Annotated in this window: 110 protein-coding genes, 1 pseudogene and 1 riboswitch (1 of these 112 only partly in view); of the genes and pseudogenes, 68 read left to right on the plus strand and 43 right to left on the minus strand. The window is 71.9% G+C overall.

Translation table 11 applies throughout. The annotated features are described in order from the left end of the window. Positions 1-25: 25 nt before the first annotated feature. The 4 genes from F4559_RS11015 to F4559_RS11030 all read right to left on the minus strand — a co-directional run bounded on the left by F4559_RS11015 (position 26) and on the right by F4559_RS11030 (position 4,320). The gene (locus tag F4559_RS11015) at positions 26-1,393 is read right to left on the minus strand and encodes a tryptophanase (RefSeq protein ID WP_184668122.1); all 1,368 of its coding nucleotides are present in this window, start codon (positions 1,391-1,393) and stop codon (positions 26-28) included. Between the two features lie 10 nt (positions 1,394-1,403). After that, positions 1,404-2,504, minus strand: a complete 1,101-nt coding sequence (locus F4559_RS11020) for a tryptophan dimethylallyltransferase family protein (protein ID WP_184668123.1) — start codon at positions 2,502-2,504, stop codon at positions 1,404-1,406. A 397-nt stretch (positions 2,505-2,901) separates the two neighbouring features. Beyond that, positions 2,902-3,765, minus strand: coding sequence for a 3-hydroxybutyryl-CoA dehydrogenase (locus F4559_RS11025; RefSeq protein ID WP_184668124.1), 864 nt, complete (start codon positions 3,763-3,765; stop codon positions 2,902-2,904). A gap of 96 nt (positions 3,766-3,861) precedes the next feature. Next, complete coding sequence (locus tag F4559_RS11030) at positions 3,862-4,320, minus strand: CAP domain-containing protein (RefSeq protein WP_184668126.1); 459 nt, start codon at positions 4,318-4,320, stop codon at positions 3,862-3,864. A 190-nt stretch (positions 4,321-4,510) separates the two neighbouring features. Between F4559_RS11030 and F4559_RS11035 the strand changes: the two genes are divergently transcribed. The 12 genes from F4559_RS11035 to F4559_RS11085 all read left to right on the plus strand — a co-directional run bounded on the left by F4559_RS11035 (position 4,511) and on the right by F4559_RS11085 (position 16,612). Beyond that, complete coding sequence (locus tag F4559_RS11035; RefSeq protein WP_184668128.1) at positions 4,511-5,851, plus strand: glutamine synthetase family protein; 1,341 nt, start codon at positions 4,511-4,513, stop codon at positions 5,849-5,851. Further along, on the plus strand, positions 5,832-6,515 hold the full coding sequence (locus F4559_RS11040) for a gamma-glutamyl-gamma-aminobutyrate hydrolase family protein (protein ID WP_184668130.1): 684 nt from the start codon (positions 5,832-5,834) through the stop codon (positions 6,513-6,515). Before F4559_RS11035 ends, F4559_RS11040 begins: the two co-directional genes overlap by 20 nt. Further along, positions 6,512-7,864: an aldehyde dehydrogenase family protein gene (locus F4559_RS11045; RefSeq protein WP_376774712.1), complete on the plus strand. Its 1,353-nt coding sequence runs from the start codon at positions 6,512-6,514 to the stop codon at positions 7,862-7,864. Before F4559_RS11040 ends, F4559_RS11045 begins: the two co-directional genes overlap by 4 nt. Positions 7,865-7,877: 13 nt before the next feature. Continuing rightward, positions 7,878-8,645: a 3-oxoacyl-ACP reductase gene (locus F4559_RS11050; RefSeq protein WP_184668134.1), complete on the plus strand. Its 768-nt coding sequence runs from the start codon at positions 7,878-7,880 to the stop codon at positions 8,643-8,645. 22 nt (positions 8,646-8,667) lie between these two features. Then, the gene (locus F4559_RS34335; RefSeq protein ID WP_376774631.1) at positions 8,668-8,802 is read left to right on the plus strand and encodes a helix-turn-helix domain-containing protein; all 135 of its coding nucleotides are present in this window, start codon (positions 8,668-8,670) and stop codon (positions 8,800-8,802) included. A 447-nt stretch (positions 8,803-9,249) separates the two neighbouring features. After that, entirely contained in the window at positions 9,250-11,256 is a 2,007-nt protein-coding gene (thrS, locus tag F4559_RS11055) for a threonine--tRNA ligase (RefSeq protein WP_184675662.1), read from the plus strand. Next, positions 11,253-11,804, plus strand: coding sequence for an HIT family protein (locus F4559_RS11060; RefSeq protein WP_184668136.1), 552 nt, complete (start codon positions 11,253-11,255; stop codon positions 11,802-11,804). The genes thrS and F4559_RS11060 overlap by 4 nt, the downstream gene beginning before the upstream one ends. Positions 11,805-12,098: 294 nt before the next feature. Further along, positions 12,099-12,938 (plus strand): helix-turn-helix domain-containing protein, encoded by an 840-nt coding sequence (locus F4559_RS11065; protein ID WP_184668138.1) that lies wholly within the window; start codon positions 12,099-12,101, stop codon positions 12,936-12,938. A 62-nt stretch (positions 12,939-13,000) separates the two neighbouring features. Then, positions 13,001-13,609, plus strand: coding sequence for a phosphatidylinositol phosphate synthase (gene pgsA / locus F4559_RS11070; RefSeq protein WP_184668140.1), 609 nt, complete (start codon positions 13,001-13,003; stop codon positions 13,607-13,609). Next, a complete protein-coding gene (locus F4559_RS11075; protein ID WP_184668142.1) occupies positions 13,606-14,523 on the plus strand; it encodes a phosphatidylinositol mannoside acyltransferase in 918 nt (305 codons plus the stop codon). Before pgsA ends, F4559_RS11075 begins: the two co-directional genes overlap by 4 nt. Next, a complete protein-coding gene (locus F4559_RS11080; RefSeq protein WP_184668144.1) occupies positions 14,520-15,635 on the plus strand; it encodes a glycosyltransferase family 4 protein in 1,116 nt (371 codons plus the stop codon). Before F4559_RS11075 ends, F4559_RS11080 begins: the two co-directional genes overlap by 4 nt. Then, positions 15,632-16,612: an NUDIX hydrolase gene (locus F4559_RS11085; RefSeq protein WP_184668146.1), complete on the plus strand. Its 981-nt coding sequence runs from the start codon at positions 15,632-15,634 to the stop codon at positions 16,610-16,612. Before F4559_RS11080 ends, F4559_RS11085 begins: the two co-directional genes overlap by 4 nt. Before the next feature lie 123 nt (positions 16,613-16,735). Here F4559_RS11085 and F4559_RS11090 read toward each other — a convergent pair whose 3' ends face one another. Beyond that, complete coding sequence (locus F4559_RS11090) at positions 16,736-17,110, minus strand: PH domain-containing protein (RefSeq protein ID WP_184668148.1); 375 nt, start codon at positions 17,108-17,110, stop codon at positions 16,736-16,738. A 202-nt stretch (positions 17,111-17,312) separates the two neighbouring features. On the opposite strand from F4559_RS11090, the gene F4559_RS11095 reads away from it, so the two are divergent. The 5 genes from F4559_RS11095 (at position 17,313) to F4559_RS11115 (ending at position 20,662) form a co-directional block, all read left to right on the plus strand. Further along, complete coding sequence (locus tag F4559_RS11095) at positions 17,313-18,287, plus strand: LysR family transcriptional regulator (protein ID WP_184668150.1); 975 nt, start codon at positions 17,313-17,315, stop codon at positions 18,285-18,287. A 352-nt stretch (positions 18,288-18,639) separates the two neighbouring features. Then, entirely contained in the window at positions 18,640-19,107 is a 468-nt protein-coding gene (locus F4559_RS11100; protein WP_184668152.1) for a hypothetical protein, read from the plus strand. Positions 19,108-19,224: 117 nt separating this feature from the next. Further along, positions 19,225-19,533, plus strand: a complete 309-nt coding sequence (locus F4559_RS11105; protein WP_184668154.1) for an STAS domain-containing protein — start codon at positions 19,225-19,227, stop codon at positions 19,531-19,533. Further along, positions 19,530-19,673: a hypothetical protein gene (locus tag F4559_RS11110; RefSeq protein ID WP_184668156.1), complete on the plus strand. Its 144-nt coding sequence runs from the start codon at positions 19,530-19,532 to the stop codon at positions 19,671-19,673. The genes F4559_RS11105 and F4559_RS11110 overlap by 4 nt, the downstream gene beginning before the upstream one ends. Then, positions 19,637-20,662, plus strand: a complete 1,026-nt coding sequence (locus tag F4559_RS11115; RefSeq protein WP_184668158.1) for an MEDS domain-containing protein — start codon at positions 19,637-19,639, stop codon at positions 20,660-20,662. The genes F4559_RS11110 and F4559_RS11115 overlap by 37 nt, the downstream gene beginning before the upstream one ends. Here the strand turns inward: F4559_RS11115 and F4559_RS11120 are convergent. The 3 genes from F4559_RS11120 to F4559_RS11130 form a co-directional block, all read right to left on the minus strand. Next, a complete protein-coding gene (locus tag F4559_RS11120) occupies positions 20,616-22,667 on the minus strand; it encodes an elongation factor G-like protein EF-G2 (RefSeq protein ID WP_184668160.1) in 2,052 nt (683 codons plus the stop codon). The genes F4559_RS11115 and F4559_RS11120 overlap by 47 nt on opposite strands. 99 nt (positions 22,668-22,766) lie before the next feature. Continuing rightward, a complete protein-coding gene (locus F4559_RS11125; protein ID WP_221447199.1) occupies positions 22,767-23,816 on the minus strand; it encodes a saccharopine dehydrogenase family protein in 1,050 nt (349 codons plus the stop codon). Further along, positions 23,813-24,769 (minus strand): alpha/beta hydrolase family protein, encoded by a 957-nt coding sequence (locus tag F4559_RS11130; protein WP_221447200.1) that lies wholly within the window; start codon positions 24,767-24,769, stop codon positions 23,813-23,815. Before F4559_RS11130 ends, F4559_RS11125 begins: the two co-directional genes overlap by 4 nt. A gap of 49 nt (positions 24,770-24,818) precedes the next feature. On the opposite strand from F4559_RS11130, the gene F4559_RS11135 reads away from it, so the two are divergent. Next, positions 24,819-25,655, plus strand: coding sequence for a PaaX family transcriptional regulator C-terminal domain-containing protein (locus tag F4559_RS11135; RefSeq protein ID WP_184668161.1), 837 nt, complete (start codon positions 24,819-24,821; stop codon positions 25,653-25,655). A gap of 139 nt (positions 25,656-25,794) precedes the next feature. Beyond that, positions 25,795-26,697, plus strand: a complete 903-nt coding sequence (gene pdxS, locus F4559_RS11140; RefSeq protein ID WP_184668163.1) for a pyridoxal 5'-phosphate synthase lyase subunit PdxS — start codon at positions 25,795-25,797, stop codon at positions 26,695-26,697. Between the two features lie 42 nt (positions 26,698-26,739). Here the strand turns inward: pdxS and F4559_RS11145 are convergent, their stop codons facing one another. Beyond that, a complete protein-coding gene (locus F4559_RS11145; protein WP_184675668.1) occupies positions 26,740-27,297 on the minus strand; it encodes a helix-turn-helix domain-containing protein in 558 nt (185 codons plus the stop codon). A 56-nt stretch (positions 27,298-27,353) separates the two neighbouring features. Here F4559_RS11145 and F4559_RS11150 point away from each other — a divergent pair, with 56 nt between their 5' ends. The 7 genes from F4559_RS11150 to F4559_RS11180 all read left to right on the plus strand — a co-directional run bounded on the left by F4559_RS11150 (position 27,354) and on the right by F4559_RS11180 (position 32,233). Continuing rightward, on the plus strand, positions 27,354-28,028 hold the full coding sequence (locus F4559_RS11150; RefSeq protein WP_184668165.1) for an AzlC family ABC transporter permease: 675 nt from the start codon (positions 27,354-27,356) through the stop codon (positions 28,026-28,028). Continuing rightward, positions 28,025-28,318: a branched-chain amino acid transport AzlD family protein gene (locus F4559_RS11155; RefSeq protein WP_184668167.1), complete on the plus strand. Its 294-nt coding sequence runs from the start codon at positions 28,025-28,027 to the stop codon at positions 28,316-28,318. Before F4559_RS11150 ends, F4559_RS11155 begins: the two co-directional genes overlap by 4 nt. A gap of 70 nt (positions 28,319-28,388) precedes the next feature. Then, positions 28,389-29,807 carry an amino acid permease gene (locus F4559_RS11160; protein ID WP_184668169.1) on the plus strand — a complete coding sequence of 473 codons (1,419 nt, stop codon included), beginning with the start codon at positions 28,389-28,391 and terminating at the stop codon, positions 29,805-29,807. 72 nt (positions 29,808-29,879) lie between these two features. Continuing rightward, positions 29,880-30,209, plus strand: coding sequence for a YnfA family protein (locus tag F4559_RS11165; RefSeq protein WP_184668171.1), 330 nt, complete (start codon positions 29,880-29,882; stop codon positions 30,207-30,209). Between the two features lie 65 nt (positions 30,210-30,274). Further along, entirely contained in the window at positions 30,275-30,880 is a 606-nt protein-coding gene (gene pdxT, locus F4559_RS11170; protein ID WP_184668173.1) for a pyridoxal 5'-phosphate synthase glutaminase subunit PdxT, read from the plus strand. Positions 30,881-30,899: 19 nt separating this feature from the next. Next, positions 30,900-31,652: a YebC/PmpR family DNA-binding transcriptional regulator gene (locus F4559_RS11175; protein WP_184668175.1), complete on the plus strand. Its 753-nt coding sequence runs from the start codon at positions 30,900-30,902 to the stop codon at positions 31,650-31,652. A 71-nt stretch (positions 31,653-31,723) separates the two neighbouring features. Further along, positions 31,724-32,233 (plus strand): DUF4262 domain-containing protein, encoded by a 510-nt coding sequence (locus tag F4559_RS11180; protein WP_184668177.1) that lies wholly within the window; start codon positions 31,724-31,726, stop codon positions 32,231-32,233. A 342-nt stretch (positions 32,234-32,575) separates the two neighbouring features. On the opposite strand, the gene F4559_RS11185 is transcribed toward F4559_RS11180, so the two are convergent. Next, the gene (locus F4559_RS11185) at positions 32,576-33,109 is read right to left on the minus strand and encodes a TIGR03086 family metal-binding protein (protein WP_184668179.1); all 534 of its coding nucleotides are present in this window, start codon (positions 33,107-33,109) and stop codon (positions 32,576-32,578) included. Positions 33,110-33,290: 181 nt separating this feature from the next. Between F4559_RS11185 and F4559_RS11190 the strand changes: the two genes are divergently transcribed. Further along, positions 33,291-34,766: a peptide MFS transporter gene (locus tag F4559_RS11190; protein ID WP_184668181.1), complete on the plus strand. Its 1,476-nt coding sequence runs from the start codon at positions 33,291-33,293 to the stop codon at positions 34,764-34,766. Between the two features lie 119 nt (positions 34,767-34,885). Further along, a complete protein-coding gene (locus F4559_RS11195) occupies positions 34,886-35,884 on the plus strand; it encodes an IS481 family transposase (protein ID WP_184668183.1) in 999 nt (332 codons plus the stop codon). Between the two features lie 88 nt (positions 35,885-35,972). Here F4559_RS11195 and F4559_RS11200 read toward each other — a convergent pair whose 3' ends face one another. The 3 genes from F4559_RS11200 to F4559_RS11210 all read right to left on the minus strand — a co-directional run bounded on the left by F4559_RS11200 (position 35,973) and on the right by F4559_RS11210 (position 38,411). Then, positions 35,973-37,247, minus strand: coding sequence for a cytochrome P450 (locus F4559_RS11200; RefSeq protein WP_184668185.1), 1,275 nt, complete (start codon positions 37,245-37,247; stop codon positions 35,973-35,975). Then, positions 37,244-37,684 (minus strand): acyl-CoA thioesterase, encoded by a 441-nt coding sequence (locus F4559_RS11205; RefSeq protein ID WP_184668187.1) that lies wholly within the window; start codon positions 37,682-37,684, stop codon positions 37,244-37,246. Before F4559_RS11205 ends, F4559_RS11200 begins: the two co-directional genes overlap by 4 nt. Positions 37,685-37,817: 133 nt before the next feature. Continuing rightward, positions 37,818-38,411, minus strand: coding sequence for a TetR/AcrR family transcriptional regulator (locus F4559_RS11210; RefSeq protein ID WP_184668189.1), 594 nt, complete (start codon positions 38,409-38,411; stop codon positions 37,818-37,820). Between the two features lie 124 nt (positions 38,412-38,535). On the opposite strand from F4559_RS11210, the gene F4559_RS35820 reads away from it, so the two are divergent. From F4559_RS35820 to F4559_RS11240, 6 genes are all read left to right on the plus strand, one after another. Continuing rightward, a complete protein-coding gene (locus F4559_RS35820) occupies positions 38,536-39,102 on the plus strand; it encodes a Scr1 family TA system antitoxin-like transcriptional regulator (protein WP_184668191.1) in 567 nt (188 codons plus the stop codon). Positions 39,103-39,386: 284 nt separating this feature from the next. After that, positions 39,387-40,502: a glutamate-cysteine ligase family protein gene (locus F4559_RS11220; RefSeq protein ID WP_376774632.1), complete on the plus strand. Its 1,116-nt coding sequence runs from the start codon at positions 39,387-39,389 to the stop codon at positions 40,500-40,502. Next, positions 40,499-41,812, plus strand: coding sequence for an ergothioneine biosynthesis protein EgtB (gene egtB, locus F4559_RS11225; protein ID WP_184668195.1), 1,314 nt, complete (start codon positions 40,499-40,501; stop codon positions 41,810-41,812). The genes F4559_RS11220 and egtB overlap by 4 nt, the downstream gene beginning before the upstream one ends. A 2-nt stretch (positions 41,813-41,814) precedes the next feature. Further along, positions 41,815-42,564, plus strand: a complete 750-nt coding sequence (egtC, locus tag F4559_RS11230) for an ergothioneine biosynthesis protein EgtC (RefSeq protein WP_184668197.1) — start codon at positions 41,815-41,817, stop codon at positions 42,562-42,564. Beyond that, positions 42,561-43,535: an L-histidine N(alpha)-methyltransferase gene (gene egtD, locus F4559_RS11235; RefSeq protein WP_184668200.1), complete on the plus strand. Its 975-nt coding sequence runs from the start codon at positions 42,561-42,563 to the stop codon at positions 43,533-43,535. The genes egtC and egtD overlap by 4 nt, the downstream gene beginning before the upstream one ends. Positions 43,536-44,042: 507 nt before the next feature. Next, positions 44,043-45,599: an alpha/beta hydrolase gene (locus F4559_RS11240; protein ID WP_184668202.1), complete on the plus strand. Its 1,557-nt coding sequence runs from the start codon at positions 44,043-44,045 to the stop codon at positions 45,597-45,599. Here the strand turns inward: F4559_RS11240 and F4559_RS11245 are convergent. Next, positions 45,547-46,875, minus strand: a complete 1,329-nt coding sequence (locus F4559_RS11245) for a hypothetical protein (protein ID WP_184668204.1) — start codon at positions 46,873-46,875, stop codon at positions 45,547-45,549. The two genes, F4559_RS11240 and F4559_RS11245, sit on opposite strands and share 53 nt — an antisense overlap. A 198-nt stretch (positions 46,876-47,073) precedes the next feature. Between F4559_RS11245 and F4559_RS11250 the strand changes: the two genes are divergently transcribed. Next, positions 47,074-47,907, plus strand: a complete 834-nt coding sequence (locus tag F4559_RS11250; RefSeq protein WP_184668207.1) for a nitroreductase/quinone reductase family protein — start codon at positions 47,074-47,076, stop codon at positions 47,905-47,907. A 52-nt stretch (positions 47,908-47,959) separates the two neighbouring features. On the opposite strand, the gene F4559_RS11255 is transcribed toward F4559_RS11250, so the two are convergent. After that, complete coding sequence (locus F4559_RS11255; protein WP_312865580.1) at positions 47,960-50,797, minus strand: aconitate hydratase; 2,838 nt, start codon at positions 50,795-50,797, stop codon at positions 47,960-47,962. A gap of 153 nt (positions 50,798-50,950) precedes the next feature. On the opposite strand from F4559_RS11255, the gene F4559_RS11260 reads away from it, so the two are divergent. The 3 genes from F4559_RS11260 to F4559_RS11270 all read left to right on the plus strand — a co-directional run bounded on the left by F4559_RS11260 (position 50,951) and on the right by F4559_RS11270 (position 55,165). After that, on the plus strand, positions 50,951-51,697 hold the full coding sequence (locus tag F4559_RS11260) for an ABC transporter ATP-binding protein (RefSeq protein ID WP_246445144.1): 747 nt from the start codon (positions 50,951-50,953) through the stop codon (positions 51,695-51,697). Then, positions 51,694-52,332 carry a hypothetical protein gene (locus F4559_RS11265; protein ID WP_184668211.1) on the plus strand — a complete coding sequence of 213 codons (639 nt, stop codon included), beginning with the start codon at positions 51,694-51,696 and terminating at the stop codon, positions 52,330-52,332. Before F4559_RS11260 ends, F4559_RS11265 begins: the two co-directional genes overlap by 4 nt. A gap of 88 nt (positions 52,333-52,420) precedes the next feature. Then, positions 52,421-55,165, plus strand: a complete 2,745-nt coding sequence (locus F4559_RS11270; RefSeq protein WP_184668213.1) for an AfsR/SARP family transcriptional regulator — start codon at positions 52,421-52,423, stop codon at positions 55,163-55,165. A 551-nt stretch (positions 55,166-55,716) separates the two neighbouring features. Here F4559_RS11270 and F4559_RS11275 read toward each other — a convergent pair. Continuing rightward, entirely contained in the window at positions 55,717-57,120 is a 1,404-nt protein-coding gene (locus F4559_RS11275; protein ID WP_184668215.1) for an FAD-dependent monooxygenase, read from the minus strand. A 142-nt stretch (positions 57,121-57,262) separates the two neighbouring features. On the opposite strand from F4559_RS11275, the pseudogene F4559_RS36950 reads away from it, so the two are divergent. Both F4559_RS36950 and F4559_RS11280 read left to right on the plus strand, forming a co-directional pair. Further along, positions 57,263-57,412: pseudogene (locus F4559_RS36950) on the plus strand (helix-turn-helix domain-containing protein); the annotation flags it as partial. Between the two features lie 49 nt (positions 57,413-57,461). Next, positions 57,462-58,568: an IS30 family transposase gene (locus F4559_RS11280; RefSeq protein WP_513851409.1), complete on the plus strand. Its 1,107-nt coding sequence runs from the start codon at positions 57,462-57,464 to the stop codon at positions 58,566-58,568. On the opposite strand, the gene F4559_RS11285 is transcribed toward F4559_RS11280, so the two are convergent. Together F4559_RS11285 and F4559_RS11290 are read right to left on the minus strand one after the other, a co-directional pair. Next, the gene (locus F4559_RS11285; protein ID WP_184668217.1) at positions 58,490-59,965 is read right to left on the minus strand and encodes a flagellar basal body protein FliL; all 1,476 of its coding nucleotides are present in this window, start codon (positions 59,963-59,965) and stop codon (positions 58,490-58,492) included. The two genes, F4559_RS11280 and F4559_RS11285, sit on opposite strands and share 79 nt — an antisense overlap. After that, the gene (locus F4559_RS11290; RefSeq protein WP_184668218.1) at positions 59,962-60,375 is read right to left on the minus strand and encodes a hypothetical protein; all 414 of its coding nucleotides are present in this window, start codon (positions 60,373-60,375) and stop codon (positions 59,962-59,964) included. The genes F4559_RS11285 and F4559_RS11290 overlap by 4 nt, the downstream gene beginning before the upstream one ends. 313 nt (positions 60,376-60,688) lie before the next feature. Between F4559_RS11290 and F4559_RS11295 the strand changes: the two genes are divergently transcribed. The 6 genes from F4559_RS11295 to F4559_RS11320 all read left to right on the plus strand — a co-directional run bounded on the left by F4559_RS11295 (position 60,689) and on the right by F4559_RS11320 (position 67,162). Continuing rightward, complete coding sequence (locus F4559_RS11295) at positions 60,689-61,978, plus strand: NlpC/P60 family protein (protein ID WP_184668219.1); 1,290 nt, start codon at positions 60,689-60,691, stop codon at positions 61,976-61,978. 93 nt (positions 61,979-62,071) lie between these two features. After that, positions 62,072-63,382: a cytochrome P450 gene (locus tag F4559_RS11300; protein WP_246445147.1), complete on the plus strand. Its 1,311-nt coding sequence runs from the start codon at positions 62,072-62,074 to the stop codon at positions 63,380-63,382. A 102-nt stretch (positions 63,383-63,484) separates the two neighbouring features. Next, complete coding sequence (mobA, locus tag F4559_RS11305; protein ID WP_184668220.1) at positions 63,485-64,003, plus strand: molybdenum cofactor guanylyltransferase; 519 nt, start codon at positions 63,485-63,487, stop codon at positions 64,001-64,003. Between the two features lie 72 nt (positions 64,004-64,075). Next, the gene (locus F4559_RS11310; protein WP_221447202.1) at positions 64,076-65,170 is read left to right on the plus strand and encodes an AAA family ATPase; all 1,095 of its coding nucleotides are present in this window, start codon (positions 64,076-64,078) and stop codon (positions 65,168-65,170) included. Positions 65,171-65,238: 68 nt separating this feature from the next. Then, on the plus strand, positions 65,239-66,120 hold the full coding sequence (locus F4559_RS11315) for a DUF58 domain-containing protein (RefSeq protein WP_246445742.1): 882 nt from the start codon (positions 65,239-65,241) through the stop codon (positions 66,118-66,120). A 76-nt stretch (positions 66,121-66,196) separates the two neighbouring features. Next, positions 66,197-67,162: a VWA domain-containing protein gene (locus F4559_RS11320; protein WP_184668222.1), complete on the plus strand. Its 966-nt coding sequence runs from the start codon at positions 66,197-66,199 to the stop codon at positions 67,160-67,162. 3 nt (positions 67,163-67,165) lie between these two features. Here F4559_RS11320 and F4559_RS11325 read toward each other — a convergent pair whose 3' ends face one another. The 3 genes from F4559_RS11325 to F4559_RS11335 all read right to left on the minus strand — a co-directional run bounded on the left by F4559_RS11325 (position 67,166) and on the right by F4559_RS11335 (position 70,397). Then, the gene (locus F4559_RS11325) at positions 67,166-68,029 is read right to left on the minus strand and encodes a TAXI family TRAP transporter solute-binding subunit (RefSeq protein WP_184668223.1); all 864 of its coding nucleotides are present in this window, start codon (positions 68,027-68,029) and stop codon (positions 67,166-67,168) included. Then, positions 68,026-69,348, minus strand: a complete 1,323-nt coding sequence (locus F4559_RS11330; protein ID WP_184668225.1) for a sensor histidine kinase — start codon at positions 69,346-69,348, stop codon at positions 68,026-68,028. The genes F4559_RS11325 and F4559_RS11330 overlap by 4 nt, the downstream gene beginning before the upstream one ends. 392 nt (positions 69,349-69,740) lie before the next feature. Next, on the minus strand, positions 69,741-70,397 hold the full coding sequence (locus F4559_RS11335; protein WP_184668227.1) for a response regulator transcription factor: 657 nt from the start codon (positions 70,395-70,397) through the stop codon (positions 69,741-69,743). A gap of 49 nt (positions 70,398-70,446) precedes the next feature. On the opposite strand from F4559_RS11335, the gene F4559_RS11340 reads away from it, so the two are divergent. After that, on the plus strand, positions 70,447-71,187 hold the full coding sequence (locus tag F4559_RS11340; protein WP_184668230.1) for a GAF and ANTAR domain-containing protein: 741 nt from the start codon (positions 70,447-70,449) through the stop codon (positions 71,185-71,187). Here F4559_RS11340 and F4559_RS11345 read toward each other — a convergent pair. Together F4559_RS11345 and F4559_RS11350 are read right to left on the minus strand one after the other, a co-directional pair. Beyond that, positions 71,173-71,553, minus strand: coding sequence for a YchJ family protein (locus F4559_RS11345; RefSeq protein ID WP_312865581.1), 381 nt, complete (start codon positions 71,551-71,553; stop codon positions 71,173-71,175). The genes F4559_RS11340 and F4559_RS11345 overlap by 15 nt on opposite strands. Then, entirely contained in the window at positions 71,550-71,726 is a 177-nt protein-coding gene (locus tag F4559_RS11350; RefSeq protein ID WP_184668234.1) for a hypothetical protein, read from the minus strand. The genes F4559_RS11345 and F4559_RS11350 overlap by 4 nt, the downstream gene beginning before the upstream one ends. A 210-nt stretch (positions 71,727-71,936) precedes the next feature. On the opposite strand from F4559_RS11350, the gene F4559_RS11355 reads away from it, so the two are divergent. Beyond that, positions 71,937-73,109 carry an esterase/lipase family protein gene (locus F4559_RS11355; RefSeq protein WP_184668236.1) on the plus strand — a complete coding sequence of 391 codons (1,173 nt, stop codon included), beginning with the start codon at positions 71,937-71,939 and terminating at the stop codon, positions 73,107-73,109. Positions 73,110-73,112: 3 nt separating this feature from the next. Here the strand turns inward: F4559_RS11355 and F4559_RS11360 are convergent, their stop codons facing one another. Further along, positions 73,113-75,782, minus strand: coding sequence for an FAD-binding and (Fe-S)-binding domain-containing protein (locus F4559_RS11360; RefSeq protein ID WP_425567941.1), 2,670 nt, complete (start codon positions 75,780-75,782; stop codon positions 73,113-73,115). Between the two features lie 85 nt (positions 75,783-75,867). Here F4559_RS11360 and fabG point away from each other — a divergent pair, with 85 nt between their 5' ends. The 5 genes from fabG (at position 75,868) to F4559_RS11385 (ending at position 79,769) form a co-directional block, all read left to right on the plus strand. After that, a complete protein-coding gene (fabG, locus tag F4559_RS11365; RefSeq protein WP_312865583.1) occupies positions 75,868-76,572 on the plus strand; it encodes a 3-oxoacyl-ACP reductase FabG in 705 nt (234 codons plus the stop codon). Between the two features lie 55 nt (positions 76,573-76,627). Continuing rightward, the gene (gene fabI, locus F4559_RS11370; protein WP_184668243.1) at positions 76,628-77,395 is read left to right on the plus strand and encodes an enoyl-ACP reductase FabI; all 768 of its coding nucleotides are present in this window, start codon (positions 76,628-76,630) and stop codon (positions 77,393-77,395) included. A gap of 77 nt (positions 77,396-77,472) precedes the next feature. Next, the gene (locus tag F4559_RS11375; protein WP_184668245.1) at positions 77,473-78,492 is read left to right on the plus strand and encodes a ferrochelatase; all 1,020 of its coding nucleotides are present in this window, start codon (positions 77,473-77,475) and stop codon (positions 78,490-78,492) included. Further along, entirely contained in the window at positions 78,489-78,962 is a 474-nt protein-coding gene (locus tag F4559_RS36270; protein WP_184668247.1) for a YcxB family protein, read from the plus strand. Before F4559_RS11375 ends, F4559_RS36270 begins: the two co-directional genes overlap by 4 nt. Positions 78,963-78,971: 9 nt before the next feature. Further along, positions 78,972-79,769 carry an Rv1486c family protein gene (locus F4559_RS11385; protein ID WP_184668248.1) on the plus strand — a complete coding sequence of 266 codons (798 nt, stop codon included), beginning with the start codon at positions 78,972-78,974 and terminating at the stop codon, positions 79,767-79,769. Between the two features lie 153 nt (positions 79,770-79,922). Here F4559_RS11385 and F4559_RS11390 read toward each other — a convergent pair whose 3' ends face one another. Together F4559_RS11390 and F4559_RS11395 are read right to left on the minus strand one after the other, a co-directional pair. Next, positions 79,923-81,671 (minus strand): PLP-dependent aminotransferase family protein, encoded by a 1,749-nt coding sequence (locus F4559_RS11390; protein ID WP_184668250.1) that lies wholly within the window; start codon positions 81,669-81,671, stop codon positions 79,923-79,925. Next, complete coding sequence (locus F4559_RS11395; protein ID WP_184668252.1) at positions 81,668-83,056, minus strand: M20/M25/M40 family metallo-hydrolase; 1,389 nt, start codon at positions 83,054-83,056, stop codon at positions 81,668-81,670. The genes F4559_RS11390 and F4559_RS11395 overlap by 4 nt, the downstream gene beginning before the upstream one ends. Positions 83,057-83,793: 737 nt before the next feature. Here F4559_RS11395 and F4559_RS11400 point away from each other — a divergent pair. Next, positions 83,794-85,179 carry a sigma 54-interacting transcriptional regulator gene (locus F4559_RS11400; RefSeq protein ID WP_184668254.1) on the plus strand — a complete coding sequence of 462 codons (1,386 nt, stop codon included), beginning with the start codon at positions 83,794-83,796 and terminating at the stop codon, positions 85,177-85,179. Continuing rightward, positions 85,176-87,107, plus strand: coding sequence for a vWA domain-containing protein (locus F4559_RS11405; protein WP_184668256.1), 1,932 nt, complete (start codon positions 85,176-85,178; stop codon positions 87,105-87,107). The genes F4559_RS11400 and F4559_RS11405 overlap by 4 nt, the downstream gene beginning before the upstream one ends. A 131-nt stretch (positions 87,108-87,238) precedes the next feature. Here the strand turns inward: F4559_RS11405 and ctaD are convergent, their stop codons facing one another. Next, on the minus strand, positions 87,239-88,915 hold the full coding sequence (gene ctaD / locus F4559_RS11410) for an aa3-type cytochrome oxidase subunit I (protein WP_312865585.1): 1,677 nt from the start codon (positions 88,913-88,915) through the stop codon (positions 87,239-87,241). Positions 88,916-89,067: 152 nt separating this feature from the next. Here ctaD and mshC point away from each other — a divergent pair, with 152 nt between their 5' ends. Next, positions 89,068-90,306 carry a cysteine--1-D-myo-inosityl 2-amino-2-deoxy-alpha-D-glucopyranoside ligase gene (mshC, locus tag F4559_RS11415; protein WP_184668258.1) on the plus strand — a complete coding sequence of 413 codons (1,239 nt, stop codon included), beginning with the start codon at positions 89,068-89,070 and terminating at the stop codon, positions 90,304-90,306. 39 nt (positions 90,307-90,345) lie between these two features. Here the strand turns inward: mshC and F4559_RS11420 are convergent, their stop codons facing one another. From F4559_RS11420 to F4559_RS11430, 3 genes are read right to left on the minus strand one after another with little or no spacing between them, the layout of a single operon-like run. After that, positions 90,346-90,522 carry a DUF397 domain-containing protein gene (locus tag F4559_RS11420; protein WP_312865586.1) on the minus strand — a complete coding sequence of 59 codons (177 nt, stop codon included), beginning with the start codon at positions 90,520-90,522 and terminating at the stop codon, positions 90,346-90,348. Between the two features lie 24 nt (positions 90,523-90,546). Continuing rightward, a complete protein-coding gene (locus tag F4559_RS11425; protein ID WP_312865587.1) occupies positions 90,547-90,732 on the minus strand; it encodes a DUF397 domain-containing protein in 186 nt (61 codons plus the stop codon). A 4-nt stretch (positions 90,733-90,736) separates the two neighbouring features. Beyond that, positions 90,737-91,591 (minus strand): helix-turn-helix domain-containing protein, encoded by an 855-nt coding sequence (locus F4559_RS11430; protein ID WP_184668262.1) that lies wholly within the window; start codon positions 91,589-91,591, stop codon positions 90,737-90,739. A gap of 165 nt (positions 91,592-91,756) precedes the next feature. On the opposite strand from F4559_RS11430, the gene F4559_RS11435 reads away from it, so the two are divergent. Continuing rightward, positions 91,757-92,194, plus strand: a complete 438-nt coding sequence (locus F4559_RS11435; protein ID WP_184668264.1) for a hypothetical protein — start codon at positions 91,757-91,759, stop codon at positions 92,192-92,194. A 57-nt stretch (positions 92,195-92,251) separates the two neighbouring features. On the opposite strand, the gene F4559_RS11440 is transcribed toward F4559_RS11435, so the two are convergent. Then, positions 92,252-94,060 carry a S8 family peptidase gene (locus tag F4559_RS11440; RefSeq protein ID WP_184668266.1) on the minus strand — a complete coding sequence of 603 codons (1,809 nt, stop codon included), beginning with the start codon at positions 94,058-94,060 and terminating at the stop codon, positions 92,252-92,254. 188 nt (positions 94,061-94,248) lie between these two features. Next, positions 94,249-94,728 carry a GbsR/MarR family transcriptional regulator gene (locus F4559_RS11445; protein WP_312865588.1) on the minus strand — a complete coding sequence of 160 codons (480 nt, stop codon included), beginning with the start codon at positions 94,726-94,728 and terminating at the stop codon, positions 94,249-94,251. Positions 94,729-94,821: 93 nt separating this feature from the next. Between F4559_RS11445 and F4559_RS11450 the strand changes: the two genes are divergently transcribed. Together F4559_RS11450 and F4559_RS11455 are read left to right on the plus strand one after the other, a co-directional pair. Continuing rightward, entirely contained in the window at positions 94,822-95,709 is an 888-nt protein-coding gene (locus F4559_RS11450) for an ABC transporter ATP-binding protein (protein WP_184668268.1), read from the plus strand. Then, on the plus strand, positions 95,706-97,292 hold the full coding sequence (locus F4559_RS11455) for an ABC transporter permease (protein WP_184668270.1): 1,587 nt from the start codon (positions 95,706-95,708) through the stop codon (positions 97,290-97,292). The genes F4559_RS11450 and F4559_RS11455 overlap by 4 nt, the downstream gene beginning before the upstream one ends. A gap of 4 nt (positions 97,293-97,296) precedes the next feature. On the opposite strand, the gene F4559_RS11460 is transcribed toward F4559_RS11455, so the two are convergent. From F4559_RS11460 to F4559_RS11470, 3 genes are read right to left on the minus strand one after another with little or no spacing between them, the layout of a single operon-like run. Further along, positions 97,297-98,490: a GAF domain-containing sensor histidine kinase gene (locus F4559_RS11460; RefSeq protein WP_184668272.1), complete on the minus strand. Its 1,194-nt coding sequence runs from the start codon at positions 98,488-98,490 to the stop codon at positions 97,297-97,299. Positions 98,491-98,534: 44 nt separating this feature from the next. Continuing rightward, complete coding sequence (locus F4559_RS11465; RefSeq protein WP_312865589.1) at positions 98,535-99,644, minus strand: MFS transporter; 1,110 nt, start codon at positions 99,642-99,644, stop codon at positions 98,535-98,537. Beyond that, positions 99,641-100,537: a PAC2 family protein gene (locus F4559_RS11470; RefSeq protein WP_312865590.1), complete on the minus strand. Its 897-nt coding sequence runs from the start codon at positions 100,535-100,537 to the stop codon at positions 99,641-99,643. The genes F4559_RS11465 and F4559_RS11470 overlap by 4 nt, the downstream gene beginning before the upstream one ends. A gap of 157 nt (positions 100,538-100,694) precedes the next feature. Here F4559_RS11470 and F4559_RS11475 point away from each other — a divergent pair, with 157 nt between their 5' ends. Then, positions 100,695-101,354, plus strand: a complete 660-nt coding sequence (locus F4559_RS11475) for an HAD family hydrolase (RefSeq protein WP_312865591.1) — start codon at positions 100,695-100,697, stop codon at positions 101,352-101,354. Here F4559_RS11475 and F4559_RS11480 read toward each other — a convergent pair. From F4559_RS11480 to F4559_RS11495, 4 genes are all read right to left on the minus strand, one after another. Then, on the minus strand, positions 101,343-102,086 hold the full coding sequence (locus F4559_RS11480; protein ID WP_184668273.1) for a CbtA family protein: 744 nt from the start codon (positions 102,084-102,086) through the stop codon (positions 101,343-101,345). The genes F4559_RS11475 and F4559_RS11480 overlap by 12 nt on opposite strands. Positions 102,087-102,093: 7 nt before the next feature. After that, on the minus strand, positions 102,094-102,285 hold the full coding sequence (locus tag F4559_RS11485; protein WP_184668275.1) for a CbtB-domain containing protein: 192 nt from the start codon (positions 102,283-102,285) through the stop codon (positions 102,094-102,096). A gap of 29 nt (positions 102,286-102,314) precedes the next feature. Beyond that, positions 102,315-102,492, minus strand: a riboswitch (cobalamin riboswitch). A gap of 48 nt (positions 102,493-102,540) precedes the next feature. Beyond that, the gene (locus F4559_RS11490) at positions 102,541-103,206 is read right to left on the minus strand and encodes a (2Fe-2S)-binding protein (RefSeq protein ID WP_184668277.1); all 666 of its coding nucleotides are present in this window, start codon (positions 103,204-103,206) and stop codon (positions 102,541-102,543) included. 66 nt (positions 103,207-103,272) lie between these two features. Beyond that, entirely contained in the window at positions 103,273-104,442 is a 1,170-nt protein-coding gene (locus tag F4559_RS11495; protein ID WP_246445150.1) for a GNAT family N-acetyltransferase, read from the minus strand. A gap of 73 nt (positions 104,443-104,515) precedes the next feature. Between F4559_RS11495 and F4559_RS11500 the strand changes: the two genes are divergently transcribed. Next, complete coding sequence (locus F4559_RS11500) at positions 104,516-104,956, plus strand: GNAT family N-acetyltransferase (protein WP_184668281.1); 441 nt, start codon at positions 104,516-104,518, stop codon at positions 104,954-104,956. Between the two features lie 104 nt (positions 104,957-105,060). Beyond that, positions 105,061-105,324, plus strand: coding sequence for a phosphoribosyl-ATP diphosphatase (locus F4559_RS11505; protein ID WP_312865592.1), 264 nt, complete (start codon positions 105,061-105,063; stop codon positions 105,322-105,324). A gap of 1 nt (position 105,325) precedes the next feature. On the opposite strand, the gene F4559_RS11510 is transcribed toward F4559_RS11505, so the two are convergent. Then, the gene (locus F4559_RS11510) at positions 105,326-106,189 is read right to left on the minus strand and encodes a RecB family exonuclease (RefSeq protein ID WP_184668283.1); all 864 of its coding nucleotides are present in this window, start codon (positions 106,187-106,189) and stop codon (positions 105,326-105,328) included. Between the two features lie 129 nt (positions 106,190-106,318). Here F4559_RS11510 and F4559_RS11515 point away from each other — a divergent pair, with 129 nt between their 5' ends. The 3 genes from F4559_RS11515 to F4559_RS11525 are packed head-to-tail and all read left to right on the plus strand — an operon-like array spanning position 106,319 to position 108,473. Next, positions 106,319-106,621, plus strand: a complete 303-nt coding sequence (locus F4559_RS11515) for a hypothetical protein (RefSeq protein ID WP_184668284.1) — start codon at positions 106,319-106,321, stop codon at positions 106,619-106,621. Further along, the gene (locus F4559_RS11520; RefSeq protein ID WP_184668285.1) at positions 106,612-107,346 is read left to right on the plus strand and encodes an MBL fold metallo-hydrolase; all 735 of its coding nucleotides are present in this window, start codon (positions 106,612-106,614) and stop codon (positions 107,344-107,346) included. Before F4559_RS11515 ends, F4559_RS11520 begins: the two co-directional genes overlap by 10 nt. Beyond that, on the plus strand, positions 107,343-108,473 hold the full coding sequence (locus F4559_RS11525; RefSeq protein ID WP_184668286.1) for a site-2 protease family protein: 1,131 nt from the start codon (positions 107,343-107,345) through the stop codon (positions 108,471-108,473). Before F4559_RS11520 ends, F4559_RS11525 begins: the two co-directional genes overlap by 4 nt. On the opposite strand, the gene F4559_RS11530 is transcribed toward F4559_RS11525, so the two are convergent. Both F4559_RS11530 and F4559_RS11535 read right to left on the minus strand, forming a co-directional pair. Next, positions 108,448-109,110, minus strand: a complete 663-nt coding sequence (locus F4559_RS11530) for a response regulator (protein ID WP_312865593.1) — start codon at positions 109,108-109,110, stop codon at positions 108,448-108,450. The genes F4559_RS11525 and F4559_RS11530 overlap by 26 nt on opposite strands. Beyond that, a complete protein-coding gene (locus tag F4559_RS11535; protein WP_312865594.1) occupies positions 109,095-110,216 on the minus strand; it encodes a sensor histidine kinase in 1,122 nt (373 codons plus the stop codon). Before F4559_RS11535 ends, F4559_RS11530 begins: the two co-directional genes overlap by 16 nt. A gap of 111 nt (positions 110,217-110,327) precedes the next feature. Here F4559_RS11535 and F4559_RS11540 point away from each other — a divergent pair, with 111 nt between their 5' ends. Continuing rightward, a complete protein-coding gene (locus F4559_RS11540) occupies positions 110,328-110,870 on the plus strand; it encodes a hypothetical protein (protein WP_184668288.1) in 543 nt (180 codons plus the stop codon). A gap of 66 nt (positions 110,871-110,936) precedes the next feature. Continuing rightward, on the plus strand, positions 110,937-111,764 hold the full coding sequence (locus F4559_RS11545; protein WP_184668290.1) for a tRNA (adenine-N1)-methyltransferase: 828 nt from the start codon (positions 110,937-110,939) through the stop codon (positions 111,762-111,764). A gap of 55 nt (positions 111,765-111,819) precedes the next feature. Here F4559_RS11545 and F4559_RS11550 read toward each other — a convergent pair whose 3' ends face one another. Then, positions 111,820-112,689 (minus strand): Rv0361 family membrane protein, encoded by an 870-nt coding sequence (locus F4559_RS11550; protein ID WP_184668292.1) that lies wholly within the window; start codon positions 112,687-112,689, stop codon positions 111,820-111,822. Between the two features lie 240 nt (positions 112,690-112,929). Here F4559_RS11550 and arc point away from each other — a divergent pair, with 240 nt between their 5' ends. Further along, positions 112,930-114,386, plus strand: partial view of a proteasome ATPase gene (gene arc / locus F4559_RS11555; protein WP_184668294.1) — the 5' portion only. It continues 346 nt past the right edge of the window; 1,457 of the gene's 1,803 nt are visible here — the first part of the coding sequence; the start codon lies at positions 112,930-112,932; its stop codon lies off the right edge, out of view.

The raw sequence follows: 114,386 nt of genomic DNA on the forward strand, positions 1-114,386 counted from the left end.
CGGACCCGACGACGTCGCCACCGTTTCAGTCCACCGGCGCCAGGCGGCAGTTGAAGTGCCGCAGCAGGGGCGGGATCTCGGTCAGCCGGTAGCCGCGCACCCGCTCGGGGTTCTTGGCGATCGCGGCCAGGATCTCGCCCACGTACTCCAGGTGGCTCTGCGTGTAGACGCGGCGCGGGATGGCCAGGCGCACCAGCTCGTACGGCGCCGGCTTCACCAGCCCGCCCGCCTCGTCGAGTTCGCCGAGGTAGAGCGAACCGAGTTCGGCGCAGCGGATGCCGCCCTCCAGGTACAGCTGCGTGGCCAACGCGAAACCGGGGAACCGGCTCGGCGGCAGGTGCGGCAGCAGGCGGCCCGCGTTGAGGTACAGCGCGTGCACGCCGGTGGGCCGGACGCTGTCGACCCCCGCCTCCGCCGCGAGGTCGGCCAGGTACGCGGTCTGCTCGGCCCGGGCGCGCAGGTACTCCGGCTCGGTGACCTCCAGCAGGCCCTGCGCGATCATCTCCAGGTCCCGCCCGGACAGTCCACCGTAGGTGCGGAAGCCCTCGCCCGCGATGACCAGGAGTTCGCACCGCTTGGCCAACTCCGGGTCGCGCAACGCCAGCAACCCTCCGATGTGGACGATCGCGTCCTTCTTCAGGCTGACCACGGCGCCGTCCGCGATCCGGAACGCCTCCTCGGCGACCTGGCGCGGGGTGTGGTTCTCGTAGCCGGGTTCCCGCTGCGTGACCAGCCACGCGTTCTCCGCGAACCGGGCCGCGTCGAGGAAGAACGGGACGCCGTGCCGTCTGCTGATCTCGGCCGCGGCCCGCAGGTTCGCCATGGACACCGGCTGTCCGCCGCCGCCGTTGTTCGTGATCGTCATGAGCACGAGGGCGACGTCGTCCGGACCGGACAGCTCGGCTTCCAGGGCTTCCAGGTCGATGTCGCCCTTGAACGGCGCGTCGCTGTCCAGGTCGCGGTACGCCGCGCAGGGCAGGTCCTTCGCCGTGCAGCCGCGCAACTCCACGTTGGCGCGCGTGGTGTCGAAGTGGGTGTTGCTCAGGACCGTCTGACCCGGCTTGAGCAACGTGCCGAACAGGACCCGCTCGGCCGCCCGGCCCTGGTGCACGGGGTAGATGTGCGGGAAGCCGGTGAGGTCGGCGACCACGTCGCGGAACCGGTGGAACGACCGGGCACCCGCGTACGTCTCGTCGCCGCGCAGGCCGGCCGCCTGCTGCTCGGCCGACAGCGCGCCGGTGCCCGAGTCGCTGAGCAGGTCGATGGTCACCACGTCGGCGTCGAGGTTGAACGGGTTGTACCCGGCCTCCTCCAACGCGCGCTCACGCCGCTCCCGGGTGGTGATCGGGATCGGCTCGACGACCTTGATGCGGTAGGGCTCGAAGGTGGGCAACGCGGGGCTCCTAGCTCGCGAGGCGGACCGGTCGCGGCGGGGCAACGGCGTGGGCCTCCGCGGACAGGTAGACGGTGATACCAGGGCGCGGCCGACCCATGCGCAGCGAGACGTGCGCGATCAGGCCCACCCCGTCGGCGAGTCGACGACGCGCCACGGCGGCGAGCGCGTCGTCGAACGGCGCGGGGTCCATGTCGTACTTCGCCATGACCGCGAGCACCCGTTCCCGGGCCTCCGCGTCGTCCTCCACGTAGTCGCGGATCGGCACGTACAGGGAATAGCCGCTCGGCCGGTCGGTGTCGCCTTCCAGGAACGTGTAACTCGAAATGAGGGGTCGCCCGTCGAACCGTGCGGTGTGCCCACCGGTGAGGAGGCAGAAATCGGGCAGGCGGTCCACGTCCACCCCCCGCGCCGCTTCCGCGGCCCGCGTCACCTCGTCCACTCCGGCCGCGTGATGCGAGATGTAGACCTTGACCCGGGCCCGTGCGGGATCGGTCAGGTCGAGGGCGAAGAAGGAATAGCGGTCGAGTCCCGGCCGGGTCACCGCGCGTTCCCGCAAAATGCGGAAAGCGTCGCCGAAGCCGGTCCGCGCCAGTCCTTCCCGGACCAGATCCTCAGCCGCGTCGACACCACGCACCTCGGGGTTGAGGTACACCTTCACGCCCGGCGCGGTGCCGCCGCGGAACACCAGGGAATACCAGAGGGTGAAATCCTGTTCCGGGCGTTCCGGGAGGAACAGGTCCCGGACGCTGTCGAAGCGCCGCAGGTCAAGGCCGAGTTCCGGCCGGTCGCGCAACCGGTCGAGGCACTCGAGCGCGGCGGCGGTGTTGGTGCGTCGGGACGGCGCGATCGCGGTGGTCTCGACGATCGTGCGGACGACCGGCGCCTCGCCTGCTGCGAATGCCGCAGAGAATTCCACCGGGGTGTGGTCGTCCGCCACGTCCGAAAGCCACACGGGCTGCGCGGCGAGCGGCAGTGCGCCACCGGGGCCGAGTGTCTCGGCCAGTAGTGCCGCTGATTCCGTCGGTGTGTCCGTGATACCCAGAGAATGAAGGAGCGCGTTCAGCTGCTGACCCGTGAAATCGCTTACGGAAAGCTCTCGTGCGTCCAAGGCGGGGTTCTCCTCGTGGGGTGCGAAGCGGAAGTTACGCTATGCGAAGCATTCCTGTCCACCGGGTGACGCCAGCGTGATGCAAGGCACTCTAAAGGCAGCCGATGTGTTCTGTCGATCGCTGTAGGTGTGTGCCGGCAGCGGTGTGGGATGCTCCGAACGGGCGCTTGACCGTAAGCCACATCAGCCTTTCGAACCAATGTGACCGTGAGCTTCGCAACGCCTCGCGGATATTGGGACGTGCGCGTTCGCCGTGTATTATCCGGGGAAATTCACCGAGTGGGCACGACGAGTTCGTGAAATATTCGGAGTTCCGCTTCGTAGCGCGGTGCGCGTCGGTGTGGTATCACCGACGACGGCGTCCGGGCACGCCGCGCGACGCGCCCGGACCCCCGGTTCAGGACGAGTAGTCGTGGAAACCCCGGCCGCTCTTGCGGCCCAGCAGACCCGCGTCGACCATGCGCAGCAGCAGTGGCGGCGGCGCGTACAGCGGCTCCTTGAACTCCGCGTACAGCGACTCGGCGATCGCCCTGGTGGTGTCCAGGCCGATCAGGTCGGCCAGGCGCAACGGACCCATCGGGTGCGCACAGCCCAGCACCATGCCCGCGTCGATGTCGGCGGCCGAGGCGAAACCGGACTCCAGCATGCGCACGGCCGCGAGCAGGTATGGGATCAGCAGCGCGTTGACGACGAACCCGGCCCGGTCCTGCGAACGGATGACCTGCTTGCCCAACGTCCCGGTCGCGAACTCCTCGGCCCGCGTCACCGTCCGCTCGTCGGTCAGCAGCGACGGCACCAGCTCCACGAGCTTGAGCACGGGCACGGGGTTGAAGAAGTGCACCCCGACCACCTGTCCCGGCCGCCCGGTCGCCGTCGCCAGCTTGGCGATCGGGATCGACGAGGTGTTCGAGGCCAGGATCGCCCGCGGGTCGGCGACGACCGCGTCCAGCGTCCGGAAGACCTCGATCTTGACCTGCTCGTTCTCCGCGACCGCCTCGACGACCAGGTCACGGTCGCGCAGGTCGGTCAGGTCGGTGGTGAACCGCAGGCGCTCCAGTGCGGCGTCGCGGTCCTCGGTGCCCAGCTTCCCGCCGCGCACGGCTTTGCCGAGCGACGCGGCGATCCGCCCGCGCCCGGCCTCGGTGGCCTCCGCGCTCACGTCGGCGACCACCACGTCCAGCCCGGCACGGGCGCAGACCTCGGCGATCCCCGAGCCCATGAGCCCGGCACCCACCACTCCAACACGTCGAATGTCACTCACCCGGCCGATCCTGCCAGGCGCGATCGGTCGGGGCACCGGCCCGAAGACGCGTCGCGGCGGCCACCCCGCGTGCCGGGGTGGCCGCCGCGCCGGTGCTCAGGCCGTGCCGAAGTTCTGCGTCCAGTACGCCTTCTTCTTGGCGTCGAGCGCGTAGCCGACGCCCAGTTCCTTCAACGAGCAGTTGAGGATGTTCGCCCGGTGCACCGGGCTCTTCATCCACGCCGCCACCACCTCGGTCGGCGTCTTCTGGCCGAACGCGATGTTCTCGGCGGCGGCCTTCCAGACGTAGCCCGCCTTCTCGATGCGTTCCGCCGGGTTCGACCCGTTGAGTCCGGTGTGGCTGAAATTGCCTGCCTTCGCCATCTCGTCGGTATGCGCCTGCGCGCTCTTGGTCAGCTTCGGGTTGCCGGCCAGCGTCGGACACCCGTTCGCCGTCCGCTCCTTGTTGGTCAGGGTGCGGACCTCGTCCTCCAGCGTCTCGGCCGCGTGCGCGGTACCGGTCGCGGCGAGCATCGCCACGACGACGGCCCCGGCCCGGATGCCGGTGCATGTCATGCCTGTCCTCCTTGTCCGGTGCGCCCAGCACAGGGTTCCCGGATCGAACCCGCTCGGCTCGTCACGATCGGTTGAACTTGAAGTCACCTTTCGTAACGGTCGAACGTCCACGTGGGAGGGTGGCGGCCGTCACACGGATGGTGTCAGCATGGGCGACCACGGGTGGTGTCGACCTTGTGGAGGTTGCCGGATGCTCACCGTCGGGGAGTTGCGCGGACTCGTGGACTCCGGAACGGTCGACACCGTCCTGGTCGCCGCCGTCGACATGCAGGGCCGGTTGCAGGGCAAGCGGTGCGCGGGCCGGTTCTTCGTCGACGAGGTCCTCGCGCACCCCGCCGAGAGCTGCGACTACCTGCTCGCCGTCGACGTCGAGATGAACCCGGTCGGCGGGTACGCGCTCTCCTCGTGGGACCGCGGCTACGGCGACTTCGTGATGCGCCCCGACCTGTCCACGCTGCGCCGGATCCCGTGGCACGAGGGCACCGCGCTGGTGCTGTGCGACCTCGAACGCGAGGACGGCACCCCGGTCGAACCGTCGCCGCGCCGGGTGCTGCGCCGCCAGCTCGACCGGCTCGCCGCCCGGGGCCTGCGCGCCGACGTCGGCACCGAACTGGAGTTCCTGGTCTTCGACGACACCTACGAGGACGCCTGGGACCGCCGCTACCGCGACCTCACCCCGGCCAACCGGTACAACGTCGACTACTCGCTGTTGGGCACCGGCCGCGTCGAACCGCTGCTGCGCGACATCCGCAACCACATGGCGGGTGCCGGACTGCGGGTCGAGTCGGCCAAGGGGGAGTGCAACCCCGGCCAGCACGAGATCACCTTCCGGTACGCCGACGCGCTCGTCACGTGCGACAACCACAGCGTCTACAAGACCGGGGCCAAGGAGATCGCCGCACGGCACGGCCGGTCCCTCACGTTCATGGCCAAGTACAACGAGCGCGAAGGCAACTCGTGCCACGTGCACCTGTCGCTGCGCACGGACGACGGTCGACCCGCCTTCGCGGACGAGGGCGGCATGTCCGCGCCGATGCGGCACTTCCTGGCCGGACAGCTCGCCGCGTTGCGCGAGTTGACGTACTTCCTGGCGCCCAACGTGAACTCCTACAAGCGGTTCGCGCCCGGCAGCTTCGCGCCCACCGCCGTCGCGTGGGGCCGGGACAACCGGACGTGCGCGCTGCGGGTCGTGGGCCGGGGCGCCGCGCTGCGGTTCGAGAACCGGGTGCCGGGCGGCGACGTGAACCCGTACCTGGCGGTGGCCGCGCTGATCGCCGCCGGACTGCACGGCCTCGACCGCGAACTGCCGCTGGAGGACGCCTTCGTCGGCAACGCCTACGCCGCCGACCGCGCGACCGTGCCCACGACGTTGCGCGAGGCGGCGTCCCTGCTCGCGGGCAGCGCCGTCGCACACGAGGCGTTCGGCGAGGACGTGGTGGCGCACTACCTCAACGCGGCCCGCGTGGAGCAGGCCGCGTTCGACGCGACGGTGACGGACTGGGAGCGCATCCGTGGTTTCGAACGGCTCTAGACCGCTGATCGGCGTCAGCACGCACGTGGAGCACACGGCCGCGGGCGAGGCGGCCGTGCTGTACCGGGACTACGTCGACTCGGTGGCCCGCGCCGGCGGCAACCCCGTGCTCGTGCCGCCCGCCGGGGTGTGGGACGCGGACGCCATCGCGTTCCTCGACGCGCTCGTGTTCACCGGCGGCCCCGACCTCGACCCCGCCCTCTACGGACGCTGCCGCGACGCCCGCACCGGCCCGTCCCGGCCCGACCGGGACGCCGCCGAACTGGACCTCGCGCGTGCCGCGTTGAAGCGCGACCTGCCGGTGTTGGGCGTGTGTCGAGGCATGCAGCTGCTCAACGTCGTGCGCGGCGGCACGCTGCGCCAGCACGTCGAGGGCCACGACCCCGAGCACGGCCACACCGGGATCGCGGTCGCGCCCGGCACCCGCCTGTCGTCGATCGTCGGCATGGCCACGACCGTGCACTGCCACCACCACCAGGCGGTCGACGTGCCGGGCGACGGCCTGCGGGTGGTGGCGCGGGCGGCGGACGGCACGGTCGAGGCGGTCGAACTGGTCGGCGCCCGGTTCGTCGTGGGCGTCCAGTCCCACCCGGAGGCCGACAGCGAGGACGACCGGCTGTTCGCGGCCCTGGTCGACGCGGCGGCGGGGAGTCCCGCGTGGTGATCGAACTGGTGGACCCGTCGACCGGGCGGCCCTTCCGCACGGTGGCGGCCACGTCGGCGGCGGAGACCGACGCGGCGGTCGCCCGTGCCCGTGCGGCCTTCCCCGCCTGGCGGGCCGTCGCGCCCGGCGACCGGGCCCGGCTGCTGCGCCGATTCGCGGACGCGGTCGACGGCGCGATCGAGGAACTGGCGTGGCTGGAGGTGCGCAACGCCGGGCACACCATCGGCACCGCGCGGTGGGAGGCGGGCAACGTCCGCGACGTCCTGCACTACTACGCCGCCGCGCCGGAACGGCTCTTCGGGCGGCAGATCCCCGTTTCCGGCGGGCTCGACGTCACCTTCCACGAACCCCTGGGCGTGGTCGGCGTGATCGTGCCGTGGAACTTCCCGATGCCGATCGCCGCCTGGGGGTTCGCCCCGGCCCTGGCGGCGGGCAACACCGTCGTGCTCAAACCCGCCGAGGCGACGCCGCTCACCGCGCTGCGGCTCGCCGACCTCGCGCTGGACGCGGGCCTGCCGCCGGACGTCCTCCAGGTCCTGCCCGGCCGCGGCGACGTGGTCGGCCGTCGGTTCGTCACGCACCCGGACGTGCGCAAAGTCGTCTTCACCGGCTCGACCCGGGTCGGCAAGGAGATCATGACCGGCTGCGCGGACCAGGTGAAGCGCACGACGCTGGAACTCGGCGGCAAGAGCGCCAACATCGTGTTCGCCGACGCCGACCTCGACCGCGCCGCCGCGACCGCGCCCGACGGGGTGTTCGACAACGCCGGGCAGGACTGCTGCGCCCGGTCCCGCATCCTCGTCGAGGCGTCGGTGTTCGACCGGTTCATGGCGTTGCTGGAACCCGCCGTGCGCGGCGTCGTCGTGGGGCCGCCGGGGGAGGAGGCGACCACGATGGGGCCGCTGATCTCCGCGGCGCACCGGGCGAAGGTCGCCTCGTACGTGCCCGACGACGCGCCCGTGGCTTTTCGGGGCAGCGCGCCCGACGGGCCCGGCTTCTGGTTCCCGCCCACGGTCCTGGCACCCGTCGCACCCACCGACCGCGCGGCCGTGGAGGAGATCTTCGGTCCGGTCGTGGTCGTGCTGCCGTTCACCGACGAGGAGGACGCCGTGCGGCTGGCCAACGACACCGAGTACGGGCTGTCGGGCTCGATCTGGACGCGGGACGTCGGCCGGGCGCTGCGCGTGGCCCGGGCCGTGGAGGCGGGCACGCTGTCGGTGAACTCGCACTCGTCGGTGCGGTACTGGACGCCGTTCGGCGGCGTGAAGCAGTCCGGTCTGGGCCGCGAACTCGGCCCGGACGCGCTGCACTCGTTCACCGAGACGAAGAACGTGTTCCTCGCGCACTGAACGGAGACGGCGGATGGCGGAGCGGTTGGCGGGACGGGTCGCGGTCGTGACCGGCGGCGGCAGCGGGATCGGCCTGGCCACGACGCGCAGGCTCGCGGCCGAGGGCGCGCGGGTCGTCGTGGCGGACGTCGACGCGGAGGCGGGGCGGAAAGCCGCCGCCGAGGTGGACGGGCGGTTCGCGCACGTCGACGTGACCGAGGAGGAACAGGTCGAGTTCCTCTATCGGTCCACTGTGGACGAATACGGGTCGGTCGACGTCGCGTTCAACAACGCGGGCATCTCGCCGCCGGAGGACGACTCGATCCTCACCACGGGCATCGAGGCGTGGGAACGGGTGCAGCGGGTCAACCTGACGTCGGTCTACCTGTGCTGCAAGCACGTCATCCCGCACATGCTGGAGCGCGGCCGGGGCTCGGTGGTCAACACGGCGTCGTTCGTGGCCACGATGGGCGCGGCCACGTCGCAGATCTCGTACACGGCGTCGAAGGGCGGCGTGCTGGCGTTGAGCCGGGAACTCGGCGTGCAGTTCGCGCGGCAGGGCGTGCGGGTGAACGCGTTGTCGCCGGGGCCGGTGAACACGCCGTTGCTGCGGGAGCTGTTCGCGAAGGACCCGGAGCGGGCGGCGCGCAGGCTCGTGCACGTGCCGTTGGGGCGGTTCGCCGAGCCTGAGGAGATCGCGGCGGCGGTGGCGTTCCTGGCCAGTGACGACTCGTCGTTCATCACGGCGTCGAACTTCCTGGTGGACGGCGGCATCTCGGGGGCCTACGTCACGCCGCTGTAGTTCGGACGCCGGGTCGGTCGCCGTGGCCCGCTTGCGGCGGATCGTCGAACGGATGGAGGCCGCCCGTCGGGCCGGGTGGTCGTGGCGCGACGTCGCGTCGCGGCTGGGCGTCACCAAGCAGACCGTGCACCGCAAGTACGGCCGGGAGGTGGGCTGACCGTGTTCCGCGGCGACCACCCCGACCTCGTCACGGCCCTGCGCCGGGCGCGGTGGATCGCGCGGGCCCTCGGCCGCGTTCGACCCCGGCCCCGCACCGGAACCGCTCACCGGCTGACCGGTGCCCGTCGGCCAGGGTGGCCTCCGAAGTGGGGACTCGCGGTGCCCGAATGCACATTTCGCGGTGCCTGAACGTGCAACTCGCGGTGTCCGGGTGCGCAACTCGCGGTGTCCGGGTGGAGGACTCGCGACCACCTGGGTGCCGCCGGGTTGCACGGCCTGGTCCACGTGCGGGCGCGACCTTGACCCGATCGGGTGGGCGGGCCAACCTGGCACGGCGGAAAACCCGTCGGTGAGCACCGATAACATCTGCGGTGCAAGCACCGTCACACTCCGAGGAGTCATCGTGTCCCAGCCGCTCCCCTCAGCCGCACTCGTCCCACCCCGCGTGGTGGTGCCGGCGGGGACTACGGCCGGGACGGCGGTCCGCGAGGCGGGACTGCCGGGCAAGGGCCCCGACGCGATCGTGGTCGTCCGCGACGCCGAGGGCCACCTGCGCGACCTGTCGTGGACCCCGGCCGTGGACGTCGAGGTGGAGGCGGTGGCCGCCGACACCGAGGACGGCCGCTCGGTCATCCGGCACTCGACCGCGCACGTGCTGGCCCAGGCCGTGCAGCAGCAGTTCCCGGACGCGAAGCTGGGCATCGGCCCGCCCGTGCGCGACGGCTTCTACTACGACTTCAAGGTCGACAAGCCGTTCACCCCCGAGGACCTCCAGGCGCTGGAGAAGCGCATGAAGGCGATCGTCAAGGGCGCGCAGCGGTTCTCCCGCCGCGTGATCGAGTCCGTGGACGCGGCCAAGGCCGAACTCGCCGCCGAGCCGTTCAAGCTCGAACTGGTCGACATCAAGAGCGACGTCGACACCAGCGAGATCATGGAGGTCGGCGGCGGCGAGCTGACGATCTACGACAACCTCGACCCGCGCTCGGGCGACCAGGTGTGGGGCGACCTGTGCCGGGGCCCGCACGTGCCGACCACCAAGCACATCCCGGCGTTCAAGCTGACCCGCGTCGCCGCCGCCTACTGGCGCGGCAACGAGCGCAACCCGCAGCTCCAGCGCATCTACGGCACCGCGTGGGAGTCGCAGGAGGCGCTCGACGCCCACCTGGAGCTGCTGGCCGAGGCCGAGCGCCGCGACCACCGCCGGCTCGGCGCCGAACTCGACCTGTTCAGCTTCCCCGACGAGATCGGCTCGGGCCTGGCGGTCTTCCACCCCAAGGGCGGCATCGTCCGCAAGGCGATGGAGGACCACTCGCGGGCGCGGCACGTCGAGGAGGGCTACGAGTTCGTCTACTCGCCGCACATCACCAAGGGCAACCTGTTCCAGACCTCCGGCCACCTCGACTGGTACCGCGACGGCATGTACCCGGCCATGCACCTCGACGCCGAGTACGACGACGAGGGCAAGCTGCGCAAGCCCGGCCAGGACTACTACCTCAAGCCGATGAACTGCCCCTTCCACGACCTGATCTTCCGGTCGCGCGGGCGGTCCTACCGCGAGCTGCCGCTGCGCATGTTCGAGTTCGGCACGGTCTACCGGTACGAGAAGTCCGGCGTGATCCACGGCCTGACCCGCGTGCGCGGCCTGACCCAGGACGACGCGCACGTCTTCTGCACCGAGGAGCAGGTGGAGGAGGAGCTGAAGTCGCTGCTGGCCTTCGTCCTGGGCCTGCTGCGCGACTACGGCCTCGACGACTTCTACCTGGAGCTGTCGACCCGCAACGACGAGAAGTACATCGGCGCCGACGACGTGTGGGAGCGGGCGACGAAGACCCTGGAGGCGGCGGCGCTGTCCAGCGGCCTGACCCTGGTCCCGGACCCCGGCGGCGCCGCGTTCTACGGCCCGAAGATCTCCGTTCAGGCCAAGGACGCGCTCGGCCGCACCTGGCAGATGTCGACCATCCAGCTCGACTTCATGCTCCCGGAGAAGTTCGAGCTGGAGTACACCGCCTCCGACGGCACCCGCAAGCGCCCGGTCATGATCCACCGCGCGCTGTTCGGCTCGGTCGAGCGGTTCTTCGGCGTGCTGACCGAGCACTACGCGGGCGCGTTCCCGGCGTGGCTGGCGCCCGTGCAGGTCGTGGGCATCCCGATCGCCGACGAGCACCTCGACCACCTGTTCGCCGTGGCCGCCGAGCTGCGCAAGCACGGCGTGCGGGTCGAGGTCGACGCCTCCGACGACCGGATGCAGAAGAAGATCCGCAACCACACCACGCAGAAGGTGCCGTTCATGCTGCTCGCGGGCGGCAAGGACGTCGAGTCCGGCGCGGTGTCGTTCCGGTTCCGCGACGGCACCCAGGTCAACGGCGTGCCGGTCGAGCGCGCGGTCGCCACCGTCGTCGAGTGGATCGCCCGCCGGGAGAACGCGTCGCCCACGGCGGACCTGGTCAAGTGACGGTCGAGTACGAGGAGCAGGACGGGGTCGGGGTCCACGACGCGTTGCAGCGGCTGTGGACCCCGCACCGCTTGTCCTACGTGCGCGGCGAGGGCAAGGCGGACGGCGACGAACCGGCGGGCTGCCCGTTCTGCCGGGTGGTGGCCGTGTCGCCGGACGAGGACACGCTGATCCTGGCGCGGGGCGAGCTGGTGTTCGCGGTGCTCAACCTGTACCCCTACAACCCCGGCCACCTCATGGTGCTGCCGTACCGGCACGTGCCCGACTACACCGACCTGACGCCCGCGGAGACGGTCGAGTTCGCCGAGTTCACGCAGAAGGCCATGCGCGTGATCCGGTCCGTCTCGGAGCCGCACGGGTTCAACATCGGCATGAACCAGGGCGTGGTCGCGGGTGCCGGTATCGCGGCGCACCTGCACCAGCACGTGGTGCCGCGCTGGGGTGGCGACGCGAATTTCATGCCGGTGATCGGTCATACGAAGGTGCTGCCCCAATTGCTCGGCGAGACGCGTCGGCTGCTGGCCGCCGCATGGCTCGCCGCGGCCTGATCCCCGGTGTGGCGGGCGTGCCGCCGAATTGCGTTCCTCGCCCGTTCGGACCAGTGGCACTCCCGAATACCCGGCGTCCGGTAATGCCTGGTGGGGCGGAAAACATGAGCCCCGCTCGGTCCATTCCCGGTGAATTGGACCGGGCGGGTGAATCGGTACACCCGGGCCGACCGCCCGTACCGGCGGATACGGAGCGTCCGGGTGGGATGGATCACGGCGGAAGCGGGTTCAGGCCGCCGGTATTCCCTGTCCGGCCGATCGTCATAGGCTTCCCCGATAGATAACGTGCGTTTCATGACCGCACCCGAGCGTTCGCGGCTGGCCCGGGAACGGCTCTCGCGCGAGTTGCGCAGGCTCCGCACGGAGGCCCGCATGACTGGCACGGCCACCGCCCGTGCCACCGGAATGAGCCAGTCCAAGCTTTCCAAGATCGAGAACGGCATGCTCCTGCCGTCCGTCGCCGATGTGGAACGCCTGGTCAACGAGCTGTCCGCGACCCGCGAGACCCGACTCGAACTGATCGAGTTAGCCCGGCAGCTGCACGCCGAAGCCGAAACCCGGCGCGTCGTGCTGCACCGCGGTGCCCACCGGCACCAGCAGACCGTCGCGCGCATCGAGGCCCGCGCCACCACCAGCCGGTTCTTCCAGAACGCCGGTGTACCGGAGCTGTTGCAGAGCGAGAGCTATCGCCGGGTGGTCCTGGCGGCGACGCCGCCGCACGAACAGGACACCGCGATAGCCACGCTGCGTAGTCGTCGGGCCCGGATGGATGATCTCGGCAAACGCTTCGTGTTCGTCCTCAGCGAAGCCGCGCTCCGGTGGCGGATGGGCTCCGCGGATCTCATGTGCGAGCAGATCGAGCACCTGACGCAGACGATGCGAAGACCCAATGTCCAACTCGGCGTGATTCCCTGGACCGCCGACGCGAATCTCGTCGCGTTGCACGGATTCCAGGTCTACGACGAGAGATTCGTGACGCTCAGCGTGCTCACCGGCAATGCGACCATCACCGATCCGTTGGACGTGCGGGAGTACCTGGCGTTGTTCACGCGGCTGGAACGGCTCGTGATGCGCGGGGAACAACTGGAGGACCTGCTCGAACAGATCTCCAGGGACCACCGCAAGCTCGGCTGAAGTCTGCGGTTACGCTGCGGGTGCCCCAGTCGTCCCCCGCCGGTAGGTGCAGTCGCCGCCCCATGCTGAACATCTTCGCCCGCGCGTCGGTCTCGCGCGTCACCGATCCGATCGGGGCGTGGCTGCTGCGTCGCGGCCTGACGCCGAACACGGTCACGGTGCTGGGCACCGTGGGCTCCGTGGCCGCCGCGCTGTGGTTCCTGCCGCGCGGCGAGTTGTTCACGGGCGCGGCCCTGGTGACCGCCTTCGTGCTGTTCGACCTGATCGACGGCGCGATGGCCCGCGCGCAGGGCGGCGGCACGCCGTTCGGCGCGGTGCTGGACGCGACGTGCGACCGGATCGCCGACGGCGCGTTGTTCGGTGCCATCGCGTGGTGGGCGTTCGCCAACGGTGAGCGCGCGCTCGCGGCGGCCACGCTGGTCACGCTGGTCGGCGCGCTCGTGACGTCGTATGTGAAGGCCCGTGCCGAGGCGTCCGGGCTCAGCGCGGACGGCGGGCTGGCCGAGCGCGCCGAGCGGTTCATCGTCGCCCTGGTCGGCGTCGGGCTCGGCGGGCTGGGCGTGCCTTACATCCTGCCGGTGTCGCTGTACCTGCTCGCGGCGTTGGTCGTCGTCACGGTCGCGCAGCGGATCGCCGCCGTCCACCGGTCCGCGAAGGAGTACCGGACGTGAGCGAACGGCTCGCCGACTGGGGCTACGCGGCCGGGTGGAAACTCGTCCGGCTGCTGCCCGAGGGCGTGGCGCGGGCCGCGTTCGACCTGGGCGCGGACCGGGCCTCCCGGCGCGGCGGTCCGGCCCGGCTGCGGGCCAACCTGCGCCGGGTCGTGCCGCAGGCGGGGGAGCGGGAGCTGGACGAGCTGGTGCGCGCGTCCGTGCGCTCGTACGCGCGCTACTGGCGGGAGGCGTTCCGGCTGCCGTCCACCGACCTGGCCGCCGCCGCGCGCCGGTGCGACGACATGATCAGCGGGGTGGAGAACCTCGACGCCGCGCTCGCCCAGGGCACCGGCGCGGTCGTGGCCCTGCCGCACTGCGGCAACTGGGACATGGCCGGGGTGTGGCTGGTGCACCACTCGGGGTCGTTCACCACGGTCGCCGAACGGCTGCGCCCCGAGTCGCTCTACCGGCGCTTCATCGACTTCCGCGAGTCCCTGGGCTTCGAGGTGCTGCCGCTGACCGGCGGCGACCGCAACCCGGCCACCGTGCTGGCCGAACGGCTCCGGCAGAACAAGGTCGTCTGCCTGCTCGCCGACCGCGACCTCACGGCGGGCGGCGTGCCGGTGACGTTCTTCGGCGAGCGCACCATGATGCCCGCCGGACCCGCGCACCTGGCCGCCACGACCGGCGCCGCGCTGCTGCCCGTGGGGCTCTGGTTCACCGACGACGGCTGGGGCATGCGCATCCACCCGCCGATCCGGGTCTCCGACGTGGGCGCGGCCACCCAGTCGCTGGCCGACGTGTTCGCCGCCGACATCTCCACGCACCCGGCGGACTGGCACATGTTCCAGCCGCTGTGGCTGACCGACCTGCCCGAGAGCCGGCAGCGCGCGTTGGCCCGCGTGCTGGCGCGGCGGGAGGGCGCCGGGTGAAGGTCGGCATCGTCTGCCCGTACTCGTTCGAGGTGCCCGGTGGGGTGCAGGCGCACGTGGTCGACCTGGCACGGGCGTTGCGCGGCCTCGGCCACGAGGTCGAGGTGCTGGCACCGGCCGACGACGACACGCCCGTACCCGAGTTCGTCACCCCGGCGGGCCGCGCGGTCGGCATTCCCTACAACGGTTCCGTGGCCCGGCTGTCCTTCGGCCCGGTCTCGTTCGCCCGGGTGCGCCGCTGGATCGCCGAGCACGACTTCGACGTCGTCCACCTGCACGAGCCGACCGCGCCGTCGCTGTCGATGCTCGCGCTGATGACGGCCGACGGGCCGATCGTGGCCACGTTCCACACGTCGACACCACGCTCGAAGATGCTGTCCGCGTTCCAGGTCGTGCTCCAGCCCTTCCTGGAGAAGATCACGGCTCGCATCGCGGTGTCCGCGCTGGCCCGGCGCGTGCAGGTCGAGCACCTCGGCGGCGACGCGGTGGAGATCCCCAACGGCGTCGACGTGGCGTTCTTCGCCGACGCGGCTCCGCTGGACGGCTACCCGCTCCCGTCGGGCACGGTCGGCTTCGTCGGCCGCTACGGCGAACCCCGCAAAGGCATGCCCCTGCTGCTGGAGGCGTTGCGCGAGGTGCCCGGCGTCCGCCTGCTCGTCGTGGGCCGGGGCGACGAGGACGAGCTGCGCCGACAGGCAGGCCCGGAACTGGCGTCACGAATCGTCTGCCTGGGCATGGTCGACGACGAGACCAAGGCCCGCGCCCTGCGCAGCGTCGACGTGTACTGCGCACCCAACACCGGCGGCGAGAGCTTCGGGATCATCCTGACCGAGGCGATGTCGGCGGGCGCGGCGGTCGTGGCGTCCGACCTGGACGCCTTCCGACGGGTGCTCGACGACGGCAGAGCGGGCGTGCTCACCCCGGTCGGCGACGCCGCCGGCCTGGCAGCGGGCCTGCGCTCGGTCCTGGACGACCGCGAGGCACGGGCACGCTACGTGGACGCGGCGAGGCAACGCGTCATGACCTACGACTGGTCCGTGGTGGCCCAACAGGTACTGCGCGTGTACGAGAGCGCCATGGCCGCCGACCCGCGTCGGGTGCGTGAGGCGTGACCAGCGCGGGCGTGGCGACCACCTTCCTGGTCCTGCTGGGACTGGCACTGCTGATCGGCCCCTGGATCCTCGGCACCGCGAACCGCCTGGACCGGCTCCACGTCCGAACCGACGCGGCCTGGGCCGCCCTCGACGCGGCACTGGCCAGGCGCGCGGTGGTGACGCGCGCGGTAGGCGCGGTACGCGGCGTCCCGGAACTGGCGACGGCCGCCTCCAGGGCGGAACGCGCACCCCGAGCGGAGCGGGAAGCGGCCGAGAACGAACTGGCCGTCACCCTCTCCGACCTGGACCGCACCACCCTGGCACCGGCCCTCGCGGCAGAACTCCTCGACGCCGAACAACGAGTGGTGCTGGCACGACGCGTGCACAACGACGCCGTACGCGACACGCTCGCACTACGCCGCCGCCGCCCCGTCCGCTGGCTCCGACTGGCCGGCACGGCACCGACCCCGTCCTACTTCGAGATAGCCGAACCGGTAGCCGACGGCGAGGTGACCGCCCTGACCCCGAGAACGTCGGCACGCCTGCTCCTCCTCGACGAGCAGGGCCGAGTCCTCCTGTTCGAGGGCGCCGACCCGGCCCGCCCCGACGAACTGTTCTGGTTCACCGCGGGCGGCGGAGTGGAACCGGGGGAGGACCTGCGCGCGGCGGCGGTACGGGAAGCCCACGAGGAGACCGGCCTGCACCTGTCGCCCGAAGACCTGATCGGCCCGATCTGGAAGCGCCACGCGGTCTTCAGCTACGACAACCTCGGCTACACGGCCGTGGAGTGGTTCTTCGTGGCCCACGTCCCACCGGACACCCGAATCGACACGTCGGGCTTCGAGACCCTCGAACACGAAACCATCCGGGGCCACCGCTGGTGGTCCACAGCGGACCTCGGCGCCACGAAGGACACCGTCTACCCCGTACAACTGGCCGACCACCTGGACGACGCGGCCGAACCGTGGGACGGCACCACCCGCCAGATCCGCTAGACCACGCGAGTCCTCCACTCGGGCACCCCGGAATACGCACTCAGGCACCCTGAAACACGCGCTCGGGCACCTCGAAACCATCCCGGACCACCCGCTCGGACAGCCCGCGCGGGCCCGCCCGGCTCAGAGCACGAACGTCCCGATCATCTGGGCCAGCAGCCGGACGTCCGAGCTGCCCCGGAACTCCAGCCGCACCCGGCCCAGCCCCGAGAACCACAGGTCGAGTTCGGCGTCCATGTCGAACGTGCCCGCCGTCTCGATCGAGAACGCCTGGATGCGGCTGTAGGGCAGCGACGTGAAGTCCTTCTTCTTGCCCGTCATGCCCTGGACGTTCACCGCGATGACCCGCTTGTTCGTGAAGACCACGAAGTCGCGCACGGTCTTGAACGCGGCGACGACCTGCTCGCCCTGGATCATGATCGGCGCCACCTGCGGACCGATGTCCTCCGGGCGGCACGGCGACAGCTTGAAAACCGAGGTCTTCTCGAAGTCGATCACGTTCCCGACGCTACCCCCGGGCCGGGCGGCGTGGTGCCGATTTCGGGGTCATCCCCGAACGGGTTCAGGGTTACCCTTGCTCATTCGGGTGGTCTTCCCGGGTCAACTGTCACGATCCGGATACGAAAATAGCGTGGAATAAGCCATTTTACCGACGTCGGTACCCTCGACTGGCTGTTACCGGTGGCCTACCGTCAGTTGAATGAAGCTTGAACTAAGGCACCTGCGCGTCGTGTGCGCGATCGCGGACGCGGGCAGCCTGTCCAAAGCCTCTTCCCTGCTGGGGCTGGCGCAGCCGGCCCTGACCGCACAACTGCACCGGATCGAGAGCCTCCTGGGCGGCAAGCTGTTCGACCGCGACCACAAGGGGGCCAGACCGACCATGCTCGGCGAGCTGGTCCTCGAACGGGCCAGGGTGCTGCTGCCCGCGTTCTCCCGCCTGCAGGAGGACGCGCTGCGGCTGGTCGACGACAGCTCGCCCGGCGACCGCTACCGGGTCGGCTCGGTCAACGGGCCCATGCTCGGCGGCCTGGTGCACCGGCTCACGGAGCTGCACCCCGGCGCGCACGTCAGCACACAGGTCTCGTGGTCGGGCGACGAACTGGCCGGTGCCGTCGCCCAAGGGAAGCTGGACTACGTCATGGTCGGCGTCTGCGGTGACGCGCCACCCCCCACCGAGCACGGCCTCACCTGGAGCATCCTGGCCGTCGACCCCGTCTTCGTGATCGTGCCCGAGGACCACCCGTGCACGGCGAAGGAGGAGGTCGAACTCGCCGAGCTGAAGGACATGCAGTGGGCGGTCACGCCCGGCGACGGATGTTTCGGCGACTGCTTCGTCGCCGCGTGCAGCCGGGCCGGGTTCACACCGCGCACCATGTACGAGGTGGACACCAACAGCTGCGTCGACCTCGCCCAGTCCGGCGACGCCGTGGTGCTGTGCCAGCCGATGTTCCGCCGCACCCCGGGCCTGGTCGCGATGCCGATCGCGGGCGTGCCGCTGAAGTGGCGGCACGTCATGGGCTGGGACCCGGAGGGTCCGGCGGCCGAGTTCGCCGGGCAGGTCATGCGGTACGCCATCGACGCCTACCGCGAGACCGTGGAGCGCAACCCCCGCTACGAAGCGTGGCTGCCCACCCATCCGGAGTACGGTCCACTGGACTATCACGCCGTCATATGACCCAACCGGTAATACCGCGTTCGCCCGTACCGGCCTAGTTTTCCCGGAGAACCCCTGCTCCCCGAGGAGAACCCGCGCGTGACGCACGGACCCACCGCGCGGACCGACCCCACGAGGGTCACCCGGACCGCGGACAGGGCGACCCGATCGGCCGCGACACCTCGCGGCGTCTGACCGGTGACTCGCGAGGCGGGGTCCGTGCCGCGTCCCCACGGCACGGACCCCGTTGACCTTCTTACCTGATCGGCTGATCGCCAATAGCACAGAGTCAGTCACCCGATCGTGCGGGTGTGGTGCGCGTCGGCGGGTGCCGATGCCTCAGGGGTCACTGTCCAACCAGGTTAGGAACATCGTGTCCCCACACCGCACTCGCGGCTTTCTGCGCACCACCCTCCTGCTCGCCCTCGGCGCGTCCCCGCTGATCGTCGGTGTCGCGTCCGCGACCGAGACGCTCCACGCGCCGGTCGAGCCCCGGTCGGGCGACGCGGGCCGGGTGGACGCCGTGCGGGCCGACGTGCCGGTCGACCGACCCGTGGTGCTGCCGGTGCCGGCGGACGTGCCCGTGCTCGACGGTGCCGCCGGTCCGGCCCCGATGCCCGGCATCTACGAGGGCGAACCACGCACGCCCATGGCGCGCGACCGGATCGCACCGGCCCTGCCGGGTGTCCCGGGGGTCGCCGACTCCGGCATCCGCGTCCCGGACGTCGCCGACCTGCCCGCCGCGCCGGCCGTGCCCGCGCTGCCGGGATTGCCCGCGCTGCCCGCCGCCCCGGCCGTGCCCGGCGACCTCGGCACCGGGCTGCCCGCACTCGGCCACTGAATCACGCCCGTCCGCCCGGGAACGCGTTTCTTCGCGTTCCCGGGCTTTTTCGTATTGTCCGACTATGAATACGATCGATTGTGGAATTCGCGTCGCCCACGCGTATGGTCTCGCGCCGTGGTCATCACCAGGGAAGGCGATCCGCCGGGTATCGTGCTGTCCGGGGCGATCGACCCGGATGATCTGGCCGAACTCCGCGCGCTCCTGCTCGCCGACGGGTGCGGCGACGTGCGACTCGACCTGCGGGCCGTGCCGTTCCTCGTGGTCGGCACGTTGCGCGTCCTCGTCCAGACCGCGGTCGAACTGCACGAATCGGGCCGTGACCTGGTGCTCGACCTCGCACCACAGCACGAGTGGACGATCGGGGCGGTCGGTTGGTCCGCCGCGCCCGGTCTGGTCCTGGCGAACGGAACGGTGCCGAGATGAGCGACGACCAATTCCGCCACGACGCCGCCGTGTACGCCTCCGACGAGGAATTCCTGGCGATGGCCCTCCCGTTCGTCGCGGCGGGATCGAACTCGGCGAACCCGTGCTGGTCACCACCACCCCGGCCAACCTGGAACTGATCAGATCGGCGCTGGGTCGGTTCGCGGATTCGTTCGACCACGCCGAGACCGCGTATTTCGGGCGTCTACCCGCGGAACGGGCGACGGAATTCTTCCGCTATGGGCAACGTAAAGCCGCGTCCGTCGACAACCGCAACGTGCGCGTGCTCGCCGAACCGCTGTGGCACGGCCGCACCGAGCGGGACGTGCGGTCGTGGCGACGCATGGAGTCCGGGCTCAACGTCCTGCTCGAGGACACGAACGTGTGGATGATCTGCCCGTACGACACGCGAACGGTCGACGAGCAGGGCATCGAGCACGCGATGCGCACGCACCCGACTCACGTGGTCGGGACCCGGACGCTGTCCTCGACCCGCTACGTCGACCCGATCGAGTACGCCCGGTGGTGTGACGCGACCCCGCTGAGTCCCCGTCCCGGGCACGCCGCCGTGCTGCTGTTGCGCGGGGACCCGCACGTGGTGCGCCGGTTCGTCGTGGCCGAGGCCACGCGACTCGGCCTCGACGCCGAGCGGGCGGCACTGCTGACCGTGGCGGTGGGCGAGACGCTCGCGTACCTGCGGGACGACGGCTACGTGGCGACGTGGGCCGCGGCGGGCAGCGTGGTGTGCGAGCTGAGCGGGACCGTCACCGCGGCACCGGGGCTGTTCGCGGGCTTCCGGCCGCCGGAGCTGTACACGACCACCGAGCCGGGCGACGGACTGTGGATCACCCGGCAGATCTGCGAGTGGGTCGACATCCGGCACCAGCGTGGCCGCGCGGTGTTCCGCCTCCAGGTGCCCGGCCCGACGTCGGTGGAGCGCCGCGTCCGCCGACCGGGATGCCCGAGTGCGTGTGCCGGCCTGTCCGAGTGCGTATTTCAGGATGCCCGAGTGCGTGTGCCGGGGGTGTCCGAGTGGAGGACTCGCGGTGGCGGGGGCACCGCGGAGCCCCGGGGACCGCGGGTCAGCGGCGGGCGGCCAGGTTGTGGGGGAGCGGGTCGTAGCGGCTGAACCGGCGGGTGAACGTGCCGGTGCCCGACGTCAGCGAGCGCAGCTCCACCGGGTAGCGCAGGAGTTCGGTGGCGGGGACCTCGGCGCGGATCACGGTCGTGCCGGTGCCGTCGGTCTCGGTGCCCAGCACCCGGCCACGCCGGCTCGACAGGTCGCCCAGCACGGTGCCCAGGTGGTCGTCGGGCAGGCGGATGGCGACCTCGTCCAGCGGTTCGAGCATGGCCGTCCCGCTGTGCCCGGCGGCGTCCTTCAACGCCAGCGAGCCCGCCGTCTGGAAGGCCGCGTCGGACGAGTCGACCGAGTGCGCCTTGCCGTCGACGAGCGTCACCCGCACGTCGACCAGCGGGTTCCCGCCCTGGAGCCCGCGCGCGAGCTGGGCGCGGACACCCTTCTCCACGCTCGGGATGAACTGGTTGGGGATCGCGCCGCCGACGATCCGGTCCACGAACTCGAACCCGGCGCCGCGCGGCAGCGGTTCGACCTCGATGTCGCACACCGCGTACTGGCCGTGCCCGCCGGACTGCTTCACGTGCCGCCCGTGCCCCTTGGCGGACGCCGCGAACGTCTCGCGGAACGCCACCCGCACCGGCTCGGTGTCCACTTCGGCGCCGCCCGCGCGCAGCCTCGCCAGCACCACGTCGGCGTGCGCCTCGCCCATGCACCACAGCACGAGCTGGTGGGTCTCGGCGTTGCGCTCCAACCGCAGGGTCGGGTCGCCCGCGACCAGCCGGCCCAGGTTGCGGGCCAGGGTGTCCTCGTCGCTGCGGCTGCGCGGGACGACCGCGACCGGCAGCAGGGGCTCGGGCATCTCCCACGGCGCGACCAGCAGCGGGCGTTCCGGCGCGGACACGGTGTCGCCGGTCTCGGCCGAGCCCAGCTTGGTCACCGCGCACAGGTCGCCGGCCACGCAGTACGGCACCTCGCGCAGGGTCGCGCCCAGCGGCGAGTACACGTGCGCCACGCGTTCGTCCACGTCGTGGTCCTCGTGGCCCCGGTCGGCCATGCCGTGGCCGGACACGTGCACGGGTCGTTCCGGCCGCAACGTCCCGGAGAACACCCGCACCAGCGAGACCCGGCCCACGTACGAGTCGACGGCGGTGCGCACGACCTCGGCGACCAGCGGCCCGGACGGGTCCGGCGACAGCCTCGGGTGCGGGATGCCGTCCACGCCGGTGACCTCGGGCAACGGGTGCTCCAACGGGGACGGGAACGCCCGCGCGATCCCGTCGAGCAGTTCGGTCAGCCCGATGCCGGTCAGCGCGCACACCGGGAGCACGGGGTGGAACGAGCCGCGCGCCACCGCCGTCTCCAGGTCGGCGACGAGCGTGGCCTGGTCGATCCCCTCGCCCGCCAGGTAGCGGTCCATGAGGGTCTCGTCCTCGCTCTCCGCGATGATCCCCTCGATCAGCGCGGCACGGTCGACCTCGTACGCCGGGTCGTCGGTGACCAGCAGGTTCACCAGCCCGTCGGCGCCGGGCAGGTACAGCGGCACGACGCCGGCGCCGAACGCGTCCTGGCAGGCCAGGACCTGGGTCGCCACGTCGGCCCGGTGATGGTCGGTGCGGGCGAGCACGACCGCGCGCGGCATGCCGACCGCCGCGCACTCGTTCCACAACGCCACCGTGGACGCGTCCACGCCCTCGGCCGCGCTGATCACGAACAACGCGGCGTCGGCGGCGCGCAGCCCGGCCCGCAGTTCGCCGACGAAGTCCGCGTAGCCGGGCGTGTCGATGAGGTTGATCTTCACGTCGCCGTGCCGGACCGGCGCGACCGCCAGGCCGACGGACCGCTGCTGCCGCACGGCGGCCGGGTCGTGGTCGCAGACGGTGTTGCCCTCGGTCACGGTGCCCGCCCGGCTGAGCACACCGGTCGTGGCGAGCAGGGCCTCGGTGAGCGTCGTCTTGCCGGCGCCGGACGGACCGACCAGCACGACGTTGCGGACCTTGGCCGGGTCGTCTACAGCGACCGCGCCTGCCGGGGGGTTGTTGTCGGTTTTCGAACCCATTGTGTCCACCCTCCACCAGTGTTTAGTGTTCGATCTCACACCTGTGACCGGGGCCCGACAACCCCAGCGGCTCTTCCCGACCCGTGAGGAGGAATCCGATCAGCGCACGACCGCCGCCGGGTGGTGCCGGGCCAGGTCGGCGAAGAACCGCTCGGGGTCGACGACGTCCTCGGGCGCGTGCACGCCGGGTCCGGTGATCGTCCCGTTGACGACCTGGGCGAGCGCGAGCCCCAGCGACAGGCCGGTCGCCTCGCCCATGTCGTCGAGCAGCCAGGGGTGGTCCAGGCGCACGACGACCTCGCGCGCACCGCGGGCCAGTGCGAAGAACGGTGGCAGCGAGCCCGGTCCGGCCGGTCGGCGCAGCGCGGCGCGGACCGCCCGGCCGATTCGGGGGCGGACGAGTTCGCGTGCGGCGGACTCGGGCGTGTGCCGTCCGGCGTCGATGTCCCGGCGCACCAGGTCGAGGTAGGCGATCGTGGTCGGCGACGCGACCATCAGCGTCGCCGCGTCGCCCCGCGGCCGGAACGCGCGGTGGAACGTCACGGGCTCGGGGTGGCCGACCGTGTACGCGGTACCGCCCGGCAGGTCCACCGCGCGCAACGGTGGTTCCAGGACGAGCCGTCCGTCGCGCACGGCCGGGATGTCCCCGCTGATCTGGTGCATCCAGTGCACGAGCGCGGCGCCCGCCTCCGCCTTGCCGTCGGCGGGCCACGCGACGTAGAGGTCGGTCAACGCGCCGACGCGCGCCGCGGCCAGGCGTGCCAACAGGTTGACCGCGCCCGGACTCGCGCCCATGCCGACGACCGCGATCACCCCGGCCGCCCGCGCGTCGTCGTCGAGCAGCAGCAGGTCCTGTGTCGGCTGCCAGTCGTCGCACAGGTCGAGGTAGTGGGTGCCCGTGTCGATCGCGGCCCGCAGCACGGTCGTGCCGAACCGGAGGAACGGGCCGACCGTGTTGAGGACGACGTCCGTGTCGCGCAACGCTTCCCGCAGCGCGGCCGGGTCCGTGACGTCCAGGCGCACGTCGGCGCCGGCGACCCGGTCGGCCACCACGACGTCCACGCCGGGCAACGTCGCCGCGACGCGGGCCGCGACCGAACCGGTGATCCCGCACCCACCGAGCACCATGACCTTCCTCGGGACCCTCATCGGCGCTCCAAAAACCGGCGCTGGTCGTCGAGAACGCCGTCGGCGTAGACGGATCGCGGCGCGAAGAGCGCGACCAGGGTGCCCCACACGGCCGAGTCCTCGACGGCGGGCTCGGCCAGGCCGTGCGTGGCGTCGCGGTAGCGGTGCACCTCCAGGTCCGGGACGAGGTCCGCGTACACCCGCGCGGTCTCGTCCGCGTCCACGTGCACGTCGTGGTCGCCGAGCGCGAGGAAGACCGGCACGCGGGACGCGGCCAGGTCGGCGGACGCGTCGCTGCGGTGGTTGAGCGTCACGAACCGCCACCGGTCCTCGGTCATGTCCGGGTCGACCTCCCGGTACTCGGCGTACGACGCGTCCCGCGCCAGCAGGGCCAGCCGGCGCCCGCGCCGGTCCAGCGCCGCGCGCACCTCCGCCTCGGGCCGGCCGCGCAGGCTCGTGACCAGGTCGTACTCGCCCTGGCGCAGCCAGTTGACGGCCGGGGACACCGCGATCACGAACCGCACGTCGGTGTTCGTGGCGGCGAGTCGGGGCAGCACCCACCCGGCCTGGCTCGCGCCCCACAGGCCGATCCGGCGCGGGTCGACGTCCGGTCGGCCCCTCGCCCACGTGATCGCCCCGGCGGTCTCGTCCGCACGGTCGCGCATGCTCTGGTGCAGCCAGTTCCCCGGCGCGTCGGCCACGCCCGGCTTGTCCCACGACAGCGACGCGTAGCCGGCGCGGCCGAACTCCTCCCACAGCGGGCGGTAGTGGCCGTCGTGCGTGGCGTCGATCGGGCCGTCGCCGTGCACGAACACCACGAGTCCGAACGGGCCGTCGCCGGGCGGTTTCGCCAGCACGCCGCGCAGGTCGCCGATCTCCACGCGTTCCTCGCGCAGGTCGTAGTCCTGCGCGACCACGATCCACCCCGTGGCGGCGACGAGGAACGCCGCCAGGATCACCAGGGTTCGTTTCATGCATCCCCCAAACTATCGTTCTTGATACGAACGTACTAGATTTGAACACATGGACGTGGAAGTACCCACCAGGACCGTCGTCGAGGCGCTCGTCCGTCCGGACGGGACGGTCGACGCGGGTGAGCTGTACGAGGTCGCGAACGCGTTGGGCATGTCGGACCAGCAGGTCCGGCTGTGCCTCAAACGCCTGGTCGCGGAAGGCCGCTTCACGCAGGAGGGGCGCGGGCGCCGGGCCGTGCTGCGGGCCGCGTCGCGCGAGGCCGGCCTCGACGTCGAGTTCGTCCGGTTCATGTACCGGCAGGACGCGGGGGAGGAGGAGTGGGACGGCGTGTGGCACCTGGTGGCGTTCGCCGTGCCGGAGTCACGACGTCGTGAACGTGACGCGCTGCGCGACGCGATCGTGCGCTTCGGCGGCGCCGCGTTGCACGGCGGTCTCTACGCGTCGCCGCACGCGTGGGAGGACCTCGTCGAGGGCGAGGCGTCGGCGTGGGACGTCGACTCGTGCGTGACCTTCCTGACGAGCACGGACCTGCGCGTCGGCGGCGAACGCGACCCGGTCGCGCTCGCCGCCCGGCTGTGGCCGCTGGACGCGATCGCCGACCGGCACCGGCTGCTCGCCGCCGTCGCCGCGCACCGGCTGCGCCTGCTCCGGTCGGGCGACCTCGACCGCGCCGGGCTGCTGCGGGTGGCCGTCGAACTGGCCGCCGAATTCACCCGCGCGGTCGAGCCCGATCCGCTGCTGCCGCCGGAGCTGTTGCCCTCGCCCTGGGTGGGCACGCGGGCGCGGGCGGCGGTGGCCCGGTGCTGGTCCGCGCTCGCGGAGCGTGCCGACGACCTGCCCGCGCTGTTCGTCGCCTACCGCGGGATCGGCGAGAAGGATCGGTGACCGCCGAATCGTGGCCCACGCCACTTCACCTGCGGCGCAGTGTGAAGTGGCCTGCCGAGAACGCGGGGCAGTGGCCACGTTGACCGGGCCACGTGGGACGTACGATCGTCCCGTCGTACCCGCTGAGGAAAGGCAGACCGTGACCACTTCACCCGACTCCGCCGCCACCGGCACCGCCCGAGTCAAGCGCGGCATGGCGGAGATGCTGAAGGGCGGTGTGATCATGGACGTGGTCACGCCCGAGCAGGCCAAGATCGCCGAGGACGCGGGCGCCGTCGCCGTCATGGCGCTCGAGCGGGTGCCGGCCGACATCCGCGCCCAGGGCGGCGTGTCCCGGATGAGCGACCCGGACATGATCGACGGCATCATCGAGGCCGTCTCGATCCCGGTCATGGCCAAGGCCCGCATCGGCCACTTCGTCGAGGCCCAGGTGCTCCAGGCGCTGGGCGTGGACTACGTCGACGAGTCCGAGGTGCTGACCCCGGCCGACTACGCCAACCACATCGACAAGTGGCAGTTCACCGTGCCGTTCGTGTGCGGCGCGACCAACCTGGGCGAGGCGCTGCGCCGCATCACCGAGGGCGCGGCCATGATCCGCTCCAAGGGCGAGGCCGGCACCGGCGACGTCTCCAACGCCACCACGCACATGCGCAAGATCCGCGCTGAGATCCTGCGGTTGCAGAACCTCCCGGCCGACGAGCTCTACGTCGCGGCCAAGGAGCTCCAGGCGCCGTACGAGCTGGTCCGCGAGGTCGCCGAGGCGGGCAAGCTGCCCGTCGTGCTGTTCACCGCGGGCGGCATCGCCACCCCGGCCGACGCCGCGATGATGATGCAGCTCGGTGCCGAGGGCGTGTTCGTCGGCTCCGGCATCTTCAAGTCGGGCAACCCGGCCCAGCGCGCCGAGGCCATCGTCAAGGCCACCACGTTCCACGACGACCCCGACGTGCTCGCGAAGATCTCGCGCGGTCTGGGCGAGGCCATGGTCGGCATCAACGTCGACGAGATCCCGCAGCCGCACCGCCTGGCCGAGCGCGGTTGGTGACGTCGTGCCGGGACCGGCGGTCGGACAGGCCGCGGGTCCCGGTCAGACGTGTTCCATGACCAGGACGATCGACGTGCCCGGCGCGAGGGCGACGGCGGTGTGGGGCAGGTCGCCCGGGTACACCAGGTAGTCGCCGGGGCCCAGGTCCACCGGGTCGTCGGTCAGTCCCGCGCGTACCCGGCCCGTGCTCACGACCATGTGCTCGCGGGTGCCCGCCATGTGCGGCTGCGACTCGCGCGGGGCGCCCGGTTCCAGGTTCAGCACGTAGATGTCCCGGCGCGCGCCCGGCGGGCAGGACGAGAGCAGTGTCGCGGTGTAAGGCGCCCGCTCGGAGTGGACCGCCGCGCCCTCGCCCGCGCGGATCACCGTCACCTGCCGCACGGGCGGGTCGACGAGCCGGCTGAACGGCACGTCCAGCGCCACGCCCAACGCCCACAGCGTCTCCACGCTCGGGTTGCCGTTGCCCGCTTCCAGCTGCGACAGCGTGGACTTCGCCACGCCGGCGCGCTTGGCCAGTTCGCTGAGCGAGAGCCCGACCCGTTCGCGTTCCCGCCGCAGCGAGGCCGCGATGACCTCCAGCGGCGCCCCGGTGTTCGGCATAACGGTCCTCTCGTTCGTCTTGACGAACAGCCTTCCGGTGTTCATCGTAGAAGACGATGCGTTCGACATGGCGAACACCCGATCGGGCACTGGTCCGTGACGTGGCGGCGATCGCGGCCGGTGCGGCGGTCAGCGGCGCCTCCTTCGGGGCGATCGCCGTGGCCTCGGGCGCACCGGTGTGGCTGCCCGTCGTGATGTCGCTGCTGGTCTTCGCCGGTGGCGCGCAGTTCATGGCGGTCGGGATCGTCGCGGCGGGCGGAGGTCCCGTCGCGGCGGTGGTGGCCGGGCTCGTGCTCAACGCCCGCCACCTGCCGTTCGGTCTGGCGATCGGCGACGTGCTCGGTCGGGGGCCGGTCGCCAGGCTGATCGGCAGTCACCTGCTGATCGACGAGACGGTGGCGTTCGCGCTCGCCCAACGCGATCCGGCCCGCGCACGTGCCGCGTACTGGGCCTGCGGTGTCGCGATGTTCGGCGCGTGGAACGTCGCCGTGGTCGCGGGTGCGCTCGCGGGGCAGTCGATCGGCGACCCCGGTGCGTTCGGGCTGGACGCCGCGTTCCCGGCGGCCCTGCTCGCCCTGGTGCTGCCCAAGCTCGCGGACCGGGCCACGCGCCGTGCGGCGTTGCTCGGCGCGGCGATCGCCCTGGCCGCGACCCCGTTCCTGCCCGCCGGCGTCCCGGTGCTGCTCGCGCTGGGCGGGCTGTTCGTGGCCGCGCGGAAAGGCCCCGCGTGAACCTGCTCGCCGTCCTGGTCCTCGCCGCCGGCACCTACGCGTTCCGGCTCGCCGGTCCGCTGCTGCGCGACCGGATCACGCTCTCGCCCCGCCTGCGCGACCTGCTTGCCACCGCCGCGACCGTGCTGCTCTTCGCCCTGGTCGCCACGTCCACGCTCACCAAGGGCGACTGGGCGCTGCCCGCCGGGGTGCTGGTCGGCGGCGTCGCCGCGTGGCGACGCGCACCGTTCGTGCTGGTCATCGTCCTCGCGGCGGTCACGACGGCCGGACTGCGCCTGCTGGGGCTGTGAGGGCCCTCACGTCAAGCCTTGCTCAAGTGGTCATCGGATGTCCTTCGTGGACCACTAACGTTCCGCGACCATGGACGAGCAGACGGCGACGGAGCCGGACGCCGACGGGTACACCAAGTCGCTGACGAAGCGACAGGTCCAGATGATCGCCATCGGGGGAGCCATCGGCGTCGGGCTCTTCCTCGGCGCGGGCGGGCGGTTGGCGCAGGCCGGACCGTCGCTGGTGTTCTCCTACGCGCTGTGCGGCCTGGCCGCGTTCTTCGTGATGCGCGCCCTGGGCGAACTCGTGCTGCACCGGCCGACCGCCGGCAGCTTCGTCGAGTACGCCCGGGAGTTCATCGGACCGTGGGCCGGGTTCGCCTCGGGCTGGATGTACTGGGTCAACTGGGCCATGACCGGCATCGCCGAGATCACCGCCGTGGCGATCTACGTGCACCGCTGGCTGCCGGACCTGCCCCAGTGGATCACCGCGCTGATCGCGCTCGCCGTGCTCGTCGCGGTCAACCTGCTGTCGGTCAAGCTGTTCGGCGAGCTGGAGTTCTGGTTCAGCGTCGTCAAGGTCACCGCGATCGTGGTCTTCCTGGTCACGGGCATCGCGCTGGTCGTGGGCTCGGCCGACGTCGGCGGCACGCCCGCGTCCCCGGCGAACCTCGTCGACCACGGCGGCCTGTTCCCGGCCGGTGTCGGCGTCGCGCTGCTGACGCTGCAGGCGGTCGTGTTCGCGTACTCGGCGATCGAACTCGTCGGCATCGCGGCGGGGGAGACCGCCGACCCGCGCCGCGTGCTGCCCAAGGCGATCAACGGCGTGGTCTACCGGATCGGGATCTTCTACGTAGGGTCCGTGCTGCTGCTGGCGATGTTGCTGCCGTGGACGATGTTCTCGGCCGCCGAGAGCCCGTTCGTGACGGTCTTCTCGCACCTGGGCGTGCCGGCCGTCGGCGACGTGATGAACGCGGTCGTGCTCACCGCCGCGCTGTCCTCGTGCAACTCCGGCCTGTACTCCACCGGCCGCATCCTGCGCTCGCTCGCCCGGCACGGCGAGGCGCCCGCGTTCACCGGCCGGATGAATTCCCACCACGTGCCCTACGGCGGAATCCTGTTCACGTCCGTCGCCTACCTGGCCGGCGTGGTGCTGAACTACCTGGTGCCCAAGGAGGCGTTCGACATCGCGATCGCCATCGCGTCCCTGGGCGTGATCGCGACCTGGGCCACGTTGCTCGTCAGTCAACTCCGACTGCGGAAAGCCGCACTGCGCGGCGAAATACGGCGACCGGACTACCGAATGCCCGGCGCCCCCTACACCGGCTATGCCACGCTGGCATTCCTGGGAACGGTCGTCGTGCTGATGGCGTTCGCCGGAACCGCCGAACGCATCGCCTTCTGGTCCATTCCCGTGCTCGCCCTCGTGCTGTTCGCCGGGTGGCGTGCCCTCCAGTCCCGCCGATCCGCCGCAGACCCCGCGGCGGATCGGGTGGGCGCGGCCGACTGACGTCGCGTCCACGGGCGGCCCGACCCCCGGCCGGGTGCCACGAGCACCCGGCCGGGGACCTACCCTGCGCCGGTGTCCGTTCTGCGCTCCGTGCCGTTGTTCGTGGCCGCCGCCCTGCTGGAGATCGGCGGTGCCTGGCTGGTCTGGCAGGGCGTCCGCGAGCACCGGGGGTGGCTCTGGATCGGCGCGGGCGTGTGCGCGCTCGGCGCCTACGGCTTCGTCGCCACGCTGCAACCCGACGCCCACTTCGGCCGCATCCTGGCCGCGTACGGCGGGGTCTTCGTGGCCGGGTCGCTGCTGTGGGGCGTGGTCGTCGACGGCTACCGGCCCGACCGCTGGGACGTGGTCGGCGCGCTGGTGTGCCTGGTCGGCGTCGCGGTGATCATGTACGCCCCGCGCTGACCCCCGTCCCGGCACGTCACCTAGGCTGTCGGGAGCAATCGTCGGGCCAGGAGGAAGAGTCAACCGTGTCGACCGTCGGTGTCCTCGCCCTCCAGGGTGATGTCCGTGAGCACCTCGTGAGCCTCGCCGAGGCGGACGTCCTCGCCCGTCCGGTGCGCCGGCCGGAGGAGCTGGCCGAGGTGGACGGTCTCGTGCTGCCCGGCGGCGAGTCGACGGCGATCAGCCGCCTGCTGGCGACGTTCGAGCTGCTCGAACCGCTGCGTGCCCGGCTCAAGGAGGGCATGCCCGCGTACGGGTCGTGCGCCGGCATGATCCTGCTCGCCGACCGGGTGCTGGACGGCCGACCCGATCAGCACCAGCTCGGCGGGCTCGACATCGTGGTCCGGCGCAACGCGTTCGGGCGACAGGTCGACTCGTTCGAGGCGGAAGTGGATTTCACCGGCCTCGGTGCCGTGCACGCCGTGTTCATCCGCGCCCCGTGGGTGGAATCGGCGGGACCCGACGTCGAGGTGCTCGCCCGGGTGCCCGAAACGGCGGACGCGGGCGAAGCCGCCGGTAGGATCGTCGCGGTCCGACAGGGAAACGTGCTGGCCACCTCGTTCCACCCGGAACTGACCGGTGACGGTAACGTGCACCGCCTGTTCGTGGACATGGTCCGTGCCGCGGGCTGAGCGATAAGACGGAGGAGAAATGAGCGGCCACTCCAAGTGGGCGACCACCAAGCACAAGAAGGCCGCAATCGACGCCAAGCGCGGCAAACTCTTCGCGCGGCTGATCAAGAACATCGAGGTCGCGGCGCGGACCGGCGGCGGTGACCCGGACGGCAACCCCACGCTCTACGACGCCATCCAGAAGGCGCGCAAGAACTCCGTGCCGCTGGACAACATCGAACGCGCCCGCAAGCGCGGCGGCGGCGAGGAGGCCGGCGGCGCCGACTGGCAGACGATCATGTACGAGGGCTACGGCCCCAACGGCGTCGCGGTCCTGGTCGAGTGCCTGACCGACAACCGCAACCGCGCGGCGAGCGAGGTCCGCACCGCGATGACCCGCAACGGCGGTTCGATGGCCGACCCCGGCTCGGTGTCCTACATGTTCACCCGCAAGGGCGTCGTGATCCTGCCCAAGAACGACGTGGCCGAGGACGACGTGCTGATGGCCGTGCTCGACGCGGGCGCCGAGGAGGTCAACGACCTCGGCGAGAACTACGAGATCGTGTCCGAGGCGACGGACCTGGTCGCGGTGCGCAAGGCGTTGCAGGAGGCGGGCTACGACTACGAGTCGGCCGACGCGAACTTCCTGCCGTCGGTGTCGGTGCAGTTGGAGGCCGAGGGCGCACGCAAGATCTTCAAGCTGATCGACGCGCTGGAGGACTGCGACGACGTGCAGAACGTCTTCGCGAACTTCGACGTGTCCGACGACGTCATGGCCGAGATCGACGCCTGATCCCGACGTCGCGTCGTGCGGCCCCGTCCGTCGGACGGGGCCTTCGGTCTTTCTTCGGTCACAATGGGGACGTGTCCACCCCGTTGAGTCCCCAGGACCGGAACCTGCGCAACTGGCTGCTGGAGCAGTCCGAGACCAACGGTCACGCGGTGATCACCGTGCCGCAGGACGACGAAGGCGCGGGTTACGCGTTCTCCGTCGGCGCGTGGCGCCGGTACGGCATCGCCGAGGCCGTGGTGATCGGCCTGCCGCCCGAGATGGCCAAGATGCTGCTGCGCATGTACGTGGTGCGGTCGGTGCAGGGCGAGCGGTTCGTGCCGGGCAAGCTGTACTTCGACTTCTTCGACGGCACCCCGGTCACGTTCGAGAAGGTGTTCAAAGGCTTCTACGCCGAGTTCTTCGGCAGCGCGTTCCTGCTGTACGCCAAGGGCGACTTCGCGGCCGTCCAGATCGTCCTGCCGACGACCGACGGGCACTGGCCGTGGAGCGACAACGCCCCCGCCGGGTTCGCCGACTGGCAACTCCTGCTCACCGAGAGCGGCCGGCCCGAGAGCTGGACCCCGGGCGTCAGCGGACCGTGACCCGCGCGTCCCGTCGCGTTCAACCGGCGGCCAGACCCGGCCGGCAGCCTGGTGCGCGACGAGCCAACCCCCGGTGCCGGCGTCGACCCTCCCTCGGCGTGGTCCGCCGGCACCCCGTGCGGCCCCGTCCGCTCGCCTGCGGACGGGGCCGCACGCGATTGTCCGGCTGTCGTCAGCCGGCCACGCGCCGACACCGGACAACGCGGGTGCGTTAAGAACAGTCCGCGTCGGGGACTCCAGGCCCGACCGGTGTTCGCACCGAGGGGAAAGCCGTCCCGCTTCGCGCGGTCTCCAGGGGGAGTCGCGCGAAGCGGGATCGCCGCACGGGAGGCGCCGGTGGGATCAGGGCGCGCGGCCGAGCAGGGCGAGCAGCCTGCCCTGCGGGTCGACGTCGTCGGCGACCGGGACCGGGTCGTCGAACAGGCCGCTGTCGGCGAGTTCGCCCGTGTGCCCGTCGACGTAGTCGAGCACGGTCCCGGCCAGGTCGGGGTCGAGACGCTCGTCCACGCCGATGGCACGCGCGAGGTCCCACGCGTGCACGGCCAGGTCCAGCGTCATCTGCCAGCCGTACTCGGGGGCGGGTGCCTTGCCCGCGCTCAGGTGCACGGTCCTGAGCAGGGCGGTCGGCGAGATCCACGCCTCGCGCGCCGCCGCGGCGGCCAGCACCCACGAGTGCACGGGGTCGTCGCCGAGCTGGTCGCCGTCGAACCGGTCGCCGACCTGGTCGACCGTGCAGCCGGCGAGCAGCTCGGGTGCCCAGAGCTGCTCGTGGACCAGGTGGTTGACCAGGTCGTGGACGGTCCACTCGGCGCAGGGCGTCGGCGCCGTCCACTGGTCGGTCCGCACGCGGCGGACCCGCGCGTCGAACTCGGTCATCGCACGTCCGTGAGCCTCGATCAGATCCACCACACGAGTGGACCAAATCTTGTCGGTACCCGCACCCCGGGCGTGTGGGTCCGCTCACGCGAAGTGTTCTCGAATTTCGGCAGTACACCCGTACGGCGTAACGTGATCCGGACCGCCGAACGGTGACATCGTTGACACCAGGAGGAAGACCTTGAGCGCCACAAGCGCCGTTTCCGCACCGCAGCGAGGATTCTTCGGGCATCCCCGAGGGCTCGCGACGCTGTTCTTCGCCGAAGCCTGGGAACGCTTCTCCTACTACGGGATGAAAGCGATCCTCGCCTACTACCTCTACCGCTCGACGGCGGAGGGCGCGCTCGGCCTGGACAAGAGCTATGCGCTGTCCCTCGTGGCGATCTACGGCGCCTCCGTCTACATGTCGGGCGTGGCCGGCGGGTGGCTGGCGGACCGCGTCCTGGGCGGACAGCGCGCGGTGTTCCACGGCGGCGTGCTGATCATGCTCGGCCACGTGGCGCTCGCCCTGCCGATCGGCGTGGCCGGCGTCTACCTCGGCCTGGTCCTGATCGTGCTGGGCACGGGTCTGCTCAAGCCGAACATCTCCACCGTCGTCGGCGGGTTGTACGCGGCCGACGACCCGCGCCGCGACGCCGGGTTCACGATCTTCTACATGGGCGTCAACCTGGGCAGCTTCGTGGCACCCCTGGTGTGCGGCGCCCTCGGCGAGGAGATCGACTGGCACCTGGGCTTCGGCGCGGCGGCGGTCGGCATGGCGCTGGGCCTGATCGTCTACCGGGCCGGTCTGCGCACCCTCGGCGACTCGGCCGCCCGGCCGCCGTACCCGCTGCCCGAGGGCGAGCGCGGTCGGGTGCTCGGCCGGATCGCGGCGATCGCGGTCCTCGCGGTGGGTGTCGTCGCGGTGCTCGTGGTGACCGGCGCGCTCGACGGCACCGGCGTGATCAACCTGATCAGCGTGCTGTCGATCGTGCTGCCGGTCACCTACTTCACCGTGATGCTGCGCAGCGGGCGGACCACGGACGTCGAGCGGTCGCGGCTGACCGCGTACATCCCGCTGTTCATCGCGGCGGCCCTGTTCTGGCTGCTGTTCGAGCAGAGCGCGACGGTGATCGCGGCGTTCGCCGACGAGCGGGTCGACACGACCTTCCTGGGCCTGGACTTCCCGCCGTCGTTCATCCAGGCGATCAACCCGGTCATGATCATCCTGTGCGCGCCGCTGTTCGCGCTGCTGTGGGTGAAGCTGGGCAAGCGGCAGCCCTCGACGCCGCGCAAGTTCGCGGTCTCGCTGCTGCTGATCGGCGTGGCCTACGTGCTGCTGATGCTCGCGAGTCGGGGCGACGCGCAGACCAAGGTCGGCTTCCTGTGGATCATCGCGATGTACCTGGTGATGACCTGCGGCGAGCTGCTGCTCTCGCCCGTCGGCCTGTCCGTGACGACGAAGCTCGCACCGCGCGCGTTCGCGTCGCAGACCATGGGCCTGTGGTTCCTGGCGTCGGCCGCCGGCCAGGGCATCGGCGCGATCGTGGTCCGGTTCTACGACCCGGCCGACCCGGTGCCGTACTTCGGCGTGCTCGGCGGCGTCGCGATCGCGCTGGGCCTGGTGCTCGTGGTGACCACGCCCGGCATCCACCGGTTGATGAAGGGCGTGGACTAGTTGTACTGCCCTGAGAGGTTGTGGACGGTTCGACACGTAGTCGGATGATGTTGGAATGAGGGAGGGCCTCCGGGTTCGGTGTGGATTGCGACGTCGACACCGAGCCCACGGAGGCCCTCGTGACCCACGCTAACGCACCCTTGACCGAGCTGGGACGGCTGCGCCTGGCCCGGTGTGTCGTGGACGAGGGGTGGCCGCTGCGGCGGGCGGCCGAGCGGTTCCAGGTCTCGCCGACCACCGCCGCCCGCTGGGCCTCTCGCTACCGCGAGCTGGGCGAGGCGGGCCTGGTCGACCGTTCCAGCCGCCCGCACCGCAGCCCGCGTCGCCTGCCCACCCGCCGCGAACGCCGGATCGTCAAGGTCCGCCTGGCGCGTCGGTGGGGCCCGGCCCGCATCGCCCACCTGCTCGGACTGAACCCCTCCACCGTGCACCGGGTGCTGCGCCGCTTCGGCCTGGCCCGCCTGGCCCACCTGGACCGGGCCACCGCCACGCCGGTGCGCCGCTACGAACACGCCGCACCGGGCGACCTGGTCCACGTCGACATCAAGAAGCTCGGCAACATCCCCGACGGCGGCGGCCACAAGGTGCACGGACGGCGGGCCGGCGGGCGCAACAGCTCCGCCCACCGCGACCCGACCAGGCCCCGCAAGGTCCACGGCCGCCCGAACCTCGGCTACGCCTACCTGCACAACGCCGTGGACGACCACAGCAGGCTGGCCTACACCGAGATACTGCCCGACGAGACCAAGGACACCGCCGCCGCGTTCTGGACCCGGGCACAGGCGTTCTTCCGGGAAGCCGGCGTCACCGTCCGCCGGGTGCTGACCGACAACGGCTCCTGCTACCGCTCACGGCTCTGGCGCGACACCCTCGCCAACGCGGGCATCACCCATAAACGCACCCGCGCCTACCGGCCACAGACCAACGGCAAGGTCGAACGCTTCAACCGCACCCTGCTCGACGAATGGGCCTACGCCCAGGCATACCGGTCTGAGACCGAACGCCGCGAGACGCTGCCGCGGTGGCTGCACACCTATAATCACCACCGCGGCCACACCGCACTCAAAGGCCAACCACCTGCCAGCCGCGTCCCCAACCTCACAGGACAGAACAACTAGTCCGTGCTGGGCGCGGGCTCTCCCGCCGCGGCGGCGGTGCGGCGGGTCGAGCCCGCGCGCAGCCCAGCATGCCCCACGTTCCTGAAGGTCAGCTGATGGTTTCCACCATCGTGTGACGGCCGCCGGCGACCGGCAGCCGGGCGGCACCGCGCAGGACGCGCGACTGCCGGCGGCGCACCCGGCCCGCCACCCGGAGGTCGGGGAACCGACCGAACAGCCCGCGCAGCGCGGCGGCGGCCTCCATCCGGGCCAGGCCCGCGCCGAGGCAGTAGTGGATGCCGCCGGAGAACGCGAGGTGCTCGCGCTCGGGCCGGTCGGGGCGGAACGTGTGGGGGTCGGCGAACACCGCCGGGTCCCGGTTCGCGCCCGCGAGCAGCAGGGCGATCGGGGTGCCCTTGGGCACGGTGGTGCCCGCGAGCCGCACGGTGGTGTTGGGCGCCCGGACCGTGTACTGCACGGGCGGGTCCATCCGCAGCGTCTCCTCGACGACCGCGTCGGCGAACGACGGCTCCGCGACGAGACGCTCCCGCACCTCCGGGTGGGCGACCACGGCGAGCACCGCGTTGCCGATCAGGTTCACGGTCGTCTCGAAGCCCGCGACCAGCAGCAGCTCGGTCGTCGCGATCAGGTCCCGGCGGTCGACGTCGCCGCGGCCGACCAGGGCGCTGACGACGTCCTCGCCCGGCTCCCGCCGGCGGCGGGCGATCAGGTCGTCGAGGAACGCCTCGAACTCGGCCAGCCCGTCGCGCAGGGTGCGCAGTTCCTTCATGTCCTGCGCGCCGTCGAGCGCCACGACCATCGCGGCACCCCAGCGGTCGAACGCGTCGTGGTCGTCGTCGGGCACGCCGAGCAGGTCGGCGATCACCCGCACCGGCACCCGTGCCGCGAAGTCCCCGACCAGGTCGAACGGCCCGTCCACGCGGTCGAGGTACTCGTCGACGACCCGGTCGACGAACTCGGCCCGCGCCCGCAGGCCGCGCGGGGTGAACCACGGGGCGACCATCCGCCGCAGCCGCGTGTGGTCGGGCGGGCTGAGCACGAGGAACGACTCGTCGACCGGGTTGACCAGGCGCCGGCCCTCCCGCCACTCGGCCACGTCGACCGGTGAGAGCGCCCCGGCGGGCACGGCCTCGAACACCGGGTCGCGCAGGATCCGGTCGCACAGGGCGTGCGACGACGTCATGAACAGCCGCATGCTGCTGTGGACCAACTCGCCCTTGGCGCGGACCGCTTCGTAGACGGGGTACGGGTCGCGGGAGACCGCCGTGCCGAACAGCCGTGCGCCCGGATCGCCGCGCAGGGCCTCGAACCGGACGATCAGTCGGCCGAGGAGGAGCAGCGCGGCGTTCTTGAGGTCGCTCATGACCGGGTCCCTCGCGGTTGGGGGACGCGACGCGGTTCGAGCAGGCGGCGCAGACCGTCGGGCAGCGGCGCGCTGTGCGCTTCGGGCGTGCCCACGGAGACGTACCGGTTCCAGCCGGTCGCGACCGGGGTGTCGTCGACGGCCGCGTCGAAGCCGAGCGTCAGCGTGGTCGTGCCGAGCGTGCGCACGCGCACCGAGATCCGCAGCAGGTCGTCGAACCGCGCGGGGTTGAGGTGGCGCACGCCGGACTCGGCCACGTGCAGGTCGACGCCCTGCTTGGCCAGTTCGTGGTACGAGCCGAGCAGGGCGCGCACCGTCTCGACCATCGCGGCCTCGAAGAAGACGGGGTAGCGCGTCGAGTGCACTATTCCCTGGCGGTCGCAGTCGGCCGGGCGCACCCGCACCCGGTGCACGTGGGCGGGACGCTGATCGGCCATGCCGGCGATCCTAGGCCGTGGCCGGCCCGCCACGGGGAGTTTTCTCGCGCAGGACAAGGAACTTCGCGAGTCCTCCACTCGGACACCCCGAACTTCGCGTTCAGGCACCCCGAACTACGCGTTCGGACACCCGTCAGGCCGATCGGCGGTGCCGGCGGACCGATTCCTCGACCAGGTCGAGCACGGGTTCGAGGTCGTCGGCGGGCAGACCCATGGCCAGGTGCGACACGAGACCTTCCAGCACCAGCTCCAGGAACGACGTGAGCACGTCAACGTCCACGTCGTCGCGCAGGTTTCCGACTTCGCGCTGGCGCAACAACCGCTGCCGGGTCGCGTCGGTCAGGCCGCGTGAGCGTTCCGCCCACCGCGCCCGGAACTCCGGGTCGGTGCGCAGCCGCCGCGACACCTCCAGGCGGGTGCCCAGCCAGTCGCCGGGGTGCTCGGTGCCGGTCGGCTCGGGCGCCACGAGCAGGTCGCGCATCACCTGCACCAGGCCCTGCTCGGCGACGACCTCGGCCATGCGCAGCGCGTCGTCCTCGGCCAGGGCCAGGAACAGGGATTCCTTGTCGCGGAAGTGGTGGAAGATGGCGCCGCGGGAGAGCCCGGTAGCCTCCTCCAGCCGGCGTACGGTCGCACCCTCGTAGCCGAAGCGCGCGAAGCACACGCGGGCGCCGTCGAGGATCTGGCGGCGGCGGGCGTCGAGGTGGTCCTGGCTGACCCTGGGCACCTGTCGATGTTGCCAGGGACGGTGGGGGAAATCCAATCCGTACGTACGGATTGGTCAGTCGATGGGGTGTATTCACACTCCGTGTATCGAAACCGCCTGCCACCTGCCGCTACGTTGACGCGCCGTGACTGCTGGTGAGACGAGCATCGCTCGGTTCGTGTCCAGGCTCGGCCGGTCCCAGGCCAAGGTCGAGGTGCTCGACCTGGTGCGCCTGATGGGCCAGGGCCGACAGCTCGAACTCGACGAGCGCAAGGCGACCTCGGTCGCCGTGTACGAGCCGATGTCGGTGCCGCCGGCGCTGCGCACCCCGGAGTACTCGGCCGCGCTGGGCGTGGAGCACCGTGACGTCGAGGTGCTGCGCGACCGGCTGTGCGTCTTCTACCTGCACGAGGCCGCGTTGCACGCGCGGGTCGGCGACGACGAGGTGATGGCCGGCCAGTTGCGCGCCCTGGTCGACTCCCCGTGGCCGGTCCGACTGGTCACGTTCGCGGTCGGCGGTGGCGCGTGCCTGCTGCGGCCGTTCGAGTACCTGGAGTTCGTCGACGAGCCGCCGGTCGCGTACGTCGGCGAGCACCCGGACGTGGCCGGCGGGCACCGCGAGGCGCTGGCCGAACTGGACCGGTTGGCCCTGTCGGAGCTGGCCTCCCGGCTGTTCCTCCTCGAACGGGCGGGCGTGTTCGCGGCGTCCTGAAACAACCCTCCACACCGGGATCGTCGGCCGCGTTCCGCATCCGCGCGGAAACCGCGTCCCGTTCATCGGTTGGGCCGCAAAACTTCTCGGGCCCAGGAGGTTCGGGTGGGTGCGACTGTCGGTACCCCCGTGTAGCGTCGGGCCGGACCAGGCTGATCACGGGGGTGTGCTACTTGACCCATGCCCGTAGGGAACCGGTACCGGCCGTGTTCCGTGACCGGACCGAAGCCGAAGCCTATGTGGCCTCGGTGTGTTTCAAGCACGGCCCACCGAGGCTGCTCGGTGTGGAGATCGAGTGGACCGTCCACCACGCCGACGACCCGGCCCGCCCGCTCGACGCCGCGCGGCTCGCGGCGGCCCTCGGCCGGCACGCACCGCCCACCCTGGTCCCGGACAGCACCCAGGAACCCCTGCCCGGCGGGACGCCGCTCACCGTCGAACCCGGCGGGCAGGTCGAGATCTCCACCCCGCCGAGCGACTCGCTCGCGGAACTGCTCAAGACCGTCACCGCCGACATCGACCACGTGACCGGCCTGCTCGAACCCGCCGGACTGGTCCTCGGCGAGCGTGGTGCCGATCCCCACCGGCCACCGCGACGGCTGCTCCAGGTACCCCGTTACGCGGCGATGGAGCACGCCTTCGCCCCGCTGGGTCCCGAGGGCCTCACCATGATGTGCAGCACCGCCGGCCTCCAGGTGTGCCTGGACTTCGGCGAACGGGCCGACCTGCCCCGGCGCTGGGCCGCCGTGCACGCGCTCGGCCCGGTGCTCACCGCGTTGTTCGCCAACTCGCCGGGTGTCGGTGGTCGCCGCACCGACTGGGCGAGCGCGCGCATGCGCTCCCTCTACGCCACCGACCCGATCCGCACGCGGGCGGGCGCCGTGTGCGCCGACCCGGCCACCGCGTGGGCCCGACGGGTCGTGGACGCGCCGGTGATCGTGGTGCGCCGGCCCGGGTCGAGCTGGCTGCCGCCGTTCCCGCTCACGTTCGCCGAGTGGATCGACGGCGCGCTGGACCGCCGCCCCACCGCCGAGGACCTCGACTACCACCTGAGCCTCCAGTTCCCGCCCGTCCGGCCCCGCGGCTACCTGGAGATCCGCTACCTGGACACGCCCCGGCACGGCCACTGGATGCCGCCTGTCGCCCTGCTCGCCGCGTTGTTCGGCGACGAGGCCGTGGTGGACGCCGTGCTCGCCGCGACCGAGGCCGCCGCCGGCCGGTGGCTGACCGCCGCCCGGGTCGGCCTGGCCGACCCCGTGCTGGCCCGCGCCGCCCGCGAGGTCGTCGACCTGGGCTGTGCCGCCCTGCACCGCAACGACCTCTCCGCCCACCAGAACGCCGCGATAGCCGAGGAACTACAGCGGACGCTCGTCGAGCGGACCAGAGGGGAAGGACGATGACCGGCATCGAACGGCTGCGCGACGAGGTGGCCGCCCACCTCGTCCGGGCGCGCGAGCGCACCACGCTGCTGACCGGATCCGTCGACGACCACGATCTCGTGCGCCAGCACTCGAAGCTGATGTCGCCGCTGGTCTGGGACCTCGCGCACATCGGCAACCAGGAGGAACTCTGGCTGGTGCGCGACGTGGGCGGGCGTGAGCCCGTGCGGTCGGACATCGACGAGCTGTACGACGCGTTCAAGCACGCCCGCGCGAACCGCCCGGAACTGCCGTTGCTCGGCCCGGCCGAGGCGCGCGGGTACGTGGGCGAGGTCCGGGACAAGGTGTTCGACGTGCTGGAGACCAGCCCGCTGGAGGGCTCGCGGTTGGTCGACGGCGGGTTCGCGTTCGGCATGATCGTGCAGCACGAGCAGCAGCACGACGAGACCATGCTGGCCACGCACCAGCTCCGCGTCGGACCGGCGGTCCTGGACGCGCCGCCGCCACCACGCGGCGCACCCGTCGGACCGGCCGAGGTGCTCGTGCCCGCCGGCCCGTTCACCATGGGCACCTCCACCGAGGCGTGGGCGTTGGACAACGAACGCCCCGCGCACCAGGCGCACACGGACGCGTTCTTCATCGACACGACGCCGGTGACGAACGCGCGTTACGCCGAGTTCGTCGAGGACGGCGGCTACGCGGACCGGCGCTGGTGGAGCGAGGCCGGGTGGGCGCACGTCGTGAAGACGCCGCTGGTCGCACCGAGGTTCTGGGAACGCGACGGCGACCGGTGGTACCGCACGGCGTTCGGCACGACGGCCCCGCTCGACCCGGACCAGCCGGTCGTCCACGTCTGCTACCACGAGGCCGAGGCGTTCGCCCGCTGGGCGGGACGGCGGCTGCCGACCGAGGTCGAGTGGGAGAAGGCGGCCCGGTTCGACCCGGCCACCGGCCGGTCCCGCCGCTGGCCGTGGGGCGACGAGGACCCGACCGAGGCGCACGCCAACCTGGGCCAGCGGCACCTGTCGCCGGCACCGGTCGGCGCGTACCCGGCGGGCGTGTCGGCCCTGGGCGTGCACCAGTTGATCGGCGACGTGTGGGAGTGGACGAGCACCGACTTCCACGGCTACGGCGGGTTCGAGGTGTTCCCGTACGCCGAGTACTCGCAGGTGTTCTTCGGCCCGGACTACAAGGTGCTGCGCGGCGGGTCGTTCGGCTCGGACCGGTCGGCGGTGCGGTCGACGTTCCGCAACTGGGACTACCCGATCCGGCGGCAGATCTTCGCCGGGTTCCGCTGCGCCCGTGACGCCTCGCCGGAAGAGTCGGTCTGACGGTGTGCCGCCATCTGGGTTACCTGGGCCCCGCCGTGCCCTTGTCCGGGGCGTTGGTCGACGCGCCGCACTCGTTGGTGCACCAGGCCTACGCGCCTCGGGACATGCGCGGCGGCGGCACGGTCAACGTCGACGGCTACGGCGTCGGGTGGTATCCGGCGCCGGGCGCGGCACCGCTGCGCTACCGCCGGGCCGGCCAGGTGTGGGCGGACGCGAACCTGTTGGCGTTGAGCCGGGTCACGGTGTCCGGTGCGTTCCTGGCGGCGGTCCGGTCGGCCACGGTCGGCATGCCGGTGGTGGACACCGCGTGCGCGCCGTTCACCGACGGGCGCTGGTTGTTCAGCCACAACGGACGCGTGATCGGCTGGCCGGACGCGGTCGCGCCGCTGGCGTCACGGTTGCCCGTCACCGACCTGCTCACCCTCGACGCCCCCACCGACGCGGCCCTGCTGTGGGCGGTGGTCCGCCGCCGACTCGCCGAAGGGGCGGACCCGACCTCCGCGCTGGAGACCGTGGTGTCCGAAGTGGAGGAAGCCGCTCCGGGCTCACGGCTGAACCTGATGCTCACCGACGGCACCGTGCTCGTGGCCACGACGTGGTGGCACGCGCTGTGGGTGCGCTCCGGCGCCGGCGCGGTGACCGTCTCCTCCGAACCCCTCGACGACGACCCGGCCTGGAAGGAGGTGCCCGACCGGCACGTCGTCACCGCGCGTGTGTCCGAAGTGGACGTTCGACCGATGGGAATGGGATGACCGAGCCAGTGCTGGACGTGCACCTGACACCCGAGGACGCGGCGCTCGCGCTGCGCGCGGAGGCCCTCGCCGGGCTCACCGCACCGGCGAAGTGGGTGTCCCCGAAGTGGTTCTACGACGCGGTCGGCAGCGACCTGTTCGAGGACATCACGCGACTGCCCGAGTACTACCCGACCCGGGCCGAACGGGAGATCCTGGAGGCCAGGTCGACCGAGATCGCCACCGTCACCGGCGCCCGCGCCCTGGTGGAACTGGGCTCCGGTTCGTCCGAGAAGACCCGGCTGCTGCTGGACGCGTTGCGCGCACACGGGACCCTGGCCGAGTTCGTACCGCTGGACGTGTCGTCGAGCGCGTTGGTCGACGCGGCCAGGTCGATCCTGGAGTCCTACCCCGGCCTGCGGGTGCACGGCGTGGTCGGCGACTTCACCGAACACCTCGGCCTGCTGCCCGGCGCGTCACCCCGCCTGGTCGCGTTCCTCGGCGGCACGATCGGCAACCTGGTCCCCGACGAACGGGCGAAGTTCCTGACGTCGTTGCGCGACGTGCTGGCGCCGGGGGAGTGGCTGCTGCTGGGCACGGACCTGGTGAAGGACCCTGATGTCCTGGTCCGCGCGTACGACGACGCCCAGGGCGTGACGGCCGAGTTCAACCGCAACGTGCTGCACGTGATCAACCGGGAACTGGACGCTGACTTCGACACGTCGGCGTTCCGCCACGTCGCACTGTGGAACCCGGACGCGGAGTGGATCGAGATGAGACTGCGCGCCGCCCACCCGACCCGCGCACACGTGGGAGCACTCGGCATAGACGTGGAATTCGCCCGCGACGAGGACCTGCGCACCGAGGTGTCGGCCAAATTCCGCCGCGACGGAGTAGCCCGCGAACTGGCCTCGGCAGGCTTCACACTGCACTCCTGGTGGACCGACACCCAGTCCCGCTTCGCCCTGTCACTCTCCCAAGCAACCCCGTAACCACCCCTCTCCCCGAAGACCCCACCGCCGTCCGGCCCCCGACCCGGACGGCGGTGGCCCGAACACACCCACACCCACACCGGCGGCACGAGGAGGGCGAAGTCCCCCTTCACGCTTCCCCGAACCAACCCCGAACGACACCCGCCAAGCACAAGCACCCAACCCCGGACACACCCGCCACCCGGGGATCCAAGCCCCGAACGCGAGCCGCCCACCTTTCGGCGCCCCAACGCGTACCCCACGATGCCCATCGCACAACCGGCGCCCCGAACGCACAACTCGCGGTGCCTGAACGCACAACTCGCGGTGTCCGAGTGCGCAACTCGCGGTGTCCCAACGCATAACTCGCGAAAGGATGTGCCCGAGCGCGTATTTCAGGGTGCCTGAGCGGAGGACTCGCGGAGTCGGGGGTCCGAACCCGCCGAGAGGATTCCCCCGTTCCGAGGGTGTCGCCGAGCCCGTCCCCGGTGGGACCGTCCCGACGCGACGTCGAGAGGAGCACCGCCGATGGCACTCAGCACCCCGATCGCCCTGATCCTGGCCCTCACCCTGTCCGGACTCGCCACACCGCAAGCCGAGGCCCGGACCCAAGACCCGATCAAGTGGTCCACCTGCGCCGAAGACGTACTCAAAGCAGTCCCCGCCGCCTTACGCGACAAGGTGACCTGCGCCCAGCACAAGGTCCCCTTGGACCACCAAGATCCCCAGCGCGGCACCATCTCCCTGTCCCTGCTCAAACGCCCCGCCGCCGACCAGTCCCGCCGGATCGGGTCCCTGTTCCTCAACCCCGGCGGCCCCGGCGGGTCGGGCCTCGTCTACCCCGCCTACGGCGAGTCACTCTTCCGACCCGAGGTGCTCCGCCGCTTCGACCTGATCGGCTTCGACCCGCGCGGCGTCGCCCGCAGCACGCCCCTGAAGTGCTTCCGCACCAAGGAGGACGCGGACGCGGTGTTCAACCGCCTGTCCGTCGTGCCGATCACCGACCGCGAGGTCCGCGAGGCGATCGACGCCACCGAGGACTACACCGACTCGTGCGGGAAGGTCGCCGGTCCGCTCCTGGACCACATGTCGACCGAGGACGTCGCCCGCGACCTCGACCTGCTGCGCCAGGCCGTCGGCGACCGGCAGCTCACCTACGTCGGGTTCTCCTACGGCACGCTGCTCGGCGCCACGTACGCGAACCTGTTCCCGTCCCGCTCCCGCGCCCTGATCCTGGACGGCAACGTCGACCCGACGCTGCGCACCCGCGACGGCGCCGAGTACGACCGGCAACGCGCGCAGGGCTTCGAGCTGGCCCTGGACGCGTTCCTCAAGCGCTGCGCCCAAGAAGGCCCCAAGTGCGCCTTCAGCGCGAACGACCCGCGCGCCAAGTTCGACGCCGCCCGTGACGCCCTGCGCACCAGGTCGGTCACTTTGCCCTCCCAGGAGGTCGTGACCTACACGTCCTACGTCGGCACGGTCACCGGCGCGCTCTACTCGCCGAACCGGTTCAAAGACCTGGCCACGTGGCTCCAGGCCGTGCACGCCGCGCTCGATCCCGGCGTCGCCTCGGTGCCGGCCGCGGTGCCCGACCTCGGCCCGAACCGGGGCCGCTACGACGTCCGGGTGGGCGTGGGCGACGCCGAGTACCTGTCCGACGACTCGTACTACGGCGTCAACTGCACCGACAAGCCGTTCTCCACCGGCACCCGGCAGTTCCCGCGCATCGCGAAGCAGTGGGAACGCGAGTCGCCCACCTTCGGCCGTCAGCAGGCGGCCTCGGACCTGCTCACGTGCCCGTCGTGGCCGCTCGACGAGCCGGACCGCTACTCGGGTCCGTGGAACCGCCGCACGCCCCACCCCGTGCTGGTCGTGGGCAACTACTACGACCCGGCCACGCAGTACAGGTTCTCGCGGCGCATGGCCGCCCAGCTCGGCAACGCCCGGCTGGTGGGCGTCGACGCGTTCGGGCACTGCATCCTGGGCGACAGCGCGGGCGTGGACGCCGTCGCGGCCGACTACCTGGTCGACCTCAAGGTCCCGGCGGCGGGCCTGGTGTTCCGACCGGACGTCCAACCGTTCTGACGTCCGGGCGGGTGCGGCCGGTCCGCGCGAACGCGACGGCCGCACCCGCGAGGATCAGCAGTTCCGGGCCGAGCACCCACAGCGGGCCGTGCGCCGGCAGCATGCGCAGTTGTTCCTGCGACAGGAACTGGAGGCCGGCCTGCCGGTCCCCGAACCGGTACAGCCCGGCCGTCAGGTAGGCGACCGCGACGACGCCGACCAGCGCCAGCCGGTCGTACATCGCCCAGCCGAGCAGGAACAGCGTCCCCACGATCACCAGGGCCGGCCCGCCGGACTCGCCCGGCAAGACCTCGGGCAGGCCGTCGGTGAGCCAACCCCGGTGCACGCCGGTATAGGTCATGGACAGGAACAGGGTCGCGCCCACGACCGCCAGCGGCAGCCAGTCGCCCGGCCGCCGCGCGTTCACCTCGCGCGCGACGAGCAGGCCCGCCACCGCCACGGCGACCATGACGTCGACGCCGGGCGGCGCGACGAACACCGCGATCCCGTAGGCCGCGGCGGCCAGTCCGAGCGGCAGGCTGTACAGGTACCCGGCCGCGACCAGCAGCACGGCGAGCGCGACGAGCGGACCGTACTCCCACAGCGAGCCCAGCAGCCCGGCCACCGCCACCAGCGCCCACGGCCGGGGCGCGCGTCGACGTCCGGGCCTGGTGTACGCGAGCACCGCGCCGGCGAGGAGCACCAGTTCCGGGAACCGCCCGGCCCCGAACGGCAGCCCGGCGCCGTCGTAGTGGAACGCCGCGTGCACCGCGCGTTCGGACCAGTCCTCGGTGAACGACGTCGTCGCGCTGTGCGCGATCGTGACCACGAGGTACAACGCCGCCGTGACCACGACGACGACGTCCCGGTGCCACCCGCCCCAGATCGCCAACGCCAGGCCCAGCGCCCAGAGCAGGGCGACGCCCGGGTGGACCACGTGGGGGCCCGCCTCGGCGAACGACACCGCGGGCGCGTAGTCGAACGAACCGCTTCCCGTGTCGTACGCGGAGACGGCCAGTACGCCGAGCCCTAGGGCCAGCAGGACGAACCAGCGTCCTGGCCGGCGCGCGTGCAGGTCGTGCGCCGCGAGCAGGAATCCGGCCAGGATCGCGACGAGATCGGCGTACCCCGGCTGCCCGACCAGTGCCGCGACGAGGTACGCGAGCGTCGCGAGCGCCAAACGCGCACCCCGCGTGTACAACGCGTATGCGAACAGGATCGGGACGCCGACCAGCGGGGTGTACTCCCACTGCGAACCGAGCAGTCCCACCGACACCAACGGCAGCCAGACGGGCATCACCGCAACCACCCCCGCGGCACCTTATCGGTCACAGTGGGCGGACGGTTCCCGGCTCGGTGTTAGAGTCGCCCCATGACTGCCGGGTCGGCCGCTCGCGGCCTTCAACGGACGGGTTCCCCGGCCGGCGCTTGATCGCCGGGCGGGGCAGAAGCCCGCCTCTCCTCCCACTCCTCAGGGTTGGCAAGTTCCGTGGAGATGGGAGAGGTTTTGGATTTCAACAAGCAGGTCGTCGACGAGTTCCGCGCCCATCGCGGTGTCGTCGGTGGCTTCTTCGAAGGCGCACGACTGATCCTCCTGACGACGACGGGTGCGCGGTCGGGGCGTGCGCACACCGTGCCGTTGGGCTACCTGCCCGACGAGGACGGCATCCTCGTCATCGGTTCGGCGGGCGGCACGCCGAGACACCCGGCGTGGTACCACAACCTGCTCGCCTCGCCGGAGGCGACGGTGGAGGACGGCACGTTCACGTACCGGGCGACGGCCGAGGTGCTGACCGGCGCCGAACGCGACGACGTCTGGGCCCGTGCGGTGGAAGCCGACGCGGGCTGGGCGGCGTACCAGGAGAAGACCACACGGGTGCTGCCCGTGGTCCGGTTGCGCCAGGCGGGTTTCTCGCCGCCGGGCGGGTCGTCGTTCGGCGAGGCGTTGAAGCTGGTCCACGACGCGTTCCGCCGCGAGTTGGCCACGATCCGCCGCGAGGTGGCGGCGTCGGGTCCGACGCTCGGCGCCCAGTTGAAGATCAACTGTCTGGTCGCGTGCCAGGGTCTACGGGGTCACCACGACAGGGAGGAGCAGGCCATGTTCCCCGCGTTGGCGGAGCGCTTCCCCGAGGCGGCACCGGCGATCGGTCTGCTGCGGCAGGAGCACGAGAAGGTCGCGGCGTTGATCGAGTCGCTCCAGGCTGCCGTCCGGTCGCCCGCGGCGGACCGTAAGCGGGTCGTGTCCGAAGTGGACGGTCTGGTCGCGGAACTCCTGGCACACCTGGACCACGAGGAGGAGCTGGTCGTACCGCTGCTCGACCTGCCGTGAACGCCGGAGGGGCCGGTCACCACGTGGTGACCGGCCCCTCCGGGGGTGATCACTAGCCGCGGATCATCTTGCGCAGCACGTACTGCATGATGCCGCCGTTGCGGTAGTAGTCGGCCTCGCCGGGGGTGTCGATGCGGACCACCGCGTCGAACTCCGCGGTCGTGCCGTCCTCCTTGCGCGCCACCACCTTGACGGTGCGCGGGGTCTCGCCGTCGTTCAGCGCGGTGACGCCCGTGAAGTCGAACGTCTCCGTGCCGTCCAGGCCCAGCGACGCGGCGTTCTCGCCGGCGGGGAACTGGAGCGGCAGCACGCCCATGCCGATCAGGTTCGAGCGGTGGATGCGCTCGAACGACTCGGCGATCACGACGCGCACGCCCAGCAGCGACGTGCCCTTGGCGGCCCAGTCGCGCGACGAGCCCGAGCCGTACTCCTTGCCCGCCAGCACGACCAGCGGGACGCCCGCCTCGGCGTAGGCCACCGAGGCGTCGTAGATCGTGGTCTGCTCGCCCTCGGCCAGGAAGTTGCGCGTGAAGCCGCCCTGGACGTCGTCGAGCAGCAGGTTGCGCAGGCGGATGTTGGCGAACGTGCCGCGGATCATCACCTCGTGGTTGCCGCGCCGCGACCCGTACGAGTTGAAGTCCTTGCGCTCGACGCCGTGCTCCGACAGGTACCTGCCCGCCGGGGAGTCGACCTTGATCGCACCGGCCGGGGAGATGTGGTCGGTGGTGACCGAGTCGCCCAGCAGGGCCAGCACGCGCGCGCCGCCGATCTCGGTGACGGGCTTGGGCTCCAGCTCCAGGCCCTCGAAGTACGGGGGCTTGCGCACGTAGGTGGACTGCTCGTCCCACTCGAACGTGTTGCCGGTCGGCGTGGGCAGCGACTGCCAGCGCCGGTCGCCCGCGAACACGTCCTTGTAGCCCTGCGCGAAGCCCTCGGGGGAGATCGCGGCGGCGACGACCTCGGACACCTCGGTCGGCGACGGCCAGATGTCGGCCAGGTAGACCGGCTGCCCGGCCGCGTCCGTGCCCAGCGGCTCGGTCGTGATGTCCTTGTCCATCGACCCGGCCAGCGCGTACGCCACGACCAGTGGCGGGGACGCGAGGTAGTTCATCTTGATGTCCGGGTTGATCCGGCCCTCGAAGTTGCGGTTGCCCGACAGCACCGAGACGGCCGCGAGGTCGCCCTCGTCGATGCCCGCCGAGATCTCGTCCTGCAACGGGCCCGAGTTGCCGATGCACGTCGTGCAGCCGTAGCCGACCAGGTGGAAGCCGAGCTTCTCCAGGTACGGCAGCAGGCCCGCGCGCTCGTAGTAGTCCATGACGACCTTGGAGCCCGGCGCCAGCGTGGTCTTCACCCACGGCTTGCGCTCCAGGCCCTTCTCGACCGCCTTCTTGGCCAGCAGCGCCGCGCCGATCATGACCGACGGGTTCGACGTGTTGGTGCACGAGGTGATCGCGGCGATCGCCACGGCGCCGTGGTCGAGTTCGAACTCGGCGCCGTCCAGGGTCACCTTGACCGGGTTGGACGGGCGGCCCTCGGCACCCTCGGCGGCCGAGTGGACCACGCGCGGCGTGCCGCCCGCGTCACCGTTGGACACCGCGGTCGGGTCGCTGGCCGGGAACGTCTCGTCGACGGCCTCGTCCACGGCCGACTTCGGGGTCTCGTCCTGCGCCACGTACGCGCCCAGCGCCTGCCGGAACGCGTCCTTGGCGGAGGTCAGCTCGATGCGGTCCTGCGGGCGCTTGGGGCCGGCGATCGACGGGACGACCGTCGACAGGTCCAGCTCGAGGGTCTCGGAGTAGACCGGCTCGTGGGCCGGGTCGTGCCACAGGCCCTGCTCCTTGGCGTACGCCTCGACCAGGGCGAGCTGCTCGGCCGACCGGCCGGTCAGCTTCAGGTAGTCGATGGTCTCGCCGTCGATCGGGAAGATCGCGCAGGTGGAGCCGAACTCGGGGCTCATGTTGCCGATGGTGGCGCGGTTGGCCAGCGGCACCGCGCCGACGCCCGAGCCGTAGAACTCGACGAACTTGCCGACGACGCCGTGCTTGCGCAGCATCTCGGTGATGGTGAGCACCAGGTCGGTGGCGGTCGCGCCGGCGGGCAGTTCGCCGTTGAGCTTGAAGCCGACCACGCGCGGGATCAGCATGGAGACCGGCTGGCCGAGCATGGCGGCCTCGGCCTCGATGCCGCCGACGCCCCAGCCCAGCACGCCGATGCCGTTGACCATCGTGGTGTGCGAGTCGGTGCCGACCAGGGTGTCCGGGTACGCGACGCCGTTGCGGATCATCACCACGCGGGCCAGGTGCTCGATGTTGACCTGGTGCACGATGCCGGTGCCCGGCGGGACGACCTTGAACTCGTCGAACGCGGTCTGGCCCCAGCGCAGGAACTGGTAGCGCTCCTTGTTGCGCTCGTACTCCAGGTCGACGTTCAGCTCGAACGCGTCCGGCCGGCCGAAGATGTCGGCGATGACCGAGTGGTCGATGACCAGCTCGGCGGGCGCGAGCGGGTTGACCTTGGCCGGGTCGCCGCCGAGCTGGGTGACGGCCTCGCGCATGGTGGCGAGGTCGACCACGCAGGGCACACCGGTGAAGTCCTGCATGACGACGCGCGCCGGCGTGAACTGGATCTCCGTGTCCGGCTCGGCGTTCGGGTCCCAGTTGCCCAGCGCACGGACGTGGTCGGCGGTGATGTTGGCGCCGTCCTCGGTGCGGAGCAGGTTCTCCAGCAGGATCTTCAGGCTGTAGGGCAGGCGCTCCGCACCCTCGACCGCGCTCAGGCGGAACACCTCGTACGAGGCGTCGCCGACGGCGAGCGTGCCGCGGGCGCCGAAGCTGTCCTTGCTGCTGCCTCCGGTGCCGGCAGGCACGGAACTGTCTGGTGCAGTCACGTGAAACTCCATCGTGGTGACGCGCGAAGTCGGTTGGGGAACTACCTGAGTCTTCCGCACCCGCAGGTGCGGCGCCCTCTCGACCTAAACAGTACGCTTGTCCTGTATTTGGCTTCAAGTCGACCCCACGCACCGCGCGGCATCATCGGCGCCATGATCACCCTCGACCGGATCGGCAAGCGCTACGGGCGGCGCGGCCCGTGGGTGCTGCGCGACCTCGACCTGGCCGTGGAGGCCGGCGAGGTGGTCGTCGCGACCGGCGGGAACGGCTCCGGCAAGTCGACCCTGCTGCGCGTCGCGGCCGGGGTCAGCGCGCCGACCACCGGCCGGGTGCGCCGCCCGGCCTCGATCGGCTACCTGCCCGAACGCTTCCCGTCCGGCGTCCGCATGTCCGCCCGCGACTACCTGCGGCACATGGCCGCGGTGCGCGGCGTGCCCGCCCGTTGGGACCTCGTCGACCGGCTCGGCATCGTCGGCGACCTCACCGCGCCGCTGGCCACCCTGTCCAAGGGCAACACCCAGAAGGTCGCCCTCGTGCAGGCGCTACAGGCCCGTGACCTGCTGGTTCTCGACGAACCGTGGTCGGGTCTCGACGTGGTGGCCGCCGCCGCGCTGACCGACCTGCTCGCCGGGTCCGACGCCGCCGTCCTGCTGACCGACCACCACGGCCACGAGGTGCCCGGCGCACGGACCCTGGAACTGGGCACGTCGGCTGTCGGCGTGGTGATCGAACTGGTCCGTGTGGGCGAGGCGTTCGACCGGCTCGGCGGGCTCGCCGGTGTGGTGGAGGTGGACGGGACGGGCGACGGTGCCCGCGTGCGGGTGGAGGCCGCGCACAGCGACCGGGTCCTGGCCGAGGTACTGCGCCTGGGCTGCTCGGTGCGGAGCGTGCGCTCGTGACCGCCCTCGTGCGCTACCTGCTGGCGGACGTGCTGCGCGCCCAGCGCTTCCTCGCGCCGTCGCTGCTGTTCGGCGCAGTGCTCGGGATGCTGTACTCCAGCGACGCCGGCCCGCCGCTGCCCGCCTACGCCGGGGCGTGCGCGCTGATCTACCCGGTGGCGGTGTGGCTGACGGTCGTGATCGCGACGGCCGAGGACCCGGTCCGCCGGTCCGTGACGGCCGCGACCGCCGGGTGGGCCCGCACCCAGGCGGCGGTGACGCTGTTGTCGGCCGCGGGCGCGACGGCGTTGGCCGTGTTGGCGACGGTGGTCCCGGTGCTGACCCAGTCCCGGCCGTACCCGGTGGACGTGGTCGGGCTCGGGTTCGCGGGCCTGCTGGTCTGCGGCCTGACCGGCGTGGGGGTGGGCGTGGTGTGCTCGCGTCCGGTGATCGTGCCGCCCGGCTGGTCCGTGCTCGCGGCTTCGGGCCTGGTGGCGCTCGCCTTCGTGGTCGGGCGCGTGCCGCCGTTCGGCGCGGTGCTGGGCGTCCTGGCCGACGGCGACGCCACCTCCCGCGTCGCGGTGTCCGCCGCCTGCGCCCTGATCTTCGTCACCGCCGCCACCGTGCTCGCCACCCACCTGGCCCCCCGCCGCTGACCGCGCGAGTTATACGTTCGGACACCGCGAGTTGTGCACTCAGGCACCGCGAGTTGTGCGTTCGGGACCGGATGTCGATGGGGGACGCGTGCGCGTGTCGGTATTGGGGCCGTTGTCGGTGCGGACGGCCGCGGGCGGGACCGTCGACGTGCGCGGTCCCCGGCTGCGGGCGTTGCTGACCCGGCTGGCGGTCGACGCGGGCCGGGTCGTCCCGGTCGCCCGACTCGTCGACGCGCTGTGGCCCGACGACCCGCCGCACGACGCCACCGCCGCGGTCCAGTCGCTGGTCTCCCGGCTGCGGCGGGCCGTCGGCGCGGACGCCGTCTCCTCGCACCCCGACGGCTACCGGCTCGACGCCGAGACCGACGCGGTCGACTTCGCCCGGCTCGTGGCCGCCGGTCGCGACGGCGAGGCCCTCGCCCTCTGGCGCGGACCGGCCCTGCCCGACCTGCCCGCGTTCGCCCCGCACTGGGACGACCTGCGCCTGACCGCCGTCGAACGGTCCTGCGCGGACGTCGCCGAACTACGCGCCCTGTGCGTCGAACACCCCGCCCGCGAAGCCCTGCACGCGCGGCTCATGCGCGTCCTGCACGCCGAAGGCCGACGGGCGGACGCGTTGGCCGTGTTCGCGACCGCCCGCGCGCACTTGGCCGGCGAACTCGGCGTCGACCCCGGCCCCGACCTGCGTGAAGCCCACCTGACCGTGCTGCGCGACGACCCGCCACGCCGCCGCCTGCCCGCACCGGCCGGCACGCTGGTCGGCCGCGCCGACGACCTGGACCGGGTCCTGGCGTCGACACGGCGGTCCCGGCTGGTGACCGTCGTCGGACCGGGCGGCGTCGGCAAGACCCGGCTCGCCCTGGAGATCGCCCACGCGGCGGACGCGGTCGTGTGGGTCGCGCTGGAGTCGATCACCGCCGACCCGGGCGCGGCCGTCCTGCTCGCCCTCGGCCACCGCACGCCGGGCATGGCCGACGCCGATCCGGTCGAACGGCTGCGCGGCGCCCGCGGCCTGCTCGTCCTGGACAACTGCGAGCAGGTGGTCGACGAGATCGCCGCGCTGGTCGCCCGCCTGCTGCCCGCGGCCCGCGACCTGCGGATCCTGGCGACGAGCCGCGAACCGCTCGGCGTGCCCGGCGAAGCCCTGCACCGCCTGGAACCGCTCGACCCGGACGGCGCGGTCGAGCTGTTCACGTCCCGCGCCGCCGCCGTCCGCCGGGACTTCGCGGTCGACGACGACGTGCGCCGGGTGTGCCGCGCGCTCGACGGCATCCCGCTGGCCCTCGAACTCGCCGCCGCCCGACTCCACGCGTTGACCCCGGCGCAGTTGGCCGAACGCGTCGACGACCGGCTCCGGCTGCTCGACCGGGGGCCGCGCGCGGGCGTCGGGCGGCACCGGACGCTGCGGGCCGTCGTCGACTGGAGCTGGGACCTGCTCACGCCGCCGCAACGCGACCTGCTCGCCGTGCTGTCGGTGTTCGCGGGCGGCACGACGGTCGAGGCGGTCGTCCGGGTCGCCGACCTCGACCCGTGGACGGCGCTCGACCTGCTGTCCGACCTGGTCGACCGCTCCCTGGTGGTCGCCGACGGCGGGCGGTACCGGCTGCTGGAGACGGTGCGCGAGTACGCGGCCGGCAAGCTCGCCGACCCCGCTTACGCCGACGCGCACGCCGCCTACTACCTGGACCTGGCCGAGACCGCCGAACCGCTGCTGCGCGGTCCGGACCAGCCGGCGTGGCTGGCGGTGTTCGACGCCGAGCACGCCAACCTCGACGCCGCGTTCGACCGGCTGGTCGAGGTCGGCGACGGGCCCGGCGCCCTGCGCCTGATCATGGCGCGGCTGTGGTGGTGGTCGGTGGTGCGCGGCCGGGTCGGCGACGTGCGCACGTGGGCCCGCCGCGTCGAACCGCTCACGGCGGGGCCGCTGTGCGCCCTGCTCGCCCGGGGCGAGCCGGACGAGAGCCTGTGGGCGGACGACCGCCCGGCCGTGCTGCTGGCGTTGGCGGCGGCCCGACCCGGCATCGACATGGTGCGCCGCATCGCCGACCGCCTGGCGACGGGGGATGCCTGGTCCTGTGCCGCGGCCGAACTCGCGCGGGGCCTGGGCGCGTTCGAGCTGAGCACGGGACGCGCGGTCGAGGCCGAGGCCCACTACCGCGCGGCGCTGGCCGGGTTCGAGGCGACGGGCGACCGGTGGGCGCGGGTGTTCGGCCTCGCGTGCCTGGCGAACGTGCTGGCGAACCGGGGCGCGGCGGCCGAGGCGCTCGACGCGCTCCTGTCGGCACGCGGGGAAGCCGCGGTGTTCGGCGGCTTCGAGGACGTCCTGGTCCCGATGACCCCGATGGTCCACATAGGACGACTGCGGGCGCGCACCGGCGACGTGGTGGGCGCGTACGGGGAGCTGTCCCGCGCGTGGGCGGCGGCCGTGCGCCGGGAGGACCGGGGCGAACAGGCCCGCGTGCTGTGCGCGAGAGCCGAGACGGCGTGGCACGCGGGCGACCGTGCGGCGGCCGTGCGCGACTTCCGCCGTGCCCTGGACCTGGCACCCGACGGCATGCCGGCCCAGTTCCTGTCCACCCTCCACAGTGGACTGGCGGTTGCCCTGGGCGGTGCGCAGGCCCGCGAGTGGCACCTCCGCGCGACCGCGATCGTCGACACCACTCCCGACGGCCCGGCACGTGCCGCGGTGTGGGAGGCCTACGCCGTGTGGCACCACGAACGCGGCGACCGCCCGGCCGCGGCCGAGGCCCTGGACACCGCACGCGCCGCCCGAGGCGTGTTGGCGTTGGCCGATTCCCGTGTCGCCGCCACCGCCGCGTGGGTGGCCGAGTGACACCGGCCCGTCCGACGAAAGGCGACTGTCGGGAGGGGCGGACCCCGGAGCTGTCCGGCCCTGGTCCGGCAGCGACACCGGATCCGGCGCCCGACGCGCCCCGGCCGTGACTTCCGGCCGGTTCCGGCCTCGGTGAAGACCCGATTCCGGCTCCGGACGCGGTCCGGGCCTCGCCCGATCCCTGCCCGGCGCCGGCTCCCCGTCCGGTCCGATCCGGGTTCGTCCAGTCCTGCCCTGCCCTGTCCAGTCCGGCCCGATCCGATCCGATCCGGTCCAGTCCGGCTGGCCCAGTCCGGCCCGCCCGCCCCGGCCCGACCCGTCGGCCTGGCGTGTCCACCGACCGGCCGGTCCGTCGGTCCTTGGTCGTCCGCGGCCCGTCTGTCGACCGCCTCGCGTGCCCGCGTCCTCCGGGGCGGCCTACCCGTCGGCAATCGCAACCACAGTCGCGTTAAGTGGCGCTTATGGCGACTGTGGTTGCGTTGAGTGGCGCGGCCTCGGGTAATCGCGACTGTGGTTGCGTCAGGGGGCGATGGTGGCCCGGTCGGCGAGGATCAGCGGGCGATGCGGTCCAGGTACGCGACGATCTCGGCCGGGTCGGCGGACGTCGTCGCGATGTAGCCGTCCGGGCGGACGAGGACCAGGGTCCCGGGCGCCACGTCGTACCCCTGCGCGAACGAACCGTCCGGGTCCGCCAGCCGGTACGCGGCGACCTCCGGGTGCGCGGCACGGACATCCGCCACCGACACGTCGACGCCGAACACGACGAACCCCGGACCGCGCATCAGGTCGAACAGCCGCGTCGGCTCACCGTCCACCACGCACGTCGCGTCGGGCGCCCGGTCACCCGACCGCCCGGCCGTCGCCAACGGACCGCCCCGGTAGTTCAAGTGCAACTGGAACGTCTCGTCGCCGCGCTTGCCGGGCACCCCGTCGGTCGCCATCGCCTTGTGCAGCCGCGAACTCGTGCCCAACAGCCACGCCGCGATCGGCAGCCGCTCGGCCTCGTAGCTGTCCAGCAGCACCTCCGTGCCGGCCGCCAGCTTCCAACCCAGGTTGTAGGCGTCCTGGATGCCGGTGTTCATCCCCAGGCCCCCGGCGGGGGAGTGGACGTGCGCGGCGTCGCCCGCCAGGAACACCCGCCCGACCCGATAGCGGTCGACCATGCGGACGTTGGCCCGGTACAGCGACGTCCACGTCACCTCGTGCACGACCAGGCCGGCCCGTTCGGCGAGCAGCGACCGGATGTCCTCGAACGTCGGCTCGGTCGCGTCGGCACCGGCCGGCGCCTGGAACTGGAACAGGTCGGTGCCGGGCAACGGGCACAGGGCGACCCGTTCGGCCGCGGGCTCCGGCCAGATGTGCCAGTGCTCGCGGTCCAGTCCGTCGAGCCGGACGTCGGCGAGCAGCATCCGCTGGTCCTCCCACGTCTCGCCGGCGAACTCGACGCCGAGTTTCTTGCGCACGAAGCTGCGCCCGCCGTCCGCGCCGACCAGGTACCGCGCCCGCACGGGCAGCCCGTCGAGCACGGCCGTGACGCCGTCCTCGTCCTGGGTGAAGTCCTCCAGGGCGACGCCCTGCTCGACCTTGCCGCCCAGCTCCTCGAGCCGGGCGCGGAGGATCGCCTCCACCCGGAACTGGGCGATGATCAGCGAACCCGGGTAGGGCACGGTCGAAGTCGGCTCGCGGTGTTCGTACATCGGCCAGGTGCCGATCACCTCGTCCCCCCGGTGCGCGAGGAACATCGGGTTCATCCGCCCGGACGCGAGGATCCCGTCGATCACGCCGAGGTCGTCGAGCACCTCCAGCGTCCGGGGTTGCAGACCCTTGCCGCGCGAGCCGCCGAACGGCCGCGGCGCGCGGTCCACGATCCGGAAGTCGACGCCCCGGCGGGCGAGGTCGACGGCGAGGGTGAGGCCGGTCGGTCCGGCACCGATGATCAGCACGGTGGTGTCCATGCCCTGAAGCCTGGACCCGGCCGCTGTCAGCGTGCTGCCATCGTGCTGTCAGGCGCCGACATGCCGGTGAAAGCGAAAGCCCCCGTGCGGACACCCTGGGTTCCAGGGATCGTTGCAACGCCTGAGTTGTTCAGGGGTCGCAGTGTTCGAGATCCGAGAAGACCGATCGCCGCAGGGACCGAAGAAGCCGGTGGCGGAACGCCGTCAATACCTTGATCTTGTGGCGAAGGGTGTGGGCACCGCGCAGGCGTGCCGGGTGGTCGGGGTCGACCGGCGGACCGGGCATCGGTGGAGTTCGGACAGAAGAGTCGGGCCGGTTTCTCTCGATCGACGAGCGGATCGTGATCGCCGATCCGCTGCGGGCGGGACGAGGGGTCCGGGCGATCGCGGACGAGCCGGGCCGTCCGCCGTCCACGATCAGCCGGGAGGTCAAGCGCAACCGTCATCCCGGCCCGGGTGACCACCGGCCCCACGCGGCCCGGGAGCGGGCCGACGCCCGCCGTCCGCGGCCCGGGATGGGCAAGATCGCTGCCCGGCCCGAGTTGCGTGATCTCGTGCAGGGCATGCCGGACGACCGGTGCGGCCCCAGGCAGATCAGCCGCCGCCTGCGCCGCGATCACCCCGACCGGCCGGAGCCGCACGTGACCCACGAGACGATCTACCAGGCGCTCTACCTGCAAGGCCGCGGTGAACTGCGCCGCGAACTCGCCCGCGCGCTGCGCACCGGCCGCACCGTGCGCAAGCCTCGCCGCGCGCCGGACCGGCGCCGGCCCCGGTTCACCCATCCGATGGTGATGATCAGCGAGCGGCCCGCCGAGGCCGAGGACCGCGCCGTCCCCGGGCACCGGGAAGGCGACCTGGTCATCGGCGGTGGCGGCACCTCGGCGATCGGCACCCTGGTCGAACGCGCCACCCGCTACGTCCTGCCCGTGCACCTGCCCGCACGCCACGACGCCGAGACCGTCCGAGACGGCCTCATCACCACCGTCTCCACCCTGCCCGCACATCTGCGTCAGTCCCTGACCTGGGATCAAGGCTCAGAAATGGGCCGCCACCACGAGTTCGGCGTCGCGACCGGCATGCCCGTCCACTTCTGCGACCCGCACAGTCCCCGGCAGCGCGGCTCCAACGAGAACACCAACGGCCTGCTGCGCCGGTACTTCCCCAAAGGCGGCGACCTCTCGGTCCACACCGCCGACGAGCCGGCCGCCGTCGCAGCCCAACTCAACCGCCGCCCACGCAAAACGCTCGGCTGGGACACCCCAGCCGAGCGCTTGACCACACTCCTGACCGAAGCCAGTCGACCACCTGTGTTGCAACGACCCCTGGAATTCGCCGTGCGGACACGGGGGCTTTCCGGTCGGACGGACTACTTCGCGAGCTTGAGCAGCTCGTCGATGTCCTTGGGCTGGAGCCCGCGCAGCAGGGTCAGCACGACCTCGCTGTAGGTGCGGAACGGGCTCACGTACCACTTGCCGTCGACCTCGGTCGTGACCACGCCGATGCCGTCCTTGAGCACCTGCGCGCCGACCCGTGCGATCACGTCGATCGCCGCCGCCGGCACGTCCCGGCCGCCCTGCTGCTCGACGAGCTGCGCGATCTCGTCCGCGCACAGCTTCTGGGTCTGGCCGTCGGCCTTGGCCGTGTAGCAGTCGCCCGAGCGCGTCACCTCGACGGTCTCGCCCTGGACCTGCACCACGACCTTCTTGACGGTCACCAGCACGCCGCCGGTCACGTCCTTGGTGTCGGTCTCCAGTTCGACCAGCTTCGCGCCGGTCGACCCGACGCGGCCCATCTGGTCCAGCAGCACCGGGCCGACGTCCTGGAGCACGCCCATCTCGTCCGGCGGCAGCAGGGAGATGACCTTCTTGACGTCACCGTCGAGCGCGGCGGTCACCAGCTGCTTGGCGGCGTCGCCCGCCGAACCCGCACCGGCCGGCGCGATGCCCTGCGCGGGCCACTTGAGGTCTTCGTCCTCGAGCGCGGCGTTGGCGATCGTGTAGAACAGCGACGGGTACCACTCGCCGTCCACCTTGATCGTCGCGATGCCGATCGGCTTGCCCTTGCGCTTGTCCTTCTGCTCGGCGAAGTCGAGCGTGTCCGTCTCCGGGGCCGCGTCGAGCTTGGCGCCCAACGCCTTCGTGAGCTTCTCCGTCAACGGGATCTGCTTGACGTCGGACGTGACCGTGATCTTGCCCTCGACGACCTTGTTGATCGTCAGGTGGTCGTTGACCTTCTCGGCGGCGGCCTCGTCGAACTTGATGCCCTCGCTCTTGATCTGGACGCCGCTGAGCTTGTTCGGGTCGGCGTCCTTCTTGAAGATCTCGAGCCGCTTGCCCTCGCTGACCGTCGCCTCGACGTAGTCCTTGCTCAGCTTGGCCTCGGCCGGGGCGAGCCCGTTCATGATGCCGATGACGTCACCGCTGCCCAGCGCGCTCAGCAGGTTGGTCGCCGCGGTGGTCGGGTTCTCCGAGCCGGACGCCACGCTGTCGCTGCTGCGCAATGCCCAGAAGGTGCCCGCGGCACCGGCCGCGAGCAGCACCACGACGATGATCGACGTGACGATGACGCCCGTGCGCTTCTTCTTCGGCGGTTCGCCGTAGCCGAAGGGCTGCTGCCCGAACTGCTGGCCGTACGGCTGCTGCTGCCCGTAAGGCTGGTGTTGCTGCTGACCGTACGGCTGCTGGGGGAATCCCTGCGGCCCGGTCTGCGGGTACCCGCCCTGCTGCGGCTGCTGCTGGGGGTAACCCTGCTGCGGGTAGCCGCCCGGCTGCTGGGGCTGCTGGCCGTACGGGTTGTTCTGCGGTGGCCACTGGCCCCCGCCGCCGCCACCTGGGTAGCTCACGGTGTCCCTCCTGGACTGCTGACTGCTGTGCGGGTCTTCGCGGTGAGCACTGCGATCGCTCCCACGATCCCCAGCACGGCACCACCGAGGGTGGCGACCGGACCGGTCGTCGTGATCCCGACCAGCGAACTCTCGTCGCCGCCTTGGACGCAGGCCAGGGCCGCCACCGTTCCCGTGATCGTGCCAAACGCCAGCGTCAGGAATGCCGCGATTCGACGAGCCCGCAGCACGAACAGCACGACGCAGAGCACGGCGAGCGGGATCAGACCGACCCAGAACAGCCGGATCACCTCGCCCGCCACACCCTCCAACCCGGCGAAACCACGCAGCGCGAGCACTTCGTAACTGCTCCTGGTCGTGGTACCGGACCGCAGCCACGGCAGGAAGGCACCCACCACCGCTGTGACCAAGCCGACAGCCCCGAGGACCGCTCCAACCCATGTTCTGACCACGCCCCATGCTCGCACCCGGTCGACCGCGTCCGGACGCCCCGAGTGGCGGGCTCACGGCACGTCACGGCGCGGGTACGGGACGTGATGGTCGGGCGTGGACGGTCGGGAGTCCGCTGTGGACGATCCGGGGGCACTCCGAGCTGTGGATACGGAGCGTGTTCGGAATGGTAGCGGTGTTACCCGAGTGGTTGAAGTGCCGTGGGGTTCGACTGGTGACCCCGGTGGGGGAGTGGCAGAGTCCGGTTCCGCGCCGGATCGCCGAGGAGGGGTCGTGAACCGCTGGCCCGTTTCCGTCCTTGCCGCCCTGTTCGCTGTCTTCGTCCTGATCGGTTCGGCCGGTGCCGTGCCGCCACCGCCGCCCAACCCCGGCGACGACGAGATCAGCGAGGGCCGCCGGCAGGCCGACGAGAAAGCCGCCCGCGTCGGCGAGTTGACCGGCCAGCTGACCGAGGCCACCGCCCGGCTCCGGGCGTTGGACGACGAGGTGGCCGCCAAGATGGAGTTCGCCAACAAGGCCCGCGTCGACCTGGAGATCGCCCAGGGCGAGGCAGACCGCGCCCGGCGGGACGCCGACGCCGCCGCCGTCGAGGCGAAGGCCGCCGGACAGGCGGTCGAGGACACGCGCCTGCTGCTCGACGAGTTCGCCGCCGCCAGCTACCAGCAGGGCAGCGTGGTCGGCTCGGTGTCGGCGTTCTTCGGGTCGAAGAGCCCGGAGGAACTGCTCGCCCGCGCCCAACTCCTCTCGGCGGTCGGCGGTTCGAGCCTCAACGCGATGGAGGAGTACGAACGCGACCGCGCGGACAAGGCGAACAAGGACTCGGCCGCCCGTGCCGCGCTCGACGCCGCCGACCGCAAGCAGGCCGCCGCCGACGACGCCAAGCACACCGCCGACGCCGCGCAGGCCGACGCCGTCCGCGCCCGGTCCGAGCAGTCGGAGAAGGCCGCGGCCCTGGAACAGCAGCGGGCGACCGTCCAAGGCGAACTCGACGAGGCGTTGGGTGCCGTCGGCGGTCTGGAAGCCCAACGCGAGCAGTACGAGCAATGGTCGGAGCAGAAGCGCCGCGAGGAGGAAGCCGCCGCGCAGCAGGCCGCCTCGTACACGCCGCCACCCGTGCCGGCCGGCGGCGGACCCGCGCCCGTCGGCGGCGACGTGGAGACGGTCGTCGCCCGCGCGACGATGCACCTGGGCGTCCGCTATTCGTGGGGCGGTGGCAACTACGACGGGCCCACCACCGGCATCCGCGACGGCGGCGTGGCCGACTCGTACGGCGACTACTACTCGGTGGGCTTCGACTGCTCGGGCCTGATGATGTTCGCGTTCGCGGGCGTCGGCGTGTACCTGCCGCACTACAGCGGTTACCAGTACACGGCCGGGCGCCAGGTGCCGTTGGCCCAGGCCCGGCGGGGCGACATGCTGTTCTGGGGTCCGGGCGGCGGCACGCACGTCGCGCTCTACCTCGGCGACGGGATGATGATCGAGGCGCCGTTCTCGGGCGCGTCGGTGCGCATCGCACCCGTGCGCTACGGCGGGATCATGCCCTACGTGACCCGACTGCTGTGAGGGCTACCACGACCGGTGGACGGTGGTGACTCGTCCGGTTGATCGAGTCGCCAAACGGCCGGGACGTGCCGGCCGGGCTGTCACCCTCGTGCCATGACTGCCGTGCCGGCCATGGTGTCCGGAGCGAAACCGGTGTTCGGTCACCTCGCCGAGTTCCGGCGTACGCCCGAGGAGCTGTTCCACCGCGGGTACCGGGAGCACGGCTCCGTGTTCTCGTTCTCGCTCGCCGGGCGGCGGGCCGTCGTGCTGCTGGGCTCGGCGCACAACCGGTTCTTCTACGCGCAGACCGACGGGCTGCTGTCGATCCGGGCCGCGTACCCGTTCTTCAGCCGGATGTTCGCGCCCGAGTTCTACTTCTTCGCCGACCCCGAGGAGTACCAGCGGCAGCGGTCGATCGTGCTGCCGCGCTTCCAGGGGCGTCAGCTCGAGGGTTACGTCACCTCGATGCAACGCGAGACCGCCGCGCTCATCGACGAACTCGGCGACTCCGGGCGGTTCGACATGGCCGCGTTGCTGGGGCCGTTGGTCCTGCGGATCGCCGCGCGCTGCTTCCTCGGCGCGGACATCGCCGTGGTGCTGGACCGGGATTTCTACACGGAGTTCCGGCGCTTCGCGGGTGGCATGGGGTTCTTCCCGCCGCCGTGGGTGCCGTCGCCGCGCAACCTGCGCAGCCGGGCCGCGCGCGACCGGCTGCGGGCCGCGTTCCGGACGTTGATCGAACGCCGCCGCAGCCACCCGATCGACCCGCCGGACTTCCTCCAGACCCTGGCCGGCGCGCACTACCCGGACGGCACGCCCGTGCCGGACTCCGTGCGCGTGAACCTCGTGCTCATGCTGACGTGGGCCGGGCACGAGACGACCACCGGGCACCTGGCGTGGGCGCTGGCCGACCTGCTCGACCACCCCGAGGACCTGCGCCGCGTGCGCGCGGAGATCCCGCCCGGACCGCTGGACCTGGCGGCGGTGAAGCACCTGGAGCACCTGGACAACTGCCTCCTGGAGACCGAACGCCTGCACCCGGTCGCCTACGTGCAGGCCCGCCGCGCCACCGGGGACTTCGACCTCGACGGCCACACCGTGCCCGCCGGGACGCTGGTGTTCACCTCGCCCGCCGTCTCCCACCGGCTGGCCGAGGAGCACCCCAGGCCCGACGACTACTGGCCGGACCGCTTCGCGATGGGACGTGACGGTCGGCTGGCCCGGCAGGCGCTGATCGGGTTCGGCGGCGGCCCGCACCGGTGCACCGGGGTGCACTTCGCGTACCAGGAGATGAAGGTCGTGCTGGCCATGTTGCTGAGCCGGTACGAGTTCACGTTGGTCGACGGGACACCGCGGCCCGCGCGCGGCTTCGTGACGAAGTGGCCCGCGTCCCCGTGTCGCGTGGACTACCGGCGGATCGGCTGAGGGCGCTTCCCCGATCGGGTGGGTCCGAGTGCGTGTTTCAGGGTGCCTGAGTGCGTGTTTCGGGGTGCCCGAGTGGAGGACTCGCGGGGTTAGGGTCGGGGGGTGTGGGACGCGATCGTGCTCGCGGGCGGGCGGGGGAGCAGGCTCGGCGGGGTGGACAAGGCGGCGTTGGTCGTCGGTGGACGGACGTTGCTCGAACGGGCGCTGGACGCCGTCCGGGGTGCGGGGCGGACGATCGTGGTCGGGCCCCGACGCGACCTGCCCGGCGGCGTGCTGTCCGTGCGGGAGGAGCCGCCGGGCGGGGGACCGGTGGCCGGGCTCGCGGCCGGGCTGGGGTCGGTGCGCGCGGAGCGGGTCGTCGTGCTCGCGGTCGACCAGTCGGGGGTGACGGCGGCGACCGTCGCGCGGCTGCTCGCGGTCGACGGGGCGGCGGTGCTGTTCGACGACCGTCCGCAGTGGCTGATCGGCGTGTGGCCGACCGCCGCGTTGCGGGCCGCGGTGCCGGCCGATCCGCGCGGGGTGTCGTCGCGGTCCGTGCTCGGCGGGTTGCGGCCGGTCGAGGTGGCGGCGCTGCCCGGCGAGGCGCGCGACGTCGACACGCCCGAGGACCTGCGTACGTGACCCTTTAACAAGCGTCATACCGGCGACCGGGAAGACTGGGCCACCATCGCACAACCCTGTCTAGGAGGACTCTTGTCCGAGCCCGCCGCCGAGGCGCCCAACACGCCGGCTCGTGACGCCCAGCTCCTCGAACGCACCGTGTTCGAGGTCAAGCGGGTGATCGTCGGTCAGGACCGGCTCGTCGAGCGGATGCTCGTCGGCCTGCTGGCGAAGGGCCACCTGCTCCTGGAGGGCGTGCCCGGCGTGGCCAAGACCCTCGCCGTGGAGACGTTCGCCACCGTCGTGGGCGGCTCGTTCTCGCGCGTGCAGTTCACGCCCGACCTGGTGCCCGCCGACATCCTCGGCACGCGCATCTACCGGCAGGGCAGCGAGTCCTTCGACGTCGAACTCGGCCCGGTGGTCGCGAACTTCGTGCTCGCCGACGAGATCAACCGCGCGCCCGCCAAGGTGCAGTCGGCGATGCTGGAGGTCATGGCCGAGCGGCACGTGTCCATCGGCGGTCGCACGTTCCCGATGCCCGACCCGTTCCTCGTGCTCGCCACCCAGAACCCGATCGAGAACGAGGGCGTGTACCCGCTGCCCGAGGCGCAGCGCGACCGGTTCCTGTTCAAGATCCAGGTCGAGTACCCGACGGCCGAGGAGGAGCGCGAGATCGTCTACCGGATGGGCGTCGAGGCCCCGGTGCCGACCCAGGTGCTCAGCCCCGAGGAACTCGTCCGGCTCCAGGGCGTGGCGTCGCGGGTGTTCGTGCACCACGCGCTCGTCGACTACGTGGTGCGCCTGGTGATCGCGACCCGCGCGCCCAAGGAGCACCAGCTCACCGACGTGGCCGGCTGGGTCGCCTACGGTGCCTCGCCGCGTGCCAGCCTCGGCATCATCGCCGCCGCCCGCGCCCTCGCCCTGGTACGTGGTCGCGACTACGTGCTGCCCCAGGACGTCGTCGACGTCGTCCCGGACGTGCTGCGGCACCGGCTCGTGCTGTCCTACGACGCGTTGGCCGACGGCGTGCCGCTGGACCACATCATCACGCGCGTGCTCCAGACCGTGCCGTTGCCGCAGGTGTCCGCGCGGCCGACCGGGCCCCAGCAGCAGGCACCCCAGAATCAGGCACCCCAGCAGCAGCCCCTGTCCCAGCAGCCGCCGCAGCAGCCCGCGGGCAGGCCGTGACCTCGCCGACCGAAGACGATTCCCCGGCACGCCCGTCCTGGGCGCCGCCGAACCTGCACGGCGGTCGCATGGAGGCGGCGCTGCGCACGCTCGAACTCGACGTCCGCCGCCGGTTGGACGGCCTGCTCCAGGGCAACCACCTGGGCCTGGTGCCCGGTCCGGGCACCGAGCCCGGCGAGGCCCGGCCCTACCAGCCCGGCGACGACGTGCGCCGGATGGACTGGGCGGTGACCGCGCGCACGACCGTGGCGCACATCCGCGAGACGGTCGCCGACCGCGAACTCGAGACGTGGCTGGCGATCGACCTGTCGCCGTCGCTGGACTTCGGTACGGCCGCGTGCGAGAAGCGGGACCTCGCCGTCGCCGCGACCGCCGCCGTCGTCCACCTCACGCGCGGCGGCGGCAACCGGGTCGGCGCCCTGGTGTCGACCGGCGAGAAGATGGTGCGCATCCCGGCCCGCGGCGGCTTGGCGCACGCGCGCGGCCTGATCCGCAAGGTCGCCGAGACGCCCCGGGCACCCGAGGGCACGCGCGGGTCGCTGGCCGAGGTGGTCGAGCAGTTGCGCCGCCCGCCGCGGCGGCGCGGCCTGGTCGTGGTGGTCTCCGACTTCCTCGGCGGCACGGAGTGGCAGCGGCCGTTGCGCGCCCTGTCGGCCCGGCACGACCTGATCGCGGTCGAGGTCGTGGACCCGCGCGACATCGACCTGCCCGAGGTGGGCACGGTCGTGCTCGCCGACCCGGAGACCGGCCGGCAGCGCGAGATCGTCGCCTCGCCGCTGCTGCGGCGCGAGTTCGCGGCGGCGGCGGCCGAGCACCGCGCCGGTGTGGCGGCGGGACTGCGTCGCGCGGGCGCGGGACACCTCGTGCTGCGCACCGACTCGGACTGGATCGCCGACACCGTGCGGTTCGTCGTGGCGCGCAAGCGCCGCTGGTCGGGAGGGGTGGCCTGATGGGTGGCGTCAGGTCCGACGAATTCTTGATCTTGACGATGGGTGTCGTGGTGAGGCGTCGGTCGGGGGTGGGTCGGTGAGCTTCTCCGGCTTCACCGCGCCGTGGTGGTTCCTGCTGCTGGTCGTGGTCGCCGCGTTGGCGGCGGTGTACGTGGTGGTCCAGCGCGTGCTGCGCAAGCGCATGCTGCGGTTCGCCAACCTGTCCATGCTCGAACGCGTCGCCCCGCGTCGCCAGGGCTGGTACCGGCACGTGCCGGTCGCCTTCCTGATGGTCGCGTTCCTCCTGCTGACGGTGGCGCTCGCCGGGCCGACGGCCGAGCAGAAGGTGCCCCGCAACCGGGCGACCGTGATGCTCGTCGTCGACGTGTCGCTGTCGATGAAGGCCACCGACGTGCAGCCCTCGCGCCTGGAGGCGGCGCAGGTCGCGGCCAAGTCGTTCGCCGACGGGCTGACGCCGGGCATCAACCTCGGGCTGATCTCGTTCGCCGGATCGGCCACGGTCCTGGTCGCGCCGACGACCGACCGGGGCGCGGTGACGTCGAACATCGACGGGCTCAAGCTCGCCCAGTCCACCGCCACCGGCGACGCGATCGTGGCCGCGCTGTCGGCCATCGACACGTTCGGCAAGGTCGTCGGCGGCGCGGACGGCCCCCCGCCGGCCCGCGTCGTGCTCATGACCGACGGCAAGGAGACGGTCGGCACGCGGCGCGCGTTCGACGCGGCCGAGGACGCCAAGAAGGCGGGCATCCCGATCTCCACGATCTCGTTCGGCACCGAGGACGGCGTGGTCGAGATCGAGGGTCGCCGCCAGGACGTGCCGGTGGACGACGACTCCATGCGCGAGATCGCGAAGCTCTCCGGCGGCGAGTTCTTCAAGGCGGCCAGCGCCGAGGAACTGCGGCGGGTCTACGACACGCTCGGCGAGCAGATCGGCTACGAGAAGAAGCAGGCCGACGCGTCCCGGCCGTGGCTGATCCTGGGCACGCTCGTGGCGATGGCGGCCGTGGCCGGCGCCCTGGTACTGGGCCAACGGGTGCCCTGACCCTCAGCCGTGGAAGTCGCGGTACGCGGCGGCGGCGTCGGGGTGCAGCGGCAGCGGCGTGGTGGTGATCAGGCTGCGCGCGTCGAGGAACTGGGTGCCCAGGGTCTGCTCGGGCACGAGTGACGCGGCGCGCGTCAGCAGGGTCCGCACGACGGTCGTGACCGTGGCGCCGGGCAGGGAACGGCGGCACACCACCAGGTTGGCCACGCCGATCGTGGGCACCTCGCCGCCCGCGCCGTACACCCCGGCCGGCACGGTCACCCGGTCGTAGACCATGCCGTGGGCCGCGCGCAGCGCCGGCACCACGTCGCCCAACGGCAGCAGGCGGACGGCCGCCAGCCCGGCCAGGCGCGGCGTGGGCACGCCGCCCGACCACAGCAACGCGTCCACCTCGCCCGCCACGAGCGCGTCGGCGGCCTCGCCGAGCCGCAGGTGCCGCTCCCGGACCTCGACGCCGAGCACGGCGAGCAGGCGTCGCCCGGACAGCGAGGCGCCGGAACCGGATGCGCCCAGCGACACCGGACGTCCGGCCAGATCGGCGGGCGTGCGGGCCGGGTCGTCGGTGCGCACGAGCAGTTGCAGGTAGTTCTCGTACACCCGGCCGAGCGCGCACAGGTCGTCCTCGCCCGGCACGGAGTCGGCGAGCGCCAACGCCAGGTCCGCCCCGCCCGAGCGGAGCAGGTCCAGGTTGGCCAGGCTGCCGGCCGTCTCCTTCGGACGGACGTCGGGCAACAGCCGGTTGAGCAGCGTGGCGAAGTCGAAGTACAGGCCGCCGCGTTCGCCCGCCGCCAGGGTCGTGGCGGTCGGCGGCGAACCCGTGCACCCGGCCGTGGCGAGCAGGGCGGCGAGGAACGTCCGGCGCTTCACAGGTACGGCTCCAGCGGCAGTTCGACCCGGACGGTCAGACCGTCCGAAGAGGACAGTGTCAGGGTGCCGTTCCGGGCGTGGACCAGGCGGTCGGCGATGGCCAGGCCGAGTCCGGTGCCGGGGACGGACGACGTGCCGCGCCAGAACCGGGTGGTGGCGCGGGCCAGGTCGGCGGCCGGCATCCCGGGACCGTCGTCGACGACCTCGACCCAGCCGACGCCGACGCCCCGGCCGACCGTGACGCGCGCGGTGGTGCCGTACTTGAGGGCGTTGTCCAGCACCACGTCCAGCACCTGCGCGAGGTCGGACTCGGGACAGCGCACGGCGACCGGCGGCAGGTCGGCCACGGGCACGCCCCAGAACGCCGCCCGGTCGAGCACCACGGCGGTCAGGTCCGCGAAGCCCGGCTCGCCGCCGGCCGCCGCCTCGGTCGCCGTCCGGTCGGCGGCGGCCAGCGCGAGCATGCCCGACAGCAGCGACTCCAGGCGTTCGATCTCGGCCACGGCCGCCACGTGCGCCGGGACGCCCTCGGCCGCGACGTGGTCGCCGAGCAGGTCCAGGCGCAGGCGTAACGCGGTCATGGGGTTGCGCAGCTGGTGCGACGCGTCCGCGATCAGCCGCCGCTGCTGGTCGGCGGCGTCGGCGACCGCGTCCGACATGCGGTTGAACGACTCGGCGAGGTCGCGCAGTTCGGGCGGACCCGCGTCGTGCGGCACGTGGGCGCGGCGTTCGCCCGCCGCCACCGCCCGGACGCCGCCGGCCAACCGGCCCAACGGGCGCAGCACCCACCGTGCCACCCCGGACACCAGCAGGACCGACGCCAGGCCCGCGGCCACCGCGCCGGCCAGGACCAGCAGCCACCGCCGGGCCACGTCCACCGCCGCCCGGTCGACGGACGCCCGGATCACCACGGCACCGGCGACCCGGGTGCCCGTGCCGACCGGACGCGCGAACAGCACCGAACCCCGCGACCAGGGCAGCACGGTGGGCACGGCCCGGTCCGGCTGGTCGCGCAACGCCGCGTCGAGCGCGTCGGCGAGGTCGGGGGAGTCGGCGCCCGAACCCGCGACCGGGCGGCGGTGGGCGTCGACGACGACCACGGGTTCGCCGTAGAGCGCGACGTACGCCTCGACCTCGGCGACGAGGTTCGCGGTGTCGTCCCGGTCGGCCAGGGCCGCGAACCGGTCCAGGTCGGCGGTGCGGGACAGGACGAAGCGCTGGGTCCGCTCGGCGGCGGTGGCGGACAGCAGCGGCACGGCGAACCCGGCGACGGCCGCGGCCGAGAAGAGCAGGAGGACGAGCAGGAGTCGGCGGCGCATGTCAGCGGCTCCGGCGGGAGGCGGTGGCGGACGGTGGTCGGCGGGTGGGCCGGGTCCGCGTCCGGTGGTCGGCAGGGGTCGGGCGTTCCCGTCGGGTGGTCGGGGCCGGGTGGTCGGGCCCGGTCGGCGGTCGATGCGGGTCGGCCGGGTGGTCCGGTCGTGGGCGATCGCGGGTGGGCGGGGTCGGAGGTGCCGGCGATGGGGTGGTCCGGAGCCGGCGGCCGGCGGCGCGAGGGCTCGGCTGTCGGCGGCCCGATGCCGGGTGTCCGGGTCGTCGGCGGTCGGCGCGGAGGGGACCGGGTGCCGCGGTCGCCGAGGCGGCTGCCGGTCGGAGCCGGACCGGGTCGGGACGGTGGTGATCGGCCGACGTGGACCGGACCCGCGGGAGCATGTCAACCACCCAGCCGGTAGCCGAAGCCGCGGATCGTGGTGACCAGGCCGGGCCGGGCCAGTTTCGCCCGCAGGCCGGCCAGGTGGACGTCCAGCGACCGGGACACCGCGAGGTAGGCGTCGCCCCACACCTCGTCCATCACCTGCTGGCGGCTCACGGCCGTGCCCGCCCGGCGGGCCAGCGCGGCGAGGATGTCGAACTCCTTGGTGGTCACGCCGACCTCCGCGCCGCCGGCCGTGACCCGCCGGCCGGCCAGGTCGATCTCCACGTCGCCCACCCGCACCACGGCCTCCGCCTCGTCCGGTGGCCGCGAACGGCGCAGCACGGCGTCCATCCGGGCCAGCAGTTCGCCCAGCCGCACCGGTTTCACCAGGTAGTCGTCGGCGCCCAGGCGCAGGCCGCGCACCACCGAACGCTCGTCGCCGCGTGCGGTGAGCACGACGACGGGCACCGGGGAGACCCTGCGGATCTTGCGCAGCACGTCGAGGCCGTCCGCGTCGGGCAGGCCGAGGTCCAGCAGCACGAGGTCGTGGTCGTGGTGGGAGAGCAGGGCGTCCGCGCCCCGACGCACCCGGTGCGGGCGGTGGCCGCCGCCGGACAGTGCCGCGACGAGGGCGTCGGCCACCCCGTCGTCGTCCTCGACCAGCAGAACCCGCACCGAGTACCTCCTTCCGGTTGCGGCGATTATCGCGCTCGCGGTGTAGACAATGCGGGTGAGCATCGACGACGTGCCGACGAACCAACTCGACGAGGCCAGCGCCGCGTTGGAGGAGCTGGTCGGCATCCTGGCCGCCGACCAGTCGTTGTCGGACGCGCTCCAGCAGTTGGCCGAGTCCGCGGCCCGCGTCATCCCGGACGCGCAGAACGTCAGCGTCACGGTCCTGGACGCGGACGGGTCCGGGCACACGGCCGCCGCGACGGATCAGGTGGTCGTGGCGATCGACCGCGACCAGTACGCGGCGGGCGAAGGCCCGTGCCTGGAGGCGGCGGCCACGAAACGTCCGGTGCGGGTCACGGCCGAGGGCGGACGTGAGCGGTGGCCCGCGTTCGCGGCGGCCGCGGCGGAGGCGGGCGTGCGCGCCTACCTGAGCGCGCCTTTGATACTCGACGACCGGGTCATCGGCGCGCTCAACGTGTTCAGCGCCGACGAGCACGCCTTCGACCCGTTCGACGAGGCGCTGCTCCGGCTGTTCGTCACGGCCGCCTCGACCACGATCACCGGGTTCCGGCGGTACGAGCGGTCACGCGGTCTGATCCAGCACCTCCAGAACGCGTTGGAGTCCCGGGCCGAGATCGACCAGGCGAAGGGCGTGCTGATGGCCGCGCACGGCGTGAGCGCCGAGGAGGCGTTCGCCCGGCTCGTCCAGGAATCGCAGCAGCACAACACGAAGCTGCGCGACGTGGCCCGCAACCTGCTCGGCTCGGTGCGCCGGTCAGTCGACGGGTGACACGTAGAGCCAGCGGCCGTCCTCGCGGACGAACCGGCTGTTCTCGTGCAGCACGTCGGACGTCCCCGCCACGCGGTAGTGCGCGCGGAACTCCACGGTCCCGGCGGTGTGCAGCGCGGTGCCGCCGGACCGGCCGACGATCTCCAGGGTCGTGAACCGCTGCCGGGGATCGAGGTCGAGGTCGCGCGGCCGGGTCGACGGGTGCCAGCTCGCCAGCAGGTACGGCACGTCGCCCACCGCGAACGCGCTGAACCGGGACCGCATCAACGCCTCGGCGGTCGGCGCGGTCCGCGTCCCCGAGTGGTAGAGCCCGCAGCACTCCGCGTACGGCTCGCCCGTCCCGCACGGGCACGCACGCGGGCTCACGGTGCCTCGCAGGCGTTGCGGCCACTGCGTTCCAGCCGCAGCCACGCGAGCGCGGCACCGGCCGCGCCGTCGCCGGACGCGGCCAGCGCGTGCAGGTCGGCGTGGGCGCGGTAGCGGTCCTCGGGCCCGGCGTCCGGGTCGGTCAGCACGGCCACGGCCTCGTCGGTGGTCACCGGGTCAGCATAGGGCGACCGCATCCGGTGGCGTCCGGACCGGGGACGCGCCGTCACGCGGACAGTCCAACGCCCGCCACGGCGGGTGTGCCGGCCGCCTGCCCCGGGGTGGAACCACGGATCCGGGGTGGTGAAACGAGTACCCATCGCCCTCGCCCGGCGGCCAGGCTGGATCACGTAGTCGATCACCAGCCGCGAGGAGCGCACCGCATGTCCGAACAGGACCAGCCGGTCATCGAGCCGTTCGGTTTCCTGGCACCGCTGCCGAAACCGGTACCGACCCCCGCGCCGACGCCGTACGCGGTGTGGGACGACCACCCCGACGGCACGGCCTGGGTCTACCTCGGCGAGGGCAACCAGGGCCTGACCCGGCCGGTGATCCTCTCGGACGGGTTCGAGTCCGGTCCGAGTTCGCTGGACACCCTGTGGGAGGGCCTGGAGCGGGGCGACTACCCGTTCATCAGCAGGTTGCGCGAGCAGGGTTACGACCTGGTCCTCGTCGGCTACGCCGAGCGCAGCGCCGCGATCCAGCGCAACGCCGCCGTCCTGCGTTCGGTGGTCTTCCGGGCGGTGGCCGAACGCCTGGGCGAGGCACGCCTGACCGTCGGTGGGTTCAGCATGGGCGGCCTGATCGCCCGCTACACCCTGGCCAAGCTCGAACACGAGGGGTTCGACCACCAGACCGCGCTGTACGTGTCGTGGGACAGCCCGCACAACGGCGCTTGGGTGCCGATCTCCCTTCAGGCGCTGGCGCACTTCCTGGTCGGCGTGCCGGCGTTGTCCGAGCAGATCAACAGCCCGGCGTCGCGCCAACTGCTGTGGCGGCACATCGAGACCGTGGACGGCACCCCGGCCGAGGACCCGCTGCGGTCGGTGTTCCTCGACGAGTTGAAGGTCTACGGCTGGTGGCCGCGCGTCCCGCGGCTGATCGGCGTCGCCAACGGCCTGCCGGAGCGGGGCAACGGCGTGCCGCCCGGCGACGTGGCGCTGGCGGTGGAGACCGGCTGGTTCGCGGGCACGGAGCTGACCACGCAGCCGTCCGGTGAGGCGCGGGTGGCCCGGCTCAAGGGTGCGTTCCAGGACCGCGAGGTCGTCGTCTCCGGACTGTCCGAACTGGACGGTGCACCCGGCGGGACGCTGGAGACGTTCGGCATCGCGGGCGACAAGCTCGCCGCCACCGGCAAGGTGACCGTGCGCCACCGCACGGTCGGCTTCGTGCCCACGGTCAGCGCGGTCGCCGCGGGCACGCTCGACGAGCCTTACGCGCCGATCGACCCGGACAAGAGCGAACTGGACGACTACAAGGTCGCGTCCGCCAACGAACCGCACACCAAGGTCACCGAGGAACTCGGCTCCTGGATCATCGAGCGGCTGCCGCGCTGACCGTCACGCCTTGGGCGTCCCGCCGCGGACGCCCAAGGCGCGGGCCAGCACCGTGGCCGTGTGCACGGGTTCGCGGTCGGTCGCGTGGCGCACCTGCGTGCGGCAGCTGAACCCGTCGGCCACCACGGCGGTGTCCGGGTCGGCCGCGCGCACGGCGGGCAGCACGCCCAGTTCGCCCACGGCCATCGACACCTCGTAATTGCCCCGGGTGAAGCCGAAATCGCCCGCCAGCCCGCAGCAGCCCGAGAGCACCGACGCGTCGATCCCGGCCTTGCCCAGCACCTCGCGGTCGGCCGACGTGCCGAACTCGGCGTAGCCGTGGCAGTGCGGCTGGACGAGCGCGGACCCGTCGCCCGCCACCGGTTCCAGCAGCGGCGCCACGTGTTCGGCGAACGGTCGCACCAGCGACGCCAACCGGCGGACGTCCGGGTCGTCGCCCGCGACCTCGACCGCGTCCGATCGCAGGAACGCGGTGCACGACGGCTCCAGGCCCACCACGGGGACGCCCGCCCGAATCCACGGCCGCAGCACGCGCGCGGTGTGCCGCAGCACCCGGCGGGCCATGCCCAACTGGCCGGTCGAGTACCAGGTCAACCCGCAGCACACGGCCCCACGTGGCACTTCGACGGCCTGGCCCGCGTGCGCGAGCACGGCCGCCGCGTCGTGGCCCACGTCCGGCTCGAAGTGGTTGGTGAACGTGTCCGGGAACAGCACGACCCGGTCGCCGGTGCCGCGACCGTCGAAAGTGGACTGGAACGATCGGGTGGGTGTCGGCAGCGCGCGTTCGGGCGTCACACCCGCGAACCGGGACAGCCGGGCCGAGAACCGGTTCACCAGCCGAAGCCGAAGCCACAGCGGCAACCAGCCCATGGAGTAGTGGGCCGACGGGCGGATCCGCCGTTTGTAGTGGTGGTGCAGGAACTCCGCCTTGTACGCGGCCATGTCCACGTCCACCGGGCAGTCGCGTTTGCAGCCCTTGCAGCCCAGGCACAGGTCGAGCGCCTCGCGCACCTCGGGCGACCGCCACCCGTCGCGCACCACGTCGCCCGCGAGCATCTCGAACAGCAGCCTCGCGCGGCCCCGTGTGGAGTGGCGTTCCTCCTTGGTGACGCGATAACTCGGACACATCACGCCGCCCTGGGTGTTCAGGCACTTGCCCACGCCCACGCACCGCCGGGTCGCCGCCGCCAGGTCACCGTTGTCCGTACGCAACGCCAGCGTGGCCCGCGTGGGAATGGTCGGCGGCGCGACGAGCACCTTCAGGTCCGCGTCCAGCTTCAGCGGCGACACGATCCGGCCCGGGTTCATCCGCCCCCGCGGGTCGAACGCGGACTTGAACCGCCCGAACGCCGCGATCGCCTCGGGCGGGTACATGCGGTCGAGCAGCTCCGACCGGGCCTGGCCGTCGCCGTGCTCGCCCGACAGCGACCCGCCGTGCGCCACGACCAGGTCGGCGGCGTCCTCCAGGAACTCCCGGTAGCCGTCGGCGAAGTCGAAGTCGATCCGCACGTGCACGCACCCGTCGCCGAAGTGCCCGTACGTCACGCCGCGCCGCCCGTGCCCGGCCAACAGCCCGTCGAACTCGCGCAGGTACGCGCCCAACCGCGCGGGCGGCACGGCCGCGTCCTCCCAGCCCGACCACGCCTCGCGCCCGTCCGCGCGCCGCGTCGCCAGGCCCGCGCCGTCCTCCCGTACCCGCCACAGCGCCCGCTGCCGGGCCGGGTCGGTGACCACGACCGAGTGCGGCGCGGCAGCGGCGGCGGCGTGCGCGACCGATTCCTCCGCGGTCTCGACGAACAGCCAACTGCGCCCGCGCGGCAGCAGCGGCCGGGCGTCGCCGGCCGCCCGGACCAGCGATTCCTCCAGCCCTTCCATGGTCAACACGTCCAGTTCGCGCAGTTGTGGCGCGATGTCCGCCGCGTCGTACGGGCCGTCGAATCCGAGCACGGCGAGCACCCGGCGTTCCGGCGCCTCGACCAGCCGCACGGTCGCGCCCAGCACGGTCACGCACGTGCCCTCCGAGCCGACCAGCGCGCGGGTCAGGTCCGGCAGCGCGTCCAGCCGGTAGCCCGACACCCGCCGGTCCAGGGCCGGGAACCACGCCGGGTCGACGTCGGGCAGCGGCAGCGGCGGGTGGTCCCGGGTGGCGAACCGGCGGCCATCGGCCAGCAGCACGTCGAGGTCGTGCACGTTGTCGCTGGTCTTGCCCCACGCCACCGAATGCGCGCCGCACGCGTCGTTGCCGATCATCCCGCCGAGCGTGCAGCGGGAGTGCGTGGAAGGGTCGGGTCCGAACAACAGGCCATGCGCGCGCGCCGCGTCGTTGAGCCGGTCCAGCACCACGCCCGGTTGCACGACCGCGAGCCGCGACTCCGGGTCGATCGACACCACCCGGTCGAGGTACCGCGAGAAGTCGACCACCAGGCCGGTGCCGGTCGCGTTGCCCGCGATGCCCGTGCCCGCGCCCCGGTTCGTGATCGGCACGCCGTACGCGGCGGCGACACCCACCGCGGCCACCGCGGCGTCGGTGGTCCGGGGCCGGACCACGGCCGTCGGCACGTGCCGGTAGTTCGACGCGTCCGATGCGTACACCGCCCGGGAAGCCGCGTCGACGAGCACGTCGCCGTCGACCTCGAGGGTGAGTCGCTCCACGAAACCGGTCACCCGACCGATTGTGATCCACCTCGGGTCGATGCGGGCGTACCAGGGGGTAGGAGATAGCCTCGCGCGCATCAACCAGCGGCGATGGGAGCAAGGCGTGTCGAGGTCCGTACTGGTCACGGGCGGCAACCGGGGAATCGGCCTGGCGATCGCGCAGGCGTTCGCGGCACGGGGCGACAAGGTCGCGGTGACCCACCGCGGCTCCGGTGCGCCCGAGGGCCTGCTCGGCGTCAAGTGCGACGTCACCTCCACCGCCGAGGTCGACGCGGCCTTCACCGAGATCGAGGCCGCGCACGGCCCGGTCGAGATCCTCGTCGCCAACGCGGGCATCACCGACGACACGTTGCTGCTGCGCATGTCCGACGAGCAGTTCACGCGCGTGCTCGACGCCAACCTGACCGGCGCGTTCCGCGTCGCGCAGCGGGCGTCGAAGAACATGCTGCGCGCCCGTTACGGCCGCATCGTGTTCATCTCGTCGGTCGTCGGCCTCGCGGGCGGCGCGGGCCAGGTCAACTACTCGGCGAGCAAGGCGGGCATGGTCGGCGTCGCCCGCTCGATCTCCCGCGAACTCGGCACGCGCGGCATCACCGCCAACGTGGTCGCGCCCGGGTTCATCACCACGGACATGACCGACGCCCTGCCGGAGGAGCGCCGCAAGCAGATCCTCGCGCAGGTGCCGGCGGGCCGGTACGGCTCGGTCGAGGAGGTCGCCTCGGCCGTCACGTTCCTGGCCTCGGACCAGGCCGGCTACATCACCGGCGCGGTCGTGCCCGTCGACGGCGGCCTGGGCATGGGCCACTAGGAGGCCGGCTCGGCCCCACAGAGTTCAACCACCCCCTTGTTCGGAGGAAACACCCGTGACGGGACTGCTCGAAGGTAAGCGACTGCTGATCACCGGGGTGATCACGGACGCGTCCATCGCCTTCCACGTGGCCAAGGTGGCCCAGGAGCAGGGCGCCGAGGTCGTGCTCACCGGGTTCGGCCGGCTGAGCCTGGTCGAGCTGATCGCCAAGCGCCTGCCCCGCCGCGCGCCCGTGGTCGAACTCGACGTGCAGAACCAGGAGCACCTGGACACGCTCGCCGACCGGGTCCGCGAGCACGTGGACGGCCTCGACGGCGTCGTGCACGCGATCGGCTACGCGCCGCCCAGCTGCCTGGGCGCCCCCTACCTGGAGGCGCCGTGGGAGGACGTGTCGACCGCGTTCCACGTGTCCGCCTACTCGTACAAGGCGCTCGTGGCCGCGACGCTGCCGTTGCTGGGCGAGGGCGCGTCCGTCGTCGGTCTGGACTTCGACGCGCGCCAGGCGTGGCCCGCCTACAACTGGATGGGCGCGGCCAAGGCGGCGTTCGAGTCGATCAACCGCTACCTGGCCCGCGAGGTCGGTCCGCAGGGCATCCGGGTCAACCTGGTCTCGGCCGGCCCGGTGCGCACGATGGCCGCCAAGTCGATCCCCGGCTTCGCGGAGCTGGAGGCCATGTGGGGCGAGAAGGCCCCGCTGAGCTGGAACGTCGACGACCCGGCGCCGGTCGCGAAGTCGGTGTGCGGCCTGCTGTCCGACTGGTTCCCGGCCACCACCGGGTCGATCGTGTACGTCGACGGCGGCGTGCACTTCCTGGGCCTGTAGGCACCGACCGGGTCGGCGTGGCCTCGGCACGCCGACCCGGTTGCGCGTGGCCCACGTCGCAGGGCCAGGATGTCCGGGTGAGTTACGACGCGCTGCTCTGGCTGTCGTTCGGGGGACCGGAAGGACCCGACGACGTCCGCCCCTTCCTGGAGAACGTGACCCGGGGCCGAGGCGTCCCGCCCGAGCGGCTCGACGAGGTCGAGCGGCACTACCTGCACTTCGGCGGGGTCTCGCCGATCAACGCGCTCAACCGGGCGGCCATCGCCGCCGTCGAGCCGCTGCTGGACCTGCCGGTGTACTTCGGCAACCGCAACTGGCACCCGCTGGTCGAGCGGACCCTGGCCGAGATGAAGGACGCGGGCGTCCGCCGTGCGCTGGTGTTCCCCACGTCCGCCTACGGCGGCTATTCCGCGTGCCGCCAGTACGACGAGGACGTCGAGCGCGCCCGGGCCGCCGTGCCGGACGCCCCCGAACTGGTGAAGCTGCGCCAGTTCTTCGACCACCCGCTGTTCGTGGACTCGTTCGCGGACGCGGTCCGGTCCGCCGCCACGCCGTTCGGCGACGACTACCGGCTGGTGTTCACCGCGCACTCCGTGCCCCTGTCGGCCGACGCCGCCGCCGGTCCGCCCGCCGAGGGCGGCCACCGGTACTCGCGGCAGGTCGCCGAGGCGTCCCGGTTGGTCGCCTCGCAGGTCGGCGTCGCCGAGTACGACGTCGTCTGGCAGTCGCGGTCCGGTCCGCCGCAGGTCCCGTGGCTGGAGCCGGACATCGTCGACCACCTGGACGTGCTGCACGCCAAGGGCGTGGCCAACGTCGTGGTGTGCCCGATCGGGTTCGTCAGCGACCACCTCGAGGTCGTGTGGGACCTCGACACCGAGGCCCGTGACCGGGCCGCCGAACTCGGCCTGGGCTTCGGGCGGGCGGCCACGCCCAACGGCGATCCGCGCTTCGCGCAGCTCGTCGCCGAACTCGTCGCCGAACACGTGTCCGGCGCCCCCGCGCGCAAGCTGTCCGACTTCCCCGCCGCCGGGTGCACGGTGAACGGCGCCCCGTGCGCCCCGCTGTGCTGCGAACCGGCCCGCAGGCCCGCGCGGTGAGTGTCGACTTCGCCTGGACGCCTCGGCCGGCCGACTGGTGGGTGGCCCAGCGCACGGCCGTGCCGCTGTTCCGGTGGGCGCCGCTGTTCGCGTTGGTGCTGTGCGCGACGAGCCTGGTCGTGTTGTGGCTGGACATGCTCGTGCCGGCGGTGTTCGGGCTGGTCCTGGCCTTCGTGATCTTCGCCGCGGTGCCGATCGGGGTGAGCGCGAACTTCCGCGGCCACCCGCTCGCGGACCGGCCGGTGACCGGCTCGGCCGACGCGCACTCGATGCGCATGGTCGTCGGCGACGCGGCCCGCACGGAGCTGGGCTGGGTCGAGGTGCCCGGCTGGACCGAGTCGTCGCGGGTCTTCGTGGTGCGCGCGCCGGGCGACGGGACGTACGCGATACCGCACCGGGCGTTCGCGGACGCGCAGGCCGTGGCGGCCTTCCGGGCGTTGCTCGTCGAGCACGTCGGCCCGGCCGCGTAATCTTCGGTCGTGTCCTGTGCGAGTGCGACGCTGGTCGTCTGGACGTCGGCCTGGCTGCATGGTGCGGCCGCGGCGGACGACGTCCTCGACGCCCTGGGTGTCTGGGCTGATCTGCACGACGTGGTGGCCGACGACGACGGCACCGCCACGGCGCTGGACCTGCCCGGACCCGACGAGTCCGCGGCCGGTGTGGCGTTGCTCCTGGCGGCGTTGCGCCGGGCCGGTGCCGGGCCGGCGCGGCTGATCCTGCCGGTGCCCGGCGACGTGCGCGGGCTGGGCGGGCGCGGGCCGTTGAGCCAGTGCGCCCTGCGTGCCGGCCAGGCCGCCGTGCTGCCCGAGATCGGGATCGGCCTGGTGCCCAGGCTCGTCGCGGACGGCGTGCTGCGGTGGACGATCTTCGACCTGCCGTCGTCGACGCCCGGCGAGCACGTGCCCCTCGGTGAGGCCGAGCACGGGCTGGGGTCGGCGATGCGCGAGGCGGCCACCGCGTTGGTGACCCTGGACGTGGCGCGGCACCGGCCCAACGTGCGCGAGGAGATCGCCGCGCTGTCGGCCGAGCAGAGCCGGCTGACGTGGCCCGCGGGGATGCCTTCGCGGTCGCTGCGCGTGCTCCAGCGTGCCGCCGAGGTGAACGCGATCCTCCAGGTCGCGGCGTCCGACGCGCCCGGCGGTGCCGTGTCGGCGTCGGCGACGCAGGCCCGTGACGAGGCCCTGCGCCCGCTGTCGGAGGCCGTGCGCCGGGCCCGCCTGGCCGCCGTCGACGAGGCCGTGCGCGTCCTGTCCGACCAGGCCGCCGGCCGCCACTGAAACCCGCGAGTCCTCCACTCGGACACCCTGAAACACGCACTCGGGCACCTTCGAACGAGTGAAACCCGCGAGTTGTGCGTTCAGGCACCGCGAAACGTGCGTTCGGACGGCGGTGCGGGCCGGGTCGTCGAACCCGGCCCGCACCATCCGCCCCTAAGCGAAGCCCCGGTCCGCGAAGTGGGTCGTCGCGGACAGCGCCCGGCCGCCGAACGTCTGCGACGGCGCCGCGATCGTGGGGGCCACGTGGTCGTCGAACGCGTTGTCGGCGTGCAGGTCCGAGATGAACGCGTCGATCTTCTCCGGTGTCGCCGACGCCATCAGGAAGATGTGCGCGAGATCCCGGCGGGACATCGGGTCACCGGGTTCCATCAGCATCGACACCGTCGACAGCGACCACTTCGCCACGATCGCGGAGTTCGGGCGGCGGAACCGGACGGTCAGGGCCAGCGGCGTGCGGTCGATCCACATCCAGCCCGCCGGTTTGCCGGTCGACTCCTTCTGGGCCTGGAGCCCCAGGAGCTTCTGCTCCAGGTACTCGGCCATGCGCTGGGCGTTGGTGGTCAGCGACACCTGGCGGTCGTAGGAGTTCTTCGCGATGTGGTCCCACATCACGATCGGCGTGAAGCCGTTGCGCGAACCGGCGAACGTGGTGTCCTGCGAGCCGATGTACTCGGGGTTGTCCGGCGGCTGCATCTGGTACTTGACCTTGGTCGCCACGACGCCGCACAGCATCGGTGAACCCATCCACTTGTGACCGCTGCACACGATCGACGACACCATGTCCATCGACGGCACGGTCGGCGTCGCCGAGCGCAGGCCGAAGTCGAACTCGGGCACCGGCACGGGCGGGTGGTAGTCGTACTTCGGGTTCTCCGCGGCCATGCGCAGGAACGGGAGGTAGCTGCCGCCCAACGCGCCGTCCACGTGGATCCAGAACCCGCGCCGCCGGTCGCTCTGCCCCTTCTCGTACTCGACGACCCGGTCCACGAGCCCGTGCCGCTCGAAGATCGGCAGCAGCGTGTCCGCGACCTGGCGCACGTCGTCGTACGCGCCCTTGAACGTGCTGCCCAGGTTCAGGCTCACGATGATCGGGTGGCCCTTGCCGGCGAAGAACTCGACCAGTTTCGCCAACGCCGCCACGTCGATCGAGCCCGGACCGTACGTCGACGGCTTGCCCTCGGGCCCGCCCTCGGACGGGACCTCGTCCGGCCACGGGCCGCCCAGCGGGTTCTCGTCCCGGTAGTGCTCACGGCCGTACCGGCTGAACGTGGGCAAGTCCAGCACGCGCACGGCCTTGGCGAACGAATAGTGCGTGTCCTGCGAGTAGAACGCGATGGGCTTGTACGCGTTGGGGTTGACGTTCGCGATCATCGGCTCCTGGTAGAGGACCGGCCGGTCGGTGCCGTCCTCGCCGAGCAGACGCCGCCCGGCCAGGTAGTCGCGGGCGTTCCACAGCGCGTACATGTTGCCCTCGGTGGACCCCATGGACAGCACGTAGCCCCAGATCGACTCCCGGTTCCTGGGGTCGTAGGCGGCGCCGTGCCACAACGTCGAGAAGTAGTTCAGCACGGCCTGTTCGGCGATCTTGCTGTTGACCTTGAGCCCGCCGTCCTGGAACGGGTCGCCGATGTTGTTCACGTGCTTGGTCAGGAACCGGGACAGGTCCTGCCGGTAGGCGTTCATGTCCTCGTTGACCTGATAGCCGAGCAGGTGGTCGCGGCGGTAGTCCAGGTAGGCGTTGAGCCCGTCGAGCGCCCGCATGCGGGCCGCCGGGTCCAGCGCCTCGGGCCCGAGCTTGAACTGGTCGGGGTGGGGCGGGGCCGGCGGCACGGCGCTCCACACGTCCTGCGACGGCAGGTCGACTTCCGGGAAGGTCTGGGTGTCGCTCTCGATCCGGGTCACTTCAGGCCTCCGACACGGCTGAGCAGGACGGCCTCGGCGGTGGTCATCGCCTCCAGCTCGCGGTAGGCGACGCTCTCGTCCGGGCCGTGGATGGAACACAGCGGCTCTTCACAGCCCCAGAGGACGATGTCGGCCTCCGGGTTGGCGTGCGCGAACGCGTGCACGAGCGGGATCGACCCGCCTTGCCCGCCGTGCACGACCGAGTCGGTCGAGTAGGTGGCCTTCAACGCCTGTTCGGCGGCCACGAAGTAGGGGCCGCCGGTGTTCGCGGCGAACCCGTAGCCGGGGTCGATCGGGTCGACCGTGACGGCGACGCCCCACGGCGCGTGCGCCTTGATGTGCGCGGTGAGCAGTTCGACGGCCTTGGCCGGGTCCTGGTGGGGCGCGATCCGCATGCTGATCTTGGCCTTGGCGTGCGCGACGAGGACGTTCGTGGCCTGCGCGTACGACGGCGGGCCGTCGAGGCCGACGACGTTGATCGACGGCTTGCCGTAGAGGCGTTCGGCGATGGACCGGGTGCCGATCAGCGGCACGCCGTCGAGCAGTCCGGCGTCGCGGCGGAACTGGGACTCGTCCACCGCGGGCCAGCCCAGGGAGTCCTGGACCAGGCCCTTGACCGCGACGTCGCCGTTGTCGTCGTGCAGCGTCGCCAGGATGCGGGTGAGCGCCATGAACGCGTCGGGCGCCGGACCGCCGTACATGCCGCTGTGCACGGGCTGCCGCAACGTGTCCACGGAGACGGTGGCGCCGGCGAGGCCGCGCAGGGACGTGGTGATCGTCGGCACGCCCAGGCGCACGTTGCCGGTGTCCGCGACCACGATCAGGTCCGCGTGGAACCGCTCGTCGTCGTTGTGCAGGATGTAGTCCTCCAGCACGCCCCGGCCGATCTCCTCCTCGCCCTCGATGACGATCTTGAGGTTGACCGGGATCTTTCCGGCCAACGCGCGGACGACGCCCAGGTGCATGCACACGCCGGACTTGTCGTCGGCCGTGCCGCGCCCGTAGAGCCGGGTGTTCGGAGGTTCGCCGATCTGCTTCGGCTGGAACGGCGCGGTGATCTTCCACTCGTTGTCGTCGGCGGGCTGCACGTCGTAGTGCGCGTAGAGCAGGACGGTGCGCGCGCCCACCGGGCCGTCGTGTCGGGCGTACACCAGGGGAGTGGTGGTCTTGCCGCCGTGGCTGACCGTGATCGCCTGCGTGTGGATGCCGGCGCCCTGGAAGAACTCGATGATCTTGGTGCGGGCGTTCTCGAGGTCGCCCTCGTGCCCCGGTGCGTTGATGCTGGGAATCGCCACCAGCGTTTTCAGGTCCTCTTGCAGCGCGGGCACCAGATCGTGGACGACCTTGGCGAGGTCGAGCTGCTCGGAGGCGATGACATCGCTCATCCCGTGCTCCCTGTGTCGGGTACGGGTACGAGCCTGAGCCGGGGTCGCGGAGGGCGCCGGCCGACATGGCCAGACCACCCGCCTCGACCTCCCGTCGGGTGACCAGGTCTGCGGACGGTAAGCGGGCGGGGTCGTCACCGACCCCGCCCGTCCATCACCCGGTCCGCCATACCGGCCATGCGCACCTGGGATGCCCGCCGGTCGGATGGGTGAAACCACGATTTCCGGGTGACGCCGGTCTCACCCGAGGCGATCTCGACGGGACTTCGCCGGTGGCCGGTCGTGGCGTCGGGCCGGGAGTGCGTTGGGTGCGGAGTGCGTTGGGTGCGGTCGGCCATCGGGTCGTTGGTGCGGCCGGGTAGTGGGTGCTGAAGGGTCCGGCTGGGCTGTGCCAGGAGTGGCCGGGGTGCGGCCGGGTTGGACCGGGCAGGGTGCGCTGGGATGTGCCGGATGCACCCGGGTCGGGCTGGGTCTGGTCGGGCTGGGCTGGGTGCGGTCGGGTCGGGTTGGCTGGGTCCGGTCCGGTCCGGTCCGGTCGGGTTGGGTCATCGGGGACGTCGAGGGCCCGGCAGGTGGGAACGGGCAGTCTGCGGGCAGGGCCGGACGGTCGCGGTCCGGCCTCCGCAAAGCTTCCGGTCCGTCCCCAGATCGTCACCGGTGCTTTCCTCGTCGAGACCACGCCACCTGGAGTCCGCTCCACGTCGACCGGGGTCGTGGGAGTGCGTACGTTCGGACACGTGACCTCCGACCTCCCCACCACCGCGGGCGCCCTGCGCGCCGCGGGCTACGCGCCCCGAAGCGTCAAAGCCGAGCTGCGGGAGAACCTGCTGGCCGCGTTGCGCGAGAAGCGGGACCCGTGGCCGGGCATCGTCGGCTTCGACCGGACCGTGCTGCCGCAGCTCGAACGCGCCGTCCTCGCGGGCCACGACGTGGTCCTGCTGGGCGAACGAGGCCAGGGCAAGACCCGGCTCGCGCGCACCCTCGTCGGCCTGCTCGACGAGTGGACCCCGGTGATCGCGGGCGCCGAGCTGAACGAGCACCCGCTGGACCCGATCACGCCGGAGTCCGTCCGGCGTGCCGGCGAACTCGGCGACGACCTGCCCGTGGCGTGGAAGCACCGCTCCGAGCGGTTCACCGAGAAGCTCGCCACGCCCGACACCAGCGTGGGCGACCTGGTCGGCGACATCGACCCGGTCAAGGTCGCGCAGGGGCGCAGTCTCGGTGACCCGGAGACCGTCCACTACGGCCTGTTGCCCCGCTCGCATCGCGGTGTCTTCACCGTCAACGAGCTGCCCGACCTGGCCGAACGCATCCAGGTGTCGCTGCTCAACGTCATGGAGGAGCGCGACATCCAGATCCGCGGCTACACGCTGCGACTGCCGCTGGACGTGCTGCTGATCGCCACGGCCAACCCCGAGGACTACACGAACCGGGGCCGCATCATCACCCCCTTGAAAGACCGCTTCGGCGCCGAGATCCGCACCCATTACCCCCTTGAGGTCGAGGCCGAGGTGGCCCTGGTCCGCCAGGAGGCCGACCTGGTGGCCGAGGTCGGCGACCACCTGTTGGAGGCGATCGCGCGGTTCGTGCGACACCTGCGCGAGTCGTCGGCCGTCGACCAGCGCTCGGGTGTCTCGGCCCGGTTCGCGGTCGCCGCGGCCGAGACCGTCGCGGCGGCGGCGCTGCGCCGCTCCGCGCTGATCGGCGAGTCACCCGCCGTGGCCCGCCCGGTCGACCTGGAGTCCGTGCCGGACGTGCTGCGCGGCAAGCTCGAGTTCGAGGCGGGCGAGGAGGGCCGCGAACGCGAGGTGCTCACCCATCTGCTGCGCCGGTCCGTCGCGGACACGGCCCGGTCGCGGTTCGCGGGCCTCGACCTGCGCCCGCTCGCCGCGCTGGTGTCCGACGGCCACCCGGTCGCGACCGGTGAACGCGTCCACGGCGGCGACCTGCTCGCCGCGTTGCCGGAACTGCCCGTGCTGCACGAGATCGCCGCGCGTCTGGGTGTCGGCCCCCGCGACTCGGCGGGCCGCATCGCCTCGGTCGTGGAACTCGCGCTGGAATCGCTGTACCTGACCAGGCAACTGGCCAAGGACCAGGACGACGAGCGCTCGGTGTACGGATGACCGGTTACCGCTACGGCCGCTACGTCGACGGCCCCGACCCGCTGGAACCGCCGGCCGACCTGCGGTCGGCCGTCGACGAACTCGGCCGCGAGGTGATGGAGGGTGCCTCGCCCGAGTCGGCGCTGCGCGAACTGCTGCGGCGCGGCGTGGACGGCACGACCGGCCTCGACGACCTGACCGCCCGTGTGTGGCGCAAGCGCGCCGCGATCCAACGACGGCACCGGCTCGACGGCACGCTCCAGGAGGTGCGGCGCCTGCTGGACGAGGCCGTGGCCGCCGAACGTCGCGAGCTGTTCCCGGACCCGGACGACGACGCCCGCTTCCGCGAGGCGGTGCTGGACGCGTTGCCGCCGGGCACGGCCGCCGCCGTCACCGAACTGGCCTCCTACGACTGGCGCTCGGCCCAGGCCCGCGAGTCCTACGAGAAGATCCGCGGATTGCTCGGTCGGGAACTGCTCGACCAGCGCTTCCAGGGCCTGAAGCAGGCCATGGAGACCGTGACGACCGAGGACGTCGACCGCATCCGCCGCATGCTCGACGACCTGAACGGGCTGTTGGCCGACCACGCCGCGGGCCGGGACACCACCGAACGGTTCGCCGGGTTCATGCGTCGCCACGGCGACTTCTTCCCCGAGAACCCGCGGAACACCGACGAGCTGGTCGACGCCCTGGCCGCCCGGTCGGCCGCCGCCCGGCGCACGATGAACTCGATGACCGAGGAGCAGCGCCGCGAACTGGCGGAACTGGGCAGCCAGGCGTTCGGCGACCCGGAGACGGCCCGACAACTGTCCACTTTGGACGGACTGCTCCAGGGTCTCCGGCCCGGCGAGGACTGGACCGGCTCGGCCCGCTTCCGCGGCGACCGGCCCCTCGGCCTCGGCGAGGGTGCCCAGGCCATGGCGGACCTGGCGGAACTGGACGCGTTGGCCGAACAGCTCGCGCAGTCCTATCCCGGTGCCCGGTTGGAAGACCTCGATCTCGGCGCCCTCGTCCGCCAGTTGGGACCGGCAGCGGGCGTGGACGCCCGACGTCTCGCGGAGCTGGAACGCCTGCTGCGCAACCAGAACCTGCTGGAGCGCGCGCCGGACGGCACGCTCCAGTTGACCCCGAAGGCGTTGCGCCGCCTGGGCGAGACGGCGCTGCGCGGTGTCCTCGACAGCGTGCGCGCCAGGGGCAACCGGGACAGCGCCCGTGCCGGTGCCGCCGGAGAACCCACCGGCGCCACCCGCCCGTGGGCGTTCGGCGACACCGAACCCTGGAACGTGCCCCGCACGCTGACCAACGCCGTGCTCCGGACGGGCGGCCTCGGACTGGACGTGGTCGACGTCGAGGTGGACGAGACCGAACAGCGGGCCCGCGCGGCCGTGGCGTTGTGCGTGGACACCTCGTGGTCCATGGTCCAGGACGGCCGTTGGGTCCCGATGAAGCGCACCGCGCTCGCGCTGCACCACCTGATCAGCACGAGGTTCCGCGGCGACGCGCTGGACCTGGTCACGTTCGGGCGCCACGCCAGGACGGTCGACATCGGTGAGCTGACCGCCCTCGAAGGCGTCTGGGAACAGGGGACCAACCTCCACCACGCACTCCTCCTCGCCGGACGGCACCTGCGCCGCCACCCCGATGCCCGACCGGTGGTCCTGGTGGTCACCGACGGCGAACCGACGGCACACCTGGAGGCCGACGGAACCGCCGACTTCAGCTACCCGTCGACACCGCGGACCCTGGCCAGGACCGTCGCCGAGGTCGACGCGCTGAGCCGCCTGGGCACCGCGTTGACCGTGTTCAAACTCGGCGACGACCCGCGCCTGGCCGCGTTCGTGGACATGATCGCCCGCCGGGCGGGCGGGAAGGTCGTGTCCCCGGACGAGGACGGCCTGGGCGCGGCCGTGGTCTCGGACTACCTGTCGAGCCGTCGCTCACGGCGGTGAGCGACGAGGCGGAAGTGTGGAGCAGGGGCCGGTGGCGGTGCATCCCACTTGCGACCTGGTCGACGAGAGTCACCCGATCGAAGGTGCCTGAATGCACATTTCATGGTGTCCGAACGCATAACTCGCGCGGTTTACCGGTGGCCTGACTCCGAGCGCAGGCGGTCGACCATGTGGGGGTAGTGGAGTTCGAACGCGGGGCGCTCGGAGCGGATGCGGGGGAGTTCGGTGAAGTTGTGCCGGGGAGGTGGCGAGGAAGTGGCCCACTCCAGGGAGTTCCCGAAGCCCCAAGGGTCGTCGTGGGGAGCCGGGTCGCCGAAGCGGTAGGAGCGGAAGACGTTCCACACGAACGGAAGCACGGAGAGCCCGAGCAGGAACGCCCCGACGGTCGACACCATGTTCAGCACCGTGAACCCGTCGGAGGGAAGGTAGTCCGCGTACCGGCGGGGCATGCCCTCGTCGCCGAGCCAGTGCTGCACCAGGAACGTCAGGTGGAAGCCGAGGAACGTGGTCCAGAAGTGCAGCTTCCCCAACGGCTCCGACAGCATCCGCCCGGTCATCTTGGGGAACCAGAAGTAGATCCCCGCGTAGGTCGCGAAGACGATCGTGCCGAACAGCACGTAGTGGAAGTGCGCCACGACGAAGTACGTGTCCGTGACGTGGAAGTCCAGCGGCGGCGACGCCAGCAGGATGCCGGTCAGCCCGCCCAGCAGGAACGTCACCAGGAACCCGATCGAGAACAGCATCGGGCTCTCGAACGTGAGCTGACCCCGCCACATCGTGCCGATCCAGTTGAAGAACTTGATCCCGGTGGGTACCGCGATCAGGAACGTCATCACCGAGAAGAACGGCAGCAGCACCGCGCCCGTGGCGAACATGTGATGCGCCCACACCGCGACGGAGAGGGCCGCGATCGCGAACGTGGCGTACACCAGACCGCGATACCCGAACAGCGGTTTGCGGCTGAACACCGGGAAGATCTCCGACACGATGCCGAAGAACGGCAACGCCACGATGTACACCTCGGGATGCCCGAAGAACCAGAACAGGTGCTGCCACAGGATCACGCCGCCGTTGGCCGGGTCGAACACGTGCGCGCCCAGGTGCCGGTCGGCGGCCAGGCCCATCAGGGCGGCGGTCAGGATCGGGAACGCCAGCAGGATCAGGATCGACGTGACGAAGATGTTCCAGGTGAAGATCGGCATCCGGAACATCGTCATGCCGGGCCCGCGCAAGCACACCACGGTCGTGACCATGTTGACCCCGCCCAGGATCGTGCCCAGACCGGACACCGCCAGACCCATGATCCACAGGTCCGCGCCGACACCCGGCGAGTGCGCGAAGTCCGCCAACGGCGTGTAGGCGGTCCACCCGAAGTCGGCGGCGCCACCGGGCGCGACGAACCCGAGCAGCACGGTCAGCCCGCCGAACAGGTACAGCCAGTAGCTGAACGCGTTCAGGCGGGGGAACGCCACGTCGGGCGAGCCGATCTGGAGCGGCAGCACGAAGTTCGCGAACCCGAACAGGATCGGCGTCGCGTAGAGCAGCAGCATGATCGTGCCGTGCATGGTGAACAGCTGGTTGTACTGCTCGGACGACAGGAACTGGAGTCCCGGCCGGGCCAACTCGCCCCGGACCAGCAACGCCATGAACCCGCCGACGAGGAAGAACCCGAACGACGTCGTCAGGTACATCAGCCCGATCCGCTTGGGGTCGGTCGTGCGCAGCAGGCCGAGCAGCACGGACCCCTTCGGACCGGGTCGTGCCGCGCCGGGGTGCGTGATGACGGGTTCCGGTTCGAGTGCGGTCACGACCGCCTCCCTCACGTCGGGCCGGCTCCCATCGTCGACCCGGTGCGGACGCTGTGCAATCGGCCGTCCCGCGATCGCGGGACCACGATCGGGCCAACGCGGTGTCCCGGCAGGCGGACGGCTCCTTGAACCCGCGAGTTATGGTCGGAACCATGCAGACCTGGTCAGCCGCCCCCGTGCCGCGCGTCGCGGGCGAGCCGCGTCCCCTGAGGCTCTACGACACCGCCACGGGCGAGGTCCGCCCCACCGCGCCGGGTGCGACGGCGCGGCTCTACGTCTGCGGCATCACGCCGTACGACGCGACCCACCTCGGGCACGCGGCCACCTACCTGGCGTTCGACCTCGTCCACCGGGTGTGGCTCGACAACGGACACGACGTGCACTACGTACAGAACGTGACCGACATCGACGATCCGCTCCTCGAACGGGCGGAACGCGACCAGGACGACTGGGTCGTGCTCGGCATGCGGGAGACGGCCCTGTTCCGCGAGGACATGGTCGCCCTGCGGGTGCTGCCGCCGCGCCAGTACATCGGCGCGGTCGAGGCCATCCCCGAGATCGTCGAGGCGATCGCCAAGCTGCTGGCCGACGGCTCCGCGTACCGGGTCGACGACGCGGAGTACCCGGACGTCTACTTCGACAAGTCGGCCACCGGCCGGTTCGGCTACGAGTCGAACTACGACGAGGAGAAGATGACGGCCCTGTTCGCCGAACGCGGCGGCGACCCGGACCGGCCGGGCAAGCGGCACCCGCTGGACGCGCTGCTGTGGCGCGCGGCCCGGCCGGGCGAGCCGTCGTGGCCGTCGGAGCTGGGGGAGGGGCGGCCGGGCTGGCACATCGAGTGCAGCGCGATCGCGTTGAACCGGCTGGGCACCGGGTTCGACATCCAGGGCGGCGGCTCGGATTTGATCTTCCCGCACCACGAGTTCAGCTCCGCGCACGCCGAGGCGCTGACCGGCGAGCACCCGTTCGCCCGGCACTACGTGCACACCGGCATGATCGGGTTGGACGGCGAGAAGATGTCGAAGAGCAGGGGAAACCTGGTCTTCGTGTCGAAGTTGCGGGCCGAGAAGGTCGACCCGAACGCGGTCAGGTTGGCGTTGATCTCGGGCCACTACCGGACGGACCGGGCGTGGACGCAGGTGTTGTTGGAGCAGGCGCAGGGGCGGTTGGACCGGTGGCGTCGGGCGGCGGCGCTGGCGAGCGGGCCGGACGCGACGGACACGGTGGCGCGACTGCGTGACCACCTGGGCAACGACCTGGACACGCCTTCGGCGCTCGCGGCGTTGGACGCGTGGGCGGACGCCGCGTTGACGAGCGGGGGATCGGACCTGACCGGGTCGACCCTGTTCCGGGCGGCGGTGGACGCGCTCCTGGGTGTGCAGCTCTGACCTGAAGGTGCCCCGACCGGGAAGGTCGGGGCACCTCGCTCAGCGGGCGACGCGCTTGAGGAGCGCGGCGAACGCGACCGGGGACACTGTGAGTTGATCACCGGCGGGGTTCTTGGAGTCACGCAGCCCGACGCAACCTGAACGGGCCACTTCGACGCAGGAACCGTCCGGCGTCGAGTACGACGACTTGCGCCAGCTCGCCGATGGGCCTGCCATCATCACTCCTGCGGATCGACGGACTCAGCGGCGGATGCCGTCGAGAAGCGCGTTGAACGCGGTCGCGGAGACGGTGAAGTGCCCGCCGGCCGGGTTCTTGGAGTCACGCAGCCCGACGACGCTGTTCGACCGGGCGACCTCCACGCAGGAGCCGTTCGACGACGAGCGGGAGGACTTTCGCCACGTCGCCTGCGCTGCCAGGGCTTCCACTGTTCTACTCCTTCAATATCGACTCGATGAGCTTCCGGGAGTTCTCGACCGACAGTGCGAGTCCTTCGAGTACCCCGAAGGCATACTTGCACCTGCGGACCTCGGCTGGATTGTCGGTCAAGGTCACCTCGACGAGATCCTCCTGGTGAACGATCGGCGGATCGAACTCACCGAACTCGAAAATGGAGTAGGGCTGCGAGTGTCCGATGTGCAGACCCGCCGTGAACGGGAGGATCTGGACGGTGATGTTCTCGGCTTCGCCTACCTCCAGCAGATGCCTCAACTGCGTGGTCTGGACGTCCCATCCGCCTGCGCGGTAGCGGATGGACTCCTCGCCGCAGATGGCGTGCAGGCGAGCGCGTGGATTATCCAGCACAGCCTGGCGTCGCATCCGTAGCTCGACTGCCCGTTCGACATCTTCAGGGCGGGTCTTGGCTCCCGCGACGTTGATCGCCGCTCGCGCCCAGTCGGGAGTTTGTAGCAGGCCAGGAACCCAGCCTCCAGCGCACATCTTGGTGTCGATCGCCGAGGTCTCGTAGCCGATCAGCTTCGAGAGGTTGGGCGAGGTGATGTCGTTGTACTCGTGCCACCACTCGCGGCGCTTGGCGCGTTCGCGTAGTGCGAGCAGGGTCGCGACCTCTTCGTCCGTCGCCTCAAGGATCTTCGCCGCCGCTGCCAGGTGCTCGCTCGACGGAATCGCGACTCCGGTCTCGACCTGACTCCACGTCGGTTGGCTCAGACCCGCGGCCTTGGCGACGTCCGCCACGCGCAGCGTGGTGATCCGGCCGCGCAGCGCCCTGAGCGTCAGCCCGAGTCGCCGTGTCGCCAGTGTGGCGCTCACGCCGTCCAACTCGTCCACTGGCGTACCTCCTTTGTGTCTCTTGAATATTCCACCGATCGGCGTACTCGCCAAGTGGGGATGGATTGCGCCAATATTGAAGGCAACCCTCGGAAGATCACCTTAAATCAGCATGGCATACCCCTGGTGTGCGTCTGCGCACCCATCGTGAACAGGGAGAACGCAATGACGAGTCGGATTTCCATGAGCATGACCATGGCGCTCGACGAGGACGTGACCGTCGGATTGCGGGGAAGTCTGGGGTCGTCCGCCCGGCTGCTGATCGGGGACCGGATCGAGATCGTGCTGGAGGAGCAGCACCTCCGTGCGCTGCACGCGCAGGTGGAAGCCACCGTGCGGGACGCGGCGCTGGTGAAGGCGGCCGACGACGTGCTCGACGAAGCCTTCCACGCGGCGTCGCAGGCGCGGTCGGCGGCGGAACGTGCGCGTGAGTTCTCGAAGAGCGCGTTGACGCCGGTCCAGATCGCGTCGGCGCTCGAACTGGCCCGCAGCGCGGACCGTGCGGCGCAGGAAGCCCAGCGTCTGGTGGAGGAAGCCGCGACGGCGATGCGGTCGGCCGACGAGGTGGCCGAGCGGGTGTTGGCGCTGGTCACGGCGTCCTGACAAAGCGAGCGGGCCGCCTCTCCGGGGAGAGACGGCCCGCTCGGTCATGCCGGGAACTCAGACGTCGAGCGACCAGCTGTTGATGTAGCCGGTGTCCACGTACGCCTGGTCACGCACGCGCAGCTTCCACGTACCCGTGGCGGCCGAGCGCGACGCGTCGACGGTGAACGTCTTCGCGATGTTGTCCGTGCTGCCGCCCGCACGGTTGTGCAGGTTGTAGACGGTGCCGTCCGGCGCCACCAGGTCGACGACCAGGTCGCCGATGTAGGTGTGGACGATGTCGACCTTGACCGTGGTCGTGGCCGAGGCGTTGCCCGAGCACTGGACGGAGATCGAGCTGCTCACGTCGGACTGGTCGCCGATCTGGACGTCGTCACCGTTGGTGGCCTCGTCGCAGTTCTGGCTGACCGGGGTGACCGTCCAGGTGAACGTGACGCTCGCCTTCTGGTTGGCGGCATCGGTGACGGTGGCGTTCACCGTCGACGAGCCGGGCGTGGTCGGCGAGCCGCTGACCAGGCCGGACGCGTTGCCGTTGAGGCCCGCCGGGAGACCGCTGAACGCCCAGGAGTACGGCGGGGTGCCACCCGTCGCGGCCAGCTGGAGGTTCACCGGGGAGCCGACCGCGGTCGACTGGTTGCCGGGGTTGGTGATCACCGGCGGGGTCTGCGGCGCGGTCGCCTCGATGTAGAGCAGGCGGTTGGGCGAACCCGAACCCGGGCTCGTGACCTTGCTCGGGGTGGAGGCGCCGTACAGACCGGTCGCGACCTGCGCCGGGGTGGCGCTGGGGTTGTTCGCCACGTAGATCGCCGCGGCGCCCGCCACGTGCGGGGTGGCCATCGACGTGCCGGAGATGGTGTTCGTCGACGTGTCGCTGTCCTTCCACGCCGACGTGATGCCATTGCCCGGTGCGAAGATGTCCGTGCAGGTGCCGAAGTTCGAGAACGACGCGCGACCGTCCGTGTTGGTGGTCGCGTTCACGGTGATCGCCTCGGTGACGCGGGCCGGCGAGGAGCTGCACGCGTCCTTGTTGTCGTTGCCCGACGCGATCGCGTACGTGATACCGGCGTTGATCGAGCTGCGCACCGCGCTGTCGATCGCGGAGTCGGCGCCGCCGCCGAGGCTCATGTTCGCGACCGCGGGCTTGCGGGCGTTGCTGGTCACCCAGTTGATGCCGTTGACGACGGCCGACGAGCTGCCCGAACCCTGGCAGTTGAGCACCTTCACCGCGACGAGCTTGACCTGCTTGGCCACGCCGTACGAGGTGCCGCCGACGGTGCCGGCGACGTGCGTGCCGTGGCCGTGGCAGTCGGTGTTCTGGCTGTCCACGGTGTTCGTGCCCCACGTGGCCCGGCCGCCGAAGTCCTGGTGGGTCGTCCGGATGCCGGTGTCGATCACGTACGCGGTGACGCTGCTCGCGGTCTGCTCGTACGTGTACTTGTTGTCCAGCGGCAGGTTGCGCTGGTCGACGCGGTCCAGACCCCACGAGGGCGGGTTGGTCTGCGTGCCGGTGATCTTCACCGGCAGGTCGGCCTGGACGAACTGCACCCGCGGGTCGGCGGCGATGCGCCGGGCCTGGGTGGGGGACAGCGACGCGTGGAAGCCGTTGAGCGCGTGCTGCCATGCGGTGCGGACCTGGCCGCCGTGCTTCTTGACCAGGGAATCCGCCGTCGAGTTGGACAGCGCGCGCGGTGACGCCGAGTCACGCAGCGCGACGATGTAGGACCCGGCGATGGCGTCGGCGCGGTCGGCACCGAGCACGTCGGCCTCCGCGGACGCGACCGCGGGGTTGGTCAGGGCCAGCGCGGCGGCCGACACGGCTGCCAGGCCGAGCGTAGCCAGTCTTCTGGTCGTGCGGGTGTCTCCCATGACAGGGTTTCTCCCTCGGGCAGGGTCGCCCGACCGGGACGGCGGGTGTGCCGTCCGGTGACGGGCCGAGCAGGGTTTGTTTGACGTTCGCGCGAACGGGTACTGCGACCGGGTCTAGTGCATCGTGGGGGAAGAGGACGATGTCCGAGTAGCCCCGTTAGTCGTAATCGCCGCGCGATGCCCGAACATCAGGAATCGCGCAGGTCCGCCCGTTGCGCCCGCCAGCGGGCGAGCAGATCGGACATCTGCTCGCTCATGAACCTGAAGAACTCGAACGTCTCGTTGATGCGCTGACCTGCGGGAGTGTCCGCGCCCAGCATCCCGATGCCGTCCCTGATCGGCCCTTCCCAGCGGTGCAGCATCTGCTCGCGGCGGAAGATCGCCTCGTGCCACAGGCTGTCGTAAACCCGGTAAACGTCACGACGTGAGCCAGTCTCGCGTTCGCGGGCGACGAGGTTGACCTGGGTGAGGTAGCGGATCGCGCCGGACACCGCGGCGGGCGAGATGCGCAGCAGTTCGGCGAGTTCGGCGGCGGTGAGCGCGCCGGCGTCGGTGCACAGCAGCGCCACGAAGACGCGGGACGGCATGCGCGGCATGCCCGCTTCGGTGAGCAAGGCGGAGAACCGCTCGATGAAGCGCAGTACTGCCTGGGGGTCCCGCTCCGTCACTGCCGCATCATCCCTCCGGTGCCTCCGATCGGGTGGCAGTTTATACGCTTCCTTAACTTCACGACTTTGTGAAAACACAGTAGCTTGCCGGTCATGACATCCGCGATATCCGTGTCGGGCCTGGTCAAGACGTTCGGTCCGACACGCGCGCTCGACGGCCTCGACCTGACCGTCGACGTCGGAGAGGTGCACGGCTTCCTCGGCCCGAACGGGTCGGGCAAGTCCACCACCATCCGGGTCCTGCTGGGCCTGCTGCGCGCCGACGGGGGCTCCGCGTCGCTGCTGGGCGGCGACCCGTGGCGCGACACCACGGCACTGCACCGACGACTGGCGTATGTGCCCGGCGACGTCGACCTGTGGCCCAACCTGACCGGCGGCGAGGTGATCGACCTGCTCGGCCGCCTGCGCGGCGGCCTCGACGTCCGGCGGCGCGACGAACTGCTGGAGCGCTTCGAGTTGGACCCGCGCAAGAAGGGGCGCACCTACTCGAAGGGCAACCGGCAGAAGGTCGCCCTGGTCGCGGCCCTCGCCTCGAACGTCGAACTGCTCGTCCTGGACGAACCGACCTCGGGCCTTGACCCCCTGATGGAGGAGGTCTTCCAGGAGTGCGTCCGGGAGGTGCGCGGCGAGCGCACGGTGCTGCTGTCGAGCCACATCCTGGCCGAGGTGGAGGCCCTGTGCGACCGGGTGAGCATCATCCGCGCGGGCCGCACCGTGGAGACCGGGACGTTGGCCGACCTGCGCCACCTCACCCGGACCAGCGTGGACGCCGACCTCGTCGCCGTGCCCGCGGAGCTGACCGCGCTGCCGGGCGTGCACGACCTGGTGGTCGAGGGGAGCCGGGTCCGGTTCGAAGTGGACACCGAACGCCTGGACGAGGCGTTGCGCTGCCTGGTCTCCGGCGGGGTGCGCACGTTGACCAGCCGCCCGCCGACGCTGGAGCAGCTCTTCCTGCGGCACTACGCGGAGGCGGAGTCGTGACCGGCACCGGGACGTTGCTGCGCCTGGCCCTGCGCCGGGACCGGCTGCTGCTCCTCGTCTGGGTGGTCGGGCTGGTCGGGATCACGCTGGTGACCGTGTCCGGACTGCAGGAGCTGTACGGCACGCTCGAATCCCGGCGGCAACTCGCGTCGACGGCGGCCGTGAATCCGGCGTTCCTCGCTCTGCTCGGCCCGCTGTCCGACCACACCACGCTCGGCGGCGTCCTCGCGTGGCGGTGGGGCGTGTTCGGCGGTCTGCTGGTCGGGCTGATGAGCCTGTTCCTCCTCACCCGGCACACCCGGGCCGAAGAGGAGAGCGGTCGGCTGGAACTGCTCGGGTCGGCGGTCGTCGGTCGCCACGCGCCGCTCGCGGCGGCCGTCGTGGTCGGCCTGCTCGCCCCGACCCTGGTCGGCGGCCTGGTCGCCGCCGGCCTGATCGGCCTCGACCAGCCGGTGGCGGGCTCGGTCGCGTTCGGCCTGGCGTTCGCGTCGCCCGGCTGGGTGTTCACGGGCGTGTCGGCGGTGGCCGCCCAACTCCCCGAGGGCGCGCGTACCGCGAACGCCCTCGGCGGCGCCGTGCTCGGTGGGACCTACCTGCTGCGCGCGGTCGGCGACGCGGCGGGCGACCACGGACCCACGTGGCTGACCTGGTGTTCACCCCTGGGCTGGGCCCAACGCGTGGAGCCCTACGCGCACGACCGGTGGTGGGTGCTTCTCCTTCCGGTGATCGCCACGGTCCTCCTGGTGGGCCTGGCGTCGGTGTTGGTCACCCGCCGTGACCTGGGTGCCGGCCTGATCGCCACCCGTCCCGGTCCGGCACACACGTCCCTGGCCGGACCCTTCGGCCTGGCGTGGCGCCTGCACCGGGGCACCCTGCTCGGCTGGACGTTCGGGATGCTGGTGCTCGGCGCGGTGTACGGCGCGGTGGCCCGCGGCGTCGAGGAGATGCTCGACGCCAACCCGGCCCTGGAACGGGTGATCGCGCAGATGGGCGGCACCGGGTCGCTGGTGGACGTCTACTTCGCGTCGATCTTCGGGATCATCGGGCTGTTCAGCGCGATCCACGCGGTGACCACCGTGCTGCGGCTACGGGTGGAGGAGACGTCGCACCGCGTCGAACCGATCCTCGCCACCACGGCCGGGCGGTGGCGGGTGGCGTGCGCGCACCTGCTGTACGCGACGCTCGGCACGGCGGTCGTGCTGACGGCGGCGGGTCTGGGCGCGGGCCTGGTCCACGGCGTCCGGACCGGCGACGTCGCGGCCCAACTGCCCCGGCTCGTCGGCGCGGCCCTGGCCCAGGCCCCGGCGGTGTGGGTCGTCACGGGCGTGGCCGTGCTGCTGTTCGGCGTGCTGCCCAAGGCCACGTCCGCGGCGTGGGCGTTCCTGGTCGGCTTCCTGGTCCTGGGACAACTCGGCCCGCTGCTGCGGTTGCCCGGGTGGGTCACCGACCTGTCGCCGTTCACGCACGTGCCCAAACTGCCGAGCGCCCACCTCGACGCGTGGCCCCTGGTCTGGCTGACCGCCGTGGCCGGCGCGTCGATCCTCGTCGGCCTGGCCGCCTTCCGCCGCCGCGACATCGGCTGACGGGTCACCACCAGGGGCGGTCGACGTGCGGGCCGGCCAGGGGCAGCGTCATGGTGAACGTGCTGCCCTTGCCGGGAACCGACTCGACGGCGATCGCGCCGCCGTGGGCGTCCACGATCCCGCGGGTGATCGTCAGCCCGAGGCCGGAGCCGCCCCGGCCGAGCTGCACGAACGGTTCGAAGATGCGTTGGACCTGGTCGGCGGGAATGCCGCTGCCCTCGTCCACGACCTTGATCCGGGCCAGCGAACCGTCCGACGTGCAGCCCACCGTCACCGCGTGCCCGCGCGGCGACGCCTTCACCGCGTTGGACAGCAGGTTCGTCACCGCCTGCACCAGCCGGTCGGCGTCGCCGCGCACGGTCACCGGCTCGACCTCCGTCGTCAACGGCACGCCGTCGCGTTCGGCGGTGCCCTCGACGGCGTGCACGGCCGTCACGACCACACGGTCGAGGTCCACGCTGGTCGGGTGCAGGCGCAACTGGTCGCAGCGGACCTTCGACAGGTCGAGCACGTCGTCGGACAGCCGCACCAACCGGTCGGTGTTGTTCACGGCGATGTCCAGGAGCTGGCTCGCCCGCTCCTCCAACACCCCGAACCGGCCGCTGGCCAGCAGTTCCAACGAACCGTGCACCGAGGTCAACGGCGTCCGCAGCTCGTGGCTCACCATGGCCACGAAGTCGCGTTTGGCCCGTTCCGCGTCCTGTGCGCCCAACGTCGCCTGCACGACCGCGCACTCCAACTCGACCCACGTCGCCAACGCCTTGAGCCGGGTGTGCTCGACCGGCGTCAACCGGCGCGGCACGCGGTCCAGCACGCACAGCGTCCCGATCTTGTGCCCGGACGGCGCGGCGACCGGTTGGCCCGCGTAGAACCGCAGGCCCGCCTCGCGCACCACGGGGAAGTCGGCGAACCGCTCGTCGGCGGTCAGGTCCTCGACCTCGAACACCTCGTCGTGCCGGATCGCGAACGAGCACACCGACGTGCCGCGCGAGGTCTCGGTCGCGTCCAACCCCACGCACGACTTGAACCACTGCCGGTCGAGGTCCACCAGCGACACGAGCGCGATCGGCGCGTGCACGACGTCCTGCGCCATCCGCGTGATGCGGTCGAACCGCTCCTCGCGCGGAGTGTCCAGGAGGCGCAACGCGTGCAGCGCCGCCACCCGGTTGGTCTCGGAATCCCACGCCAAGTCACTCATGGTCCAGCCAGTATCGGCGGACTGTCCGGAGTGGACAGCCGCTCTCACCTTTTCGGGTGACCCGCGAGGAGGGTCGGCACCGCCGTCATGACCAGCGCGGCGGGCACGAGGAACGCGATCGACGGCGCCACCGCGTACAGCGGCACGAACGCCACCGGTGCCACCGCGCCGCCCACGAACCGCAGCGACTGCACGACCGACACCGCGCCGCCCCGGTTGTCACCCACGCCGCCGAGCACGGCCGCGTTCAGCCCGACCACGACCACCTGCGACACCGCGCCCGCCAACGCCCACGCGCCGGCGACCGCCAAGACACCCGGCAACGCACCCGCGCCCGCGATCAGCAGGCCGCCCGCCAGCGCGCCGACGAGCACGCACCGCGTCGCGCCCCACCGCTCGACCAACCGCCCGGTCGACCGGGCCGCCACGATCCCGGCCACGCCGAACCCGGTCAGCACCAGGCCACGCTGACTCGCGCCGATGCCGAACACGTCCCCGAGCCGCAACGCCACCAGGAAGGACAGACCGCCCACGCAGCACCACGCCACGAACCCGACCATCGCCAGCCGCGGCGTCGGCGGCGCCCACGCGCTGCGCAACCGGGGGCGTTCGCCCCGGGCCGGATCGGCGGGCAGTCCGGCTACGGCGAGCACCGTCGCCACGACCGCGGCCCCGACGAACGCCAACCGCCACGACACCTCGGCCGACAGCCCGCCCACGAGCGGTGCCGACGTCTGCCCGAGCGACTGGAGCGACGCGAACAGCCCCAGGGCCCGGCCCAACCGTGCGGCCGGAGTCACCGACGCGATCGTGGCGAGCAACAGCGGCGTGGTGAACGCGTTGGCCACGCCCTGCGCCGCGCGACCCGCGAGGAACACCGGGAACGCCCACGCCACCGCGCACAGCACCGAGGCCAGCGCGTAGAGGACGTAGGCGACCAGGACCGTGCGACGGGCACCCCAGCGCATCCCGTACGTGCCCGAGACCAGCAGCAACGCCGCGAACGGCACGAGGTACGCGGTCACCGACACGGCGGCCGTGCCCGGGTCGACGGCGAAGTCACGTCCCAGTTCGGGCAGCACGGACGACGTCATCGCGCCGCCGAACGGCCCGAGCACCCCGCCCGCGTACAGCACCGCGAGCCGCGGCCTCACAGACCGGTCGGGCCACGCCCCGGACCGCGCCCGCGTCGCCGCAGGTAGCGCTCGAACTCGGCGGCGATGTCGTCACCGCTGGACTCGGTGATCTGGATCTCCGCGTCGCCGCGTTCCTCCAGCGCCCGCACGTAGTTGCGCACGTCCTCGTCCTCGTCGGCCATCTCGCTGACCGTGCGCTCCCACTCCTCGGCCTGCTCGGGCAGCGCGCCCAGCGGCACCTCGATGTCGAGGACCTCCTCGACCCGGTGCAGCAGCGCGAGCGTGGCCTTGGGCGACGGCGGCTGCGACACGTAGTGCGGCACGGCGGCCCAGAAGGAGATCGCGGGCACACCCCGCTGCACGCACAGGTCCTGGAACACGCCGACGATGCCGGTCGGACCCTCGTATCGGGACCGCTCCAGGCCGAACTTGGCCGCCGCGGCGGCGTCGTAGGCCGTGCCGGTCACGGGTACCGGACGGGTGTGCGGTGTGTCCATGAGCAGCGCGCCCAGCGTCACCACGGTCGTGATGCCCAACCGGTCGATGTGGCCGAGCAGTTCGCCCGCGAACTTGCGCCACCGCATGTTCGGCTCGATGCCGTGCACCAGCACCACGTCGGTCGACGCCCCCGGCGGGCGGCACACCGACAGGCGCGTGGTCGGGAACTCGACCCGTCGGGTCACGCCGTCCACCATCCGGACGGTCGGCCTGGTCACCTGGAAGTCGTAGTAGTCGTCCGGATCGATCTCGGCGAGCGGCTTCGCGTCCCACGTCAGCTGGAGGTGTTCGATCGCCGTACTGGCGGCGTCTCCCGCGTCGTTCCAGCCCTCGAAGGCCGCCACCATGATCGGATCGGTGAGCGGTTCCTCGGGGTCGTAGGGGGTCTGGGCGGCCTGGTCCGGATCGGTCACCGGGCAAGCCTACGGCCACCGACGCGTGCCCGACGCCGTAGGCGCGGGACATGTCGGCTCGTGTCCGGAGCTGCCTGGTGTGTTCTTCGCCGCGCGGCCGACACGGGGCCTCTTGACCGAGGAAGACTGGTCCACCGTGCGTAGGGGAGGAGCCGCTGTGGTCGAGGCCGTGCTGTGGGACATGGACGGCACGCTGCTGGACTCGGAGAAGCTGTGGGACATCCCGCTGGCCGAGTTCGTGGCGACGCTGGGCGCGGAGCTGTCGGCCGCGACCCGCGAGGCGATGGTCGGGTCGAACATGGCCACGACCATGCGGATGCTCTACGCCGAGGCGGGCCTGGACCCCACGCCCGCGGAGATCGCCGAGGGCTCCGACTGGATCCGGCGGCGCACCGAGGAGGTCTTCCGCGAGGGGCTGCCGTGGCGGCCGGGCGCGCGTGAGGCGTTGCGCGACGTGCGTGCGTCGGGCGTGCCGATGGCGTTGGTGACGTCGACCGAGCGCGCGTTGACCGAGGTCGCCCTGGACACCCTCGGCCGCGACCTGTTCGACGTGACGGTGTGCGGCGACGAGGTGGACGGGCTGAACAAGCCGTTGCCCGAGCCGTACCTGAAAGCGGCCCGGCACCTGGGCGTGGAACCGGCGCGGTGCGTCGCGGTCGAGGACTCGCCGACGGGTGCGACGGCGGCCGTGGCCGCCGGGTGCGTGGTGCTGGTCGTGCCGTGCGACGTGCCGGTGCCTTCGGGCGAGCGTCGAGTGTTCCGCGACTCCCTGGTCGGGGTCGACCTCACGACGCTCGCCCGCGTGCTACACGGCTGACGCCACCTTCGCCCGGCGCACGGCCGGGTCCACCAGCAGCCCGAACACCACACCCAGGCCCAGCCACAGCGTGGCGGTCTCGGCCAGCGACTTCAGGCGGAACTCCCACAGCAGGCCCGCCGGGATGTCCGCCGGGACCGAGTCGGGCGTGGCCGGGAACGCCACGAGGATCACCACGACGGCCACGACGACCGCGACCGCGACCGCCGCCGACCGCACGGGTGCCGCGAGGTGGCCCAGCCTCGTGGCCAGGTACCCGGCGCCGTAGGCGACGAGCAGACCGGCCGCGATCAGCAGCAGGTAGGTCAACGTCCGCACGCCGACCGTCTCCGGGTCGCCCACACCCGGCGGGTTGGCCGGGTATTTGACCGCCGGCAGCAGTGCCGCCGCGCCGAACGCGGCGGCCGACAGCGCGACGCTGCGGGCGTACGGAGAGGCGGCCGGCAGCCAACGACGCGAGGCCGCGTACGCCGTGGCGAACAGCGCGCCGATCGCGATGCCGACGATCACCGCCGCCAGGACGCCGCCGTACTCCTGCACGCCCCGGCTGACCAGTTCGCCGTGCTCGTGGCCGCCCTCCTCGACGGGCTCGGCCGCCGAACGGGCCTCCTCGACCGCCAACGCGGCCTTGATCGGCACCTCGACGACGAAGAAGCCGACGAGTCCGGCGAGCAGGCCGGAAACACCTCCCGCACCGACACCGCGCAGCAGGAGGTTCTTGTAGTCGCTCATCCCGGGACTAGTGGCAGGGCACGCCGAGCGCGTGGCGCCCGTCGTGGAAGAACTCGTGGATGGTCTCGGCGGCGTGGCCGAGCGCGAGGCCGTTCTCCTGGAGGACGATCCAGGTAGCCATCAGCGCGACGAGCGCGACGGCGTAGGCCCATTTGGGCACGGCGACGGGGGTGGACAGGGTTGGCGCGGCGCTCGTCATGACAAGCTCCTCCATACCTCGTGGAAGGTTCAACAACAGTCGCCGCAGCCGGTCTCCTGACTCCCGGATCGACACCGTCCCCGCGTCTTCCCAGCCGCTTTTGGTGCGACCAGTGACGTTCTCGGCGGGTTGGCTCCCCGGTCACAGTGGCGAGGACCGCGCCGGATTCACACCGGCTTCCCGTCCACTGCGGCGTGCGAACGGTAGATGCGGATCACCCGATCGCACAACCGGCCGGGCGGGTTGTCGTTCTTCTCACTTCGGCTCGATCGGGCAGTCGCCGCAGGTACCGCCGCCTTCCAGGCGGTAGTACAGGCAGCAGCTACGCCGTCGGAAGGCAAGGTCGTCCGGCAACGGGGTGAACTCGCCGGTCCCACTCAGTGGACTTTTCTCCAGCAGGCGTTCGCCCAGACGGTGGCACCGGTCGACCGGTGCGGTCCCGTTGCGGGCCAGCATCCGCAGCGCGCCCGCGATCGTGGACCCGACGTTGCCCCACAGCAGTCCCCGCGCCACGCGCGTCTCCCGGTGCACCGCCTCCACGACGGGAGCGAGCGAGTCGGCGATGTCGTGCTCGGCCTCGACCGGTTCGTAGAGCCGGACCCGCAATCCCTGCGGGCCGTAGTGCCACCACAGGTTCTCCGGCCGGATGTCGGGCACCGCGCCCTTCACCGCGTGCGCGGCGACGACCGGGCTGAGCACGCGGGCCGCGAACCCGATCAGGAACAGCGACCCGGCCACCCGGCGTTCGTCGGTCCGGTAGCGGGCGAAGATCTTGTCGAGGGTGACGGGCAGCGCGTCACCGGACAGGATGTCGGCGCCGCTCGACCACTCGTCGTCGGGTCGCCCCACGTCGAGGGCGAAGTGCCCGCCGAGCACGCGGACCTGCCGCAGCGTCGACAGCACCTGGAGGAAATCGGACACGCCTCCAGTGTGCCGGTGTCGCGCCCGCGTGCTCAGCGACGATCAGCGGGTCCGCGTCCCGACTGGTCAGGGCAGGTAGAACGTGAGGATGTCGGCCCGGACCGGCGGGAACAGCGCGTACATCAACTCCCGGTCGGGACCGGGGTAGACGTCGGGGAAGATCCGGGCCAGCCCCCGGATGCCGTGCGGACCGAACAGCAGCGAGGCCACCTGGTCCGGGGCCACGCCCGCGCCGCCCAGGTCGTAGGGACCCTGCATCCGGCCGCCTTTCAGCGGCGTGCCGAGCGCGCCCTCGCGGAACGGCAGCCGCAGGTGCTCCCGGAAGAAGCTGATCAACGCCTCGCCGTCCGCGCGGCCCAGCCCGGCGAGCCGGCGGTCGAACACGGGCTTGAGGTGGGCGAACAACGCGAACGTGTCGGGCACGCGCACGTAATAGCCCCGGATCTCCTCCGGCCCCGGGTGCAGCAGCGGCTCCAGCGCGTCGCCCGCGACGGTGCCCGGTCGTTCGGACACCTCGGTGGCCCCGGTCAACGCGAGCAGGGCGTGCGCCGCGGCCTCGTCGTCGGCGGCCACCTCGGCGAGCCGGTTGCCCTCCTCCGGCGGCGTGGTCCGGCCCGTGGCCACGACCGCGCCCGCCCGTTCCACCACCCAGACCGTGCTGCCGTCGCGGTCGAGCAGCCACCGGCGCAACGCGGGGGAGTGCGGCATCGACAGGTCGGCGCCCGCCTGGGCCGCGTCCTGGAGTCGGGCGGCGGCGGGGATGTCCGCGGGCGTGGCCACGCGGATCGTGTGGCCGTTCGCGTCCGGCTTGTCCCGTACGGGCCGCACGGCGGCGATGGGCAACGCGTAGGTGTAGCCGAACTGCCGGTAGAAGTAGGGAATGCCGAGCATGAGCTGGGCCAGGTGCCCGCGGCGGGCCGAGCGGTCGTGCGCCCAGTCCATGAGCCGGCGGACCAGGCCGCGGCCCTCGTACGCGCGGTCGGTGGCGACGAGTTCGACCTGACCGGCGGGGATCGGCACGCCGTCGAGCACGAGCGTCTCGTCGAACAGCGTGGCCGTGGACACCACCCGGTCGCCGTCGACCACCACCGCGCAGGCGTCCCAGCCCACCTCGGGGTCCTCGACGACCAGCCGGTGGTCGACCGCGTCCGCCGCGGCGCCCCGGTCCGTGAGCAGGGCGGAGATGGCGTCGAGGTCGTCGGGACGCGCGGTGCGCAGCACGAGTCCATCGGTCATCGACCCAGTGTTGTGGCCCGCCGGGTCCGCCGGCCACCGCATTTGGTCGCCGGATCAAGGACAATCAGCGGTCATGCTGTGGCTTCCGGTCGACTTCGCGCACCCCACCCACGTGCCCCTCGGCGCCGGGCACCACCTGCGGCCCATCCGGGAGTCGGACGTGGACCTCGACCACCCGGCGGTCATGGGCTCGCGGGAACGGCTGTGGTCGCTCTACGGCGCCACGTGGGGGTGGCCGCCCGCCACGATGACCCACGAGCAGGACCGGGCGGACCTCGCCCGGCACGAACGTGAGCAGAACGAGCACCTGTCGTTCAACTACGCGCTGTTCGACACCGCCGAGACCGAGCTGCTCGGCTGCGTGTACATCGATCCCGGCGACGACGCCCTGATCTCGTGGTGGGTGGTGGACCGGCACGTGGGCACGGAGCTGGAAGCCCGGCTCGACGCGTTCGTGCCGGGGTGGATCTCGCGGGACTGGCCGTTCCGCACCCCGAGGTTCGGGATCGGGTGAGCCCGCGTCCGGGGGGACGGGAGGCCCGCCTCGAGGGGGACGGGAGGCCCGCCTCGAGGGGGATGGGAGGCCCGCCTCCGAAGAGGATGGGAGGATGGCGCCTCGTGAAGACCTTCGACGAGCTGTTCGCCGAACTGACCGACCGCGCCCGCACCCGACCCGCCGGCTCCGCGACCGTCGAGGCCTTGGCGGCCGGCGTCCACGCCCAGGGCAAGAAGGTGTTGGAGGAAGCGGGCGAGGTCTGGATCGCCGCCGAACACGAGTCGGACGACCGGCTGGCCGAAGAGGTCTCCCAGCTGCTCTACCGCGTCCAGGTGCTCATGCTCGGCCGGGGCCTGACGCTCGAGGACGTCTACAAGCACCTCTGAGTCAGTCGGTCCGGTCCAGCACCGACTCCGCGTCGTCGGGTTCGGGCCACCCCGGATAGGGCGGCGGCGTCCCGTCGAACGCCGGGCACAGCGCCTTGTGGTCGCAGTACCCGCACAACCGCCCGGGGTTGGGCCGGAAATCGCCCGTCTTGGCCGCCCGCAGGATCGCGTCCCAGATCGCCTCCAGCGTGCGCTCGAACCGCGCCAACTCGCCCTCGTCCGGCGCGTAGACGAGGTCCTGCCGGTCGGCCAGGTACATCAACCGCAACTGCCGGGGCACCACGCCCCGCAACCGCCACAGGACCAGGGCGTAGAACTTCATCTGGAACAACGCCTTGGCCTCGTTGACCTCGCGCGGCGCCGCCCCGGTCTTGTAGTCGACCACCCGGATCTCGCCGGTCGGCGCCACGTCGACCCGGTCGACGTACCCGCGCAGCAGCACACCCGAGGGCATCTCCCACTCGACCAGCAACTCGCGGGCGTCCGGGTCGAAGCGCCGGGGGTCCTCCAGCCCGAAGTACCCGTCCAGCAACCCCTCGGCCGAGGCGAGCCACGCGCCCTCCTCGCCGTCCTCGGCGTCGACGAACAACCCGGCGAACTCGGGCCGTTCGACGCGGACGCGGTCCCAGGCGGGTTTGACCAACGCGCGGGCGGTCTCGGGGACGCGTTCGTCCTTGGGCAGCGCGAACAGATCTTCGAGCACCGCGTGCACCACCGTCCCCCGGACCTGGGCGCGGGTGGGCTTCTCCGGCAGCCGGTCCACCGCCCGGAACCGGTAGAGCAGCGGGCACTGCTTGAAGTCGCCCGCGCGGGAGGGCGACAGCGCGGGCCTGCGGACAGGTCGCTCGATGATCGGCAACGCCATGGCATGACCATAGGACAGGGGTCCGACAGTGCCGGGCTCCGACGCCTTGGCGGGACGTCCGGGGATGTCGGTGGGCGGGGCTACACTTCGTGATCGACTGATGGTTTTCGGTGACCGCGGGGAGCGGCGATGGTCGACGGGGCGGACCATCTGCGGCAGGCCCTCGCCGAGTACCCGCTCGGGTGGCCGTTCGACTTCGCCGTCCTCTCGGCCGTCCACGCGGACCTGGCGAGCGTGCTCGTGGCCGACGGCGAACTCGCGGTCGAGGTGCCCGAACCGGTCCTGCTGTCGGAACCCGCGCACGGCACCGAGGGTGTCGTGCGCGACCTGCGCGAAGTGATCCCGGCCCGAGTCGACCACGTGCCGCCGGAGGTCCTCGACCGGCTCGACGAGTTCACCGGACGGCGGCGGGAGGCCGTGTCGTGGAGTTGACGGTCCTGGGCTGCGGCACGCCCTACCCCCGGCCGGGCGAGCCGTGTTCGGGGTACCTGGTGTCCGAGGGGGACACCCGGGTGATGCTGGACTGCGGGCCCGGGACGTTCGCGGCGCTCCAGGAGCACCTCCGGCCCGGTGATCTTTCGGCGTTGTGGATCTCGCACCTGCACCCCGACCACTTCGCCGACGTCCTGTCCTTCTGCAACTGGGCGTTGAACACCGCCGACGCGCCCCGCCTCGCCGTGCACGGGCCCGAGGGGTGGGCCGGGCGGCTCGAAGCCGTGCTGGGCGCGGACGTCTCCTCGATCTTCGAGGTGCGCGAGCACGTCGACGGCCGGGCCGTCGAGGTCGGGGGACTGCGGCTGGTGTCCCGTGCGGTCCGGCATTCGGTGCCCGCGTTCGGCGTCCGGGTCGAAGGGCGCGATTCCGTCCTCTGCTACTCGGGCGACACCGCGCCGTGCGCCGCGCTCGTCGAAGCGGCCGATCGAGCCGACCTGTTCCTCTGCGAAGCCGGGTCCGCTGTCGAGGCCGATGCGCACAGCACACCCGAGCAGGCATACGACCTGGCTCGGGCCGCGCGCGTCCGCGCCCTGGTGTTCACGCACCTCGCCCCCGGCCTCGATCCGCGGCGGGTCGACGCCGCGCGGTACCCGGACCTGCCCACGTCGGTGGCCCGGCCAACACGTCCAGGTCACACCGGAGGCTCTACCCTCGCCCGGTGACCGCGACGGGCAGTTGGCGCAGGCAGGCCGGGCGTGACGGTGGGCTGCCGCTGTTCCGCGCCGCCGGGATTCCCGTCGTCCTCGCGCCGTCCTGGTGGCTCGGGTCGGCGGCCGTGGTCGTGCTCTACGCACCGCTGGTCGACCGGATCGCGCCCGGCACCGGTGGCACGGTCGGCTTCGTCGTCGCGGCCACGTTCGCGCTCTTCCTCGGGCTGTCGGTCCTCGCGCACGAACTCGGGCACAGCCTGGTCGCGTTGCGGCTGGGCCTGCCCGTCCGGCGGCTGCGGCTGTTCCTGCTCGGCGGCGTCTCCGAGGTCATGCGCACGCCCGCCAAACCCGCGCACGAGATGCTCATCGCCGCCGCCGGACCGGCCGTGTCGATCCTGCTCGCGGGCGCGTTCACGATCGGTGCGGCGGCGATCCCGCACCCCGACGCGGTGTGGCTGCTGATCGCGCAGACGGCGTTCGCCAACGCCGCCGTGGCCGTGTTCAACCTGCTCCCGGGCCTGCCCCTGGACGGCGGGCGCATCCTGCGCGCCGGTGTCTGGGCCGCGACCGGACGGCGGGCCGCGGGCACGCGGGCGGCCGTGCTCGGCGGTGGTGTCGTGGCGGCGCTCCTGGTCGGCTGGGCCGTGCTCGGGCTGGCCGACGGCGCCGAGGACCGGTGGCTGCGGTTCGCGGTGTGCGTGCTGACCGCGTGGTTCGTCGTGGCCGGCGCGCGCGGAGAGGCGAAGGCCGAACGCCGCCGCACCTGGCCGCCGGGCCTGTCGTTGCGCGACCTGGTGCGCCCGGTGCTGCAACTGCCCGCCGAGAGCCCGGTGTCGGACGCGTTGGCCGCCGCCGCGGGCCGCGGGGTCGTGCTGGTCCGCGCGGACGGCATCGCGGCCGGCCTGCTCGACCAGGGCCTGGCCGAACGCCTGGTCACGACCTCGCCGCACGCCCCCGCCGAGCAGGCCGCCGTGCCGATCCGGCCGGAGACCGTGCTGCTGGAGGACGAGCCCGGCGAGGAGGTGGTCGACCGCGTCGACGGCACGGCCGCGTGGGAGTACCTGGTCGTCGACCTCGACGGGCGGCCCGCCGGCGTGCTGCGGCGGGAGGACCTCAGGGCCGCCCTGGACCGTCGGTGAGCAGTCCCGCGTCCTGCGCCAGGATCGCGGCCTGAACCCGTGACCTCAGGTCGAGCTTGGCCAGCACCCGCGACACGTGCGTCTTCACGGTCGTCTCGCCGATGTGCAGCCTTCGCCCGATCTGGTGATTGGACAGCCCGGCGCCCAGGCACTTGAGCACGTCCACCTCGCGGTCGGTCAACGCGTCCAGCGCCACCGGCCGCGACCGGGGCGCGGTCGCCGCGAACTCGCGCATCACCCGCCGCGTCACGCTCGGCGCGAGCACGCCGTCGCCCGCGGCCACCCGGCGGACCGCCTCGACCAGCGCGGGCGCCTCCACCGACTTGAGCAGGAACCCGGCCGCCCCCGCGCGCAGCGCGCCGTGCACGTACTCGTCCACGTCGAACGTCGTCAGCACGAGCACCTCGCACACGCCCGCGAGCCGCCGCGTCGCCTCGATGCCGTCCACGCCGGGCATGCGGATGTCCATCAGCACGACGTCCGGTCGCAGTGCGTTCGCCAGCCGCACGGCCCGTTCGCCGTCGGCCGCCTCGCCCACGACCTCGACGTCCGCCGCGCCGCCGAGGATCATGACCAGCCCGGTGCGGATGGCCGCGTGGTCGTCGGCGACCAGGACCCGGATCACGGGGTCGCCCACAGGGGCAGTTCCGCCCGCACGACCCACTCCACGCCGTCCCGGCCCGCCGTGCACGTGCCGCCGACCGCACCCGCGCGTTCCGCCATGCCCACCAACCCCGTCCCGCGACCCGGCGTCGTGCCCGGCCGCACCTCGTTGCGCACGATCACGACCAGTCGTCTGCTCTGCCGCCCGACCTCGGCCGTCGTCCGCGCGCCCGGCGCGTGCTTGAGCACGTTGGTCAACGCCTCCTGCACGATCCGGAACGCGGCGACGTCCACCGCCACCGGAAGCCCGGAGACGTCCGCGCGGGTCAGCCGTACCTCGGTGCCCGCCGCCGCCGCCGAGTCGACCAGGCGGTCGAGTCCGGCCAGCCGCACGGTCGCGGGCGGGTCGACCTCGTCGTCGGTGCGCAGCACGTCGATCATGGCCCGCATCTCGGCCAGCGCGTCCAGGCTGTTCTCGCGCACCGATTCGAGCACGGTCCGCACCACCGCCGGGTCGCGGTTCGCCGCCGACAGCACGGCCTCGGACTGGATCGCGATCGCGGACAGGTGACCGGCGACCACGTCGTGCAGGTCGCGGGCGATCCTGGTGCGTTCGCCGGCCACGGCGGCACGCCGGTCCAGGTCCACGATCCGGGCGATGCTCTCGGCGTTCTCGCGGTGCTCGCGGACGTTCGCCGCCCACCAGACCGGCACGATCAGCAGCGAGAACGCGTGCAGTCCCGCCGCGATCGACAGCCGCCACCCGGCGAGCACGGCGACCACGACCGCGATCGCCACCGTGACCCCGGCGACGGCGTGCAGCACGAACCGGCTGACCTTGGCCGGGCCGTTGAGCGTGAGCAGGAACAACAGGTCGAGGAACACGACCTGCACGGCCGTCGACTGGCCCAGCGCGAGGTCCGCCAGCGCGATCGGCAGCACGAGCAGGAACGCCACGACGACCTTGCGATGCCGCAGCGTCTGCGCGGCGCACGCGAGCACCAGCAGCGCTTCCCGGACCTCGAACGGCGGCAGCTTCCCGCGGCCGGACGGGCTGTCCAGGCCGGTGATGTTCACCAGCGTCCCGAAAAGCAGGAACGCGCCCACTGCCAGCAGGTCGCGGGCCATACGCGACGACACGCCACCCATCCCAGCACACGGCGTGACGGCGGGTCGTCCTACGAAGTGATGAGCCCGGGTGGGTGCGTCCGCCGACGCGCCGGCCCGGCACGACCCGTCACGGTGGGTGGCATGGTCGAACCGCTGGTGATCGTGATCGCCGCCTGCGAGATCGCGGTGTGGGTGTTCCTCGGCGCGGGACTCCTGGCCCGCTACCTGCTGCGGTGGCGGCGACTGGGCGCCGTCCTGCTGGTGTGCACACCGCTCTCGGACGTCGTGCTGCTCGTGGCGACGGCGGTCGACCTGCGGTCGGGTGGCGACGTCGGGTTCGTGCACGGTCTCGCGGCGATCTACCTGGGGTTCAGCGTGGCCTACGGGCATTCCCTGCTCAGGTGGGCCGACCGGCGGTTCGCGCACCGGTTCGCGGGCGGGCCGCCGCCACCCAAGGCGCCGAAGGACGGGGCGGCGAGGGTGGCCTACGAGTGGCGTGAGTGGGGGCGGTTCGTGGTGGCGTTCGGCGTGACCGCACTGGTGGTGCTCCTGCTCGGACTGGCCGTCGGGCAGGGCGAGGCGCTGTGGCGACAGGTGTCGTTCCTGGTCCGCGTGGGGCTGATCTGGCTCGTGGTCGGCCCGGTCTACCAGTCGGTGAAGGCCGCGAGGGCGGGGAGCCGGTGAGGCCCGGCGACCGGCCACCTGGGACGATCGTGCGCCGTTTGTCGCTCAAGCAGGAGGTTCGTCGCGGTGAGCACCGCCAGTGGTCCGTTCCGGCCGGGAGACCGGGTGCAGTTGACCGACCCGAAGGGACGGCACTACACGATCGTGCTCGAACCCGGCAAGGAGTACCACACCCACCGCGGCGCGCTGCCCCACGACAAGCTGATCGGGCAGCCCGAGGGCAGCGTGGTGGTGTCCGTCGGCGGCACGTCGTTCCTGGCGCTGCGCCCGTTGCTGCCCGACTACGTGCTGTCGATGCCGCGCGGCGCCCAGGTCATCTACCCCAAGGACGCCGCCCAGATCGTCATGTACGGCGATGTGTTCCCGGGCGCGCGGGTGCTGGAGGCCGGTGCCGGTTCGGGCGCCCTGACCTGCTCGTTGCTGCGCGCGGTCGGCGAGCAGGGCAGCGTCACGTCCTACGAGATCCGCCAGGACCACGCCGACCACGCGGTGCGCAACGTCGAGCAGTTCTTCGGCGGACGGCCGGGCAACTGGTCGCTGACCGTGGGCGACCTGGCCGACCACGAGGGCGAGGTCGACCGGGTCGTCCTGGACATGCTCGCGCCGTGGGACGTGCTGCCGACCGTGGCGCGCAGCCTGATCCCGGGCGGCGTGCTGGTCGTGTACGTGGCGACCACCACGCAGTTGTCGAAGGTGACCGAGGCGTTGCGCGAGCAGCAGCACTGGACCGAGCCGCAGGCGTGGGAGACGCTCGTGCGGCCGTGGCACGTCGTGGGCCTGGCCGTGCGGCCCGAGCACCGGATGATCGCGCACACGGCGTTCCTGCTGACCACGCGGCGGCTGGCGGACGGCGTGACACCGCCCCGGCCGCAGCGGCGCCCCTCGAAGGGCTGACCGACGCGGAACGGCCCGTCCCCCGGCCGGGGGACGGGCCGTTCCGCGTCGCGGTTCAGTTGCCGCAGGTGACCCAGCCGTCGTCCTTCTTCACGAACTTGACGTCCTCTTCGAGGTCGGACTTGACCGACCCCTTGATCTCGTCCGGGACGTTCTCCAGCTTGATCTTGACCGTCGCCTTCGCGTGGGTGGAGTCGGTCTCCTCGATCTTCGTCACCGTCGCGGTCGTCTTGATGTTCTTGGCGGCCTCGGCGATCTTCTTGAACTGCTCCCGCATCTCCGGGGGAGCCTCCTGGATCGCCTTCTCCAGCTCGGCGGCCATGCTCGCCGGGTCCGCCTTCGACTTGAGGTCGTCGATCTTGGAGTGGTCTTCGGCGCAGGTCACGGACTTGAGCTTGTCCCAGTCCTTCGCGTTGAAGGCCGCGACGAACGTGTCAGCCGCCTCCTTGGGCGAGCTGTTGCCGCCACCGTTGAACACGAACACCACCACCAACACGACCACGACGGCCAGTACACCGACGCCGCCGAGCACCCAGGGCAGGGGGCTCTTCTTGCGCGGCGGGCCGTAGGGGCCGCCGAAACCACCCGGATGGCCGTAGGGCTGCTGCCCGAACTGGCCGGGCTGTCCCGGCTGACCCGGGCCGCCGGGCGGCGGCCCGTAGCCGGGTTGGCCGTAGCCCTGCTGACCGGGCGGCGGGTACCCGCCGGACTGCTGTCCGTAACCCGGCTGTTGCCCACCCTGTGGAACGCCCTGGGGTGGCGGAGGGTAGCCGCCGGGCTGCTGCCCGTACCCCGGCCGGCCGCCGTACTGCCCCGGCGGCTGTTGGTCGTAGGGACCCTGGGGGGAGCCGTAAGGATCTGGTTGGTTGCCGTACTGACCCGGCTGCCCGCCGTAGGGTCCCGGCTGCTGAGGCGGGACGGACATCACGTTCTCCTAGAACCTCGCGCTGGTGGCAGTCGTGCTGCCCGGTCCGCGTGAGTGGATTCGCACTCTCCACGCACGGTAGCCGGTCGGTGGCGGTGCCGGACACCGGTATGGAGTAGTTGCCCTGGTGAGCGGCGCCCGCGCGTGATCACGTTTTCGGTGGCAAGCCGGTTCGCGTGTCACGTTTTGTCGGTGATCGCCGGTACCTTTGTCATACGAACACGGGAGGAGGGTGCCGACATGCCGCACGGTCATCCCGGCAGCCGGCCCGACGAGGGCGGCGAGCTGAACACTGGCAACAACCCTGGTGAGCTGACCGCGCAGATCAGGTTCCTCGAGGACGAGATCGCGCTGTTGCGTCGTAAGTTGACGGAATCCCCACGACACGTCCGCCTGCTCGAGCAGCGACTGGCGGAGGCGACGGAACGCGTCAGCCAACTGACCGAGCGCAACACGAAGCTCATCGACACCCTTCGAGAGGCGCGCAGCCAACTCCTCGCGTTGCGTGAGGAAGTGGACCGCCTCGCCCAGCCGCCGAGCGGCTACGGCGTCTTCCTCGCGAAGTTCGAGGACGGCACCGTGGACGTTTTCACGTCCGGTCGGCGCATGCGCGTTTCGGTGTCACCGGCGGTCGAGGCGACGACCCTGGTGCGCGGCCAGTCGGTGCGCTTGAACGAGGCCCTCACCGTGGTCGAGGGCGGCGACTTCGAGCGGACCGGCGAGGTCTGCACGCTGCGTGAGGTGTTGGACTCCGGTGCGGCCGACGGCTCGTCGGTCGCGCGTGCGCTCGTGGTCGGCCACGCCGACGAGGAGCGCGTGGTGTGGCTGGCCCAGCCGCTGCTGGACTCGCCGCTCAAGGCCGGCGACTCCCTGCTGGTCGACTCCAAGGCCGGGTTCGCCTACGAGCGGGTGCCCAAGGCCGAGGTCGAGGACCTGCTGCTGGAGGAGGTGCCGGACGTCGCGTACGAGGACATCGGCGGCCTCGGCCGGCAGATCGAGCAGATCCGCGACGCGGTCGAGCTGCCGTTCCTGCACGCCGACCTGTTCCGCGAGTACAAGCTGCGCCCGCCCAAGGGCGTGCTGCTCTACGGCCCGCCCGGCTGCGGCAAGACGCTCATCGCCAAGGCGGTGGCGAACTCGCTGGCCAAGCAGGTGGCCAGAGCCAGGGGTGACGACCACCACGAGGCCAAGTCCTACTTCCTCAACATCAAGGGCCCGGAGCTGCTCAACAAGTTCGTCGGCGAGACCGAGCGGCACATCCGGCTGATCTTCCAGCGGGCGCGCGAGAAGGCGTCCGAGGGCACTCCCGTGATCGTGTTCTTCGACGAGATGGACTCGATCTTCCGCACCCGCGGCAGCGGCGTGTCGTCCGACGTCGAGACCACGATCGTGCCCCAGCTCCTCAGCGAGATCGACGGCGTCGAGGGCCTGGAGAACGTGATCGTGATCGGTGCCTCCAACCGGGAGGACATGATCGACCCGGCCATCCTGCGGCCCGGCCGGCTCGACGTGAAGATCAAGATCGAGCGTCCGGACGCCGAGGGCGCGAAGGACATCTTCAACAAGTACCTGACCGCCGACCTGCCCCTGCACGCCGACGACCTGGCCGAGTTCGGCGGGGACCCGCAGGCGTGCGTCCAGGGGTTGGTGCAGCACACGGTCGAGCGCATGTACGAGGAGACCGACGAGAACCGCTT

Origin of the sequence: Saccharothrix violaceirubra (genome assembly GCF_014203755.1) — a bacterium.
Classification (GTDB): domain Bacteria; phylum Actinomycetota; class Actinomycetes; order Mycobacteriales; family Pseudonocardiaceae; genus Actinosynnema; species Actinosynnema violaceirubrum.

What these genes read in the sequence shown, in the direction of transcription:
- F4559_RS11550 (WP_184668292.1), bottom strand. Translation starts at nt 112,689, where the DNA reads ATGTCCGTCCCGCCTCAGCAGCCGGGACCCTACGGCGGGCAGCCGGGT.
- F4559_RS11250 (WP_184668207.1), top strand. Translation starts at nt 47,074, where the DNA reads ATGGGAGAGGTTTTGGATTTCAACAAGCAGGTCGTCGACGAGTTCCGC.
- F4559_RS11500 (WP_184668281.1), top strand. Translation starts at nt 104,516, where the DNA reads ATGCTGTGGCTTCCGGTCGACTTCGCGCACCCCACCCACGTGCCCCTC.
- F4559_RS11030 (WP_184668126.1), bottom strand. Translation starts at nt 4,320, where the DNA reads ATGACATGCACCGGCATCCGGGCCGGGGCCGTCGTCGTGGCGATGCTC.
- egtB (WP_184668195.1), top strand. Translation starts at nt 40,499, where the DNA reads ATGACCGGCATCGAACGGCTGCGCGACGAGGTGGCCGCCCACCTCGTC.
- F4559_RS11120 (WP_184668160.1), bottom strand. Translation starts at nt 22,667, where the DNA reads ATGGGTTCGAAAACCGACAACAACCCCCCGGCAGGCGCGGTCGCTGTA.
- F4559_RS11435 (WP_184668264.1), top strand. Translation starts at nt 91,757, where the DNA reads ATGACGAGTCGGATTTCCATGAGCATGACCATGGCGCTCGACGAGGAC.
- F4559_RS11485 (WP_184668275.1), bottom strand. Translation starts at nt 102,285, where the DNA reads ATGACGAGCGCCGCGCCAACCCTGTCCACCCCCGTCGCCGTGCCCAAA.
- F4559_RS11515 (WP_184668284.1), top strand. Translation starts at nt 106,319, where the DNA reads ATGGTCGACGGGGCGGACCATCTGCGGCAGGCCCTCGCCGAGTACCCG.
- F4559_RS11275 (WP_184668215.1), bottom strand. Translation starts at nt 57,120, where the DNA reads ATGGACACCACCGTGCTGATCATCGGTGCCGGACCGACCGGCCTCACC.
- F4559_RS11130 (WP_221447200.1), bottom strand. Translation starts at nt 24,769, where the DNA reads ATGAAACGAACCCTGGTGATCCTGGCGGCGTTCCTCGTCGCCGCCACG.
- F4559_RS11355 (WP_184668236.1), top strand. Translation starts at nt 71,937, where the DNA reads ATGTCCGAACAGGACCAGCCGGTCATCGAGCCGTTCGGTTTCCTGGCA.
- mshC (WP_184668258.1), top strand. Translation starts at nt 89,068, where the DNA reads ATGCAGACCTGGTCAGCCGCCCCCGTGCCGCGCGTCGCGGGCGAGCCG.
- F4559_RS11135 (WP_184668161.1), top strand. Translation starts at nt 24,819, where the DNA reads ATGGACGTGGAAGTACCCACCAGGACCGTCGTCGAGGCGCTCGTCCGT.
- F4559_RS11480 (WP_184668273.1), bottom strand. Translation starts at nt 102,086, where the DNA reads ATGAGCGACTACAAGAACCTCCTGCTGCGCGGTGTCGGTGCGGGAGGT.
- F4559_RS11340 (WP_184668230.1), top strand. Translation starts at nt 70,447, where the DNA reads ATGCGGGTGAGCATCGACGACGTGCCGACGAACCAACTCGACGAGGCC.
- F4559_RS11510 (WP_184668283.1), bottom strand. Translation starts at nt 106,189, where the DNA reads ATGGCGTTGCCGATCATCGAGCGACCTGTCCGCAGGCCCGCGCTGTCG.
- egtD (WP_184668200.1), top strand. Translation starts at nt 42,561, where the DNA reads ATGACCGAGCCAGTGCTGGACGTGCACCTGACACCCGAGGACGCGGCG.
- F4559_RS11315 (WP_246445742.1), top strand. Translation starts at nt 65,239, where the DNA reads ATGGAGGCGGCGCTGCGCACGCTCGAACTCGACGTCCGCCGCCGGTTG.
- F4559_RS11460 (WP_184668272.1), bottom strand. Translation starts at nt 98,490, where the DNA reads ATGAGTGACTTGGCGTGGGATTCCGAGACCAACCGGGTGGCGGCGCTG.
- F4559_RS11260 (WP_246445144.1), top strand. Translation starts at nt 50,951, where the DNA reads ATGATCACCCTCGACCGGATCGGCAAGCGCTACGGGCGGCGCGGCCCG.
- F4559_RS11450 (WP_184668268.1), top strand. Translation starts at nt 94,822, where the DNA reads ATGACATCCGCGATATCCGTGTCGGGCCTGGTCAAGACGTTCGGTCCG.
- F4559_RS11420 (WP_312865586.1), bottom strand. Translation starts at nt 90,522, where the DNA reads ATGGCAGGCCCATCGGCGAGCTGGCGCAAGTCGTCGTACTCGACGCCG.
- F4559_RS11145 (WP_184675668.1), bottom strand. Translation starts at nt 27,297, where the DNA reads ATGCCGAACACCGGGGCGCCGCTGGAGGTCATCGCGGCCTCGCTGCGG.
- F4559_RS11405 (WP_184668256.1), top strand. Translation starts at nt 85,176, where the DNA reads ATGACCGGTTACCGCTACGGCCGCTACGTCGACGGCCCCGACCCGCTG.
- F4559_RS11125 (WP_221447199.1), bottom strand. Translation starts at nt 23,816, where the DNA reads ATGAGGGTCCCGAGGAAGGTCATGGTGCTCGGTGGGTGCGGGATCACC.
- F4559_RS11245 (WP_184668204.1), bottom strand. Translation starts at nt 46,875, where the DNA reads ATGCCCGTCTGGCTGCCGTTGGTGTCGGTGGGACTGCTCGGTTCGCAG.
- F4559_RS11395 (WP_184668252.1), bottom strand. Translation starts at nt 83,056, where the DNA reads ATGAGCGATGTCATCGCCTCCGAGCAGCTCGACCTCGCCAAGGTCGTC.
- F4559_RS11160 (WP_184668169.1), top strand. Translation starts at nt 28,389, where the DNA reads ATGGACGAGCAGACGGCGACGGAGCCGGACGCCGACGGGTACACCAAG.
- F4559_RS11440 (WP_184668266.1), bottom strand. Translation starts at nt 94,060, where the DNA reads ATGGGAGACACCCGCACGACCAGAAGACTGGCTACGCTCGGCCTGGCA.
- F4559_RS11330 (WP_184668225.1), bottom strand. Translation starts at nt 69,348, where the DNA reads ATGCGCCGCCGACTCCTGCTCGTCCTCCTGCTCTTCTCGGCCGCGGCC.
- F4559_RS11095 (WP_184668150.1), top strand. Translation starts at nt 17,313, where the DNA reads ATGAAGCTTGAACTAAGGCACCTGCGCGTCGTGTGCGCGATCGCGGAC.
- pgsA (WP_184668140.1), top strand. Translation starts at nt 13,001, where the DNA reads ATGCTGAACATCTTCGCCCGCGCGTCGGTCTCGCGCGTCACCGATCCG.
- F4559_RS11185 (WP_184668179.1), bottom strand. Translation starts at nt 33,109, where the DNA reads ATGACCGAGTTCGACGCGCGGGTCCGCCGCGTGCGGACCGACCAGTGG.
- F4559_RS11050 (WP_184668134.1), top strand. Translation starts at nt 7,878, where the DNA reads ATGGCGGAGCGGTTGGCGGGACGGGTCGCGGTCGTGACCGGCGGCGGC.
- F4559_RS11300 (WP_246445147.1), top strand. Translation starts at nt 62,072, where the DNA reads ATGACTGCCGTGCCGGCCATGGTGTCCGGAGCGAAACCGGTGTTCGGT.
- F4559_RS11495 (WP_246445150.1), bottom strand. Translation starts at nt 104,442, where the DNA reads ATGACCGATGGACTCGTGCTGCGCACCGCGCGTCCCGACGACCTCGAC.
- F4559_RS11240 (WP_184668202.1), top strand. Translation starts at nt 44,043, where the DNA reads ATGGCACTCAGCACCCCGATCGCCCTGATCCTGGCCCTCACCCTGTCC.
- F4559_RS11150 (WP_184668165.1), top strand. Translation starts at nt 27,354, where the DNA reads ATGCGTTCGACATGGCGAACACCCGATCGGGCACTGGTCCGTGACGTG.
- F4559_RS11205 (WP_184668187.1), bottom strand. Translation starts at nt 37,684, where the DNA reads ATGGCCGATCAGCGTCCCGCCCACGTGCACCGGGTGCGGGTGCGCCCG.
- F4559_RS11065 (WP_184668138.1), top strand. Translation starts at nt 12,099, where the DNA reads ATGACCGCACCCGAGCGTTCGCGGCTGGCCCGGGAACGGCTCTCGCGC.
- F4559_RS11175 (WP_184668175.1), top strand. Translation starts at nt 30,900, where the DNA reads ATGAGCGGCCACTCCAAGTGGGCGACCACCAAGCACAAGAAGGCCGCA.
- F4559_RS11110 (WP_184668156.1), top strand. Translation starts at nt 19,530, where the DNA reads ATGAGCGACGACCAATTCCGCCACGACGCCGCCGTGTACGCCTCCGAC.
- F4559_RS11540 (WP_184668288.1), top strand. Translation starts at nt 110,328, where the DNA reads ATGGTCGAACCGCTGGTGATCGTGATCGCCGCCTGCGAGATCGCGGTG.
- F4559_RS11200 (WP_184668185.1), bottom strand. Translation starts at nt 37,247, where the DNA reads ATGAGCGACCTCAAGAACGCCGCGCTGCTCCTCCTCGGCCGACTGATC.
- F4559_RS11035 (WP_184668128.1), top strand. Translation starts at nt 4,511, where the DNA reads ATGCTCACCGTCGGGGAGTTGCGCGGACTCGTGGACTCCGGAACGGTC.